The sequence below is a fragment of the Streptomyces sp. NPDC029041 genome (genome assembly GCF_040637515.1).
Lineage (GTDB): Bacteria > Actinomycetota > Actinomycetes > Streptomycetales > Streptomycetaceae > Streptomyces.
In genome coordinates this window covers 508,997-623,758 of record NZ_JBEZWO010000005.1, presented here as the reverse complement: position 1 = coordinate 623,758, position 114,762 = coordinate 508,997, and the positions used below count along the sequence as shown (strand labels likewise).

At 71.7% G+C, this 114,762-nt stretch carries 96 protein-coding genes, 1 tRNA gene, 1 pseudogene and 1 riboswitch (1 of these 99 running past the window's edge); of the genes and pseudogenes, 37 read left to right on the top strand and 61 right to left on the bottom strand.

What is annotated here, in order from left to right; translation table 11 throughout:
• The 7 genes from ahcY to AB0F04_RS16150 all read right to left on the bottom strand — a co-directional run.
• Positions 1–1,232: the 5' portion of an adenosylhomocysteinase gene (ahcY, locus tag AB0F04_RS16180; RefSeq protein WP_362041918.1), read on the bottom strand. It extends 226 nt beyond the left edge of the window; only the first 1,232 of its 1,458 coding nucleotides appear in the window; it begins with the start codon at positions 1,230–1,232; the stop codon falls past the left edge of the window.
• 361 nt (positions 1,233–1,593) lie between these two features.
• Positions 1,594–2,574 (bottom strand): cation transporter, encoded by a 981-nt coding sequence (locus AB0F04_RS16175; RefSeq protein WP_362041917.1) that lies wholly within the window; start codon positions 2,572–2,574, stop codon positions 1,594–1,596.
• A gap of 153 nt (positions 2,575–2,727) precedes the next feature.
• Positions 2,728–3,879 carry a mannose-6-phosphate isomerase, class I gene (manA, locus tag AB0F04_RS16170; protein WP_362041915.1) on the bottom strand — a complete coding sequence of 384 codons (1,152 nt, stop codon included), beginning with the start codon at positions 3,877–3,879 and terminating at the stop codon, positions 2,728–2,730.
• Positions 3,880–3,932: 53 nt separating this feature from the next.
• A complete protein-coding gene (locus AB0F04_RS16165; RefSeq protein WP_362041913.1) occupies positions 3,933–5,060 on the bottom strand; it encodes an SIS domain-containing protein in 1,128 nt (375 codons plus the stop codon).
• 111 nt (positions 5,061–5,171) lie between these two features.
• Entirely contained in the window at positions 5,172–5,342 is a 171-nt protein-coding gene (locus AB0F04_RS16160; RefSeq protein ID WP_078956308.1) for a Trm112 family protein, read from the bottom strand.
• Positions 5,343–5,412: 70 nt separating this feature from the next.
• On the bottom strand, positions 5,413–6,777 hold the full coding sequence (locus AB0F04_RS16155) for a phosphomannomutase/phosphoglucomutase (RefSeq protein ID WP_362041911.1): 1,365 nt from the start codon (positions 6,775–6,777) through the stop codon (positions 5,413–5,415).
• A gap of 217 nt (positions 6,778–6,994) precedes the next feature.
• Positions 6,995–7,417: a DUF3499 domain-containing protein gene (locus tag AB0F04_RS16150; protein WP_362041909.1), complete on the bottom strand. Its 423-nt coding sequence runs from the start codon at positions 7,415–7,417 to the stop codon at positions 6,995–6,997.
• Positions 7,418–7,712: 295 nt separating this feature from the next.
• On the opposite strand from AB0F04_RS16150, the gene AB0F04_RS16145 reads away from it, so the two are divergent.
• Entirely contained in the window at positions 7,713–8,168 is a 456-nt protein-coding gene (locus AB0F04_RS16145; protein ID WP_362041908.1) for a metallopeptidase family protein, read from the top strand.
• 33 nt (positions 8,169–8,201) lie between these two features.
• Here AB0F04_RS16145 and AB0F04_RS16140 read toward each other — a convergent pair whose 3' ends face one another.
• The 3 genes from AB0F04_RS16140 to AB0F04_RS16130 all read right to left on the bottom strand — a co-directional run bounded on the left by AB0F04_RS16140 (position 8,202) and on the right by AB0F04_RS16130 (position 13,838).
• Complete coding sequence (locus tag AB0F04_RS16140) at positions 8,202–9,746, bottom strand: DUF5719 family protein (protein ID WP_362041906.1); 1,545 nt, start codon at positions 9,744–9,746, stop codon at positions 8,202–8,204.
• Positions 9,743–13,411, bottom strand: a complete 3,669-nt coding sequence (locus AB0F04_RS16135; RefSeq protein ID WP_362041904.1) for a glycosyltransferase family 2 protein — start codon at positions 13,409–13,411, stop codon at positions 9,743–9,745. The genes AB0F04_RS16140 and AB0F04_RS16135 overlap by 4 nt, the downstream gene beginning before the upstream one ends.
• A gap of 163 nt (positions 13,412–13,574) precedes the next feature.
• A complete protein-coding gene (locus tag AB0F04_RS16130; RefSeq protein WP_010034659.1) occupies positions 13,575–13,838 on the bottom strand; it encodes a WhiB family transcriptional regulator in 264 nt (87 codons plus the stop codon).
• A gap of 657 nt (positions 13,839–14,495) precedes the next feature.
• On the opposite strand from AB0F04_RS16130, the gene AB0F04_RS16125 reads away from it, so the two are divergent.
• From AB0F04_RS16125 to AB0F04_RS16110, 4 genes are all read left to right on the top strand, one after another.
• On the top strand, positions 14,496–15,002 hold the full coding sequence (locus tag AB0F04_RS16125) for a cysteine dioxygenase family protein (protein WP_362041903.1): 507 nt from the start codon (positions 14,496–14,498) through the stop codon (positions 15,000–15,002).
• A gap of 35 nt (positions 15,003–15,037) precedes the next feature.
• On the top strand, positions 15,038–15,997 hold the full coding sequence (gene cofD, locus AB0F04_RS16120) for a 2-phospho-L-lactate transferase (protein ID WP_362041901.1): 960 nt from the start codon (positions 15,038–15,040) through the stop codon (positions 15,995–15,997).
• Positions 15,994–17,313 carry a coenzyme F420-0:L-glutamate ligase gene (locus AB0F04_RS16115; protein WP_362041899.1) on the top strand — a complete coding sequence of 440 codons (1,320 nt, stop codon included), beginning with the start codon at positions 15,994–15,996 and terminating at the stop codon, positions 17,311–17,313. Before cofD ends, AB0F04_RS16115 begins: the two co-directional genes overlap by 4 nt.
• 67 nt (positions 17,314–17,380) lie before the next feature.
• On the top strand, positions 17,381–18,382 hold the full coding sequence (locus AB0F04_RS16110) for a DNA-3-methyladenine glycosylase 2 family protein (RefSeq protein ID WP_362041897.1): 1,002 nt from the start codon (positions 17,381–17,383) through the stop codon (positions 18,380–18,382).
• A 238-nt stretch (positions 18,383–18,620) separates the two neighbouring features.
• Here AB0F04_RS16110 and AB0F04_RS16105 read toward each other — a convergent pair whose 3' ends face one another.
• Positions 18,621–19,703: an NDP-sugar synthase gene (locus AB0F04_RS16105; protein WP_362041895.1), complete on the bottom strand. Its 1,083-nt coding sequence runs from the start codon at positions 19,701–19,703 to the stop codon at positions 18,621–18,623.
• 133 nt (positions 19,704–19,836) lie between these two features.
• Positions 19,837–21,267 carry a peptidoglycan recognition protein gene (locus AB0F04_RS16100; RefSeq protein WP_362041892.1) on the bottom strand — a complete coding sequence of 477 codons (1,431 nt, stop codon included), beginning with the start codon at positions 21,265–21,267 and terminating at the stop codon, positions 19,837–19,839.
• A 150-nt stretch (positions 21,268–21,417) separates the two neighbouring features.
• Between AB0F04_RS16100 and AB0F04_RS16095 the strand changes: the two genes are divergently transcribed.
• The 5 genes from AB0F04_RS16095 (at position 21,418) to AB0F04_RS16075 (ending at position 29,874) form a co-directional block, all read left to right on the top strand.
• Positions 21,418–22,188, top strand: a complete 771-nt coding sequence (locus AB0F04_RS16095; protein WP_362041890.1) for a TIGR03089 family protein — start codon at positions 21,418–21,420, stop codon at positions 22,186–22,188.
• A gap of 566 nt (positions 22,189–22,754) precedes the next feature.
• Positions 22,755–23,981: an LCP family protein gene (locus tag AB0F04_RS16090; RefSeq protein ID WP_362041888.1), complete on the top strand. Its 1,227-nt coding sequence runs from the start codon at positions 22,755–22,757 to the stop codon at positions 23,979–23,981.
• 241 nt (positions 23,982–24,222) lie between these two features.
• The gene (locus AB0F04_RS16085; protein WP_362041886.1) at positions 24,223–26,001 is read left to right on the top strand and encodes an LCP family protein; all 1,779 of its coding nucleotides are present in this window, start codon (positions 24,223–24,225) and stop codon (positions 25,999–26,001) included.
• Positions 26,002–26,233: 232 nt separating this feature from the next.
• On the top strand, positions 26,234–27,988 hold the full coding sequence (locus tag AB0F04_RS16080; protein ID WP_362041884.1) for an LCP family protein: 1,755 nt from the start codon (positions 26,234–26,236) through the stop codon (positions 27,986–27,988).
• A 227-nt stretch (positions 27,989–28,215) separates the two neighbouring features.
• Entirely contained in the window at positions 28,216–29,874 is a 1,659-nt protein-coding gene (locus AB0F04_RS16075) for an LCP family protein (RefSeq protein ID WP_362041883.1), read from the top strand.
• Positions 29,875–30,035: 161 nt separating this feature from the next.
• Here the strand turns inward: AB0F04_RS16075 and AB0F04_RS16070 are convergent, their stop codons facing one another.
• Positions 30,036–31,073: a glycosyltransferase family 2 protein gene (locus tag AB0F04_RS16070; protein ID WP_362041882.1), complete on the bottom strand. Its 1,038-nt coding sequence runs from the start codon at positions 31,071–31,073 to the stop codon at positions 30,036–30,038.
• A 126-nt stretch (positions 31,074–31,199) separates the two neighbouring features.
• On the opposite strand from AB0F04_RS16070, the gene AB0F04_RS16065 reads away from it, so the two are divergent.
• Entirely contained in the window at positions 31,200–32,681 is a 1,482-nt protein-coding gene (locus tag AB0F04_RS16065; protein WP_362041880.1) for an LCP family protein, read from the top strand.
• Positions 32,682–32,963: 282 nt separating this feature from the next.
• Here AB0F04_RS16065 and AB0F04_RS16060 read toward each other — a convergent pair whose 3' ends face one another.
• Positions 32,964–33,521: an acyl-CoA thioesterase gene (locus AB0F04_RS16060; protein ID WP_053675667.1), complete on the bottom strand. Its 558-nt coding sequence runs from the start codon at positions 33,519–33,521 to the stop codon at positions 32,964–32,966.
• 119 nt (positions 33,522–33,640) lie between these two features.
• Here AB0F04_RS16060 and AB0F04_RS16055 point away from each other — a divergent pair, with 119 nt between their 5' ends.
• Positions 33,641–34,942: an LCP family protein gene (locus AB0F04_RS16055; RefSeq protein ID WP_362041878.1), complete on the top strand. Its 1,302-nt coding sequence runs from the start codon at positions 33,641–33,643 to the stop codon at positions 34,940–34,942.
• Positions 34,943–35,003: 61 nt separating this feature from the next.
• Here the strand turns inward: AB0F04_RS16055 and AB0F04_RS16050 are convergent, their stop codons facing one another.
• The gene (locus AB0F04_RS16050) at positions 35,004–35,369 is read right to left on the bottom strand and encodes a four-helix bundle copper-binding protein (RefSeq protein ID WP_362041876.1); all 366 of its coding nucleotides are present in this window, start codon (positions 35,367–35,369) and stop codon (positions 35,004–35,006) included.
• 225 nt (positions 35,370–35,594) lie between these two features.
• On the opposite strand from AB0F04_RS16050, the gene AB0F04_RS16045 reads away from it, so the two are divergent.
• On the top strand, positions 35,595–36,851 hold the full coding sequence (locus AB0F04_RS16045; protein WP_362041875.1) for a phospholipase D-like domain-containing protein: 1,257 nt from the start codon (positions 35,595–35,597) through the stop codon (positions 36,849–36,851).
• A gap of 39 nt (positions 36,852–36,890) precedes the next feature.
• Here the strand turns inward: AB0F04_RS16045 and AB0F04_RS16040 are convergent, their stop codons facing one another.
• Positions 36,891–38,048, bottom strand: coding sequence for an acyl-CoA dehydrogenase (locus tag AB0F04_RS16040; protein WP_362041872.1), 1,158 nt, complete (start codon positions 38,046–38,048; stop codon positions 36,891–36,893).
• A 189-nt stretch (positions 38,049–38,237) separates the two neighbouring features.
• Here AB0F04_RS16040 and AB0F04_RS16035 point away from each other — a divergent pair, with 189 nt between their 5' ends.
• Entirely contained in the window at positions 38,238–39,581 is a 1,344-nt protein-coding gene (locus AB0F04_RS16035; protein WP_362041870.1) for a UDP-glucose/GDP-mannose dehydrogenase family protein, read from the top strand.
• Between the two features lie 102 nt (positions 39,582–39,683).
• Here the strand turns inward: AB0F04_RS16035 and AB0F04_RS16030 are convergent, their stop codons facing one another.
• The gene (locus AB0F04_RS16030) at positions 39,684–40,190 is read right to left on the bottom strand and encodes a CGNR zinc finger domain-containing protein (RefSeq protein WP_362041868.1); all 507 of its coding nucleotides are present in this window, start codon (positions 40,188–40,190) and stop codon (positions 39,684–39,686) included.
• A 114-nt stretch (positions 40,191–40,304) separates the two neighbouring features.
• On the opposite strand from AB0F04_RS16030, the gene AB0F04_RS16025 reads away from it, so the two are divergent.
• Together AB0F04_RS16025 and AB0F04_RS16020 are read left to right on the top strand one after the other, a co-directional pair.
• Positions 40,305–40,676, top strand: a complete 372-nt coding sequence (locus AB0F04_RS16025) for a VOC family protein (protein WP_362041866.1) — start codon at positions 40,305–40,307, stop codon at positions 40,674–40,676.
• 14 nt (positions 40,677–40,690) lie between these two features.
• Complete coding sequence (locus AB0F04_RS16020; protein ID WP_362041864.1) at positions 40,691–41,083, top strand: VOC family protein; 393 nt, start codon at positions 40,691–40,693, stop codon at positions 41,081–41,083.
• Positions 41,084–41,276: 193 nt separating this feature from the next.
• Here AB0F04_RS16020 and AB0F04_RS16015 read toward each other — a convergent pair whose 3' ends face one another.
• The 4 genes from AB0F04_RS16015 to AB0F04_RS16000 all read right to left on the bottom strand — a co-directional run bounded on the left by AB0F04_RS16015 (position 41,277) and on the right by AB0F04_RS16000 (position 45,500).
• Positions 41,277–42,413, bottom strand: a complete 1,137-nt coding sequence (locus AB0F04_RS16015; protein WP_362041861.1) for a dipeptidase — start codon at positions 42,411–42,413, stop codon at positions 41,277–41,279.
• A 230-nt stretch (positions 42,414–42,643) separates the two neighbouring features.
• Entirely contained in the window at positions 42,644–43,831 is a 1,188-nt protein-coding gene (locus tag AB0F04_RS16010) for a dipeptidase (protein WP_362041859.1), read from the bottom strand.
• Between the two features lie 5 nt (positions 43,832–43,836).
• Positions 43,837–44,364, bottom strand: coding sequence for a 5-(carboxyamino)imidazole ribonucleotide mutase (gene purE, locus AB0F04_RS16005; protein ID WP_362041857.1), 528 nt, complete (start codon positions 44,362–44,364; stop codon positions 43,837–43,839).
• On the bottom strand, positions 44,361–45,500 hold the full coding sequence (locus AB0F04_RS16000) for a 5-(carboxyamino)imidazole ribonucleotide synthase (RefSeq protein ID WP_362041855.1): 1,140 nt from the start codon (positions 45,498–45,500) through the stop codon (positions 44,361–44,363). Before AB0F04_RS16000 ends, purE begins: the two co-directional genes overlap by 4 nt.
• Before the next feature lie 163 nt (positions 45,501–45,663).
• Here AB0F04_RS16000 and AB0F04_RS15995 point away from each other — a divergent pair, with 163 nt between their 5' ends.
• Positions 45,664–46,158, top strand: a complete 495-nt coding sequence (locus AB0F04_RS15995; protein ID WP_362041853.1) for a GtrA family protein — start codon at positions 45,664–45,666, stop codon at positions 46,156–46,158.
• 177 nt (positions 46,159–46,335) lie between these two features.
• Here AB0F04_RS15995 and AB0F04_RS15990 read toward each other — a convergent pair whose 3' ends face one another.
• Positions 46,336–47,613 carry an ATP-binding protein gene (locus tag AB0F04_RS15990; protein WP_362041851.1) on the bottom strand — a complete coding sequence of 426 codons (1,278 nt, stop codon included), beginning with the start codon at positions 47,611–47,613 and terminating at the stop codon, positions 46,336–46,338.
• Positions 47,614–47,649: 36 nt separating this feature from the next.
• Positions 47,650–48,327 carry a response regulator transcription factor gene (locus tag AB0F04_RS15985; RefSeq protein ID WP_362041850.1) on the bottom strand — a complete coding sequence of 226 codons (678 nt, stop codon included), beginning with the start codon at positions 48,325–48,327 and terminating at the stop codon, positions 47,650–47,652.
• A 516-nt stretch (positions 48,328–48,843) separates the two neighbouring features.
• Here AB0F04_RS15985 and AB0F04_RS15980 point away from each other — a divergent pair.
• Positions 48,844–50,382 carry an oligopeptide:H+ symporter gene (locus AB0F04_RS15980; RefSeq protein WP_362041848.1) on the top strand — a complete coding sequence of 513 codons (1,539 nt, stop codon included), beginning with the start codon at positions 48,844–48,846 and terminating at the stop codon, positions 50,380–50,382.
• A gap of 56 nt (positions 50,383–50,438) precedes the next feature.
• On the opposite strand, the gene AB0F04_RS15975 is transcribed toward AB0F04_RS15980, so the two are convergent.
• From AB0F04_RS15975 to AB0F04_RS15960, 4 genes are all read right to left on the bottom strand, one after another.
• Positions 50,439–51,428, bottom strand: a complete 990-nt coding sequence (locus tag AB0F04_RS15975) for a hypothetical protein (protein ID WP_362041846.1) — start codon at positions 51,426–51,428, stop codon at positions 50,439–50,441.
• A gap of 580 nt (positions 51,429–52,008) precedes the next feature.
• The gene (locus AB0F04_RS15970; RefSeq protein ID WP_362041843.1) at positions 52,009–52,710 is read right to left on the bottom strand and encodes an LPXTG cell wall anchor domain-containing protein; all 702 of its coding nucleotides are present in this window, start codon (positions 52,708–52,710) and stop codon (positions 52,009–52,011) included.
• Positions 52,711–52,980: 270 nt separating this feature from the next.
• On the bottom strand, positions 52,981–53,535 hold the full coding sequence (locus AB0F04_RS15965) for an ATP-binding protein (protein WP_362041841.1): 555 nt from the start codon (positions 53,533–53,535) through the stop codon (positions 52,981–52,983).
• 234 nt (positions 53,536–53,769) lie between these two features.
• Positions 53,770–54,147, bottom strand: a complete 378-nt coding sequence (locus tag AB0F04_RS15960) for an STAS domain-containing protein (protein WP_362041839.1) — start codon at positions 54,145–54,147, stop codon at positions 53,770–53,772.
• 239 nt (positions 54,148–54,386) lie between these two features.
• On the opposite strand from AB0F04_RS15960, the gene AB0F04_RS15955 reads away from it, so the two are divergent.
• Entirely contained in the window at positions 54,387–55,313 is a 927-nt protein-coding gene (locus tag AB0F04_RS15955) for an RNA polymerase sigma factor SigF (protein ID WP_362041838.1), read from the top strand.
• A 159-nt stretch (positions 55,314–55,472) separates the two neighbouring features.
• Here AB0F04_RS15955 and AB0F04_RS15950 read toward each other — a convergent pair whose 3' ends face one another.
• From AB0F04_RS15950 to hutU, 7 genes are all read right to left on the bottom strand, one after another.
• Positions 55,473–56,165 carry a hypothetical protein gene (locus AB0F04_RS15950; protein WP_362041970.1) on the bottom strand — a complete coding sequence of 231 codons (693 nt, stop codon included), beginning with the start codon at positions 56,163–56,165 and terminating at the stop codon, positions 55,473–55,475.
• A 28-nt stretch (positions 56,166–56,193) separates the two neighbouring features.
• Positions 56,194–56,547, bottom strand: coding sequence for a hypothetical protein (locus AB0F04_RS15945; protein WP_362041836.1), 354 nt, complete (start codon positions 56,545–56,547; stop codon positions 56,194–56,196).
• Between the two features lie 9 nt (positions 56,548–56,556).
• Positions 56,557–58,755, bottom strand: coding sequence for a glycoside hydrolase domain-containing protein (locus AB0F04_RS15940; RefSeq protein ID WP_362041833.1), 2,199 nt, complete (start codon positions 58,753–58,755; stop codon positions 56,557–56,559).
• 325 nt (positions 58,756–59,080) lie between these two features.
• Positions 59,081–60,358 (bottom strand): imidazolonepropionase, encoded by a 1,278-nt coding sequence (gene hutI / locus AB0F04_RS15935; protein WP_362041831.1) that lies wholly within the window; start codon positions 60,356–60,358, stop codon positions 59,081–59,083.
• Positions 60,355–61,707 (bottom strand): formimidoylglutamate deiminase, encoded by a 1,353-nt coding sequence (locus AB0F04_RS15930; RefSeq protein ID WP_362041828.1) that lies wholly within the window; start codon positions 61,705–61,707, stop codon positions 60,355–60,357. The genes hutI and AB0F04_RS15930 overlap by 4 nt, the downstream gene beginning before the upstream one ends.
• Positions 61,698–62,900 carry an allantoate amidohydrolase gene (locus AB0F04_RS15925; RefSeq protein WP_362041967.1) on the bottom strand — a complete coding sequence of 401 codons (1,203 nt, stop codon included), beginning with the start codon at positions 62,898–62,900 and terminating at the stop codon, positions 61,698–61,700. The genes AB0F04_RS15930 and AB0F04_RS15925 overlap by 10 nt, the downstream gene beginning before the upstream one ends.
• Positions 62,901–62,929: 29 nt before the next feature.
• Positions 62,930–64,594, bottom strand: a complete 1,665-nt coding sequence (gene hutU, locus AB0F04_RS15920) for a urocanate hydratase (RefSeq protein ID WP_362041827.1) — start codon at positions 64,592–64,594, stop codon at positions 62,930–62,932.
• 128 nt (positions 64,595–64,722) lie between these two features.
• On the opposite strand from hutU, the gene AB0F04_RS15915 reads away from it, so the two are divergent.
• Positions 64,723–66,096 carry a diaminopimelate decarboxylase gene (locus AB0F04_RS15915; RefSeq protein ID WP_362041826.1) on the top strand — a complete coding sequence of 458 codons (1,374 nt, stop codon included), beginning with the start codon at positions 64,723–64,725 and terminating at the stop codon, positions 66,094–66,096.
• Positions 66,097–66,584: 488 nt separating this feature from the next.
• Here AB0F04_RS15915 and AB0F04_RS15910 read toward each other — a convergent pair whose 3' ends face one another.
• Both AB0F04_RS15910 and AB0F04_RS15905 read right to left on the bottom strand, forming a co-directional pair.
• Positions 66,585–67,169 carry a hypothetical protein gene (locus tag AB0F04_RS15910; protein WP_362041824.1) on the bottom strand — a complete coding sequence of 195 codons (585 nt, stop codon included), beginning with the start codon at positions 67,167–67,169 and terminating at the stop codon, positions 66,585–66,587.
• 90 nt (positions 67,170–67,259) lie between these two features.
• The gene (locus tag AB0F04_RS15905; RefSeq protein WP_362041822.1) at positions 67,260–68,102 is read right to left on the bottom strand and encodes a MurR/RpiR family transcriptional regulator; all 843 of its coding nucleotides are present in this window, start codon (positions 68,100–68,102) and stop codon (positions 67,260–67,262) included.
• 172 nt (positions 68,103–68,274) lie between these two features.
• Between AB0F04_RS15905 and AB0F04_RS15900 the strand changes: the two genes are divergently transcribed.
• A complete protein-coding gene (locus AB0F04_RS15900) occupies positions 68,275–68,700 on the top strand; it encodes a hypothetical protein (RefSeq protein WP_362041965.1) in 426 nt (141 codons plus the stop codon).
• A gap of 41 nt (positions 68,701–68,741) precedes the next feature.
• Here the strand turns inward: AB0F04_RS15900 and AB0F04_RS15895 are convergent, their stop codons facing one another.
• Entirely contained in the window at positions 68,742–69,503 is a 762-nt protein-coding gene (locus AB0F04_RS15895) for an SDR family oxidoreductase (RefSeq protein WP_362041819.1), read from the bottom strand.
• A gap of 145 nt (positions 69,504–69,648) precedes the next feature.
• Here AB0F04_RS15895 and AB0F04_RS15890 point away from each other — a divergent pair, with 145 nt between their 5' ends.
• Entirely contained in the window at positions 69,649–70,488 is an 840-nt protein-coding gene (locus AB0F04_RS15890) for a helix-turn-helix transcriptional regulator (RefSeq protein ID WP_362041816.1), read from the top strand.
• A gap of 344 nt (positions 70,489–70,832) precedes the next feature.
• On the opposite strand, the gene AB0F04_RS15885 is transcribed toward AB0F04_RS15890, so the two are convergent.
• Positions 70,833–72,221, bottom strand: a complete 1,389-nt coding sequence (locus tag AB0F04_RS15885) for a cystathionine beta-synthase (RefSeq protein ID WP_362041813.1) — start codon at positions 72,219–72,221, stop codon at positions 70,833–70,835.
• 156 nt (positions 72,222–72,377) lie between these two features.
• Between AB0F04_RS15885 and AB0F04_RS15880 the strand changes: the two genes are divergently transcribed.
• From AB0F04_RS15880 to AB0F04_RS15870, 3 genes are all read left to right on the top strand, one after another.
• Positions 72,378–73,403 (top strand): SGNH/GDSL hydrolase family protein, encoded by a 1,026-nt coding sequence (locus tag AB0F04_RS15880; protein WP_362041810.1) that lies wholly within the window; start codon positions 72,378–72,380, stop codon positions 73,401–73,403.
• Positions 73,404–73,559: 156 nt separating this feature from the next.
• Positions 73,560–74,780, top strand: coding sequence for an acetyl-CoA C-acetyltransferase (locus AB0F04_RS15875; RefSeq protein ID WP_362041807.1), 1,221 nt, complete (start codon positions 73,560–73,562; stop codon positions 74,778–74,780).
• A gap of 273 nt (positions 74,781–75,053) precedes the next feature.
• Complete coding sequence (locus AB0F04_RS15870; RefSeq protein ID WP_362041804.1) at positions 75,054–75,836, top strand: hypothetical protein; 783 nt, start codon at positions 75,054–75,056, stop codon at positions 75,834–75,836.
• Between the two features lie 84 nt (positions 75,837–75,920).
• Here AB0F04_RS15870 and AB0F04_RS15865 read toward each other — a convergent pair whose 3' ends face one another.
• On the bottom strand, positions 75,921–76,232 hold the full coding sequence (locus AB0F04_RS15865) for a hypothetical protein (RefSeq protein WP_362041801.1): 312 nt from the start codon (positions 76,230–76,232) through the stop codon (positions 75,921–75,923).
• A gap of 101 nt (positions 76,233–76,333) precedes the next feature.
• Between AB0F04_RS15865 and AB0F04_RS15860 the strand changes: the two genes are divergently transcribed.
• Positions 76,334–76,564, top strand: a complete 231-nt coding sequence (locus AB0F04_RS15860; RefSeq protein ID WP_003990751.1) for a DUF4287 domain-containing protein — start codon at positions 76,334–76,336, stop codon at positions 76,562–76,564.
• A 70-nt stretch (positions 76,565–76,634) separates the two neighbouring features.
• Here the strand turns inward: AB0F04_RS15860 and AB0F04_RS15855 are convergent, their stop codons facing one another.
• The 3 genes from AB0F04_RS15855 to AB0F04_RS15845 form a co-directional block, all read right to left on the bottom strand.
• Positions 76,635–77,531: a Bax inhibitor-1/YccA family protein gene (locus AB0F04_RS15855; protein ID WP_362041798.1), complete on the bottom strand. Its 897-nt coding sequence runs from the start codon at positions 77,529–77,531 to the stop codon at positions 76,635–76,637.
• 157 nt (positions 77,532–77,688) lie between these two features.
• Positions 77,689–78,864 (bottom strand): 4-hydroxybenzoate 3-monooxygenase, encoded by a 1,176-nt coding sequence (locus AB0F04_RS15850; RefSeq protein WP_362041795.1) that lies wholly within the window; start codon positions 78,862–78,864, stop codon positions 77,689–77,691.
• A gap of 134 nt (positions 78,865–78,998) precedes the next feature.
• Positions 78,999–79,082 (bottom strand) — tRNA-Leu (locus tag AB0F04_RS15845).
• Between the two features lie 415 nt (positions 79,083–79,497).
• On the opposite strand from AB0F04_RS15845, the gene AB0F04_RS15840 reads away from it, so the two are divergent.
• Both AB0F04_RS15840 and AB0F04_RS15835 read left to right on the top strand, forming a co-directional pair.
• Positions 79,498–80,268, top strand: coding sequence for an ABC transporter ATP-binding protein (locus AB0F04_RS15840; protein WP_362041792.1), 771 nt, complete (start codon positions 79,498–79,500; stop codon positions 80,266–80,268).
• Between the two features lie 38 nt (positions 80,269–80,306).
• The gene (locus AB0F04_RS15835; RefSeq protein WP_362041790.1) at positions 80,307–82,841 is read left to right on the top strand and encodes an FtsX-like permease family protein; all 2,535 of its coding nucleotides are present in this window, start codon (positions 80,307–80,309) and stop codon (positions 82,839–82,841) included.
• A 75-nt stretch (positions 82,842–82,916) separates the two neighbouring features.
• Here the strand turns inward: AB0F04_RS15835 and AB0F04_RS15830 are convergent, their stop codons facing one another.
• Positions 82,917–84,224 carry a class I SAM-dependent methyltransferase gene (locus tag AB0F04_RS15830; protein ID WP_362041787.1) on the bottom strand — a complete coding sequence of 436 codons (1,308 nt, stop codon included), beginning with the start codon at positions 84,222–84,224 and terminating at the stop codon, positions 82,917–82,919.
• A gap of 232 nt (positions 84,225–84,456) precedes the next feature.
• A complete protein-coding gene (locus tag AB0F04_RS15825) occupies positions 84,457–85,845 on the bottom strand; it encodes an NAD(P)/FAD-dependent oxidoreductase (RefSeq protein ID WP_362041784.1) in 1,389 nt (462 codons plus the stop codon).
• 516 nt (positions 85,846–86,361) lie between these two features.
• On the opposite strand from AB0F04_RS15825, the gene AB0F04_RS15820 reads away from it, so the two are divergent.
• Together AB0F04_RS15820 and AB0F04_RS15815 are read left to right on the top strand one after the other, a co-directional pair.
• A complete protein-coding gene (locus tag AB0F04_RS15820; RefSeq protein WP_362041781.1) occupies positions 86,362–86,634 on the top strand; it encodes a type II toxin-antitoxin system Phd/YefM family antitoxin in 273 nt (90 codons plus the stop codon).
• A complete protein-coding gene (locus AB0F04_RS15815; RefSeq protein WP_362041778.1) occupies positions 86,631–86,900 on the top strand; it encodes a type II toxin-antitoxin system RelE/ParE family toxin in 270 nt (89 codons plus the stop codon). The genes AB0F04_RS15820 and AB0F04_RS15815 overlap by 4 nt, the downstream gene beginning before the upstream one ends.
• Before the next feature lie 25 nt (positions 86,901–86,925).
• Here AB0F04_RS15815 and AB0F04_RS15810 read toward each other — a convergent pair whose 3' ends face one another.
• The 13 genes from AB0F04_RS15810 to AB0F04_RS15750 all read right to left on the bottom strand — a co-directional run bounded on the left by AB0F04_RS15810 (position 86,926) and on the right by AB0F04_RS15750 (position 100,401).
• Positions 86,926–87,879 carry a Ppx/GppA phosphatase family protein gene (locus tag AB0F04_RS15810; protein ID WP_362041776.1) on the bottom strand — a complete coding sequence of 318 codons (954 nt, stop codon included), beginning with the start codon at positions 87,877–87,879 and terminating at the stop codon, positions 86,926–86,928.
• On the bottom strand, positions 87,876–88,406 hold the full coding sequence (locus AB0F04_RS15805) for a DUF501 domain-containing protein (RefSeq protein WP_362041773.1): 531 nt from the start codon (positions 88,404–88,406) through the stop codon (positions 87,876–87,878). The genes AB0F04_RS15810 and AB0F04_RS15805 overlap by 4 nt, the downstream gene beginning before the upstream one ends.
• A gap of 52 nt (positions 88,407–88,458) precedes the next feature.
• A complete protein-coding gene (locus AB0F04_RS15800) occupies positions 88,459–88,935 on the bottom strand; it encodes a septum formation initiator family protein (protein ID WP_362041770.1) in 477 nt (158 codons plus the stop codon).
• Between the two features lie 112 nt (positions 88,936–89,047).
• Positions 89,048–90,328 carry a phosphopyruvate hydratase gene (eno, locus tag AB0F04_RS15795; protein WP_362041767.1) on the bottom strand — a complete coding sequence of 427 codons (1,281 nt, stop codon included), beginning with the start codon at positions 90,326–90,328 and terminating at the stop codon, positions 89,048–89,050.
• Positions 90,329–90,588: 260 nt separating this feature from the next.
• Positions 90,589–91,275: a transglycosylase family protein gene (locus tag AB0F04_RS15790; RefSeq protein ID WP_362041764.1), complete on the bottom strand. Its 687-nt coding sequence runs from the start codon at positions 91,273–91,275 to the stop codon at positions 90,589–90,591.
• Between the two features lie 4 nt (positions 91,276–91,279).
• Positions 91,280–91,446: riboswitch (cyclic di-AMP (ydaO/yuaA leader) on the bottom strand.
• 228 nt (positions 91,447–91,674) lie between these two features.
• Positions 91,675–92,628, bottom strand: coding sequence for a transglycosylase family protein (locus AB0F04_RS15785; protein ID WP_362041762.1), 954 nt, complete (start codon positions 92,626–92,628; stop codon positions 91,675–91,677).
• Positions 92,629–92,767: 139 nt separating this feature from the next.
• A complete protein-coding gene (locus tag AB0F04_RS15780; RefSeq protein WP_362041759.1) occupies positions 92,768–94,066 on the bottom strand; it encodes a cytochrome P450 in 1,299 nt (432 codons plus the stop codon).
• A gap of 445 nt (positions 94,067–94,511) precedes the next feature.
• Entirely contained in the window at positions 94,512–95,531 is a 1,020-nt protein-coding gene (locus tag AB0F04_RS15775; protein ID WP_362041757.1) for a nucleoside triphosphate pyrophosphohydrolase, read from the bottom strand.
• A gap of 134 nt (positions 95,532–95,665) precedes the next feature.
• Positions 95,666–96,316, bottom strand: a complete 651-nt coding sequence (locus AB0F04_RS15770; protein ID WP_362041754.1) for a SurA N-terminal domain-containing protein — start codon at positions 96,314–96,316, stop codon at positions 95,666–95,668.
• 142 nt (positions 96,317–96,458) lie between these two features.
• Positions 96,459–97,958: a serine/threonine-protein kinase gene (locus AB0F04_RS15765; protein ID WP_362041964.1), complete on the bottom strand. Its 1,500-nt coding sequence runs from the start codon at positions 97,956–97,958 to the stop codon at positions 96,459–96,461.
• Between the two features lie 38 nt (positions 97,959–97,996).
• A complete protein-coding gene (locus tag AB0F04_RS15760; RefSeq protein ID WP_362041751.1) occupies positions 97,997–98,626 on the bottom strand; it encodes a hypothetical protein in 630 nt (209 codons plus the stop codon).
• Between the two features lie 211 nt (positions 98,627–98,837).
• Complete coding sequence (locus AB0F04_RS15755) at positions 98,838–99,584, bottom strand: N-acetyltransferase (protein ID WP_362041749.1); 747 nt, start codon at positions 99,582–99,584, stop codon at positions 98,838–98,840.
• 40 nt (positions 99,585–99,624) lie between these two features.
• Complete coding sequence (locus AB0F04_RS15750; RefSeq protein ID WP_362041747.1) at positions 99,625–100,401, bottom strand: HNH endonuclease family protein; 777 nt, start codon at positions 100,399–100,401, stop codon at positions 99,625–99,627.
• Between the two features lie 163 nt (positions 100,402–100,564).
• Between AB0F04_RS15750 and AB0F04_RS15745 the strand changes: the two genes are divergently transcribed.
• The 3 genes from AB0F04_RS15745 to AB0F04_RS15735 all read left to right on the top strand — a co-directional run bounded on the left by AB0F04_RS15745 (position 100,565) and on the right by AB0F04_RS15735 (position 102,099).
• Positions 100,565–100,750 (top strand): antitoxin, encoded by a 186-nt coding sequence (locus AB0F04_RS15745; RefSeq protein WP_362041745.1) that lies wholly within the window; start codon positions 100,565–100,567, stop codon positions 100,748–100,750.
• Positions 100,751–100,891: 141 nt separating this feature from the next.
• Positions 100,892–101,677: an SDR family oxidoreductase gene (locus AB0F04_RS15740; RefSeq protein ID WP_362041743.1), complete on the top strand. Its 786-nt coding sequence runs from the start codon at positions 100,892–100,894 to the stop codon at positions 101,675–101,677.
• 47 nt (positions 101,678–101,724) lie between these two features.
• Positions 101,725–102,099, top strand: coding sequence for a MerR family transcriptional regulator (locus tag AB0F04_RS15735; protein WP_362041961.1), 375 nt, complete (start codon positions 101,725–101,727; stop codon positions 102,097–102,099).
• 43 nt (positions 102,100–102,142) lie between these two features.
• On the opposite strand, the pseudogene AB0F04_RS15730 reads toward AB0F04_RS15735, so the two are convergent.
• The 4 genes and pseudogenes from AB0F04_RS15730 to AB0F04_RS15715 form a co-directional block, all read right to left on the bottom strand.
• Positions 102,143–102,319: pseudogene (locus tag AB0F04_RS15730) on the bottom strand (serine hydrolase); the annotation flags it as partial.
• A gap of 63 nt (positions 102,320–102,382) precedes the next feature.
• Positions 102,383–105,916: a transcription-repair coupling factor gene (gene mfd, locus AB0F04_RS15725; protein ID WP_362041741.1), complete on the bottom strand. Its 3,534-nt coding sequence runs from the start codon at positions 105,914–105,916 to the stop codon at positions 102,383–102,385.
• Between the two features lie 338 nt (positions 105,917–106,254).
• Positions 106,255–108,834 carry an FtsX-like permease family protein gene (locus tag AB0F04_RS15720; protein ID WP_362041739.1) on the bottom strand — a complete coding sequence of 860 codons (2,580 nt, stop codon included), beginning with the start codon at positions 108,832–108,834 and terminating at the stop codon, positions 106,255–106,257.
• Entirely contained in the window at positions 108,831–109,619 is a 789-nt protein-coding gene (locus AB0F04_RS15715; protein ID WP_053675790.1) for an ABC transporter ATP-binding protein, read from the bottom strand. Before AB0F04_RS15715 ends, AB0F04_RS15720 begins: the two co-directional genes overlap by 4 nt.
• 452 nt (positions 109,620–110,071) lie before the next feature.
• Here AB0F04_RS15715 and AB0F04_RS15710 point away from each other — a divergent pair, with 452 nt between their 5' ends.
• The 4 genes from AB0F04_RS15710 (at position 110,072) to AB0F04_RS15695 (ending at position 114,344) form a co-directional block, all read left to right on the top strand.
• A complete protein-coding gene (locus AB0F04_RS15710; protein ID WP_362041737.1) occupies positions 110,072–111,583 on the top strand; it encodes an MFS transporter in 1,512 nt (503 codons plus the stop codon).
• 20 nt (positions 111,584–111,603) lie between these two features.
• Positions 111,604–112,113 (top strand): GNAT family N-acetyltransferase, encoded by a 510-nt coding sequence (locus tag AB0F04_RS15705; protein ID WP_362041735.1) that lies wholly within the window; start codon positions 111,604–111,606, stop codon positions 112,111–112,113.
• A 165-nt stretch (positions 112,114–112,278) separates the two neighbouring features.
• Positions 112,279–112,734: a DUF485 domain-containing protein gene (locus AB0F04_RS15700; protein ID WP_362041733.1), complete on the top strand. Its 456-nt coding sequence runs from the start codon at positions 112,279–112,281 to the stop codon at positions 112,732–112,734.
• Positions 112,731–114,344, top strand: a complete 1,614-nt coding sequence (locus AB0F04_RS15695) for a cation acetate symporter (protein WP_362041731.1) — start codon at positions 112,731–112,733, stop codon at positions 114,342–114,344. Before AB0F04_RS15700 ends, AB0F04_RS15695 begins: the two co-directional genes overlap by 4 nt.
• Positions 114,345–114,762 lie beyond the last annotated feature (418 nt).

The window sequence follows — 114,762 nt, the reverse complement described above, 5'->3', positions numbered from 1 at the left end:
ATCACGAACGAGGGGTGGCCGGTGGCGTTGCCCAGGTTCAGCAGGCGGCCCTCGGACAGGACGATGATCACCTTGCCGTCGGGGAAGGTCCAGGTGTGGACCTGCGGCTTGACCTCGTCCTTGACGATGCCGGGGATCTTGGCGAGGCCGGCCATGTCGATCTCGTTGTCGAAGTGACCGATGTTGCCGACGATCGCCTGGTGCTTCATCTTGGCCATGTCCGAGGCCATGATGATGTCCTTGTTGCCGGTCGTGGTGATGAAGATGTCGGCCTTGTCGACGACGTCGTCGAGGGTGGCGACCTGGTAGCCGTCCATCGCGGCCTGCAGCGCGCAGATCGGGTCGATCTCGGTGACGATCACCCGGGCGCCCTGGCCGCGCAGGGACTCCGCGCAGCCCTTGCCGACGTCGCCGTAGCCGAAGACGACCGCGGTCTTGCCGCCGATGAGGACGTCGGTGGCGCGGTTGATGCCGTCGATCAGGGAGTGGCGGCAGCCGTACTTGTTGTCGAACTTCGACTTGGTGACGGCATCGTTGACGTTGATCGCCGGGAACAGCAGGACGCCGTCGCGCTGCATCTCGTACAGGCGGTGGACGCCGGTCGTGGTCTCCTCGGTCACGCCGCGGATCTCCGAGGACAGCTGGGTCCACTTCTGGGGGTTCTCGCCCAGGGTGCGGGTCAGGAGCTCCAGGATGACGCGGTGCTCGTCGGACTCGGCGGTGTCGGGCGAGGGGACCTTGCCGTCCTTCTCGTACTCGACGCCCTTGTGGACCAGGAGGGTGGCGTCACCGCCGTCGTCCAGGATCATGTTGGGGCCGCCGGTGGGGCTGTCCGGCCAGGTCAGCGCCTGCTCGGTGCACCACCAGTACTCCTCAAGGGTCTCGCCCTTCCAGGCGAAGACCGGAACACCCTGCGGGTTGTCGGGCGTGCCGTTCGGGCCGACGGCGATGGCGGCGGCCGCGTGGTCCTGGGTGGAGAAGATGTTGCAGGAGGCCCAGCGGACCTGCGCGCCCAGGGCGACCAGCGTCTCGATGAGCACGGCGGTCTGCACCGTCATGTGCAGGGAGCCGGTGACACGGGCGCCTGCCAGGGGCTGCGCCTCGGCGTACTCCTTGCGGATCGCCATCAGGCCGGGCATCTCGTGCTCGGCGAGGGTGATCTCCTTGCGGCCGAACTCGGCCAGGGAGAGGTCGGCGACCTTGAAGTCCTGTCGGTTCTCGACAGTCGTCATTGCGAGCTGCTCCTCGGGGTGTGGGTCGAGGGTGGGTACGGCTGGTCTGCGCGGCGGCGGACACAGGGGTGCCCGGAAGAGGACACAGGCATGCCCGCGTGCGCGCAGCGCAGTCCGTCGGAGGCCCTCTCTCCCTCGGTCGGTCCGCTTCGGGACCGCCCGACCGCCATCAGCAGCGACGTCTGGCTCCGTCCCAAGCTACACCGGGCGCGGGTGCGATCCCCAGTCCGTGGGCGAACACATCGAGCCGATCATGTGACGGACCGGAGGACGGGCCGCACGACCGGCGGGTGGCGGAGCCCGGAAACCGGACGGGGCCCGCCGAGTGGTTCGGCGGGCCCCGTGGGCCGGAGAGGAAGGGTCAGTGCTCGGTGGGGTGGGTGGCGGGGCCGCCCGGGGAGGCCTCGGGGTCGGGGCCCTTGGCCGCTTCCCTCTCGCTGTAGATGTCCGGCTCCAGGTAGATCACGCGGGCGATCGGGACGGCGTCGCGGATGCGGGCCTCGGCGGCGTCGATAGCGGCGGCGATCTCGGTGGCCGTGTCGTCGTGCTGGACGGCGATCTTGGCGGCGACGAGGAGTTCCTCGGGGCCGAGGTGGAGCGTGCGCATGTGGATGATGCGGGTGACCGTGTCGCCGTCGACGAGGGCGGCCTCGATCTTCTGGGTCTCCTCGACGCCGGCGGACTCGCCGAGCAGCAGCGACTTGGTCTCGGCGGCGAGGACCAGGGCGATCAGGATGAGCAGGACACCGATGCAGAGGGTGCCGATGCCGTCCCAGACGCTGTCGCCGGTGAGCAGTGCGAGACCCACGCCGCCGAGCGCGAGGATCAGGCCGACGAGGGCGCCGAGGTCCTCCAGGAGAACGACCGGGAGCTCGGGGGCCTTGGCGTGGCGGACGAAGTCCTTCCAGGAGCGGCGGCCGCGCAGGGCGTTGGACTCCTTGATGGCCGTGCGGAAGGAGAAGGACTCGGCGATGATCGCGAAGACGAGGACGCCGACCGGCCAGTACCAGTGCGTCAGCTCGTGCGGGTGCTTGATCTTCTCGTAGCCCTCGTAGAGGGCGAACATGCCGCCGACCGAGAAGAGGACGATGGAGACGAGGAAGGCGTAGATGTAGCGCTCGCGGCCGTAGCCGAAGGGGTGTTGCGGGGTCGCCTCGCGCTTGGCCTTCTTGCCGCCGAGCAGGAGCAGCGCCTGGTTGCCGGAGTCGGCGAGCGAGTGGACGGACTCGGCGAGCATCGACGACGAGTTACTGAAGATGAACGCCACGAACTTCGCTACCGCGATCGCGAGGTTCGCGGCCAGTGCCGCCACGATCGCTTTGGTGCCGCCTGACGCGCTCATATGTTCGCGTTGTCCCTTCGTATGCCGTTCCAGGGCCCGGGCGACCGTGTTGGTGCGTGCCCGTGGCTTTGCCCGTGCTTGACGGTGGGCCATTGTTGCAGCCCGCCGCGAGAGCGGTGAGTCAGGTCACCAGCACGGGGCGCTTCGAAACGGTCAGGCGACGACGGTGGCCCGGAAAAGCGTTCCCGTTCCGGACACTTCGGCCTTTTCGCCGGCGGGGACGAAGACGGACGCGCCGGGGGTGAGGTCGTGCTCGCCGGCCCGGACGGTGCCGGCCGTGCAGAGCAGGATCTGCGGGGCCGGGCGGGTGAGGTCGTGGGCGGCGCCCGCCTCGGGGAGGACGTAGCGGGAGAGGCGGAACTCGTCGATGGGGGTCTCGTAGACCTCCTCGCCGTCCGGGGAGGCCTCGGGGCGCAGCACGCCGGGGTCGCCGGGGAGGAAGCGGACGATGCGCAGCAGTTCGGGGACGTCGACGTGCTTGGGGGTGAGGCCGCAGCGCAGGACGTTGTCGGAGTTGGCCATGATCTCCACGCCGAGGCCGTTCAGGTAGGCGTGCGGGACGCCGGCGCCGAGGTAGAGGGCCTCGCCGGGCTGGAGCCGGACGTGGTTCAGCAGCATCGCGGCGAGGACGCCGGGGTCGCCCGGGTAGTGGTGGGCGATGTCGGCGTAGGGGGCGTAGGCGCCGCCGAGGCGGGTGCAGGCGGTCGCCGTCTCGGTGACCGTGCGGGACATCTCGTCGGGGTCGGCGGTGAGGATCGCGGTGAGGACCTCGCGCAGGGCGGCGTCCTCGGGGTGGGCGTGGAGCAGGTCGACGTAGGGCTTGAGGGAGTCGACCCCGAGGTCGTCGAGGAGAGCCGCTGCCGCCAGGGGGGCGCGGAAGCCGCACAGGCCGTCGAACTCGGTGAGGGCGCAGATCAGTTCGGGCTTGTGGTTGGCGTCCTTGTAGTTGCGGTGCGGGGCGTCCACGGGGATGCCGCGCCGCTCCTCCTCCGCGTAACCCTGCTGCGCCTGGGCGAGGTCGGGGTGGACCTGGAGGGAGAGGGGGGCGCCCGCGGCGAGGATCTTGAGGAGGAAGGGCAGCCGGGGGCCGAATCTGGCGACGGCGGCGGGCCCGAGTTCCTTCTCCGGGTCGGCGTCGACGACCTCGACGAGCGTGCCCCGGCCGGTGCGGGAGGGTGCGCCCGGGTGGGCGCCCATCCACATCTCCGCCTGCGGTCGGCCGGTCGGTTCGGCACCGAGCAGCCGCGGGATGGCGGTCGTGGATCCCCAGGCGTAGGGGCGGATGGTGTTGTCGAGGCGGTCCATGGGGTTCTCTCTGCTGTGCGGGGTACGGGCGCGTCAGGGTGTCCCTGGCAAGATCAGGCCCTGGAAGCGAGCGCCAGGTAAACCGCGGCGAAATCCGTGATGGCGATCAGCTCAGCGAGGGTCTCCAGTTCGCCGCCGGCCTCCGGTTCGAGTTCGCTGATCGGTGTGTCGTGGCTGAGGGCGAGGTCGCGGGCGCCGGGTGCGGCGGTGAGGCCGCCGATCGGGCGGTCGCGCAGCAGCACCACGCGCGCGTGCAGGGCGGGTGGTTCCTCGACGCGGTCGCGGAAGAAGTCGTCGGGGTCGGCGCTGGCGGCCAGGGGACCGGCGAGCAGCGCGCCGTGGGCGGCGAGGGCCTCGGGGAGTTCGGCGACGACGGCGGGGGTGCCGGACAGCTCGGCGAGGGCGGCGGCGAAGCGGCGGCCCGCCGGACCCGCCGAGGTGCCTTCGGTCCAGACGAGGGGGAGCGCGTCGGCCAGCTCGGCGGCCAGGGTCTTGGCGGCGTTGCTGTACGTGGCGATGGCCGGGCCGCAGCGTTCGGCGACGCGGTCGAGCCGGTCGGCGACCTTGCCGAGGGCGTCCGGCGGGGCGGCGAGCACGCCGGTGCGGTCCAGGAGCGCCAGCAGCGGGGTGAGCAGGGCCCACAGGACGCCCGGGGCGGACGCGGCGAGGGGTTCGTCCTGGTCGTAGGGGGCGGTCGCCATGGGGACGAACAGGCCGTGCGCGCCGGCGACGGCTTCGGCCAGCGGGGTACGGGCGGGGGCCACGGCGACGACCGTGCAGCCCCGGCGATAGGCCTGCTCGGCGAGCAGCGACAGTCCGGGTTCGGTGCCGTCCGGGGTGGTGATCAGCAGGAGGTCCACGGAGCCGGCCCAGCCGGGCAGTTCCCACCGCAGGGCGCCCGCGGCGGGGGCGACGCCGGTGGGGGCGAGGCGGGTGACCGGGCTGCCGGCGCCGGCGAGCGTGCCGATCAGGTCGGCGGCGTGGGTGGCGGCGGCACCCGGGCCGGCGATGAGGACCGCGCGGGGGCGGCCGTCCGGCTTGAGGTCGTGGACGCCCGCCTCTGCGGCGTGGCGGGCGGCGGTGCGTACGCGGGCGCCGGCTTCCGCGGCGCCGCGGAGCAGCCCGCGGTGGTCGGCCTCGGCGAGGCCCTCCGGAGAGTCGAGCAGCGATTCGTCGAGCATGGGCGGCAGCTTCCCATCGCCGGGGTCCGTTGTGACGTGTCCTGGATCGTGCCCGCTGGGCCCGGCGTCATGTGCACCGGGGTGTCGCTCGGGTGCGTGCGCACCCGGCCCTCACGCGGGGCGGCGGGCCTCGTCGACGAGCAGGACGGGGATGCCGTCGCGGACCGGGTAGGCCAGGCCGCAGTCGGCGCCGGTGCAGATCAGCTCGGTGTCCTGCTCCGTGAGGGCGGAGTGGCAGGCCGGGCAGGCGAGGATCTCGAGGAGGCCGGATTCGAGGGGCATGGGGCTTCTCCGGGGGGTGTGGGCGCTTCGGGTCGTGCCTGGTCAGATTACCGCCGGTGGGGGCGGGGCCTCAGCCCCTGATGATCCCCAGCACCTCGTCCCGCACCCGGGCCATCGTCCCGGCGTCCCTCGCCTCCGCGTTCAGGCGCAGCAGCGGCTCCGTGTTGGACGGGCGGACGTTGAACCACCAGTCGGCGGCGGAGACGGTGAGGCCGTCGAGCTCGTCGAGGGTGATGCCCTCGCGGTTGCCGTACGCGGAACGGATGGCGGCGAGGCTGGCCTGCTGGTCGGCGACCGTGGAGTTGATCTCGCCGGAGCCCGCGTAGCGGTCGTACTGGGCCACGAGGGAGGACAGGGTGCCGTCCTGGCCGCCGAGGGCCGCCAGGACGTGCAGGGCGGCCAGCATGCCCGTGTCGGCGTTCCAGAAGTCGCGGAAGTAGTAGTGCGCGGAGTGCTCGCCGCCGAAGATCGCGCCGGTGCGGGCCATCTCGGCCTTGATGAAGGAGTGGCCCACACGCGTGCGGACCGGGCTGCCGCCGTTCTCCTCGACGACCTCGGGCACCGACCAGGACGTGATCAGGTTGTGGATGACCGTGCCCTTGCCGCCGTGCCGGGCCAGTTCGCGGGAGGCGACCAGGGCGGTGATCGCCGACGGGGAGACCGGCTCGCCCCGCTCGTCGACGACGAAGCAGCGGTCGGCGTCGCCGTCGAAGGCGAGTCCCAGGTCGGCGCCCTCCTCGCGGACCCGCTTCTGCAGGTCGACGAGGTTGGCCGGGTCGAGGGGGTTGGCTTCGTGATGGGGGAAGGTGCCGTCGAGCTCGAAGTACATCGGCACCAGCGTCAGGGGCAGGCCGGCGAAGACCTCGGGGACGGTGTGCCCGCCCATGCCGTTGCCGGCGTCGACGACGACCTTCAGGGGGCGGATGGCGGTCAGGTCGACCAGGGAGCGCAGATGGGCCGCGTAGTCCGACAGCGTGTCGCGGCCGGTGATGGTGCCCGCCCGCGCGGCCGGCTCCGGCGCGCCCGACTCGCTCCAGCGCTCGACGAGTTCACGGATCTCCGCGAGGCCGGTGTCCTGCCCGACGGGAGCGGCGCCCGAGCGGCACATCTTGATGCCGTTGTACTGCGCGGGGTTGTGGGAGGCGGTGAACATGGCGCCCGGCAGATTGAGGGCGCCCGAGGCGTAGTACAGCTGGTCCGTCGAGCAGAGGCCGATCTCCGTCACGTCGGCGCCCAGGGCTGCCGCCCCGCGCGCGAAGGCCCGCGACAGGCCCGGGGAGGAGGGCCGCATGTCGTGCCCGGTCGTGAGGGCGCTCGCGCCGGTGACCCGTACGAAGGCCGCTCCGAAGAGCTCGGCCAGGGACTCGTCCCACTGGTCGGGGACGACCCCGCGTACGTCGTACGCCTTCACGACCTGCGACAGATCAGCAGCCACGGCCAACCTTCCTGAAAAAGTACTGTCGGTCCGCACAAACTACCCTCGCCCCTCGGCAGCGCGCCGGGCGGACGCCAAGAGGACTCCCAGCCGTAACCTCAGGTCAGGGCGGCGTCAGGTCCGGGGCGGATGCTCGGGACGGCCGCGACCGGGCACGTCACCGACAGCGGACCCCGGCTTCGGGATGGGTGTGCGCAGGCGCCGGACCCCGGCGGGGTCAGTTGTCGGGCGATCGCAGGACACGCAGGTGGCCGCGCCGCGCGACTTCCCTCGGGTCGGCTCCGCGGCCCGCGCCGCCGGCCTCGGCCGCCCGCTCCTGCGGACGGGCCGCCTCGCGCACGGCGTTGGCAAGCGCTTCCAGGTCGTCGCCGCTGGGGCGGGCCGGGGCCGAACCGTCGAGGAGCCGGACGACCTCCCAGCCGCGCGGGGCGGTGAGGCGCTCGGAGTGCTCGGCGCACAGGTCGTAGCAGTGGGGTTCGGCGTAGGTGGCGAGCGGGCCGAGGACCGCGGTCGAGTCGGCGTAGACGTACGTCAGCGTCGCGACGGCGGGACGGCCGCAGGCGGTGCGCGAACAGCGACGTACAGGGCTCACGATGTTGGACGGTACCGCACTCTTGAGCGGGCCGCGACGACTCTCCACCAGGTCACTCCCCCGTGTCGTGCTGTGAAACGCCGCACACACCCTTTCGGGCGCACCTTCCTGACCTGGCAGGACATCGGCGCCCGAAGAGGAGATCGCCCCCGCAAACGATCGAGAGTCATCACAAAACCCTCAAATACCGTGAGGGCGCAGCTCTCGCCGGGATACGGATTTCAGTCCAACCTTGGCTTGAATGGTCATGTAACGACATGCCCCAGGGCGGCGGCCGGAAGCCGCCCTTGCCGTCGTGCGGTGCCGGGCGTGGGGGCGCGGCGGGGACTACCCTTCACCAGTGATGGACAAGCCCGTAACGCCCCGTGCCGCCGCCCCCGGGCCCCGCCGCCGTGATCGCCACGGGCGGGGCATGCGCGGCCCGATCGCACCGCCGCAGGTGCCGCTCGCCGCCAGCCGCGCGGAGGCGTTCGCCGATCTGGTGCAGGACTCCGTGGAGCGCCTGGAGCGGCGGTGGCCGCAACTCGCGGACATCGACTTCCTGGTCCTCGAGGTGCCGCGGCTCGACGGGCCGGGCCAGGCGTGGAACGACGAGGCCGTGCCGCTCGGGGGCACGATCAGCGCGCGCGACGGCCGCCCCGCCCGGGTGGTCGTCTACCGGCGGCCGGTCGAGATCCGCACCAAGGGGCGCGACGAGCGGGCCGCGCTGGTGCACGAGGTCGTCGTCGAGCAGGTCGCCGAGCTCCTCGGGCTGACGCCGGAGACGGTGGATCCGAGGTACGGCGAGGACCAGGGCTGAGACGGCCGGCCTGCTTCCGGAGAGATGGCCGGCCTACCTCTGGAGCACCGACAGGTCCTCGTCCGCCTCCGGTACGGCCACCGTCCCCCTGTCGTCCGGCAGTGTCTGCACGGTGAAGGCGGGGACGCCGTCCTCGTCCGCCGCCAGGGTGCGGGCCCCGTAGACCGGGCCGCCGGAGACCGGCTCGACCGTGAGCGCGTAGGTGCCCTTGAGGCCGCCGGGGACCGGGGGCTCGACGTCCTGGGTCGTGCCTGCCTTGATCGTGTACGTCTTCGACACCGGTGTGCCGCCCTCGCTGCCGGCCGAGGCGGTGACCTTGACCGTGGCGGCGGCGCCGGGGGCCGTCAGCGAAAGGGTGCTGCCCTTGCCGCTGTTGTCGGCGGACGTCGCGCGTGTGCCGACCGGGCGGGTGGCCGGGATGAACGCCGTCTCCTGCTTGTCGCCCTTGCCGCGCACGACCCGCAGGGCCGCCACGACCGGCACGGACCGGTCCGTCGGGGTCAGTACCAGGGAGCCCGCCTCGCCGCGGGTGACGTCACCCAGGTCGGTGGCGGTCGTCATGCCGCCCTTGACGTGCACGGTCTCGTGTCCGGCCGGGGTGATCAGCCCGGAAGGGGAGGCGAGGCGCACCTTGAGGTCCGCGTCGGCGTCGCCGGGGGTGAAGGCGACCAGGCGCACGGAGGTGGCGTCCTTGGGGATGCCGGGCATCACCAGGCTGCCCGACGGGTCCGTGGACGCCGGCAGCCAGTCGCCGCCGAGCTTGTCGTCCAGGGCCTGCACGGCGGCGCCGACGCGTCCGCTGCGGACGTTGACGTGCACGGTGAGGTCGGTCTGCCGCTCGTCGGTGAGGGTGGACAGCAGGACCGGCTCGGCGGCGTGCGGCGGGACCGTGATGCCCTCCCCCACCGCGGACTTCAGGGCGCCGTCCTTGCCGTAGAGCTCGATGTCGACCACGGCGGCCGAGTCGTCCGGGTTCGTCAGGTGGACGTAGTCGGTGCGGTCGGCTTGCGTACTGGCGCCCGGGAACCAGAAGTCGGTGTCCGGGGCGGTGCAGTTGACGCCCTGCAGGCCGCGCCCGGTGCCAGCGGCGACCTCGGTGGTCTCCTGGACGGTCCAGCCGGGCGCGAATCTGCCGTCCGCGGTCCCGACGAGCGCGGGCGCGTCGCCGCCGGAGCTGTCGCCGGTGACCGGCTTGCCGGGCTCCTTGGGCGTCAGCACGGGCTCGGCGGGCTTGTCCTTGCCGGATTTCCCGCCGTCCTTGCCGCCGGACTTGCCGTCGCCCGTGTCCTTGCCGTCGGGCGCCGCGTCCGCCGACTCCTGGGTGGCCGCGCCGAGTTCGGCCTTGCCGCCGCTCCCGGTGCCCTTCGTGACGGGCGTGAAGGAGGTGTAGGACGTCTCGGCGAGGTCGGACGTGCTGGGCGCCGGGCACAGCAGGCTCGTGCGCTCCACGGGCAGTTGGGCGGCCGCTTTGGCCGTGCCCGGGCCCGGGGCGTCGTCCGGAGCGGACAGCGCGGCGAAGCCGGTGACGGCGGCGAGCGCGGTCGTGCCGGCGATCAGGGACAGGGTGGTGCGGTTCACTGCTGGCTCCCGTCGGGACGCTCACTGCCCGTGCCGTGGGGGTGGTGCTGCTGCTCCGGGTCGTACGGCGTGCCGTAGTTCTGGCCTTGGTCGTAGGCCTGGTCGTATCCCTGATGGCCGTAGGACGGGGTCTGGCCCTGGCCGCCGTAGGCGTACGGGTCGTACTGGCCGTCCTGGTACGGGTCCGCCTGGTAGTGCTGCCCGTAGGCGTCCGCCGGGTACGGGGCGTTCTGGTACGGGTCGCCGTAGCCCTGGTACGCGCCGCTGCCCTGGTAGCCGGCGTCGTCCCACTGGCCGTGGTTCTGCTGCTGGGGCACCGCCACCGGGGGCTGCGGGGGCTGCGGGGGCTCGAACTCCTCGGGGACGGCGGTCTCTTCGGACTCGGCCTCCGCCTGGGCACGCAGGCGGCGGGCGCGGCGGCCCTCGCCGGTGACGGCCTCGGCCGGGACCGCCGGCTCGTCGGGGAGGTCGTCGTCGATGTCGCGACGCCGGCCGGGCAGGGCGAGCACCACGAGGACGACCGCGAGGAGGCCCTGCGTCCACAGCCAGGCCGTGTGGCCGACCGGGTCGTCGTGGGTGACGTCCAGCGTGCCGCCGGTGGCGGGGAGCCGGAAGCCCTGGGCCCAGCCGTCGACCGTGGTGCGGGTCAGCGGCTTGCCGTCGAGGGTGGCGGTCCAGCCGTCGGAGGCGGAGTCGGCGAGGCGCAGCACGCGTCCGGCCGCGCCGGCCGGGATCGTGGTGTGGATGTCGACGGGCCCGGCGGCGACGGGCTGCGGGGTGCCGGCGCCGGAGGCGGGGACGATGGTGGCGCGCGCGACTTCGCGGTTGACGCGCCACAGCGCGCCGCCGGCCTGCTGGCTGAGCCGGCTCAGGCCGGGTGTGGCGTCCAGGACGCGGGTGACCTCGCGGGGCGCGCCCCGGTGGACCAGGATGTAGCGCACGGCGAAGCCGCCGAGCTGGTCGGCCTGGTCGGCGCCGGAGCCCGCGACGAGGTTGGCGACGACCTTGTCGAGCCCGCTGTTCTCGCCGTCGGCCGCGGCGATCTCGCCGTCGCCGAGGCGGGCGCCTGAGCCGCGGACCAGCATGTAGCCGACGCGGGCGGCGGAGTCGCTGTCGAGGACGAGGGTGCGGGCCTGGTCCCGGGTGCTGCTCTCCTCGGCGACGAAGGCGGGGACCTGGGTCGGGTCCCGTCGCTCCAAGGGGTCGTCGGCGCCGCGGATCATCCAGCCGGCTGCGATGAGCAGGGGACCCGCGGCCGAGGCGAAGGCGATCAGCACGGCGACCGGCTGGCGCCATCCGAAGCTCTGCTCGGCCACGCGCGCGCGTGCTCCGTCGGCGCCCAGCGTGGCGGCGGCCAGGAGGGCGATGCCGTAGACGAGGGTCGCCGGTCCGGCCCAGGTGGAGCTGTTGGACAGGACCGCGAAGACGAAACCGGTCAGGGCGACCGCCCAGGCCGTCCAGATGCCCGCCTGGCGTTCCGAGCGCAGCAGGGCGGCGAGGGCGGCCAGCACGATGCCGATGAGCATGAGGCCGCTGACGGTGCCCGGGCCGCCGGGGCTGGCGCCGAGCAGGTCGAGGGGGGAGGCGGCCGAGGGGCCGTAGGCGAGGCCCGCTTCCGTGAAGAAGCCGGACGGGAGCAGGGTCAGTGACCAGGGCGCCAGGAGCAGCAGGGGTGTGCCGAGCTGGGCGAGGAACCGCAGCCCGTAGGCCGTGATGTCGCTCCGGCGCAGTACCAGCAGCCCGATGCCGAGGAGCAGCGCGATGGGCCACACGATCGGTGTGAAGGCGGTGGTGATGGTCAGCAGCAGCGCGTATGCCCAGGTCGCCCGCCAGCCGCCGCGCGCTCCGGTGGAGTTCGCCAGGCCGCCGGCCGCGATGGCGGCGCGGGCGATGAGCGGCAGCAGCGCGGCCAGGACGGCGGTGCCGATGCGGCCGCCGGCGAGGGCGCCGGTGGCGGCGGGCAGGAAGGCGTAGACGACGGCGGCCCAGGCGCGCAGCAGCCGGGACTCGACGAGCGGACGGGAGGCGAAGTAGGCGGTGACTCCGGCCAGCGGGACCGAGCACACGAGCAGGACGGTGACGGCGAGGCCGGTCGAGCCGAACAGCAGGGACGCCAGCATCGCCACGAGCGCGACGTACGGGGGCGCGGACGAGGTGCCGCCCGCACCCTCCGGGTGCCAGGCGTCCAGGTAACGCGCCCACAGCTCCGCGGAGTCGGTCGGGGCGGGCAGCAGGGCGCCGCCCGCGAGCGCGCCGCCGCCGAGGAGCTGGCGGCAGGCGACCAGGGAGACGAGCAGCAGGACGAGGAAGAGCACCGGGCCGGGCTTGCGCGCGATGCGCTTGAGACGGGCGAACTGCTCGATCTCCAGGAAGTCGGCGTCGTCGCCGCCGGGGCCCGACTCGACGGCGCTGCCGTGCCGTCCGGCGCCGGTCGCGGCCTCCGGGTCGGAGCGGCCGACGAGGCTGCCCGCGACCTGCTCGACGGTGACGCGGACGGTCGCGCCGGGCGGCGGGAACAGCGCCCGCAGCTCGCCCTTGTCGATCCGGGGTGCGCCTCTGCCGCGTCGCCCGGCGAGGATCCGCTCGGGCCGGAGCAGGGTGCCCATCAGGCCGCGGATCTCGTCGACGGCCTGCCCGGGGACCTTGCCGACGAGGTAGGCGACGGTGCGCAGCAGGGTGCCGAGCACGATCCGCAGGATCACCCAGGGGAGCACGGCCGTACGCGAGTTGACGAGCAGGGTGTAGACGGCGCCGGCCTTGTCGACCTTGTGCGGGGAGGCCGCGGTGCGGCCCACGCAGTCGACCGTGCGGCGCTCGCGGCTGGATGCCTCGGCGTGCCGGACGACCGCCTCGGGTGCGACCAGGACGCGGTATCCGGCCGCGTGCGCACGCCAGCACAGGTCGACGTCGTCGCGCATGAGGGGCAGGTGCCGGTCGAATCCGCCGAGCTGTTCGAAGACGTCGCGGCGCACGAGCATGCCGGCGGTGGACACCGACAGCACGGGCCGGACGTGGTCGTGCTGGCCCTGATCCTGCTCGCGGCGGTCCAGGCCGGTCCAGCGGCGGCCGGAGTTGGCGATGGAGACGCCGACCTCCAGCAGCTGCCGCCGGTCGTACCAGCCGCGGAGCTTGGGGCCCACGACCGCCACGTCCTCGCGGCCCAGTGCGTACTCGTTGTCCACGACCCGCAGCAGCTGGGCCAGGGCGTCCGGGGCCGGGGCGCAGTCGTCGTGCAGCAGCCACAGCCACTGGACCGGCTCGCCGTGCGGGAGCTCGGGCAGGTCGTAGGCGTCGTCGCGCCACGAGCGCGTGACCGGGTCCCAGCCGCTGGGGCGCTTGAGGTACGGCAGCTCGTCCGGGGTGAGGACCGGGGCGGTGCGGCCGCACTCCTCGACGGCCTGGCCGAAGCCGGTGCGGCGGGCGAGGTGCAGCACCCGGTCGGCGCCGAGCGCGTCGGTGACCAGCTGCGCGGAGGCGTCCGAGCTGCCGGTGTCGGCCCCCATCGCGTACTGGACGGGTCGCTCCTGGGCGAGGAGCCCGGCGAGCGCGTCGGGCAGCCAGCGGGCACCGTCATGGGAGACGAGGACCGCGGTCACCACATGGCGCGGGAACTCAGGTGCGGCAGCGGAGTCGTGGGGAGCTGCCGGGTGGCTGTGCACGGACATCGAGGTACGGGCCCCGGTTCGGTGGACTGCGGTGGACGCCCGCGCCCGGTGGGTGCGGCGGGGCGTCTCGGACGAGCGACCACACTATCGGCTGCACAACGAAGGGCCCGCCGCCTGTGGATAACCCATGGGCGACGGGCCGTTCACGCAGAGGGCCGGGGGGTCAGACGGCCGCCTTCTTCAGCCGGCGGCGCTCCCGCTCGGACAGGCCGCCCCAGATGCCGAATCTCTCGTCGTTGGCGAGGGCGTACTCGAGGCACTCGGAGCGGACCTCACAGGCGAGGCAGACCTTCTTGGCCTCCCTGGTCGAGCCGCCCTTCTCGGGGAAGAAGGACTCGGGGTCGGTCTGGGCGCACAGCGCGCGCTCCTGCCAGCCGAGTTCCTCGTCCGCGTCGTCGACCAGCAGTTGCTGCACCGTCTCGGTCATGTGCGCCCCTCGTCTGTCTTCGCGTCCCCGTGATCTAGCCGTTACCGATTCCGGCTGAACGACACGAGTGAAATTACAAGTGTGCTGCTCCGGGCGAGTCAAGCCGAGATCTGCTATTGAGCCCCTTATTCACTCTGCGGAACCAAGCCCATGCGGAAAGTGTTCAAATCACCATAAAACCTGACACACCGATAGAGCCCGCGAGGGCTCACTTCTTCCGCCGGACCCCCCGCAGCCCTGTACGAACAAGGACGCCCAGGAGTTCGATCTCGTTCCGACACGCACGGCGAAGCGAAACGGATCACAGTCGGATCACGACTACGCAACGGGGTTTGTGCGCCCGGATGGACGCCATGTGTCCCGGGCGGGCCATGAACAAACCTTTCATCTGAGCGATCGACCGGATGAGGTGAACCACGTCCCACATACCGGGTGTCGAGTTGACAGTGAAGGTGTGAACCGGTGTCCTTGTGGGCATGCTCGCGAACTTGGCACTCACCTCGACCCGCACCGCCGGGTCCCACGGTGCTGCCCGCGCTCGCTGTAGCTGTCTCTGTTCCAGCTGTTGAGCCACACCCGCTCCAGCTGAAGGCCGAGCCACCCGACTCTCGGCCGCCGTTCCCTCTGACCTTCTTTCACTGAGGAACCACACACCCCATGAACAGCGACAGCGACCTCCAGATCGCCGGCGACATCCTCGAAGTCACCCACCTCCTGCAGACCCCGCGCGAGCACCCGGCCACCGTCGCCGAGTTCGTCGGCCTGGCCCGCTCCATCGCCGAGGACCGCTCCCAGTGGGAGCACCTCGTCCGCTACGACGCGACCAGCCGCTGGTACCACCGGCTGCGTACCGGCCCGGGCTACGAGGTGTGGCTGCTGTCCTGGGTGCCGGGGCAGGGCAGCGGGCTGCACGACCACGGCCGCTCCTCCGGTGTGCTCACCGTCCTGGACGGCACGCTGACCGAGCGCACGGAACGGGGCACACGCGCGTTGCGGGCGGGCGCGCAGCGCGTGTTCGCGCCGGGGTACGTGCACGAGGTGGTGAACGACGCGCTGGAGCCGGCGGTGAGCCTGCACGTCTACTACCCGGGCCTCACCGAGATGCCGATGCACACGGCCCCGCACTGCGAGGCGCGAGCCCTGCCGGGTGCCGTGGCTCCCTGACCCGGATGTCGTAGCCGCCTGCAAGACTGTCGCCCATGCGCATTGTGGTTCTGGCAGGCGGCATCGGCGGTGCCCGGTTCCTGCGTGGTCTGAAGCGGGCCGTCCCGGACGCGGACATCACGGTCATCGGCAACACCGGGGACGACATCCACCTCTTCGGGCTGAAGGTCTGCCCGGACCTCGACACGGTGATGTACACGCTCGGCGGCGGCATCAACGAGGAGCAGGGCTGGGGGCGTACCGACGAGACCTTCCACCTCAAAGAGGAGCTCGCGGCCTACGGCGTCGGGCCCGGGTGGTTCGGCCTGGGCGACCGCGACTTCGCCACGCACATCGTGCGGACGCAGATGATCGGCGCCGGATACCCGCTGAGCGCGGTGACGGAGGCGCTGTGCGACCGCTGGAAGCCGGGCGTGCGGCTGATCCCCATGTCCGACGACCGCGTCGAGACGCATGTGGCCGTCGAGATCGACGGCGAGACCAAGGCGATCCACTTCCAGGAGTACTGGGTGCGGATGCGCGCCTCGGTGCCCGCCCGGGCGGTCGTGCCGGTGGGCGCCGACCAGGCGAAGCCCGCCCCCGGCGTCCTGGAGGCCATCGGCGAGGCGGACGTGATCCTCTTCCCGCCGTCCAACCCGGTCGTGTCGATCGGCACGATCCTCGCCGTGCCCGGCATCCGCGAGGCGATCGCCGACGCCGGGGTGCCGGTCGTCGGCCTCTCCCCCATCGTCGGTGACGCGCCCGTGCGGGGCATGGCCGACAAGGTGCTCGCCGCCGTGGGCGTCGAGTCGACCGCCACGGCGGTGGCCGAGCACTACGGCTCGGGCCTGCTGGACGGCTGGCTCGTCGACTCGGTGGACGCCGGGGCGGTGGAGCGGGTCGAGGCGGCCGGGATCCGCTGCCGGGCCGTGCCGCTGATGATGAGCGACGTCGACGCGACCGCGCGGATGGCCCAGGAGGCGCTGGCGCTGGCCGAGGAGGTGCGGGGAGCGTGAGCGGTGATGCGCGGGGAGACGCCGGATACCGGGTGTGGGCTCTGGACGGCATACCGGAGGTCGCGGCCGGGGACGACCTGGCGAAGCTGATCGCGGCCGCCGAGCCCGGCCTGGCCGACGGGGACGTGCTGCTCGTCACCTCCAAGATCGTGTCCAAGGCGGAGGGCCGGGTCGTCCGGGCCTCCGACCGGGAGGCGGCGATCGACGCGGAGACGGTCCGGGTGGTGGCCCGGCGCGGCGCCCTGCGGATCGTGGAGAACCGGCAGGGCCTGGTCATGGCCGCGGCCGGGGTGGACGCGTCCAACACCCCGTCCGGGACGGTGCTGTTGCTGCCCGAGGACCCGGACGCCTCCGCCCGCGCCATCCGTGACGGACTGCGCGACACCCTCGGCGTCGAGGTCGGGGTCGTGGTCACCGACACGTTCGGCCGGCCCTGGCGCTCCGGCCTCACGGACGTCGCGATCGGCGCCGCCGGGGTGTGCGTGCTCGACGATCTGCGCGGCGGCACGGACGCGTACGGCAATCCGCTCAGTGCCACCGTCGTCGCCACCGCCGACGAACTCGCCGCCGCCGGCGACCTCGTCAAGGGCAAGGCCTCCGGGCTGCCCGTCGCGGTGGTGCGCGGGCTCGGGCACCTGGTCGCGCGGGGCGACGACGGCGAGGGAGCGCGGGCCATGGTCCGCGGCGCACGCGACGACATGTTCCGCCTCGGCACCTCGGAGGCGGTCCGGCTGGCCGTGACCCAGCGGCGCACGGTCCGGTCCTTCACGGACGAGCCCGTCGACGCCGGTGCCGTACGGCGGGCCGTCGCCGCCGCCGTGACCGCCCCGGCGCCGCACCACACGACACCGTGGCGGTTCGTGCTGCTGGAGTCGCAGGAGTCGCGGACGCGGCTGCTCGACGCCATGCGGGACGCGTGGATCGCCGACCTGCGGCGGGACGGCAAGAGCGAGGAGTCCATCGCCCAGCGGGTCCGGCGCGGGGACGTGCTGCGCAACGCGCCCTACCTCGTCGTCCCCTGCCTGGTCATGGACGGCTCCCACACGTACGGCGACCCGCGGCGGGACGGCGCCGAGCGGGAGATGTTCGTGGTCGCCGCCGGTGCCGGCGTGCAGAACTTCCTGGTCGCGCTGGCCGGGGAGCGGCTGGGTTCGGCGTGGGTTTCGTCGACGATGTTCTGCCGGGACGTGGTGCGCGAGGCGCTGGACCTGCCGGCGGACTGGGACCCGATGGGGGCGGTGGCGGTCGGGCATCCGGACGGGGAACCGCGGCCGCGGCCCGAGCGGGACGCGGGGGCTTTCATCGAGGTGCGGTGACAGGGCCGGGCCGGCGCCTAGGCTCGTAGGGCCACTCCTCCTCCTCACGGATCCCAGGACGTCATTCATGGCAGGACGGTTCGCTCAGCGACCCACCCCCACGACAGTGCGCGGTGGGCATGTCGCCGTGCCCCCGGGTGTGCCGCGGCAGGCGACGGGGCCGGGCCGGGTGCGGGAATGGGTGCCGGACGGGCCGCTGGACCTCGGCCTGGTGCTCGGGCCGCTGCGGCGCGGGCCCGGCGACCCGACGTTCCGGGCGACCCCCGACGGGTCCGTGTGGCGCACCAGTCTCACCCCGGCCGGGCCCGGGACCCTGCGCGTGTGCGCGTACGGCGGCGGGGTGCGCGGGGAGGCCTGGGGGCCCGGGGCCCAGTGGCTGCTGGAGGGGTTGCCGGAGCTGCTCGGGGCCGCGGACGATCCGTCGGCGTTCGTGCCGCGGCACCGGCTGCTGGCGTCGGCCCGGCACCGGCGGCCGGGGTTGCGGCTGACGCGCAGCGGACTCGTGCTGGAGTCGCTGATCCCGTCGATCCTGGAGCAGAAGGTCACCACCGACGAGGCGTACCGGGCGTGGCGGCTGCTGGTGCGGAAGTTCGGGGAGCCGGCGCCGGGGCCGGCGCCCGCGCGGATGTACGTGATGCCGGACCCGCGGACGTGGGCGCTGATCCCGTCGTGGGAGTGGCACCGGGCCGGGGTCGACAACAAGCGGGCGTCGACGATCCTGCGTGCGGTGCGGGTCGCCGCGCGGCTGGAGCAGGCCGTGGGGATGGAGCCCGGAGCGGCTCGGGCACGGCTGGAGCTGGTGCCGGGGATCGGGCCGTGGACCTCAGCGGAGACGGTGCAGCGCAGTCACGGGGCGGCGGACGAGGTGACGGTGGGGGATCTGCATCTGCCCGGGATCGTGGGGTGGGCGCTGGCCGGGGACCGGGATGCGGACGACGCGGCGATGCTGGAGCTGCTGGAGCCGTATGCGGGGCAGCGGCATCGGGCGGCCCGGCTGATTCTGCTGAGCGGGAGGGTGCCGGCGCGGCGGGCGCCGAAGATGCCTCGGTGGGATATCGGGCAGCTGTGAGGAGCTGACCCGTTTCCGGGTGCTCGGCGCTGGTGCTGGGGGCGGGTGGGTGCGCAGCTCGGCGCGACGAGGTGCCTCCCCCAGGCTCTCGGCTTCGCTCGAGCAGGGGGGACCCCCCACGCCCACCCGTGCCGCCCCTAGCGGCACGCATGCCCGCAGCTGGGCGGGGAGAGGGCGGCGGCACGCATGCCCGCAGCTGGGTGAGGGGCGGAGTCGGGTGCACCCGCCCCCTGTCCCCCTACTGGTCCGACGAGAAGCGGACCGCTCCTGCCGGGATGCGGGCGTCGCACCATATGCGGGCGCCCTCCAGGAGTTCGTTGTCGGGGCCGATCACCGCGCCGTCCCCTATGACCGTGCCGGTGAGGACCGAGCGTTGGCCGACGCGGGCCCGGGTGCCGATCAGGGAGTCGGTGATGACCGCGCCCGGCTCGATGACCGCGCCCGGCAGGATCGTGCTGCCGAAGATCCGCGCGCCCTCGGCGACGAAGGCGCCTTCGCCGACCACCGTGCCGCCCGCCAGCTTCGCGTCGGACGCGACCCGGGCCGTGGGCAGGACCAGGCGGTCGCCGCAGCGGCCGGGGACGGCGGGCGAGGGGGCCCGGCCCAGTACCAGGTCCGCCGAGCCCCGGACGAAGGCCGCCGGGGTGCCCAGGTCCAGCCAGTACGTCGAGTCGACCATGCCCTGGAGGTGCGCGCCGGCCGAGAGCAGGCCGGGGAAGGTCTCCCGTTCCACAGACACCGGCCTGCCCAGCGGGATCGAGTCGATGACCGAGCGGCGGAAGACGTACGCCCCCGCGTTGATCTGGTCGGTGACGATCTCCTCGGGGGTCTGCGGCTTCTCCAGGAACGCCAGGACCCTGCCCGTGTCGTCGGTGGGGACCAGGCCGTAGGCGCGCGGGTCGGTGACCTTGGTGAGGTGCAGGGAGACGTCCGCGCCCGTCGTCTCGTGGGTGTCGACCAGGGCCCGGATGTCCAGGCCCGTCAGGATGTCGCCGTTGAAGATCAGGACCGGGTCGTCGGGGCCGGAGTGCAGCCGGGAGGCGACGTTGCGGATGGCGCCGCCCGTGCCGAGCGGCTCCTCCTCGGTGACGTACTCGAGGTGCAGGCCCAGCGCGGAGCCGTCGCCGAAGTACGGCTCGAAGACCTCGGCCAGGTAGGAGGTGGCCAGGACGATGTGCTCGACACCGGCCGCTCTCGCTCTCGCCAGCTGGTGCGTGAGGAAGGGCACCCCGGCCGCCGGGACCATGGGCTTGGGCGTGTGCACCGTGAGGGGGCGCAGCCGGGTGCCCTTGCCGCCGACCAGGAGGATCGCTTCAGTCACGTGTCGTCTCTGCTTCCTGCCGGGACCGGCCGAACTGTCTTTCGGCCGGTCAGTGTATGCAGATCGTTCCGTGGCGCCTTCGTTGGCCGTGCGGCGTGCCGCCCGCTGCCCCCCGACGGCGGTGAACGTGTGCTCAGCGGCCCTGGTAGCGGGCCGCCTTGGAGCGGGCCGAGCCGAGCTTTCCGTAGAGCTTGCGTCCCGGGCACTCGGTCTGGAAGCCGTCCCGGTGCCCCGAGATCACGTTCAGTCGAACCTTCTTGCCTTTCCGGTGGAGGTTGCTGCCGGCCGACTTCAGGTAGGTCTTTCCCTTCGGGTTCATCCGGTACAGCCCGAGTTTCCACGCGGTCAGCCGGGCGATGGCCTTGACCGCGGATTTCGACGGCTTCTTGGTGCCGTACGACCCGAGGACGGCGATCCCCATGCTGTTGCTGTTGAAACCCAGCGTGTGCGCGCCGAGGACCGGTTTCGCCACGCCTCCGGCGCGGCCCTCGTAGATCTTTCCGCACTTGTCGATGAGGAAGTTGTAGCCGATGTCCCGCCATCCCATGCTCTTGACGTGGTAGCGGTAGATACCGCGGATGAGTGACGGGACCTGCGAGCAGCGGTACTTGTTGCCGCTGGCCGTGTGGTGGACGAAGGCCACCTTGACCTTCTTCGTGTACCGGAGGCCGCTTTCCCGCAACCCCTCGTTCGCACCCCAGCCGCGCCGCGTGACGATCCCCGGGCGCGGGCCGATGTAGGGCTTCGCCTGCCGCTGCTGCTCCGTCAGCCCGGCGGCGTTGAAGGCGCGGTATTCCTGCTCGGTCCCCGCGCGGCTCAGTGCCGTGATCTGGCGGGCGCCGAGGGGGGCGAGGCCGGCGTTGGCGGCGGAGGCCTCCACGAGGGCGGAGGATTCGGCGTTCCGGGCGTCGGCGGCCCGGGGGCCCCCGACGCCGAGGGATGTGGTGTCGGCCTTGCCCGGGTCGACCAGTTCGAGGCGGAGGCCCGAGGGCAGCGGGGGCGCCGCCGGCAGGTTGCGGCTGTCCGCGGGGCGCGCGCGGAAGGCGGCTGCTCTGCTGGCGGACTCGGAGCTGACCCGGAGTTCCACGCCGTCGGAGTCGCCGACCCACAGCGGTGCGGTGGCGCCGCGGACGCGGCCCGAGGCCCTCTCGGGGGTGCCCCGGTCGGCGGCGTGCTCGGCGTTGTGGGTGTCCAGGTCCTGCCAGCCCGACCAGGTGCCGGAGCCGGCGGCTCGGGTGCGGACCCGGACCCGGCCGTGCAGTTCGGCGTCGGGGTCGTCCCAGATGACGCCGACGAGGGAGAAGTGACGCACTGCGCGGCGGGACAGGCCCAGCTCGGTGGCGCCGGAGGGAGTGGCGCGCGGGCGGGTGAGGGGTTCGAGGGGGAGGGACTGGGTGCTGCCGGCGGCGGGCGGTTCGGCCTCGCGCCGCTCGGCCGGGTTCATGGCCGGGGAACCCGCGGCCGGCGCCGGTCTCGCCGGCGCCGCGAGGGCGGGAGGGGTGAGGGAGAGGGCCAGAGCGGCCGCGCAGGTGACACCGATCGAGGAAGCAAGGAATCCACGCATGCCCCTGATCTTGGACATAGTCGTACAAGTCTGTCTATTTGGGAGTTGACGGTCCATCGGTTCCGGTTCGGCCGAACCGGTGGCGGATCCAGGGCCCGGCGCCGGGCGGGCCGTTGGGCGGGGGCCGGTGCGTTGCGTACGCTTGCGCGGGTGAACGCCACCGATCGCACCCCTGCCGACCTGCTGGGTTCCGCGCTCGCCGCGGATCCGGGACGCCCCCTGGTGACCTTCTACGACGACGCCACGGGGGAACGGGTCGAACTGTCCGTGGCCACCTTCGCCAATTGGGTGGCCAAGACCGCGAACCTCCTCCAGGACGAGCTGTCCGTCGAGCCCGGGGACCGGGTGGCGCTGCTGCTGCCCGCGCACTGGCAGACGGCGGTGTGGCTGCTGGCGTGCGCGTCGGTGGGAGTCGTCGCGGACGTGTCCGGGGAGGCCCGGACGGCCGACGTCGTGGTGAGCGGGCCGGACCGGCTGGAGGAGGCCCGGGCGTGCTCCGGTTCGCGGATCGCGATGGCGCTGCGGCCCCTCGGAGGACGGTTCCCGCAGGTGCCCGAGGGCTTCACCGACTACGCGGTGGAGGTGCCGGGGCAGGGTGACCGGTTCGTGCCCTACGCACCCGTGGATCCCGAGGGGCCCGCGCTGATCGTGGCCGGGCGGGAGTTCAGCGGGGCCGAGGTGGTCGAGCGGGCCCGGGCCGAGGCGACGGAGCTGGGGCTGACCGGGCCCGGGTCGCGGATCCTGTCGGGGCTGCCGTACGACACGTGGGACGGGTTGAACGCCGGGCTGTTCGGGCCGCTGGCCACCGGCGGTTCCGTGGTGCTGTGCCGGCACCTGGACCAGGCCGGGGCCGGTGTGCTGGACAAGCGGGTGGAAAGCGAACGGGTCACGGTGATCGCCCGCGGCACGGCGGACCGCTGACGCCGGGCACCGCGCACCAGAGGACATCACGACCACCGGCCGGGACGCGGCGGACCGCCTGCGCCGCGTCTCGCTGGCGGACACGCCCCCTCGCAGCACAGGCACCCGCCTCGCACGGCAGGGGCCGACACGGCCACCGCCCGCCCCGCACAGCAGGCCCCGGGCAGCACGGCAGGGCGGCGGCCGTGCCGGCACCTGGACCAGGCCGGGGACGGCGTGCTGGACAAGCGGGTGGAAAGCGAACGGGTCACGGTGATCGCCCGCGGCACGGCGGACCGCTGACGCTGGGCACCGCGCACCGGAAGACATCACGACCACCGGCCGGGACGCGGCGGACCGCCTGCGCCGCATCTCGCCGGCGGACACGCCCCCGCAGCACAGGCCCCCGCCCCGCACGGCAGGGGCCGACACGGCCACCGCCCGCCCCGCACAGCAGGCCCCGGGCGGCACGGCAGGGCGGCGGCCCGGCTTCTCCCCCGTTCGGTCCATCCCCACCCGCCCCCCGTCCGCCATCCGCGCCATGGTCGTAGGAGCAGTGCGCGCGGGGCGTTCCCGGTTCAGGAGGGGTGGTTGCTGCCGTGGGCTACAGGGTCGGTCCGGGCGCGGGGGCATCCGCCAGCGGGCGGGGGCTGGTGCGGCGGCGCCGACAGCGGTGGGTGCGCATCACGGCGTTCGCGGTCACGGCTCTCCTCCTGGCGGCCGGCGGGGCCGGCTGGGCCGTGTACGCGAAGCTCAGCGGGAACATCACGCCCGACGAGGCGGCCGCCGCCGAGCTCGCGCGGTACGACAAGGAGCGGCCCACCTCGCTGGTCAAGGACGCCCGGAACATCCTGCTGATCGGCTCGGACTCGCGTGAGGGGACCGGCAACGCCCGCTACGGGCGGGATTCCGGTAGCGAGCGGTCCGACACCACGATCCTGCTGCACCTGTCCGCGGGCCGGGGCAGCGCCACCGCCGTCTCCCTCCCCCGGGACCTGATGGTGGACCTGCCGGGCTGCCGGCGCCCGGACGGGTCCCGCAGCGCGCCCCGGTTCGCCATGTTCAACCAGGCCTTCCAGGTGGGCGGTTCGGCCTGCACCATCCGGACGGTGGAGAAGCTGACCGACATCCGCATCGACCACCACGTCGTCGTCGACTTCCACGGCTTCAAGAAGATGGTCGACGCGGTCGACGGCGTCGAGGTGTGCCTGCGGGAGCCGATCGACGACCGGGCCGCCAAGCTGCGGCTGCCCGCCGGGCACGTGACACTGAACGGCGAGCAGGCCCTCGGCTACGTCCGCGCCCGCAAGAGTCTCGGCGACGGCAGCGACACCGAGCGGATGGAGCGGCAGCAGCGGTTCCTCGGGGCACTCGTCAACAAGGTACGCAGCAATGACGTCCTGCTGAACCCGGTGAAGCTGTACCCGGTGCTGGACGCCGCCACGTCGTCCCTCACCACCGACCCGGCACTGGCCAGCTTGCGCGGTTTGTACGATCTTGTGCGCGGTCTGCGCGACATCCCCATGGAACAAGTGCAATTCCTGACCGTCCCCCGGGAGTCGTATGCGTACGACGCCAATCGCGACCAACTCGTGGAGCCCGCGGCGGACCGGCTCTTCGAGCGGCTGCGTACGGACGCGCCCCTGGTCGTGGCGGGGAACGGCCCTCCGGTTTCCGCCCCGCCGAGCCTCTCCGGTGCGCTCGACGGGCCGTACGGACCCGCACGTCCGGGCCCTTCCCTCTCTCCCGTCGTCACCGTTTCTCCTCCACCGACGTATCGGGGGAACACGGCAGCAGAGGACACCTGCGAGTAAAGCGGGCACCAAGGCCACTCCAAGGCAAGGAACTCTCCACCCGGTAATGGGCGAATTGCCCGAGTGTGGAGACGTGGCATGGGTCACCGTCGTCGCCCTGCGCCGAAAGGGCCGGTTAGTGTGAGCGATCCGGTGCGCCCGGCCCCGGGGGACGGTCCCGAGGTCGCGCACTGTGTGACCGAGACCCGGGCGCCTAGGAGGGGGAAGGCGCCGCGTCCCCCGACGGAGGAATCAGGCAACCGTGGACGCGCAAGGCCGTGGGCGGGCGGACGACATCGACCCCGCAGATCAGTGGGTGCGCAACCCGAACACCGGCGAGTACGAACTGCGACTGGGCACTTCGGCGCCGCAGTCGGGCGTCCCCTCCCCTCGCAGGCCCCGCCCCTCCGAGGCCGCCCCGCCCGCACGCGGCCGCAGGGGGGAGGGCGGACGTACGGAGCCGGCCGGACGTGCGCAGACGCCCGGCCGGTCACGGCCCGAGACACCCGGCCGTGCGGTGCCGCCGCAGCGCAGGCGCCGCGGGGCGCCCGAGGAGCCACTGCCGGGACGGCGCGGACGACGCCCGGCGAAGAAGGCCTCGAAGAGCAAGAAGGTCCTGCTGTGGACCGGCGGCGCGATGGCGTTCGTGCTGGTCGCCGGAGCGGGTGCCGGGTACTTCTACATCGAGCACCTGAACGACAACATCGCATCCGTCTCCGACGACGGCGCGAGCACCGGTGGCTTCAGCAAGGACAAGGCGATCAACATCCTGCTGATCGGCACCGACAAGCGCACCGGCAAGGGCAACGCCAACTACGGCGACGCGGGCAGTGTCGGGCACGCCGACACCACGATCCTGCTGCACGTCTCCAAGGACCGGTCGAACGCGACCGCGCTGAGCATCCCGCGCGACCTGATCACCGACATTCCGGACTGCCCGACCACGCAGGCGGACGGCACCCAGAAGATCATCCCGGGCACGCAGCAGGTCCGCTTCAACACCAGCCTCGGCCAGGACGGCCGGACGCCCAGCTGCACCATGCGGACCGTGACCGAGCTGACCGGGGTCAAGCCGGACAACTTCATGGTCGCGGACTTCAACGCGGTCAAGACGCTGACCAGCGCGGTGGGCGGGGTCGAGGTCTGTGTGGGCAAGGACCTCGACGACCCGGACTCCCACCTGAAGCTGTCCAAGGGCATGCACACCATCGAGGGCGAGCAGGCGCTGGCCTTCGTGCGCACCCGGCACGCCGTCGGTTTCGGCGGGGACCTGAGCCGGATCGGGCTGCAGCAGCAGTTCCTGAGCGCGCTGATGCGCAAGCTGAAGTCCAACGACACCCTCACCAGCCCGTCGAAGATGCTCGACCTGGCCGAGGCGGGCACCAAGGCGCTGACCGTCGACTCGCAGCTGGACAGCATCGGCAAGCTGAAGGACCTCGGCCTGGAGCTGGGCAAGCTCAACACCAAGAACCTGACGTTCACGACCGTCCCGGTGATCGACAACCCGGCGGAGAAGGTCAAGGCCACCGTCGTGCTCAACGAGTCGACGGCCCCGCAGGTCTTCGACATGATCAGGAACGACGTCTCCTTCACCGCGGTCAAGGAGCAGAAGAAGAAGGAGGCCGCCGCGGTCGCCGCCCGCCTGAAGGGCACCAAGGCCCCGGCCTCCGACGTCCGGGTGCGGATCCTCAACGGCGGTGCCGTCGCCGGCAGCGCCCAGGAGACCCTCAGCTGGCTGCAGAACGAGGAGGGCGTGACCAAGTCCGAGAACGCGGGCAACGCCCCCGCCCCCCTCGCGAAGACCACCTTGGAGTACGCGCCCGACCAGGCCGACCAGGCCCGCCGCCTCGCCGACCTCATGGGTCTGTCCGGGTCCGCGATGAAGCCGGGCGAGAGCGTGACCAACGACCAGGGGCTGCCCGCGATGACGCTGACCCTCGGCAAGGACTTCGAAGGGGCGGGGGTCCCCCTCACCGCGCCCACGAAGGCACCGGAGGGGGTGCAGAAGTCCACCGCCGACAAGGTGGAGTGCGCCAAGTGAGACGCATGTCCTTCGCGTTCGCCGAATTTCCTTCAAACAAATGGGCGGAATTGCCCAGTTGTGAGAACGTGCAATTTCTCACCCACGTCGCTTGACGCCGAAGTGTGCGGATAGTGTGTGCGATCCAGTGCTCTCCCCCACGAGCTCCGTCCTGGAGGAGTGCGCTGCTTGACCAGCACCGTGCGCCTTCCGGGGGAGGGCGCCGCGTGGCCCGACGGAGGAACAGGCAACCGTGGACGCGCAAGGCCGTGGGCGGGCGGACGACGTCGATCCCGCAGACCAGTGGGTACTCAACCCGAACACCGGCGAATACGAACTGCGACTGGCCCCTTCCGCAGCGCAGTCGTCCGTCCCCGGCCCCCGTGGTTCCGGTGGCCGCGGCCCGGCCGGGGCGGGCGGTACGGCACGCGCCCGCGGGACCCAGCCCGTCCGGCGTTCCGGGACCGCGGCACCCGGCGGTGAGGCTGCCTCCCCGCGCAGACGCACCGGCGCCCCCACCGAGGCGGCCGCCGGGCGGCGCGGGCGCCGTCCCGTGCAGAAGAAGGGGAAGGGCAAGAAGGTCCTGCTGTGGACCGGCGGCACCCTGGCCTTCGTTCTCGTCGGCACGAGCGCGGCCGCGTACCTCTACTACGAGCACCTCAACGACAACATCACGTCCGTCTCCGACGACGGCGCCGGCACCGGCGGGTTCAGCAAGGACCGCGCGATCAACATCCTGCTGGTCGGCACCGACAAGCGCACCGGCAAGGGCAACGCGGGCTACGGAGACAAGGACAGCGCCGGCCACGCGGACACCACGCTCGTACTGCACGTGTCCAAGGACCGTACGAACGCGACGGTGCTGAGCATCCCGCGCGACCTGATCACCGACATCCCGGACTGCCCGACGACGCAGGACGACGGCTCGGAGAAGGTCATTCCGGGCACACAGCGCACCCGCTTCAACAACAGCCTCGGGCAGCAGGACCGTACGCCGAGTTGCACCATGCGTACGATCACCGAGCTCACCGGCCTGAAGATGGACCACTTCATGGTGGCCGACTTCAACGCCGTCAAGACTCTGACCAGCGCGGTGGGCGGGGTCGACGTCTGTCTGGCCAAGGACATCAAGGACCCCGACTCCAAGCTCGACCTGCCCAAGGGCGAGCACACGATCGAGGGCGAGGAGGCCCTGGCCTTCGTCCGCACCCGGCACTCCGTGGGCCTGGGCGGCGATCTGAGCCGGATCGAGCTGCAACAGCAGTTCCTGGGCTCGATGCTGCGCAAGCTGAAGTCCAACGACACCCTCACCAGCCCGCAGAAGATGTTCAAGCTGGCCGAGGCGGCCACCAAGGCGCTGACCGTCGACTCGCAGCTGGGCACGATCAAGAAGCTGGCCGATCTGGGCGCGGAACTGGGCAAGTTCGACACCAAGAACCTCACGTTCGCCACCGTGCCCGTCAACGACAACCCGGCGGAGAAGGTCAAGGCCACGGTGGTCCTCAAGGAACCACAGGCCCAGCAGCTGTTCGCGATGGTCCGCGACGACGTGTCGCTGACCGAGGTCAAGCAGGAGAAGAAGAAGGAGAAGGCCGCCGAGGCCGCCCGGCTGAAGGGCAGCAAGGCGGACGCCTCCGAGGTGCGGGTGCGGATCCTCAACGGCGGCGCCGTCGCCGGCAGCGCCCAGGAGACCCTGGGCTGGCTCCAGGTCCAGGAGGGCGTGACCAAGTCGGAGAACGCCGGCAACGCGCCCGCCCCGCTGGCGAAGACCACGCTGGAGTACGCGCCCGACCAGGCCGACCAGGCGCGACGGCTCGCCGCCATCATGGGCCTGTCCGGATCCGCGCTGAAGCCGGGCGAGAGCGTGACCAACTCCCAGGGAGTGCCCGCGATGACACTGACCCTCGGCAAGGACTTCAAGGGGGCGGGGGTGCCCCTCACCACTCCCGCCAAGGTGCCGGACGAGGTGCAGAAGGCCACGGCCGACAAGGTCCAGTGCGCGAAGTGACCTGACCGTCCCTTCCTGCGTCTCACAGGTGGACGGAGCAAGCCCGGACGAATCGACCGGGTGTACATCCGACCGGGCATGTCAGAGGTCCAACCAGAAGCGGGGACGACCGTGCTCCGGCGGAGCAGTGGGGGAACCCGTGGTCCGGACGGACACGGGTCACCCGTGATCCGAACACGACGCGGGGCAGACCCGTGGGTCGGCCAGTGGGGTGGGGAGGCAGGGATATGGCGCAGAGTGATGTGCGCGTGGGCGGCACACGGCGCGTTTCGGGCGGCCCGGCCCAGGACGAGCGTCCGGGGACGGCGGAACCCGACGCGGGCGGGGGCGAGGGCGGCAGAGGCGGCAGAGGCCGTCGGCGCGGCGGGCGGCGCGGCGGCGGACGCCGGATACTGCGCTGGTCCGCGATGGTGCTGTCGGTCCTGATACTCGGGACGGCCGGCGCCGGATACCTCTACTACCGCCACCTCAACGGCAACATCGACAAGGGCAAGCGCAACGCCGGCGAGTCCGACGTCAAGAAGACCGGTCCCAACGCGGCGGGCCAGACCCCGCTCAACATCCTGCTCATCGGCTCCGACAGCCGGAACTCGGCGGAGAACGTCAAGCTCGGCGGCGGCAGGGACAACGTCGGCAGCAAGCCCCTGGCGGACGTGCAGATGCTCCTGCACGTCTCGGCGGACCGCGAGAGCGCGTCCGTGGTGAGCATCCCGCGGGACACCCGGGTGGACATCCCCACGTGCGTCGACCCCGAGACCGGGGAGAAGTACCCGGCGAAGAACACGATCATCAACGAGACGCTCCAGCGCGGCGGCCCGGGCTGCACCCTCGCCACCTGGCAGAACCTGACCGGTGTGTACATCGACCACTGGATGATGGTCGACTTCGCCGGAGTGGTGGACATGGCGGACGCCATCGGCGGTGTCCCGGTCTGCGTCAACCAGAACGTGTGGGACCGGCCGCTGTCCGGCGAGCGCGGCGGCTCCGGGCTGAAGCTGAAGGCCGGCACGCACAAGGTGCAGGGCAAGGAGGCGCTGCAGTGGCTGCGCACCCGCCACGCCTGGGGCAGTGACCCGCTGCGCGCCAAGGCGCAGCACATGTACATGAACGCGATGATCCGGACGCTGAAGGAGCAGAACGTCTTCACCGACACCGGCCGCCTGATGGGCCTGGCCGAGGCGGGGACGAAGGCGCTGAAGGTGTCCGAGGAGATCGGTACGGTCAAGGAGCTGTACGACGTCGGCATGCAGCTGAAGTCGGTCCCGACGAACCGCATCACGATGACGACGATGCCGTGGATCGAGGACCCCCTGAACCGCAACCACCTGGTGCCCAGGCCGCAGGACGCCGACAAGTTGTGGGCGATGCTCCGCGACGACGTCTCCTTCGACAAGAGCGGCAAGGCGCGCACGGCCACGGACGCCGGCCCGTCCCCGGCCCCGCTGAAGGCCACCGGGCCCGCCGCCGCGCCGGCCGCGGGGCTGTCGGTCTCCGTCGTCAACGGCACGGCCGGTGACCAGCGGGCCGCCGTCCCCCAGCGGGCCGCCGCGATCGCGGCGGCGCTGCAGCAGGAGGGCTTCACCCGCGCCGTCGCCGCGAGCGGGCAGGACCCGCAGGCCCGGACCTTGGTGACCTACCCGAAGAGCACGGGCGAGCAGGGCCGGGCCAACGCGCTGTCGGTGGCGAAGGCGGTCGGCGTCCCGAGCAGCCAGGTGCGGGCCACGGACGCCCTGACCACCACGCTGACCATCGGCAGCGACTGGCGGGAGGGCACGACCTACCCGAAGCAGAAGGCGCCCGAGGCGGGCGACCTGCCCGAGTCCGCGGACGCGCTGACCGCGGACAAGACGGAGTGCATGGACGTGTACAAGCCCTACCAGTGGTGAGCACGCCCGCGGCATGAGAGAGGGCCCCTCCCCGTCAGGGAAGGGGCCCTGGCCGTCAGCAGAGGGGTCCTGGCCTCAGCGAGGGGGCCCTGGCCTCACGGAGGGGGTCCTGGCCTCAGGGAGGGGCCTTGGCCTCAGAGAGGGGCCCTGTCCGCGTCGGGTCAGTTCGCGGCGGCGTCGGCGCGCACCGCGGGGCGCCGGGAGGCGATGACCTTGCGCGCCAGCGCCCGCGGGCTGGTCAGGAAGCCCCAGCCCCACGACATGTGCATCGTGGCCAGCGCCACGGGGATCTGCAGCCGCGCCTTCAGCGGCAGGCCCTTGCCCGCCGGGACCGAGCCCAGGACGATCGCCGCGAGGTAGCCGCCGGGCACCACGAAGCCCCACGGGGTCAGCAGGGCGCCCACCAGGATCCCGGCCCCGATCGCGCACACGGCGGTCGGCGGGGCGAGGTAGCGCAGGTTGATCGAGCCCTCGTGGAAGCGGGCGACCACGTGCCGCCAGCGGCCGTAGTCCTTGTACTGCTTGGCGAGCGCCTTCACGCTCGGCCGCGGCCGGTACGACACCTTCAGCTCGGGCGAGAACCAGATCAGGCCGCCCGCCTCACGGATGCGGAAGTTCAGCTCCCAGTCCTGGGCGCGGATGAACTCCACGTTGTAGCCCCCCTGCCGCTCCAGCGCCTCGCGCCGGAACACACCGAGGTAGACGGTCTCGGCCGGGCCGGCCTGGCCACCGGTGTGGAAGGCGGCGTTGCCGACCCCTATCTTCGAGGTCATCGCGGCGGCGACCGCGTGCTCCCAGTCGTTCTCGCCCTCGGCGTGCATGATGCCGCCGACGTTCTGCGCGCCGGTCTCCTCCAGGAGCCGTACCGCGGTCGCGATGTAGTTCGGCGAGAGCATGCCGTGCCCGTCGACGCGGACGACGATCGGATGCCGGGAGGCGTTGATCGCCGCGTTCAGCGCCGCGGGCGTACGGCCGGTGGGGTTGGGGACGGTGTGGACACGCGCGTCTTCTGCCACGAGCTCGGCGGCGATCTCGTCCGTGCGGTCCGTGGACGGACCGAGGGCGATCACGACCTCCATCTCGCCGGCGTACTCCTGCGCGAGGATCGCTTGGACTGCTCCCCGCAGATGCCGCTCCTCGTTGAGGACGGGCATGATCACGGAAACGGCGGGGAGCCGCACGTCGGGATTGGCGTTCATAGGGGGGTCACGTTACCGCGAACGGGGGACACCGTTGCGCGCCGCCGGGGCGGTACCGCAGGCCGCAGATCGTATCGGCCTACGGTTTCACAGATCCCACGTACGGCCGTCGTCCGGAGGTGTTCCATGCCCACGCCGCCGCGGTCCTCCCGGTCCACCGCCGGCCCCCAGCGCCGCCCGCAACCCCCGTCGCCCCGCCGCGCTCCGCGCAAGGCCGCACCGCCCGCGCGCAAGCCGCGCTGGGTCCTGCGGGCACTCACCACACTGTCCGTGGTGGTTCTCGCCTCCGCCGGCATCGGGCACGCGGTGATGACGAGCCTGGACGCGGACATCGCCCGGGTCGACCCCTTCAAGGACATGAAGAACCGCCCGCAGGCGGGCCACGGCATGAACCTCCTGCTCGTCGGCACCGACGGCCGGGAGAAGATCGGCCGGGAGGAACGCCGCACGTACCGGCTGGGCGGCGCGCCCTGCCACTGCACCGACACGATCATGATCGTGCACATCTCGGAGAACCGGGACCGGGCCAGCGTGGTGAGCCTGCCGCGTGACTCGTACGCGGTGACGCCGGCGCATGTCGACCGTACGTCCGGCAAGCGGCACGACGGACACCCCCTGAAGCTGAACGCCGCGTACGCCGAGGGCGGGCCGCAGCTGACCGTGCGCACCGTCGAGAACATGACCAAGGTGAAGATCGACCACTACCTGGAGGTCGACTTCACCAGCTTCATGAAGACGGTCGACGTGGTCGGGGGCGTGCAGGTCTGTACGGCCGCTCCTCTCCAGGACAGCTACACCGGGCTGAACCTCCCGGCCGGCCGGCACACGCTCCGGGGCGGGCAGGCGCTGCAGTTCGTGCGGGCCCGCCATGTCGACGGGGCCTCCGACCTGGGCCGCATGAAGCGGCAGCAGCGTTTCATGGCGGCGCTCGTGGAACGGCTCACCTCGTCCGGGATCCTCCTCAATCCGATGAAGTTCCGGGACGTGACGCGGGCGGTGCTGGGCTCGGTGCGGGCCGACAAGGGCTTCGGCACGGAGGAGATGCTGGACCTGGGCCGCGCCATGCGGAACTTCTCCCCCTCGTCCTCCGAGTTCACCACCGTCCCGGTCGGGCAGATGGGGTACGTCGTGGAGGGCGTCGGCTCCACGCTGAAGTGGGACCCGGTGAAGGCGGAGCGGCTCTTCCACGCCCTGCGCAAGGACCAGCCGCTGTCGGCGCACCGGCCGCGCGGCGCCGCCCGGGTCGTCCCGGTCGCCCCGCAGCAGATCCGCGTCCAGGTGGAGAACGGGACCCGCACGCCCGGTCTCGGCCGCAGGGTGGACGCGGCCCTTGCGGCGACCGGCTTCCAGACGACCCACGCCCCCGTGAACGCCGCCACCGGCGACGTCAAGCGCACGGTCGTCGCCTACGACCCCCGCTGGGACCGCTCGGCCAAGTCCCTGGCGACCGCCCTGCCGGGCAGCGAGATGCGCGCGGTGGCGGGCCTGGGCCCGACCCTGAAGGTGATCGCGGGCCAGGACTTCGAACGCGTCCGCAAGGTGCGGGCCGAGGACCCGGGACAGAGCGGGTTCGGGGTGGTGCGGGGGGACGAGGTGGGGTGCGGCTAGGACCGGCGTCCGGCCCGGGAACCTGACACCCGGGCCAGGAACCTGACGTCCGGTCCGAGAACGTGTCGTCCGACCCGGGAACCTGACACCCGGCCCGAGAACCTGACACCCGGGCCAGGAACCTGACGTCCGGCCCGGGAACCTGACGCACGGCCCGAGAACGTGTCGTCCGGCCCGAGAACGTGTCGTCCGGCCCGGAAACCTGACATCCGGCCCGGGAACGTGCCGTCCGGCCCTGGGACATGCCGTCCGGCCCGGCCTCCGGGGCTCAGGCGGCCCGGGTCAGTCCTCGAAGCCCTCCGCCGCCCGCTTCTCGCGCAGGTCCATGATCGCGCGGCGGCGGGCCAGGCGGTGGGTGCGGCGGATCTGGGCCTCCTGGTAGCGGCGCTTGTCGCGCTCCGTCTCCGGGAGGACCGGCGGGACCCGGCGGGGCTTGCCGTCGGCGTCGACCGCGGCGAACACGAGGTAGGCCGAGCCGACCTGCGTGGGCGGGGCGGACTCGTTCCAGCGTTCGGCCAGGACCCGGACACCGACCTCCATGGACGTCCGGCCGGTCCAGTTGACCTGCGCCTTGACGTGCACCAGGTCGCCGACGCGGACCGGCTCCAGGAACGCCATCTCGTCCATGGACGCGGTGACCGCCGGCCCGCCGGAGTGCCGTCCTGCCACCGCCCCCGCCGCGTCGTCGACCAGCTTCATGATCACCCCGCCGTGCACGGTCCCCAGAAGGTTCGTGTCGTTGTGGGTCATGATGTGGCTGAGGGTGGTGCGGGACGCCGAAGTCGGCTTGCCCGGGATATCCGGACTGCCGGAATCCGCAGCTGGGGCCTGGTCTGTCATGGCCTCCACCTTAAGCGGAGGCCGCGCGTGGGGGTTTTGTGTCAGCTTCGCCACAGCCGTGCTCTGATTTTCCGACGAGTCTTGTACTGCGCACTACAGGGACCTGCACACTGGGGCGCATGAATGACTGGCCCGAGGGATTCACCGGCGACAACCGCGGCAACCGCTTCGGACGCGGCAGCTCGAGCTCCCAGCCCGAGAGCGCCCGCGTCATGCGGCAGGTCCGCCGCGGCCCGGCGGCATCGCCCGGGCAGGCGGGATACGGTGGCGCCCCGCCGTACAGCGGCGGCGTACCGCAGCAGCCGTCCTACGTGGACGGCGGCGGCTACGGCCCCGGTGACGGGTACGACAGCGGCTACAACACCGGCCAGGTCTACGGCTCCCCCGGCGGCAGAGGCCCCGGCGGTCCGGGCGACGGCATGTACGAGCCGCGCCCCGCGCCGAACTGGCGCCGCCGTATCAAGGTGACGTCCATCACGCTGGTGACGCTCCTGGTCGTGACGAGCGTCGGCACCTACTTCTGGGCCGACTCCAAGCTCAACCGCGAGGTCGACCTGTCGCAGGTCATCGACCGTCCGGAGGCGGGCGAGGGCACGAACTACCTGATCGTCGGCTCCGACAGCCGCAAGGGCATGTCGGCCGAGGAGAAGAAGAAGCTGCACACCGGGTCCGCCGAGGGCAAGCGCACGGACTCGATGATGATCCTGCACACCGGCGACGGCGCCCCGACTCTGGTCTCGCTGCCACGCGACTCCAACGTCACGATCCCGTCGTTCAAGGGCTCCGACTCCGGCAAGCTCTACCCGGCCACGGGCCGCCAGACCAAGCTGAACGCGGCCTACGCCGAGGACGGCCCGGAGCTGCTGGTGCGCACGGTGGAGGCCAACACGGGCCTGCGCATCGACCACTACGTGGAGATCGGCTTCGCCGGCTTCGCGAACATCGTGGACGCGGTCGGCGGCGTCGAGATGGACATCCCGCAGGACATCAAGGACACCAAGTCCGGCGCGGACCTGAAGAAGGGCAAGCAGACGCTGAACGGCGAGCAGGCCCTCGCCTTCGTCCGCACCCGCTACGCGCTCGCCGGCTCCGACCTGGACCGTACGAAGAACCAGCAGAAGTTCCTCTCGGCCCTGGCCAACCAGGTCGCCACCCCAGGCACGGTCATGAACCCCTTCAAGCTGTACCCGACCATGAGCGCCGGTCTCGACACCCTCGTGGTCGACAAGGACATGGGCCTGTTCGACCTGGCGGACATGTTCTGGGCGATGAAGGGCGTCAGCGGCGGCGAGGGCAAGTCGATGAACATGCCGATCGCCGGCAACAGCGCCAACGGCAACCTCCAGTGGGACACCGCGAAGGTGAAGACGCTGGTGAACGAGCTGAAGAACGACGAGAAGGTCACCGTCTCCGGCAACTGAGCGGGTCAGGCGAGGCAAAGGGGGCACCCGGGCGGGTGCCCCCTTTGCGCTGAGGCGGTGCTCACATCGAGGCGCCCGACATCGAGCGGCACGAATCGGCGCAGCGGCGACAGGCCTCGGCGCAGCGCATCATCTGCGCGTCCTCCGGCATGGACATACACGCCTCGGCGCTCATGTCACAGGCCCGGGCGCACATCGCGCACATGTCGGCCATGAGCGGCGAGCGGCGCATCATCATGTCGGCGCACATGCGCGTCATCTCGGCGCAGTCCATGACCGCGCGCATGATCTGCATCTGGGCCGGGCCGCCCGTCTGCAGGCAGGAGCTCATGGTCTCCTCGCACACGCTGTGGCAGGTCATGCAGGTCTGGACGCAGTCCTGCATCTCCTTGCTCAGCGGGGTGGCGGTGGCGGGTTGCTGGGTCATGACGTCCTCCCAGGGGTGGCGGGAGCCGCGGATCGACGCCCGCTCCTCTCGTCCTACGCCTCCGGCCCCATGAGCACCACAGGGCAGCCCCTCCCACGTGTGTGAGGCACGACTCAGCGGGCTCTGCGTGAAAGCGCCGACAGCGGCAAAAAGGGGGGATGCAGGCGCGCCGGGGTCCGGCGCGGCAGGGCGGGGCGGCGAAACCGTGCAGGGGGAGACCCACACATGACACAGCAGATGTACGACGAACCCCGGACCTCGGGTCCGAGTGATCAGGACGGGCGAAGAGGGCGGAGAGGCCGGACGGGTTCGGGTCCGGGAGGCCAGGAGGAGCAGAAGCAGCGGCTGCGCAGACGGCTGGAGCGGTTGATCGGCATCGCGGCGACCGAGGGCAACGAGCTCGTGCCGTTGCGCAACGGGGACGAGATCTTCCCCGCGATGCTGGCCGCCATCCGGGCCGCCGAGCACACCGTCGACATGATGACGTTCGTGTACTGGCGGGGCGAGGTCGCCCACGAGTTCGCCGACGCTCTGGCCGAGCGGGCCCGCGCGGGTGTGCGGGTGCGGCTGCTGCTGGACGGCTTCGGGGCCAAGGAGATAGAGCGGGACCTGCTGGACGCGATGGACGAGGCAGGCGTCCAGGTGGCGTGGTTCCGCAGACCCACGCGCGTGTCACCGATGCGGCAGAACCACCGCTGTCACCGCAAGGTGCTGGTCACCGACGAGCACACCGCCTTCACCGGCGGCGTGGGCATCGCGGAGGAGTGGTGCGGCGACGCGCGGAACCCGGACGAGTGGCGCGACACCCACGTCCGGGTCCGCGGGCCCGCCGTGGACGGCATCGCCGCGGCCTTCGCCCAGAACTGGGCCGAGTGTCACGACGACCTCTACGACGAGCACGACCGCTTCACCGCCCAGGATCAGCCGGGACAGGCCACGGTCCAGGTCGTGCGGGGCTCGGCCTCCTTCGGCTGGCAGGACATGCAGACGATTCTGCGGGTCCTGATCACCTCGGCGCAGGAGTGCCTGCGGCTGTCCACCGCCTACTTCGCTCCCGACACCTACTTCATCGACCTCCTGGCCGCCGCGGCCCGCCGCGGGGTCCGGGTCGAGATCCTGCTCCCCGGACCGCACACCGACCAGCGGGCGTGCCTGCTGGCCGGGCGGCAGCACTACCAGACGCTCGTCGACGCCGGTGTGGAGGTGCGGGAGTACCAGCCGACGATGCTCCACACGAAGATCATGACGGTGGACGGGGTCTGCTCCCTCATCGGCTCCACGAACTTCAACCGCCGTTCCATGGAGCACGACGAGGAGGTCGTCCTGGCCGTCCTCGACGAGGACTTCACCGCGCGGCTCGACGCCGACTTCGAGGCCGACACGGAGCGGAGCGAGCCGATCGACCCCCACCGCTGGAAGCGGCGGCCTCTTCCGATGCGCCTCGCGGAGGCCGCGGTGACCCCGATCCGGCGCTTCCTGTGAGAACGCCGGGGGCCGGAACGTCCGGCCCCCGGAGCCCGGCTACGGCAGATTGCGCGCCATGACGATGCGCTGAACCTGGTTCGTGCCCTCGTAGATCTGGGTGATCTTGGCGTCGCGCATCATGCGCTCCACCGGGTAGTCGCGCGTGTAGCCGTAGCCGCCGAGGAGCTGGACGGCGTCCGTCGTGACCTCCATCGCCACGTCCGAGGCGAAGCACTTGGCGGCGGCGCCCAGGTAGGTGAGGTCGGCGTCGACGCGCTGGGAGGCGGCGGCGGCCTGGTAGGTCAGGGCGCGGGCGGCCGAGATCTTCATGGCCATGTCGGCGAGCATGAACTGGATGCCCTGGAAGTCGGCGATCGGCTTGCCGAACTGCTTGCGCTCCTGGACGTAGCCCTTGGCGTAGTCGAGGGCGCCCTGGGCGATGCCGAGGGCCTGGGCGGCGATGGTGATGCGGGTGTGGTCGAGGGTCTTCATCGCGGTGGCGAAGCCGGTGCCCTCCTCGCCGATCATGCGGTCGGCGGGGATGCGGACGTTGTCGAGGTAGACCTCGCGGGTCGGGGAGCCCTTGATGCCGAGCTTCTTCTCGGGGGCGCCGAAGGAGACGCCCTCGTCCGACTTCTCGACGACGAAGGCCGAGATGCCCTTGGAGCGCTTGGCCGGGTCGGTGACGGCCATCACCGTGTAGTACTCGGACTCGCCGGCGTTGGTGATCCAGCGCTTCACGCCGTTGAGGACGAAGTGGTCGCCGTCGCGGACCGCCTTGGTCTTCATGCCGGCGGCGTCGGAGCCGGCATCCGGCTCGGAGAGGCAGTAGGAGAACATGCCCTCGCCCTTGGCGAGCGGGGTCATGTACTTCTTCTTCAGGTCCTCGGAGCCGGAGAGGATCACCGGCAGGGAGCCCAGCTTGTTCACGGCCGGGATGAGCGAGGAGGAGGCGCACACGCGTGCGACCTCCTCGATCACTATGACGGTGGCCAGCGCGTCGGCGCCGGCGCCGCCGTACTCCTCGGGTACGTGCACGGCGTGCAGGTCGTTCGCGACCAGGGCCTGGAGGGCCTCGCGGGGGAAGCGGGCCTCCTCGTCCACCGCGGCGGCGTGCGGCGCGATCTTCGCCTCGGCCAGCGAGCGGACGGCGTCACGGAGCATGTCGTGCTCCTCGGACGGGCGGTACAGGTCGAAGTCAGCCGATCCGGCCAAGGTCTCTCACGCTCCAAAACGCTGCGATGGTGACGCTAACTACCGTTAAGTAATCAAAAGTTTATGGGGTCGCCCACCCGAGTGATACGTGAGCTAGGCGACAGCGGAGAAGTTGCCCGGTGAGGCGCGCGGTCATGCCCCGGCTATGCTCGGGCGCGCACCGCATGCCGTAGACCCCTGGAGCACCCCATGGCCCTGAAGATCACTGTGATCGGCACCGGTTATCTCGGTGCGACACATGCGGCGGCCATGGCCGAACTGGGCTTCGAGGTGCTCGCCCTCGACGTCGTGCGCGAGAAGATCGAGAAGCTGGAGCGCGCCGAGGCCCCGATGTACGAGCCGGGCCTCGAGGACCTGCTGCGCAAGCACGTGGCCGGCATCGAGGGCTCCAGCGGACGGCTGCGCTTCACCCAGGACTGGGCCGAGCTCGGCGCGTTCGGCGATGTGCACTTCGTCTGCGTGAACACCCCGCAGCGGCACGGTGAGTACGCCTGCGACATGAGCTACGTCGACTCCGCGTTCGCCTCGCTCGCCCCGCATCTGCACGGCCCGGCGCTGGTCGTCGGCAAGTCGACCGTGCCGGTCGGCTCCGCGGACCGCCTCGCCGCCTACCTGTCCGCGCACGCGCCCGCCGGGCAGGACGCCGAGCTGGCGTGGAACCCGGAGTTCCTGCGCGAGGGTTTCGCCGTGGACGACACCCTGCACCCCGACCGTCTCGTGGTGGGCGTGCGCAGCGAGCGGGCCGAGAAGCTGCTGCGGGAGGTGTACGCGACGCCGATCGCCGAGGGCTCGCCGTTCGTGGTGACGGACTTCCCGACCTCGGAGCTGGTGAAGACCTCCGCGAACTCCTTCCTCGCCACGAAGATCTCGTTCATCAACGCGATGGCCGAGGTGTGCGAGGCCGCGGGCGGTGATGTCGCCAAGCTGGCGGAGGCCATCGGGTACGACGACCGCATCGGAAGGAAGTTCCTGCGGGCCGGGATCGGTTTCGGCGGCGGCTGTCTGCCGAAGGACATCCGGGCGTTCATGGCGCGCGCCGGTGAGCTGGGCGCGGACCAGGCGCTGACGTTCCTGCGGGAGATCGACTCGATCAACATGCGCCAGCGCGGGCAGATGGTGGAGCTGACCCGGCAGGCGCTGGGCGGCGGGCCGTTCCTGGGCAAGCGGGTGGCGGTGCTGGGCGCGACCTTCAAGCCCGACTCGGACGACGTGCGGGACTCCCCCGCGCTGAACGTCGCCGGGCAGATCCACCTCCAGGGCGGTCAGGTCACGGTCTACGACCCGAAGGGCATGGACAACGCCCGCAGTGTGTTCCCGACCCTCGGCTACGCCGACTCGGCGCTGGACGCCGTACGCGGCGCCGACATCGTGCTGCATCTGACGGAGTGGCGGGAATTCCGGGGGCTGGACACCGAGGCCCTCGGCGAGGTCGCGGCGGCGCGGGTCATCCTGGACGGCCGCAACGCCCTGGACCCGGAGCTGTGGCGCAAGGCCGGCTGGACGTACCGGGCGATGGGGCGTCCCAGGGCCTGAGCGCGTAAGGCGCGACACAGGCGACGCCGGTTCGGCCGAGGCTCAGTCGGCCGAACCGGCGTCTTCGTGCATTCTGCACCACCCGGAGGTACGGCGGGGCGGCTACACCTCCTTGGCCCGGTAGCGGCGCATCTTCGCGCGGGCCCCGCAGACCTGCATGGAGCACCAGCGGCCGCGGCCGGCCGGGCTGCGGTCGTAGTAGGCCCAGTGGCAGTCGGCGGCCTCGCAGGCCTTGAGGCGGGTCCAGGTGCCGGCGACGAGGGCCTCGGCGACGGCGGCGGCCACGCGTGCGTGCAGGGAGCGGTCGCCGGCGGGGGCCAGGGCGGCCGAACCGTCCGCCGCGTCGACGGTGACGAGGAGCGGGGCTTCGGCCAGGAGTGCGCCGAGCGGGGTCACCTCACGGTGCGGGGGGTGGCCGGCGTGGGCGAGCAGGGTCGCGCGCAGGGACTCGCGCAGGGTGCGGGCCCGGTCGGTCTCGTCCGCGGTGATACCGAGGCGCTCCCGGCCCTCGGGCGTGCCCAGCGCGTCGGCGCCGGACTCGATGTCCAGCGTGTTCACCAGGGCCTCGACCAGGGCCAGGCCGCCGGGCGCGGGCGATCTCTCCGTCATGGCTGGACCGTACCTCTCGCCTATTCCCTTGCGAGGTTACCGCCAATGGGGGAGCATGCAGTAACGGTTACTGGTTACCCGCTTCTTCGGGTAACCGACTTCAAGGAGGAAGTCATGGCTCTCGCCAAGCTGGGTGTCGTCGTCCTGGACTGTCCGGACCCGCACGCACTCGCCGGTTTCTACGCCGAGGTGCTCGGGGGCACGCCGACGGTGGAGACCGACGGGGACGACGTGTGGATCGACCTGGACGTGCCGGGCGGCACCCCCCTGGCCTTCCAGTCCGCTCCCGGACACGTACCGCCGCCGTGGCCGTCGTCCGACGGCTCGCAGCAGTTCCACCTCGACCTGGTCGTGGACGACCTGGACGCGGCCGAGAAGGGCGTGCTGGCCCTCGGCGCGAAGGCGCTGGACACCGAGGACCGGGAGCGGTCGTTCCGGGTTTACGCCGATCCGGCAGGGCACCCGTTCTGCCTCTGCGCCGGCTGACGTCTGGAGGCCCCATGCCCGCCGTGGCACGTTTGCGTTCCGTGGTCGTCGACTGCCCCGACCCCCGCGCCCTGGCCCGCTTCTACGCGCAGGTCGGCGGCGGCACCCCGGAGGACGACGACCCCGACTGGGTGGTGCTGCGGGTCCCCGGCGGGCCCCGGATCGCCTTCCAGCGCTCCCCGGACCACACCCCGCCGGAGTGGCCGCGGGCCGACCGCAACGCCCAGCAGTTCCACCTGGACTTCGACGCCGGGGCGACCTGGGACGAGATCGACGCGGCCGAGGAGCGGGTGCTGGCGCTGGGCGCACGGGTGCTGGACAAGGAGGACTACGAGAAGAAGGACTTCCGCGTCTACGCCGACCCGGCGGGACACCCGTTCTGCCTGTGCCGGATCGAGCACGACTAGCCGGGCAGGACGGCTCGGGCCGGACAGCGCGACCGTCCGGGCAGGACGGCTCGGGCGGACAGCACGACCGTCCGGGCACGACGGCTCCGGGCCGCGCAGCGCGACCCGCCGGGCACGACGGCTCCGGGCCGGGCAGCGCGACCGGCGGGTCCGGGCCGGGCGGGCCCGCCCGGCCCAAGGGCGCAGGGCCCCGTTATCCGTCCAGCTCCGAGATCGTCGCCGTCGACGGCTCCCGGCGCTGCTGGGCGGCGCGGGCCGTGAAGTCGGCCCCCCGCAGGACACGCTGGACGTTGCCCCAGGTCAACAGGGCCACATCGGCCTCGTCCCAGCCGCGTCGGAGCAACTCGGCGATCAGCCGCGGATAGCAGGAGGTGTCGCCGAGCTCCCGCGGGTGGGCGGCCCCGGAGTCGTAGGTGCCGGACAGGCCGACGCAGTGTGCTCCGGCCACGTCGCGGATGTGGTCGAGGTGGTCGGCGACGTCGCGGACGGTCGGTCCCGCCTGCTCGGCGGTCAGCGGCACCAGGCACAGCCCCTTGGCCGCGCCCAGCTCCGCCAGCAGGTCGTCCGGGAGGTTGGCGGGGTGGGGGCGCAGGCTGCGGGCCGCGGAGCGGCTGCACAGGACGGGGGCCCGCGAGAGGCTCAGGGCCCGGCGCAGGGTCTGCGCGGAGGCACCCGAGAGGTCCGCGATCACGCCGAGCCGGTTCATCTCGCGCACGACCTCCTCACCGAACCGGGTCAGCCCCGCGTCACTCGCCCAGGACACCCCGGTCAGGGTGAGGACGCGCAGCCCGAGCAGGTGCAGCTGGCGCAGGATGCCGAGCGAGTCGCCCAGGGCCGGGGCACCGGCGGGGCCGAGGAGCACGGCGACGCGGCCGCAGTTGCGGGCGTCGGCGACCTGCCCGGCCGTGCAGGCCGGCCGCAGACCCTCCTCGCAGGTGCGCACGATGGTCTTCGCCAGGTCCAGCTGTTCCAGGGTGGCGCCGACGGCCCGGTCGCCGTCGATGCCCTCGGGCAGGTGCAACGACCAGAACAGGGCGCCCACATGACCGCTGCGCAGCCGGGGCACGTCCGTGTCGACGGTGCTCTCGCCGTCCTGGAGGTCGTACCAGGACAGGCGCTTGAGCGCCCAGGGCAGTCCGTTGTAGCCGTCGGCGACGGGGTGGGCGGCGAGGATCGCGCGGGCCCGGGTCATGGGTGCGTCGTCCGGGTCGGAGACGGGCTCGTAGGGCTCCGTCGGGCCAAGGCCCTCGTCGGGGTACGGCTCGGCCAGCTCGTCGAACTCGTCGGCGGCCGGGGCGGCGGTGCGCAGGTCGTCCTGGAGATCTGCCATAGCGGCTCCGTACGTCGTTCGTGAGGTACGGTCACCGTCGCACAGAGCAGGACGTGGTTCCTGGTGGGCGGGGCGTTCGGAGTACGGCGCCGACGCCGCGCGCGGCTGCCTCCAGGACAGCCGGGCGGCCTCGGTCACTCATCCGGGGGCCCGCTAAACGCGATGCGCGAGGGCTTCTGGTGTACGTGGGGCGGGGCGGCCGGCTGCACCGGCCACCCCGCCCTCGACGCTCAGCCGGCGGGCGCGTCCAGCGACTCGATCGTGGCGTTGGACGGCGACCGCGTCGCCTGAAGACCCCGGGCGACGTCCTCCGCCGCGTCCAGGACCCGGACCGCGTTCTTCCAGGTCAGCTTGGCCAGGTCGGCCTTGGACCAGCCGCGGTCGAGCAGTTCCGCGAGGAGGTTCGGGTAGCCGGAGACGTCGGCGAGGCCGTCGGGGGTGAAGGCCGTGCCGTCGTAGTCGCCGCCGATGCCGAGGTGGTCGATGCCGGCCGCCTCGCGCATGTGATCCAGGTGGTCGGCCACCGTCGACACCGTCGCGACCGGCCGCGGGTGCCGCTCCTCGAAGGCGCGGTGGACCTTCATGGCCTCCGCGGTGGTGTCGAGGTGGTGGAAGCCGTGGGCGCGCATGTTCTCGTCGGCCGCGGCCGTCCAGTCCACGGCAGCCTGGAGCACGAACTTCGGCACGAACGTCACCATCGCGACGCCGCCGTTGGCGGGCAGCCGCTCCAGGACGTCGTCCGGGATGTTGCGCGGGTGGTCGCACACCGCCCGTGCGGACGAGTGGGAGAAGATCACCGGGGCCGAGCTCGTGTCGAGCGCGTCCCGCATGGTCGTCGCCGCCACGTGGGACAGGTCGACGAGCATGCCGAGCCGGTTCATCTCCCGCACGACCTCCCGGCCGAACGCGGTCAGACCACCGGCCCTCGGCTCGTCGGTCGCGGAGTCCGCCCAGTCGACGTTGTCGTTGTGGGTCAGGGTGAGGTAGCGCACGCCGAGCCCGTACAGGCCGCGCAGCGTGCCCAGGGAGTTGGCGATGGAGTGCCCGCCCTCCGCCCCCATGAGGGAGGCGATCCGGCCCTCCCCGCGCGCCGCCTCCATGTCGGCCGCGGTGAGCGCGGGACGCAGGTCCTCGGGGTGGCGGGTCAGCAACTGCCGTACACAGTCGATCTGTTCGAGGGTGGCGGCGACCGGGTCGGGCGAGTCCGTGCGGACGTACACCGACCAGTACTGCGCGCCGACGCCGCCGGCGCGCAGCCGGGGGATGTCGGTGTGCAGATGGGCGCTCTGGTCGGCGGCGATGTCGCGGGCGTCGAGGTCGTAGCGCACCTGTGCGCGCAGGGCCCAGGGCAGGTCGTTGTGGCCGTCGACGACCGGGAACTCCCGCAGGAGTTCCCGGGCCGCCTCCTGGGAGGTCATTGCCGTCACTTCCCCGCGCCGAAGCCGAAGCCGCCCGCGCCCTCGACCTTGGAACGCAGGCGCTTGCCCTTCTCGGTGGCCTGGTCGTTCAGCTCCTGCTGGAAGTCGTGCATGCGGCCGCGCAGCTCCTCGTCGTGCGCGGCGAGGATGCGGGCCGCGAGCAGACCGGCGTTGCGGGCCCCGGCGACGGAGACCGTGGCGACCGGGACACCCGCCGGCATCTGCACGATGGACAGGAGGCTGTCCATGCCGTCGAGGTACTTCAGCGGCACGGGCACGCCGATGACGGGCAGCGGGGTCACCGAGGCGAGCATGCCGGGCAGGTGGGCGGCGCCGCCCGCCCCGGCGATGATCACCTTGAGCCCGCGGGCGTCGGCCTGCTCGCCGTAGGCGACCATCTCGCGCGGCATGCGGTGCGCGGAGACGACGTCGACCTCGTAGGCGATCTCGAACTCGTCGAGGGCCTTGGCGGCGGCCTCCATGACGGGCCAGTCGGAGTCCGACCCCATGACGATGCCAACAACAGGGCTCATTCGGTGATGGTGCCTCTCAGGTAGCCGGCTGCGTGACGGGCGCGCTCCAGCACGTCGTCCAGGTCGTCGCCGTAGGTGTTGACGTGTCCGACCTTGCGGCCGGGCTTCACGTCCTTGCCGTACATGTGGATCTTCAGCTGGGGGTCGCGGGCCATGCAGTGCAGGTACGCGGAGTACATGTCCGGGAAGTCCCCGCCGAGGACGTTGACCATCACGGTCCACGGGGCGCGCGGGCGCGGGTCGCCGAGCGGGAGGTCCAGGACGGCCCGCACGTGGTTGGCGAACTGGCTGGTGACGGCGCCGTCCATCGACCAGTGGCCGGAGTTGTGCGGGCGCATCGCGAGCTCGTTGACGAGGATCCGCCCGTCGCGGGTCTGGAACAGCTCGACCGCGAGGTGCCCGACGACGCCGAGCTCCTTGGCGATGTTCAGCGCCATCTCGGAGGCCTCCAGGGCGAGGGCCTCGTCGAGGTCGGGGGCCGGGGCGATGACCGTGTCGCAGACGCCGGCCACCTGGCGGGACTCCACGACCGGGTAGGCGACGGCCTGGCCGTGCGGGGAACGGACCACGTTGGCGGCGAGCTCGCGGAGGAAGTCGACCTTCTCCTCGGCGAGCACGGGGACACCGGCCTTGAAGGGGTCGGCGGCCTCCTCGACGGAGTCGACGACCCACACGCCCTTGCCGTCGTAGCCGCCGCGGACGGTCTTGAGGACGACCGGGAATCCCTCACCCTCGGCCGCGAAGGCGGCCACGTCCTGCGGATCGGAGACGATCCGGTGTCTGGGGCAGGGGACGCCGATCGCGTCGAGCTTCGCGCGCATCACCCCCTTGTCCTGGGCGTGCACGAGCGCGTCGGGACCGGGGCGGACGGGGATGCCGTCCGCCTCCAGGGCCCTGAGGTGCTCGGTGGGTACGTGTTCGTGATCGAAGGTGATCACATCGCACCCCCGGGCGAACTCGCGCAGCGTGTCGAGGTCGCGATGGTCGCCGACGACGACATCGCTCACGACCTGCGCAGCGGAGTCCTGCGGGGTGTCACTGAGGAGCTTGAACCTGATGCCCAGCGGGATGCCCGCCTCGTGTGTCATACGAGCGAGCTGGCCACCGCCGACCATGCCGACTACCGGGAACGTCACGCCCCCAGGGTATCGGCCGCGCCAGAGTGGCCGGTTTCCTGCCCCTCACCGGCTCCGCCCGGACCATCTCCGGCCGCCGCCCGGCATCGACAGGAAGATCGCGCGGGAGGGTGGTTAGCATGGCTGGGTTGACGCCGACGAACGGACGGGGGCCTGTACGACCATGGGACATGGTGCCTCCCGCCTCCGACGGGTCGTTCACGAAGTCGCCAAGTTCGGCGCGGTGGGCGGTGCCGGGGTGCTGGTCAACCTCCTCGTCTTCAACCTCGTACGCCACACCACGGACCTCCAGGTGGTCCGCGCGAGCGTCATCGCGACCGTCGTGGCGATCGTCTTCAACTACGTCGGCTTCCGCTACTTCACCTACCGCGACCGTGACAAGAGCCGCCGTACGCGTGAGATGACCCTGTTCCTGCTGTTCAGCGCGGCCGGACTGGTCATCGAGAACGGCGTCCTGTACGCGGCCACGTACGGTTTCGGCTGGAACACACCGCTGCAGAACAACGTCTTCAAGTTCCTGGGCATCGGCATCGCGACCCTGTTCCGCTTCTGGTCCTACCGCTCCTGGGTCTTCCGCGCGCTGCCCGCCCCGGGGCCGGCCCCGGCCGCGCCAACCGGGTCCACCGGCCAGGAGAAGACCAAGCAGCAGGTGCCGTAGCCCTCCCGGGCACGGGCCGATGCAGCAGCCCTTCCGGGCACGGCCGGACGCCGCAGCACCCTTCGGGCGGGCGGCGCTACTCCTGGGGCCTGTCGTTCGGATCACGCCGCAGACGCGGGGCTCACCGGCGCTGACAGGCGCTGCCGATGCCCTGCGTCGTGATCCAAACGACAGGCCCTAGCGGACCATCGGCTCCGCGTCCTCGTCCGACGGTTTCGGCAGCGGCGTGCGGGACAGGAACAGGCCGAAGACCGGGGGTTTGGTCTGGAGCATCTCCAGGCGCCCGCCGTCGGCCTCCGCGAGGTCGCGGGCGACCGCCAGGCCGATGCCCGTGGAGTTGCGGCCGCTGATCGCCCGTTCGAAGATGCGGGCGCCCAGGTCGGCGGGGATGCCGGGCCCCTCGTCCGTGACCTCGATGACCGCCTGGTTGCCGGTGACGCGGGTGCGCAGGGCCACCGTGCCCCCGCCGTGCATGAGGGAGTTCTCGATCAGCGCGGCCAGGACCTGCGCGACCGCGCCGGGCGTGCCCACCGCGCGCAGATGCCGCTTGCCGGAGCTGACGATCGCCCGCCCCGCGCTGCGGTACGCCGGCCGCCACTCCGCGAGCTGCTGCTGGATGACCTCGTCGAGGTCGAAGGAGACGGCCGAGCCGGTGCGCGGATCGCGGGAGTTCGTCAGCAGCCGCTCCACGACGTCCGTGAGCCGCTCGACCTGCGTCAGCGCGATCGTCGCCTCCTCCTTCACCGTGTCCGGGTCGTCGGTGAGGGTGATCTCCTCCAGCCGCATCGACAGCGCAGTGAGCGGCGTGCGCAGCTGGTGGGAGGCGTCGGCGGCCAGCCGGCGTTCGGCGGTCAGCATGCGGGCGATGCGCTCGGCGGAGCCGTCCAGCACGTCCGCCACCCGGTCCAGCTCGGGCACCCCGTACCGCTTGTGCCGGGGCCGCGGATCGCCCGAGCCGAGCCGCTCGGCCGTCTCCGCGAGGTCGGTCAGCGGCGACGCCAGCCGGTTCGCCTGGCGGACGGCCAGCAGCACCGCGGCCACCACCGCCAGCAGCGCGACCAGCGCGATGATCAGCAGCGTCCGCCCGACCTCACGGGTCACCGAGGAACGGGGTTCCTGGACGGTGACCGTCTCGCCCTCCTCGCCGGGCGCGGTCGCGGTGATGACGTCACCCTCCGGCTTGTCGCCGACCTCGATGGGCGACTCGCCGGGGATACGGATCACCGCGTAGTAGCGGTCCTGCGTGACCTGCTCGCGCAGCACCTGCGCGTCGACCTGCTGCGCCCCGAAGAGCCGGCTGTCGACGATGCTGGCCAGCCGGACCGCCTCGGACTCCACCCGTTCCTGGGCGCTGTTGCTGATCGTCCGGGTCTCGACGATGACGAGGGAGACCCCGAAGACGGCGATCACGACCAGCACCACGGCGAGCGTGGACTGGATCAGTCGGCGGCGCATGTCCTGTTACCCGATCGCCCGTGCCTGCCTCGCGGCTCAGCTCTTCTCGAAGCGGAAACCCACACCGCGCACGGTGGCGATGAAGCGCGGGTTGGCCGCGTCGTCGCCGAGCTTCTTGCGCAGCCAGGAGATGTGCATGTCGAGGGTCTTGGTCGACGACCACCAGGTGGTGTCCCAGACCTCCCGCATCAGCTGGTCGCGGGTGACGACCCGGCCCGCGTCGCGCACCAGCACCCGCAGCAGGTCGAACTCCTTGGCGGTGAGCTGGAGCTCCTCCTCGCCCATCCAGGCGCGGTGCGACTCGACGTCGATGCGCACGCCGTGCGTGGCGGGCGGCTGCTGCGGCTCGGAGACGCCGCGCCGGAGCAGGGCCCGCACCCGGGCGAGCAGCTCGGCGAGCCGGAACGGCTTGGTGACGTAGTCGTCGGCGCCCGCGTCGAGCCCGACGACGGTGTCCACCTCGTCGGCGCGCGCGGTCAGGATGAGGATCGGGATGGCGTGGCCGTCGCCCCGCAGGCGGCGGGCCACTTCCAGACCGTCCATGCCGGGCAGACCGAGGTCGAGCACGACCAGATCGACGCCACCCTGCAGTCCGGCGTCGAGAGCGGTGGGTCCGTCCTCACGGACCTCGACCTCGTAGCCCTCCCGGCGCAGAGCACGGGCCAGCGGCTCCGAGATGGACGCATCGTCCTCGGCGAGCAGTACACGGGTCATGAGGTGATGGTAGACCTGCAACGCCCTGAGCTGGGGTGTGACCGGAACCCTTGATTCTTACCGTCGGCATGCACGGTTCTTACGTTCTTGAGGTAAGCGTAAGAACCTCCGCCTCTGGGGTGGGATCGTGAGAAGGACCTTGGAAACGGGTGCACGGTTCCCTCGAAACCTGTGATCCGTGTCTCAAGTCCTTTCATATGGTGCGGTGTCCTGCCGTATGGTGAATCAACGCCTGTAGCACCATGGCGACCTTCGGAGGCCTTTGCCCTGAAGGTCTCTTTTGTGTGCAATCCGGTTCTCGCCGGCCCCCCACCCGAAACGACCAGTGGCCGGGCCTCGTCGTGCGGCGACGCGCGTAGAGGCATGGATCCCGGCGGCCACCGCCCACCGCTTCGCGCCCCGGAGCGGACCTCCCGAAGGCGTCGGGCGGACGGCCTTGCCCGCCGGTACCGGCACACCCCCACCGGGCGCACCTCCGTTGCCGCGGGGCGCGTCCCGAGCAGCAAGGAACGACCCATGGCGTCCAGCCTGACGAAGGACTCGGCCCGACCGGGCACCCCCGGTGCCGAGCGGACCTTCTTCGGCCACCCCCGCGGACTGGCCACTCTGTTCATGACCGAGATGTGGGAGCGGTTCAGCTTCTACGGCATGCGGGCCCTGCTCGTCGTGTACCTGCTCTCCGGCGGCCCGGACGCCAAGAAGGGCAGCATGGGCGGCGGTCTGGGCATGGACCTCGCCACGACGACGGCGATCTACTCGGTGTACCTGTCGATGGTGTACCTGCTCGCCATGCCCGGCGGCTGGCTCGGCGACCGCGTCTGGGGACCGCGCAAGACGGTGGCGATCGCGGCCGTCACGATCATGGCCGGCCACCTGGTGCTGGCCCTGCCCGGCGGCCAGGCGCCCTTCTTCGCCGGTCTGGCGCTGGTGGCTCTGGGCTCCGGCCTGCTGAAGGCCAACATCTCCACGATGGTCGGCCACCTCTACGACGGGCCGGACGACCCGCGCCGGGACGGCGGCTTCACGATCTTCTACATGGGCATCAACATGGGTGCCTTCTTCGCGCCGCTGATCATCGGCACCGTCGGCCAGCAGGTCAGCTGGCACCTCGGCTTCGGCCTGGCCGCGCTCGGCATGGGCATCGGCCTCATCGCCTTCCTCGTCGGCACCCGCAACCTCAGCCCGCAGAGCAACGTCGTGCCCAAGCCGCTGGCGGCCGAGGAGCGCGCGTCGTGGCTGCGCAAGGGCCTGCTGTGGCTGATCGTCGCGACCGTCTTCTACGGCGTCGTCGGTTTCTCCGGTCACTTCACCCTGAACTGGGCGATGATCCCGCTGACGGTCATCGGCCTGGTCATCCCGGCCGGCGTGCTGATCCGGATCAAGCGGGACAAGGAGCTCAGCGCGGTCGAGCAGTCGAAGATGACCGGCTACATCTGGTTCTTCGTCGCGGCCGCCGCGTTCTGGATGATCTACGACCAGGGCGGATCCACGGTTCAGGCGTTCGGTGAGACGAAGGCTTCCGGTTCGCTGCTCGGCTTCGACTTCCCGTCCTCCTGGTACCAGTCGCTGAACCCGGTGTTCATCATGGCGCTGGCCCCGGTCTTCGCCTGGATCTGGCTGTGGCTGAACCGCAGGGGCAAGGAGCCGAGCACCGTCGCCAAGTTCGCCGCGGCGCTGTTCTTCATCGGCGTGTCGTTCTTCTTCTTCCTGCTGCCGCTGGGCATGACCGGCGGCGACACCCTGGTCAGCCCGATGTGGCTGGTGGGCATCTACCTGATCCAGACCGTCGGTGAGCTGTGCCTCTCGCCGGTCGGCCTGTCCGTGACGACGAAGATGGCCCCGGCCAAGTACGCCAGCCAGATGATGGGTGTCTGGTTCCTGGCGGTCACGGCGGGCGACTCGGTGACGGGTCTGCTCTCCAACCCGGCCGTCGGCGGCGTGGATCTGAGCGGCACCGGTGCGGTCGCTGCGGAGGCGGTGCTCGCCGTGGTCGCCGGTCTCGCGGTGTACATGTACCGCAGGAAGATCAAGTCGCTGATGGGCGACGTCCGCTGATCATCGCCGCCTGACCAGGGGGAAGGGCCGTCACACCGGGGTGTGACGGCCCTTCCTCATGTCCCGGTCGGTCCCGGCGGATCGCCGTCCGGGGCGAACCAGGGCGTGGCGGAGGCCCGGCGGGGGGCGGGTGGCGGCAGGCGGCGGGCCTGGCGCGCCGCGTGGCCCGGGCGACGGGGCCGTACGTGGTCGATCACGGCCAGTGCGCCGCGCACCAGCGCCGCCGGTACGACCAGCAGGACGAGGACCCAGAACAGGGTCACGCCCCAGGGACGGCCCACGCCCCAGGGGTGTTCCGCGAGCACCTTGCCGCCGTACTTCAGCGACACGGTGTAGTCGCCGTGCGCCCCGGCGCCGAGTTCCACGGGCAGCTCGATGCGGGCCTTGCCGCCGGGCCGGATCGTGCCCCGCCACCGCTGGTCCTGCCACTGGGGGGCGTACACGCCGTGCGAGGTGCCCACCTGGAAGACCGGGTCGCGTACGGGGGACGTTCCGACGTTGCCGACGGTGACGAGGAGGGTCCGGGAGGGCGGGGAGCCGAACCAGGTGAGCAGGCCGCCGGAGCCGCGCAGCCGGGTGTCCGTGAGCAGGGACAGCCGTCCGCCGGCCGCATCCGCGGGCAGCGGCTCGACCGCGTGCCCGGCGACCTGGAGGGCCGCGTCGGCCTCGGCGGCGGCTCCGGTCACGGTGGCCACGTGCACCACGCAGGGGCACGGCACGGGCGGCTCCACGACGGGCAGTTCGCGGCGGAAGCGCCCGTCGGCGCCGGTGGTGACGGCGCGGCCGTCGGCGTTGGCACAGGAGTTGGTGCCGCCGGTCACGCCCCGCCGCGGCTCGGCCTGCCCGCACACGAGCAGGGTCAGCAGGGCACGCGGCCGCCAGCCGCTGCCGCTGACCGTGACCGAACCGCCCGTGCCCGCCTGGGCCTTGGACAGCTCGACGAGGGGCCGGTCCGCCGCCCCGACGGGCCCGGCGCCCGCCAGGGCCGCCAGCAGCGCCGACAGCACCCACAGCGACACGTACCGAAGGCGGAAGGCGGGCGGCATCAGCGGCTCCAGCGGTCGTACGGTGCCGGCACGGGGCCGGGACCGAGCGGCGTGCGGTCCTGCGCTCAGCGGCGCACCGACCGCGGTCGTACGGTGACCGGCACGGGGCCGGGACCGAGCGGCATGCGGTCCTGCGCTCAGCGGCGCACCGGCCGCGGTCGTACGGTGACCGCCGCGGGGCCGGGACCGAGCGGCGTGCGGTCCTGCGCTCAGCGGCGCACCGGCCGCGGTCGTACGGTGACCGGCACGGGGCCGGGACCGAGCGGCGCGCGGTCCTGCGCTCAGCGGCGCACCGGCCGCGGTCGTACGGTGACCGGCACGGGGCCGGGACCGAGCGGCGTGCGGTCCTGCGCTCAGCGGCGCACCGGCCGCGGTCGTACGGTGACCGGCACGGGGCCGGGACCGAGCGGCGTGCGGTCCTGCGCTCAGCGGTGCACCGGCCGCGGTCGTACGGTGACCGGCACGGGGTCGGGACCGAGCGGCGTGCGGTCCTGCGCTCAGCGGCGCACCGGCCGGGAGGGGCGCGGGGGCAGCGGTCGGCCCGCACCCCGGGAGCGGTGCGTCTGCCGGGGGACTCCCGTCAACGGTCTGCCCCTGCTCCCCGGTGGCGCCGTGTCAGCCACAGGGCACCTGCCGCTCCGGCGAGCAGGACCGTGCCGCCCAGGGTGCCGAGGGCGACCGCCGAGTCCTCGGGTCCGGTCTGCGGCAGCCCGGCGCCGGTGTCGGGGCCGGAGCCGCCGCCCTGGGCGGAGCCGGTGGTGCCGCCGCCCCCCGCGGCCTCGACGTCGAGGGTGAGGGACGGGCCCGGGTCGTTCGTCGGCGTGCAGGTGGTCGTCGTGCCGAGCGCCTTGATGGTGAGCACACCGGCCGTGAAGGTCACTTCGCCGCTCTTCTTCGGCGTGTACGTGCCGCTCAGGTCGCTGATCCTGATGGGCGTGTTGGCCGGGATCGCGGCGTCGTTGGCGGGGCCGGTCACCGACAGGGTGCCGCTGTCCGCACCGCCCAGGGCGATGGTGGCGCTCGGCGTCATCGCGCCCTTGCCCAGTTCGACCGGGCTGGAGGAGACGCCCTTCTGCCAGGACATGGTGATCCGGTAGCCGTCGCCCCTCTCGACGCCCTTGATGTCGATGGGAGAGACGGCACTCTTGTCGCCGATCGGCGTCTTGCACTGGTAGTCGACGTCGACGACCTCGGCCCGGGCGACGGGGGCGGCCATCCACACCGCCGAGCCGGCCAGGGCCGCGGCGGACGCGAGCGCGGCGGTTCGTTTCCGGTACGACACGGTGCCGCTCCCCTTCCTGTTTCCTGACGGCGTATCAGATCGGGCCGTCAAGGTACGCCCGGGGCCTCGAGGAAGGAAGACACGGCGCACGCCGTATCCGTGCGGGATCGGGCATGCGGTGAGGGACGTGCCAGGGGGAAGTGCCGCGGCCCCGCGGTACGGGCGGTCACTCGTTCGGACGCACGACCGCGAGAGCAGCGTCATCGCAGGGCACCACACGGGATGCGGGCAGGCGCGCGGGCACCGCCGATCGAACAGGAATCCCCAGGATCAGGCGGGTGCGCCCAGTTCCGCCCACACCGTCTTGCCGGAGACTCCCGGCGCACGGACCACGCCCCAGTCCAGGCACAGGCGCTGGACGATGAACATGCCATGACCACCCGGGCGTCCCGCGCGGTGCGGCGTACGGGGTGCTGGCTGGCCGGTTCCGCGGTCGGCGACCTCGACGCGGATCACCTTGTTGTCGCAGGAGATGCGCAAGTGGTCCGGCCCCTCGGCGTGCAGGCAGGCATTGGTCACCAGCTCGGAGACGACCAGCAGCACGTCCTCGGCCGCGGCCCGCTGGTCGGCGGAGGCGGCGGGCAGCCAGCCCCACGCGTACAGCGCCTGGCGGGTGAAGTCGCGGGCCAGCGGAACGACGCCGCTCTCGTCCTCGAAGCTCAGCCGACGCACCTGCGGACCCCCCTGCGGCGGCGCGGCCCCGGACGGCGCTCCCGCACCCTCGCCGGACGCACCGGTCGCCGCTACGCCACCCTCGGACGCCCCGGAAGCGCCGCTGGGCTCCGGCCCGCGGTCGCCCGGCGGGTAGGGCCGGGTGGTGCTCATCAGCGCTTCACCTCACCGATTCACCAGTTCACAATTCAGAAAATTCACTACACAGTCAGTCACGCCATGCGCGGCACGTCGGTTTCGCGACGCCCGGGTGCCCGACAGGTTCAGGTTGTCTCCTGCCCGGGGGGACCGGCTGAACACCCATGTATTCCGCACGAAAGACGTGACGGGGCTGGGATGCCGGTCACAGGGGGATCGCCGAGGCACCGCGCGACGACGCACCGCCGGTCAGCCCGACTCGTCGGCCAGGGCCGCCTCGAGCGAGTCATGAACCCTGAAGACCGCGTCCGCACCCGTGATCTCGAACACGCGTGCCACCACCGGTTGCATACCGGCGAGCCAGACGCCACCCCCGGCGGCCTCGGCCTTCAGTCGCGCCCCGAGGAGCACGTTGAGTCCCGTGGAGTCACAGAACTCCAGGCGCGCGCAATCGATGACCAGGCGCTTGAATCCCTTGGCGAGGCAGTCCTCGAGTGGCTCACGCAACAAATCGGCGGTGTGGTGATCCAACTCACCCGCCGGGGTCACGACGGCACTAGAGCCCTCTTCCCGCACCTCCACCAGAAGCCGGCCAGACTGTGCGCTGCCGACCGTCCCGCGGTCCATGCCGTCTCTCTCTCCTGACGTCGAGGCTGCTTGCTGACGCCCTCGAACACTACGCCTTCCCAGCACGGTCCGACACCCGAACAACTACACACAAACGGACATATGCCCACAGAACGCACTTGCGGTGGGCTCGGGAAAGCGGGTAGGCCTAGTAAGGACACGTACCCGACACGGCCGGCTTTGGAGGCGCCGCACACCGCAGTGCACCTAACGGCTCCGGCAGCCATATGCCGAGAACGATGGAGGACATCATGTCACCCCGGCTCGACGGATCGCGTACCCACAAAGCGACGTCGACACCCCCTCCGGACCATCTGGATCCCATCGAGCAGGCCGAGATGCTCGTCACACAGGACGGCCTCCTCGCCGGACTTCCGGACATCCCCCCGTACGAGGAAGTCGACGCGGTCGACGCCCGGGCGTTGTCCAGGACCCTCTTCGAGCGTCTGGAGACGCTGGAGGAAGGGACCCACGAGTACTCGTACGTCCGCAACACGCTCGTCGAACTGAACCTCGCGCTGGTCAAGTTCGCCGCCTCCCGGTTCCGCTCCCGCAGCGAGCCGATGGAGGACATCATCCAGGTCGGCACCATCGGCCTGATCAAGGCGATCGACCGCTTCGAGCTGTCCCGCGGTGTGGAGTTCCCCACGTTCGCGATGCCGACCATCGTCGGCGAGATCAAGCGTTTCTTCCGCGACACCTCGTGGTCCGTGCGCGTCCCGCGGCGGCTGCAGGAGCTGCGGCTCGACCTGGCCAAGGCCGGTGACGAGCTGGCTCAGAAGCTGGACCGCGCCCCGACGGTGAAGGAGCTGGCCGAGCGCCTCGGCATCTCCAACGACGAGGTCGTCGAGGGCATGGCCGCGTCGAACGCCTACACCGCCTCCTCGCTGGACGCCCAGCCGGAGGAGGACGACTCCGAGGGCGCGCTCGCGGACCGCATCGGCTACGAGGACCACGGCCTCGAAGGCATCGAGTACGTCGAGTCCTTGAAGCCGCTGATAGCCGAACTCCCGCCGCGCGACCGGAAGATCCTGTCCCTGCGGTTCGTCGCGGGCATGACCCAGTCCGAGATCGGCGAAGAGCTCGGCATCTCGCAGATGCACGTCTCGCGGCTGCTGTCGCGGACGCTGATGAAGCTGCGCAAGGGGCTGACCGTCGAGGACTGAGTCCTCCCCTCCCTGCGGGGAAGAGGCTCCGGGCCACAACACCCGAGGGCGTTTCCTCCCCTGAGTGAGCGCCGCGGCCTCCTTGCAAGAGGAACAGGTGACGCTGTCCTCAGGGGGCGGACCGGACGGTCCGCCCCCTGAGTGCGTGCCGTAAGGGGCTCAGCCCGTCCGCTGTTCCTGCACCAGCTTCTTCGCGCGCTCGCGCCGGGACGGGGCCAGCACGTCGACCGTCACACCGGCGCCGTGCCCGGGTGTGGCCTCGGCCAGCCGCAGCCGGTCGGCGAGCTTGCGGACCGCCGCGTCGTCCGGCCCGCGGTCGACGTAGAACAGCGACTCGTCGACCGGGCTGTCGTCGCCGCCCCAGCGCACCACGCCCTCGCAGTCGGCGAGGATGTCGCGCACCGTCAGCACCTGCAGCGGGAAGAGGCTGCCGCTCGCGCCCGCGCCCGGACGGATCCGCACTGCGGTGCCCGAGGCGAGGTTGGACTCCGGCCGGCCCTTCTCCAGGCCGCCGATCCGCTGCCAGCCCGCCAGGTCGACGCGGTTCAGCTGCTCGACCTCGTAGTGGTAGCGCCGGACGACGCGGAGCAGGATCGCCTCCACGTCGCCGATCCGGACGTCGACCTCGAGGCCGGTACCCGGGACGGGGCGCGTCCAGACGGTGGAGACGTGGTTGGCCTCCTTCTCCAGGGTCCAGCCGTTGGCTGAGGTGGGGGCCTTCTTCCGGGCGGCGCTCAGGGGAGCGCTCGCGGGGGCGGCCACGGCGGTGGCCGGCGCGAGTGAACCGGCGGCTGCCGTGACTGCGATCACCCCGGCTCCCTTGACCAGGGTCCGTCTCGGTATGCCGATCATGCTGTTGCGCGCATTGTCGGACACGTTTTCAGTTCCTTCCCAGGCTGATGACGATGAGAGTGAGCGTGGGCAGTGCGGTGGCCGCCGCGCTCAGCAGCCAGTACCTGCCGGGTGACAGTGCCGTCCTGCGGCGGAACGGGCGGTTGGCCAGCCACCAGATGAGGCCGAACAGGAGGAAGATCGGTGTCGCGACCATCACCCAGGGGAGCACTCCGTCGTTCTCGGTGGGCTCGCGGTCGGTCCAGCCCAGCGAGGCGAGGGGCCAGTTCGCCGCGAAATACCACAGGACGAACGCGGGCACCACGGCCGGAATCCCCAGCAGGACGTTGACGACCAGGGGGAAGCTCAGCCGGAGCCACTGGTGTGGGGTGCTCGTCTGCATGTGGTCTCTCTAACCGCGCGACAGCATGTTGTAGTTCTCCAGTTGGTTGTACAGGCCGAGCAGCTCACGGCCGTACTTCGCGGCGTCGTCGCCGGTGCCGTTGTACCGGGCCAGCAGGGCCTGGGGCTGGGCCGGGGTGGTGGTCAGGCTCGGCCGGGGCGCGCCGATCTGGTGGGCGTTGTAGATCGTCAGGTACGCCACCGAGCGGATGTTGTACGTCGGGTCCTCGTTGAGCTGCTTCCACACGGTGGGGATGTCGTCGTCCGTGAGCGGCGAGCCGTTGATGATGCCCTGTTCCCGGCAGTAGTTGCGGGCATCGATCGTCACCCAGGCGAAGATCTGGCCCCAGCCGGTGCTGCAGTCGTCGTCCAGCCCCTTCTTCACTGCCTCGTCGGCTGCGATGTCCAAGGGGTTCAGCTTGCGCAGCTCCCACAGGACCGGCGCCTGGATGAGCGCCTTGCGGAGCCTGAGCTGCCGTGCGAGCGAGGTGAACAGCCAGTCCGCGCTCAGCACCAGGTCGACGGCCTTGGTGGTGGAGATGCCGCCGAGCGTGGCCCAGTCGTCATCGGGCTCCCAGTTCTCGCCACCGGTCTCCGGCACGCCGATCGAGGTCAGGTACGCCTGGACGTCCTTGAGCAGGGAGTCCCGGTACGCGTCCTTGTCCAGGTCCGTGTCAAGCCCCCCGAGGTCGGCGCCGGGGTTGAAGCTGCTCTGGCCGAAGTCCCGGCCGGAGACGATGTTGTTGTCGATCTCGATCAGACCCGACCCCGAGCCGACCTTGATGGTGGAGATCTGGTCGAACGCCCAGTTGGTGGGCAGCGGGTAGCCGAGGTTGCCGGAGAAGCCGCTGGACATGTCGGAGACGAAGCTGGTCGCCGCATAGCCCGCGTCGGCGACACGCTGGCAGACGTTGCGCGGGCCGTAGACGCCGATGCCGTAGCCGGAGTTCTCGCCGATCGTGCGCATCACACCCCGGAAGTGCGGGATGATGTAGTCCGTGACCTCGCCGTCCATCGCGTCGTAGTCGACGGCGAAGTAGATGATGGTGCCGGGCTTGAAGCCGTGGTACTCGGCCCACTCGATCGCGCGGAACGCGTCCGCGGTGCCCTGGTTGTAGCTGAAGTAGTCGGCCGACCGGCTCCAGGTCTGGAAGATCGGGAAGCAGTTGAGGCCGTACTCCTTGATGGTGGCCAGTTCGCCCGGCTGGATCTGCTTCTCCGGCAGGCTCGTGCTGGAGGGGTTGTAGAGGTACCGGCCGATGTACTTGTAGCCGGCGTCCTTCAGGGCCTGCGCCCGGGCGGGCGTGATCATGGTGACGCCGTCGCAGGCGGTGCCCTTGCGGGATTGGTCGCCGTAGGAGACCAGCAGCGAGGCCCAGGTCTGGAAGTCGCCCTTGCCGGTGACCGGGAGCTTGCTGAAGGACTGGAAGGTCTCCACGCCGGACTGCACCGTGGAGGTGAAGTTGCCGAACGGCACGTTGCGTTTGTTCAGCACCATGGCCGCGGTGAACAGCTGCGCCCAGACGCCGGTGGTGCCGGTGGACACGGTGTGGCTCTTCAGGCCGGACTGTGTGCCGGGCCCGAACACACCGTTGGCGACGCCGTCCGCCATGCCCAGCTCGTACTGGATCGCGAACAGCATCGACTTGGCGACGTCACGGGAGTGGTGGCCGTCGCAGGGAATGACGTAGAAGTCCTTGCGCAGGATGTAACGGCCGTTCAGCCACTGCTGGATGGTGCGGATGGTGTCCGAGCCGTCGTTGACGGTGACGTAGGCGTCCATGTTGAACAGGCCCTTGACCACCTTGGGCCACAGGGAGCTGCCCGGGTACGTGCCGGAGACGCCCATGTTCTGGTTGAGCTTCACGACCGCGGCCTTGACCCGGTCGTTGTACTGGCCGTCGATCTCGCCGCCGTCGTAGCCCTTGCAGTACAGGGCGGACTGGATGATGCGGCAGAAGTTGGCCGACGGGATGGTCGTCTCGTCGAGCTTGCCGTACTTCTCCCCGATCTTCCCGAGAGTGGTCGGGCCGAAGGAGTCGGACAGGGCGGTGATGCCCATCTCGTACTGGAGCGCCCGGGTCAGGGCGTACATCACGGGCCAGCCGGTCTGGCCGTTCTCGTCCAGCTTGGATATGCCCAGCGTGGCGCCGTTGTTGTAGGTGGTGTTGATGAATCTCTGGGCGCGCTGCACCATCTCGTCTGCCATGGGCTTCCTCCTGTCGTCCGGATGGTGAGGCGGGGAGGAAAGCGCTGTCACCTCGGCGCGGCCACGGTGCGAAACCCACGTGTCCGTGCTGGAACTGCACCCCCCGTCGGGGGGCATGGCAAAGAAAACCCCCCTCGTCGCGTACGGCCGGCGCACGGGTCATGGTGCGCGGTGCGACTGGCGCGATCTTCCGTCGCGCCGTGAGGGGGGTCAAGTCCGTTATGCGCGGGAGGTGTTGATCGGACGGATCGTCAACTGCGATGTGTCATGCACTTGTGATGCATACGGTGGGGAAATCGTGCACAACCTTCGGGCCGTTCGGCAGTCAGAGCACCCGCTCGCCGCGCCGCCACACCCCGCTGACCAGGGGGACGCCGGGCCGGTAGGCCAGGTGGACGTGGCTCGGGGCGTCGAGGAGCGTCAGGTCGGCGTAGGCGCCCGGGGTGAGACGGCCGACGTCGTCGCGCCGGAGGGCCGCCGCCCCTCCCGCCGTGGCCGACCACACCGCCTCGTCGGGGGTCATGCCCATGTCCCGTACGGCGAGCGCGACGCAGAACGGGACGGACGAGGTGAAGGACGAGCCGGGATTGCAGTCCGTGGACAGCGCCACCGTGACACCCGCGTCCAGCAGCCGCCGCGCGTCCGGCCACTCGGCCCGCGTGGAGAACTCGGCGCCGGGCAGCAGGGTGGCGACCGTACGGCTGCCCGCCAGGGCGTCCACATCCGCGTCGGTGAGGTGGGTGCAGTGGTCGGCGCTGGCCGCGTCGAGCTCGACCGCGAGCTGCACGCCGGGGCCGTACGACAGCTGGTTGGCGTGGATGCGGGGGTGCAGGCCCCGGGCCTTGCCCGCGGTGAGGATCGCGCGGGCCTGGTCGCCGTCGAAGGCGCCCTTCTCGCAGAAGACGTCGATCCAGCGGGCGTGCGGGGCGCAGGCCTCCAGCATCTCGCCGGTGACCAGCGCGACATAGCCGGCCGGGTCCTCGGCGAAGTCCGGCGGGACGATGTGGGCGCCCAGGTAGGTGACCTCGTCGGTGTGGGCGGCGGCGATGCGCAGGGCCCGGGCCTCGTCCTCGACGGTCAGGCCGTAGCCGGACTTGGTCTCGAACGTGGTGGTGCCCTGGCGGAGGGCCTCGCTCAGGTAACGGGTGACGTTGGCCTCGAGTTCCTCGTCGCTCGCCGCCCGCGTGGCCGCGACCGTGGTGCGGATGCCGCCCGCGCTGTACGGCCGCCCGGACATCCGGGCGTTGAACTCCTGCGTCCGGTCGCCCGCGAAGACGAGGTGGGAGTGGGAGTCGACGAAGCCGGGGAGGACCGCGCGGCCGCCGGCGTCGACCCGATTGTCAGTGGCGGGTGCTTTGCTTCGGTCACCGGTCCACACGACGCGGTCGCCTTCGATGACGACGGCCGCGTCCTGGACCAGTCCGAGGGGGGATCCGTCACCGAGGGAGGGGTCGTTGGTGACCAGGCTGGCGATGTTGGTGATGAGCGTGCTTGCGGTGCTCGCGGAGTGGGCGGGGCTGACGGTCGTCGCGTTGCTCATGGCGTCCTTGGTGGCCTGGTCGGCGGTGGGTTCGGATTCGCTGCCCGGATGCTTCGGCTTCATCCGCGCAGGGCTTCGACGGCGTCCGCGAGGGCCCGCGGCACATCCGGCACGAGGGAGTGGACCCCGTCCCGTACGACGTGCCGGCCTGCCACGACCGTATGCGACACGTCCGCTGCCGACGCGGCGAATACGGCCGTCTCGGCCCCGAGCCGCGGAAGCGGCCCTGCCGTCCTGACCGAGTCCAGCGCGACGGTGGTGAAGTCGGCGAGCGCGCCGGTCTCCAGGGCGCCGGCCTCGTCCCAGCCGAGGGCCGCGTGGCCGTCGGGCGAGGCCGCCCGCAGCAGGGCCGCCGCCGTCCAGTGACCCCGGGTGCGGGTGCGCAGCCGCTCGTTCAGTTCCAGGGCGCGCGCCTCTTCGAGCAGGTCGATCACGGCGTGGCTGTCGGAGCCGAGACAGAGCCGTGAGCCCTCGTTCTGCAGGGCGACGGCCGGCCCGATGCCGTCCGCGAGGTCCCGCTCGGTGGTCGGGCACATGCAGGTGCCGGTGCCGCTGCCGCCGATCAGGGAGATGTCCTCGGCGGTGAGGTGGGTGTTGTGGACGCCGGTGGTGCGCGGCCCTAGGACGCCGTGCAGGGCCAGGAGCTGGGTCGGGGTGCAGCCGTGGATCTCCCGGCACGCCTCGTTCTCGGCGGTCTGCTCCGACAGGTGCACATGGAGCGGGGCCCGCCGCTCCTCGGCCCACCGCGCGACGGTTGCCAACTGGTCGGCGGGCACGGCCCGTACGGAGTGGATCGCCGCGCCGATCCGTGCGTGATCCCGTTCCTTGAGAAGTGAAGAGCGTGCGGCCCAGGCCTCGGCGTCCCCGTCGGAGAAGCGGAGCTGGTGGGTGGTGGGCGGCTGCCCGAAGCCGGAGGAGAGGTAGGCGGTGTCGAGGAGGGTGATGCGGATACCGGCTTCGGCGGCTGCTGCGATGAGGGCCTCGCCCATGGCGTTGGCATCGGCGTAGGGGGTGCCGCCGGGGGCGTGGTGGACGTAGTGGAACTCGCCGACCGCCGTGATGCCGGCCAGGGCCATCTCGGCGTACACCGCGCGGGCGAGGGCGTGGTAACTGTCCGGGGTGAGCCGGGCGGCCGTGGCGTACATGACCTCGCGCCAGGTCCAGAAGGTGCCGGAGCCGACCTGGACGGTGCCGCGCAGGGCGCGGTGGAAGGCGTGGCTGTGGGCGTTGGCCAGGCCGGGCAGGGTGAGCCCGCGCAGGACCTCGGCGCCGGGGGGCGGGGCGGGGACGCCGGTGCGGACGGCGGCGATGCGGCCGTCGGCGACCTCCAGGACCACGCCTGGCTCGACGTGGGTGCCCAGCCAGGCGTGCTCCAGCCAGTACGTCCGCGGGGCTGCTGTCGTCACCTGCACGCCAGTCCTTCCAGTACGTCGGCGAGTGCGAGTACCCCGGCCACGCAGTCGTCCTCGCTCGCGGACTCGGCCGGGGAGTGGGAGACGCCGGTGGGGTTGCGCACGAACAGCATGGCGGTCGGGATGCTCCCGGACAGGATCCCGGCGTCGTGTCCGGCGCCGGTGCCGAGGACGGGGACGGTGAGGCCGGTGTCCGTGCCGAGGATGCGGGCCAGTTCGTCGCGCAGGGCGTGGTCGAACTCGACGACGGGGGTGAAGGACTCACGGACGACGTCGAGGTCGACGCCGTGCGCGTCCGCATAGCTCCGGGCCGCCTTCTCGATACCGCCGACCACGGTGTCGAGGCGCGTCTGGTCCTCGGCACGGGAGTCGAGCCAGCCGCGCACCAGGGAAGGGATGGCGTTGACGCCGTTGGGTTCCACGGCGATCTTGCCGAAGGTGGCCACGGCCCCGGCCAGTTCGGCCTCGCGCCGGGCGGCGAGGACGGTCTCGGCGTAGGACAGCATGGGATCGTGGCGGTCGGCGAGGCGGGTGGTGCCGGCGTGGTTGGCCTCGCCGCGGAAGTCGAACCGCCAGCGGCCGTGCGGCCAGATGGCGCTGGCGATGCCGACCCGGTCGCCGGACAGGTCCAGGGCCCGGCCCTGTTCGACGTGCAGTTCGACGAAGGCGCCGATGCGGGCGAGCCGTTCGGGGTCCGGTCCGATGGCGTCCGGGTCGTATCCGGCCGCCTCCATGGCCCGGGGCAGGGTCACGCCGTCGCCGTCGGTGAGGCGGTGCGCCTGCTCGCGGGTGAGCTGCCCGGCGGTGAGCCGGGACCCGACGCAGGCGAGCCCGAACCGGGCGCCCTCCTCGTCGCCGAAGTTCACGATGGCGAGGGGCCGTTCGAAGCGGGCGTCCCTGCCGCGCAGCTCGTCCAGCGCGGCGAAGGCGGACACGACGCCGAGGGGGCCGTCGAAGGCGCCACCGTCCGGAACGGAGTCCAGGTGCGACCCGGTGACGACGGCGTCGCCCTCGGCGGGGTCCCCGAGCCAGGCCCACTGGTTGCCGTTCCGGTCGAGCTCGTAGCGCAGCCCGCGGGCGGTGGCCTGGTCCTCGAACCAGGCCCGGCAGTCGCCGTCGACGCCGCTCCAGGCGAACCTGCGGTAGCCGCCGGAGTCCGGGTGGCGTCCGAGGGGGAGCAGCTCGCGCCACATCTGGTGGAAGGAGCTGCCGGTGTCCTGGGTCACGCCGGGTCACCTTCGCGCATGGGGACGCGGACGCCCCGCTCCCCCGCCACCGACTCGGCGATGTCGTACCCGGCGTCGACGTGCCGGATGACGCCCATGCCCGGGTCGTTGGTGAGCACCCGGCGGATCTTCTCGCCCGCGAGTGCCGTGCCGTCGGCCACGGTCACCTGCCCCGCGTGGATGGACCGCCCCATGCCGACGCCGCCGCCGTGGTGGATCGACACCCAGGACGCCCCGGAGGCGACGTTCACCATGGCGTTCAGCAGCGGCCAGTCGGCGATCGCGTCGGAGCCGTCGAGCATGGCCTCGGTCTCGCGGTAGGGGGAGGCGACGGAGCCGCAGTCGAGGTGGTCGCGGCCGATGACGACCGGTGCGGCGAGCTCCCCGCTCGCGACCATGTCGTTGAACCGCTCACCGGCCTTGTCGCGCTCGCCGTAGCCGAGCCAGCAGATGCGGGCGGGCAGGCCCTGGAAGTGGACGCGTTCGCCGGCCATCTTGATCCAGCGGGCCAGGGACTCGTTCTCCGGGAAGAGGTCGAGGATCGCCTTGTCGGTCTTGGCGATGTCGGAGGCCTCGCCGGACAGGGCGGCCCAGCGGAAGGGGCCCTTGCCCTCGCAGAACAGGGGGCGGATGTAGGCGGGGACGAAGCCGGGGAAGGCGAAGGCGCGGTCGTATCCGGCGAGCTGGGCCTCGCCGCGGATGGAGTTGCCGTAGTCGAAGACCTCGGCGCCGGAGTCCATGAAGCCGACCATGGCCTCGACGTGCCGGGCCATGGACTCGCGGGCCCGGGTGGTGAAGCCGGCCGGGTCCTTGGCGGCGGCGTCGGCCATGTCCTCGAAGGCGGTGCCCAGCGGCAGGTAGGCCAGGGGGTCGTGGGCCGAGGTCTGGTCGGTCACGATGTCGATGGGCGCGCCCTTGGCGAGGAGCTGCGGGACCAGTTCGGCGGCGTTGCCGAGGACGCCGATGGACAGGGGGCGGCGGGCGTCGCGCGCCTCGGTCGCCAGCTTCAGGGCGTGGTCGGGGGAGTCGGCCTTCACGTCGAGGTACCGGTGCTCGATGCGCCGCTCGATGGCGCGCGGGTCGCAGTCGATGCAGATCGCCACGCCGTCGTTCATCGTGACGGCGAGCGGCTGGGCGCCGCCCATGCCGCCGAGACCGGCGGTGAGGGTGATGGTGCCGGCCAGGGTCCCGCCGAACTTCTTCGCGGCGACGGCGGCGAAGGTCTCGTAGGTGCCCTGGAGGATGCCCTGGGTGCCGATGTAGATCCAGGAACCGGCGGTCATCTGGCCGTACATGGTCAGGCCGAGGTGTTCGAGGCGGCGGAACTCCTCCCAGTTGGCCCAGTCGCCGACGAGGTTGGAGTTGGCGATGAGGACGCGCGGGGCCCACTCGTGGGTCTGCATGACGCCGACGGGACGGCCGGACTGGACCAGCATGGTCTCGTCCTGCTTCAGGCCCTGCAGGGTGCGCACCATGGCGTCGAACGACCGCCAGTCGCGGGCCGCCTTGCCGGTGCCGCCGTAGACGACGAGCTTGTCGGGGTGCTCGGCGACCTCCGGGTCGAGGTTGTTCTGCAGCATCCGCAGGGCGGCTTCCTGCTGCCATCCCAGGGCGCTCGGTTCCGTGCCGCGCGGCGCTCGGACGGGGCGGGGTCCTGACATGGTCTGCCTCCTGGTGGGTGCTCCCGGCGGAATGTTGCCGCTTCTATTCACATCCTGGACTCATGAATAGAGCTAGTCAATACGTCGGGGCGTCGGCGCGGCGGTGGTGTGGATGTTTGGCTGGACGCATGGGCACACACATCGACGCGAAAGAGCCGGACGGTACCGGGACCGGGCGGGCGGCCCGGCGCGACGAGGCGGTGCGGGCCGCCGTCGAGCAGGGGCTGCTGGGGGAGGACAGCCCCGTCATCGGGCTGCTGGACGTCGTCGGCATCCGGGAGTCGGCGGGGGAACTGCGGGCGGTGTTCGAGGCGGTGGTGGCGCCGGGCACGCCCGTGCTGCACGCCTTCGCGGTGAAGGCGACCCCGCTGGTGCCGGTCCTGCGGCTGCTGCGCGAGGAGGGCGTCGGTGCGGAGGTCGCGAGCCCGGGCGAGCTGGCCCTGGCGAGGGCTGCCGGCGTGCCGTCGCGGATGACGGTCCTCGACTCGCCCGCGAAGACGCCGGCCGAGCTGCGCGAGGCCCTGGACCTGGGCATCGCCGTCAACGCGGACAACCCGCAGGAGCTGGACCGCATCGACTCCCTGATGCGGTCACGGGCGGGCCGCTCTCCCCTGGGGATCCGGGTGAATCCACAGGTGGGCGGCGGTTCCATCGAGGCGCTGTCCACGGCCACGGCCACCTCGAAGTTCGGGGTGGCGCTGCGCGACGAAGGGGCCCGGGAGTGGGTCGTCCAGGCGTATCTGGACCGACCGTGGCTGACCCGGCTGCACACGCACACCGGGTCCCAGGGCGTTCCCCTGGCCCTCATGGCACAGGGCGTGGCGCAGACGTACGCGCTGGCGGAGGAGATCAACCGGCGGGCCGGGCGGCGGCAGGTCGACACGCTCGACATCGGCGGCGGCCTGCCGGTGAACTTCGCGTCGGAGGAGACGACCCCGACGTACGCGCAGTACGCGCGGCTGCTGGCGGAGGAGGTACCGGGGCTGGTCGACGGGCGGTACGGGCTGGTCACCGAGTTCGGGCGGTCGCTGCTGGCGAAGCACGGGACGGTGGTGGCACGGGTCGAGTACGCGAAGGCCTCCGGCGGCCGGGCGGTGGCGGTGACGCATGCCGGGGTGCAGGTGGCCGCGCGGACGGTGTACGCGCCGGGAAGCTGGCCGTTGCGGATCTCCGCGTACGACGCGAAGGGGCGGCCGAAGGAGGGGCCGGTGGTGGTGCAGGACGTCGCGGGGCCGGCCTGTTTCGCGGGGGACCTGCTGGCCGAGGGGCGGTCCATGCCGCTGCTGGAGCAGGGGGACTACGCGGCGGCGCTGGACACCGGGGCGTACTACTTCGCGCACCACTACGGCTACAACTCGCTGGTGCGGCCCGGGGTGTACGGGTTCGGGCCGGGCGGGCGGTTCGCGGTGGTGCGGCGGGCGCAGACCGTGGAGGAGGTCGTTGCCGAGTCGGGTGGGGCGGAGGCCGATGCGTTGACGCGAGGGCCGCGGGAGGTTCCGTAGGGTCCCGGCCTCGGGTGCGTCGTGGCTGCTCGCGCAGTTCCCCGCGCCCCTGGGGTCGGCGAACCACTGCCCGATCACACACGCCGCGTGGCGGAGCCGCAGATCGATGCGGACCCGCGCCCCTGGGTCGGCCGACCACCGCCCGAGCACAGCGCAAGGGGTCTGCCCGGGAGCCCGACTGCGGGCGCGTCGGGGCTGCTCGCGCAGTTCCCCGCGCCCCCGGGGTCGGCGAACCACTGCCCGATCACACACGCCCGCCTGGCGGAGCCGCAGATCGATACGGCCCCGCGCCCCTGGGTCGGCCGACCACCGCCCGAGCACAGCGCAAGGGGTCTGCCCGGGAGCCCGACCGCGGGCGCGTCGGGGCTGCTCGCGCAGTTCCCCGCGCCCCCGGGGTCGGCCAACCACTGCCCGATCACACACGCCCGCCTGGCGGAGCCGCAGATCGATACGGCCCCGCGCCCCTGGGTCGGTCGACCCCTGGCCGATCACACCAACGCCGGTGTCTTCCTCCGGGCTCCTCCCGGTGCCGCGTCGCCCGCCGCGATGCCCGTGCTGCGGTAGGCCTTCACCCGCTTGCCGGCCGGGTGGGCCGCTCCCCCGCGCAGCCAGTCCACGCGGACCCACAGCAGCGCGTCACCGTCCCGCTCCCGGCGGCCCAGCCAGGCCGACTTCAGCCACAGGCCGGCGCCGCAGCCCGCCAGGAGCATGCCACCGGCCGCCGGGGCGGCGAACGCGCTGCCCAGGGCGGCGAGGAAGGCGAGGAGGAGCCACCAGCGGTGTCCGCGGCTCCAGTTGCGTACCGTGACCGCGCGGTCCTGGAGTACGTCGTGTTTTCCGGCCCGGGACGCCGAGGCGGCCAGGGCCGCGTAGCGCTTGCGACGGCCGCAGGCCACGGCGGCTGCCGCCAGGACGAAGAGGGCCGCTCCCGCCAGGACGCCGATGCGGCGTCCGGTCAGGCCCGGGGCGAGCAGGCCGATGCCCGCCGCGAGGACTCCGAGCCACCACAGCGGGGCCGCCCCCGCCCGTACGACGACGGCCACCCGGGCCAGTCCCTGTCCTCCGCGTGTCACGTCCAGCCTCCGTCCGGTCTCCGAAGCTTTGGGGAGCCGAAGGGTAGCGGCGCAGTGTGAGACGAGTCTGAGAAGCCGCGTGGCGTGCCGTCAGTCGACGAACAGCCCCCGAGCCGCCGCCTTCGTGTCGAACTCCTCCAGGCGGGCCTGCGCCTGGGGCAGGTCGTCGCACATGGCCTCGAGCAGGACCCGGCCGAGCAGCATCGGCGCACAGGCCGTGTCGAAGGCGAGGCCGGTGCCGACGGCGGCGGGGAGCAGCAGGTCGGACACCTTGGCGACGGGTGCGAAGGCGGAGTCGGCGACCGTGACGACGGTCAGCCCGGCCTCCTTGGCGTAGCCGAGGGTGTCGACGACCTCGCGGGGGTGCCGGGGCAGCGCGAAACAGAGCAGTGCGCTGGCGCCGGCCCGGACGGCTGCGTCGATGCGGTCCTGGAGCATCGTGCCGCCCTCGCCGAGCAGCCGTACGTCGGGGTGGACCTTGGCGGCGAAGTAGGCGAAGCCGTGCGCCTGAGCGGCGGCGGCCCGCAGACCGAGGACGAGGAGGGGGCGGGAGGCCGCGAGGAGGCGCCCCGCGCGCTGCACGGGCGCCGGGTCGGCCAGCGCTTCCGCCAGGTGCCGCAGGTTCGCGATCTCGGCCTCGACGGCCTGCTGGTACTCGTTGTGGGCCCCGGCCTCCTCGGCGGGTTCGGCGGGGGCGACCTCCCGCAGATGGCGCCGCAGGGCGGGGTAGCCGTCGAAGCCCAGGGCGACGGCGAAGCGGGTCACGGACGGCTGGCTGACCCCGGCCAGCTCGGCGAGCTCCACGCTCGACAGGAACGGCACGTCGGCGGCGCGCCGCACCATGCTGTGCGCGATGCGCCGCTGGGTGGGCGTCAGCCGGTGGCCCTCGAAGAGTGCCTGCAGCCGCGCGGCAGGGCTGTCGGTCACGCTCATGACGTGCTCCCCCTCGCCTATTCAGTAGCTGAGGATTCTGCATGAGCATATGCAGGGCGGCAAGCCGGACCCCAGGGGGCCGGGGGCCCGACCGCGAGCCCCCGGCGCAACAGGGGGGCTAACCCCAGTGCGTCCGGCGGTCGCGCTTTCTACCGTGGTCCGCATGACGGGAATGGACGCGCGGGACACCGACCTGAAGAAGGAACTCGACGCCACCCTGCACGCCCGCAGGGAGCTGGGCGAGGACTACGAGTCGGCGCTGGTCGACTCCTTCCTGGAGAAGGTCGACCACCGGATCGACGACGCGGTGGAGCGCCGTGTGCGCCGGCAGCTCGCCGAGCAGCAGATGCAGACGGCCCGGGACGCCCGGTCGCCGAGGGCCACGGACTCCTGGGGCGAGCGGTTCGGCTTCGGGATCGTCTCCCTGGTCCTCGCGGTGCCGCTGTCCGCGATCGGCGGGGGCCTGGCGCAGCTGCCCGGCCTGCTGGTCGCCTGGGCGGGCATCGTAGGCGTCAACGTCGCCCAGGCGGCCCGCACCAATCCGAACCTCTTCGGCCGCCGCCCCAAGTCCTCCCGGGACGGCGGCTGGGAGGACTGAGCGCCCTGCCCCGGTCCGCTTCAGACCTGCCCCGGTCCTCTTCAGACCTGCCGCGTCGGCAGCGCGACGATCTGCCGCAGATTGACCCGGCGGGGCCGGCTCGTCACATAGGCCACCAGGTCGGCCAGCTCCTCCGCGGACAGCGCGCCCACCACGTCGAGCATGCCCTCGACCTGCCGGGACAGTTCCGCGTCGGCGATGTGGGTGCGCAGCTCGCTCTCGACGAATCCGGGCTCGATGTTGGTGATCCGAACGTCCCGCGGCCCGAACTCCCCGCGCAGGGCTTCCGACAGATAGGTCACTGCCGCCTTGGACGCGCCGTACACCGCGTAGTTCGGGAAGCTGAGGTGCGCGGCGACGGACGAGATGTTCACGATGTCGGCCGTACGGCCGTCCGCGGCGGCGCTCACCAGGTCGCCGGTGAAGGCGCCGATCATCCGCAGCACCCCGGCGACGTTGGTGTCGAGCATCCGCTGCCACTCGTCGGTGCGCCGGGCGTCCACGGGGTGAGGCAGCATGACACCGGCGCAGTTCACGACCAGGTCGACGGTCCCGTACTCCGCGTGGACGCGGTCGGCGATGTCCGCCACGGACGTCTCGTCGGTGACGTCGGCCGCGACGGCCAGGGCCTGCCCGCCGTCGGCCCGGATCTTCCCGGCGATCGCCGTGAGCCGTTCCGTACGCCGGGCCACCAGCGCCACCCGGGCACCCTGGGCGGCCAGCAGCACGGCGACGGCCTCGCCGATCCCGCTCGCGGCTCCGGTGACGACGGCGGTACGGCCGGCCAGGCTGTCGTACGGCATGGGGTTCCTCCTCGGTGCCTGCCGGGGCGTCTCCCCGGCCTGGGACACCACCCTCGGCGGCCTCGTCCCGCCTACCCAGGGCTGCGCTCATCCTGGGTCTGCCAGTACCAGGTTCGCCGGGCCCGGACGGCCTAGGCTCGGGCCCATGGACGGAGAACTGGGGGACTTCCTGCGCTCGCGCCGCGCCCGGATCCGGCCGGAGGAGGTGGGGCTGCCGTCGTACGGCCGCCGCCGCGTCCCGGGCCTGCGCCGCGAGGAGGTGGCGCAGCTGGCCGGGGTGAGCGTCGACTACTACGTCCGTCTCGAGCAGGGCAGGGGGCCCGGGGCTCCCTCCCGGACCAGGTCCGGGGGTGTCTCGGACGCCGTGCTGGACGCGATCGCCCGGGTGCTGCGGCTGGACGAGGCCGAGCACGAGTACCTGCGGGCGGTGGCCCGGCCGCGCCGGCGGGACAGGCACGGGCAGGCCGCCCCGCGGGTGCGCCCCGGTGTCCAGCTGCTCCTGGACGGCATGGACCGCAATCCCGCCTACGTCCTGGACCACCGCATGGACGTCCTGGCCTGGAACCCCCTCGCCGAAGCCGTACTCGGCTCCGGCGACACGGGCGACCTCAGCCTGCCGCGCCGTCTCTTCCTCGACCCCGCCTCGCGCGAGCTCTACCCGGACTGGGCCGACGTCACCGCCCAGCTGGTCGCGCACCTGCGTCTGCAGGCGGGCCACCATCCCGGCGACCCCGCCACGGGGGAGCTCGTCGCCGAACTCGCCCGGGCCAGCGAGGAGTTCCGCCGACTGTGGGGGGATCACCTGGTCAAGCCCTGCGACCACGGCGTGAAGCTCCTGCGGCACCCGGTCGCGGGCCTGCTGACCCTCCCCTACGAGACGCTCACCATCCCGGGGGCGCCGGACCAGACGATCGTGGTGTACACGCCCGAACCCGGTTCCGGGACGGCGGAGAGGCTCCAGCTGCTGGGCAGCTGGGGGGCGTAGACGGCGTCGGGGGAGAGAGATGCGCGGGGACCGCCGCACCCCCGTGAACGGGGGGCGGGACGACGGCGGTCCCCGCGAAGGACGCGGGTCCGGTCAGGCCGGGCGTGCGCGTCCATGGCGTCCGTGGAGGTCCGGGAGCCGCTCCGGAGGTCCTGTGACGCCGTTCGGCGCCGGCCGGGGCGGGGAGCCGCTCCCGCCCTTGCCGACACCCACCAATGTGCAGGACCCGTGTTAAGCGAGTGCTGCGCGAATATGACACCCGCGTACCGGTTCCGCGGAGCCGGTGAGGATCACGGACGCCGCAAGTTCACCCGGTTCACGGGCGGTTCACCGGATGTCTGCCGTCACTTCCCCGTGCGGGCGAGGAAGGACAGCAGGTCCTGCCGGCTGACCACACCGGTCGGCTTGCCCTCGACGAGGACGATCGCCGCGTCCGCCTTGCCCAGCACGGCCATCAGGTCCGCGACCGGCTCGCCGGAGCCGACCTGCGGCAGCGGAGCGGACATGTGCTTCTCCAGCGGGTCCTCCAGCGAGGCGTTCTTGCTGAACAGCGCGTCCAGCAGCTCGCGTTCCACGACCGAGCCGACGACCTCGGCCGCCATCACGTCGGGGTGGCCGGCGCCCGGCTTGACGACCGGCATCTGCGAGACGCCGTACTCGCGCAGCACCTCGATGGCCTGACCGACCGTCTCCTCGGGGTGCATGTGGACGAGGGAGGGCATGCGGTCGCCCTCCTTGTCGTTCAGGACGTCGCCGACCCGGGCGCTCGGGCCCGTGTCCTCCAGGAAGCCGTAGTCGGCCATCCACTCGTCGTTGAAGATCTTGCTGAGGTAGCCGCGGCCGCTGTCGGGCAGGAGGACCACGACGACGTCGTCCGGGCCGAGGCGCTCGGCGACCTCCAGCGCGGCGACGACCGCCATGCCGCAGGAGCCGCCCACCAGGAGGCCCTCCTCCTTGGCCAGGCGGCGGGTCATCTGGAAGGAGTCCTTGTCGGAGACGGCGACGATCTCGTCCGCGACGGTCCGGTCGTAGGCGGTCGGCCAGAAGTCCTCACCGACGCCCTCGACCAGGTAGGGCCGGCCCGAGCCCCCGGAGTAGACGGAGCCCTCGGGGTCCGCGCCGACGACCTTCACGGAGCCGCCGCTGATCTCCTTGAGGTAGCGGCCGGTCCCGGAGATGGTGCCGCCGGTGCCCACGCCCGCCACGAAGTGGGTGATCTTCCCCTCCGTCTGCTCCCAGAGCTCCGGGCCGGTCGAGTGGTAGTGGGAGAGCGGGTTGTTGGGGTTGGAGTACTGGTCCGGCTTCCAGGCCCCGGGCGTCTCACGGACCAGCCGGTCGGAGACGTTGTAGTACGAGTCCGGGTGCTCGGGGTCGACGGCCGTCGGGCAGACGACGACCTCGGCACCGTAGGCGCGCAGTACGTTGATCTTGTCGGTGCTCACCTTGTCGGGGCACACGAAGATGCACTTGTACCCCTTCTGCTGGGCGACGATGGCGAGCCCGACGCCGGTGTTGCCGCTGGTCGGCTCGACGATCGTGCCGCCGGGCTTGAGCGCGCCGCTCTCCTCCGCCGCCTCGATCATGCGCAGGGCGATGCGGTCCTTCACCGAACCGCCGGGGTTGAAGTACTCCACCTTGGCCAGGACGGTCGCCCTGATGCCCTTGGTCACGCTGTTGAGCTTCACCAGCGGGGTGTTGCCGACGAGGCTGATCATCGAGTCGTGGAACTGCACCGTTGTCTCCGGATGCCGCAGAAGTGGTCTGAGTGGTGCCGCCAGCCTATGACCTCGCGGTGGTCCGTGACGGTCGTTCACTCCCCGTCGCGATTGGGCGACGGCCTGTACGGGGCAAGCACTGGGTGTACGGGTTCGAGGAGGTGGCAGCGACGCATGACGAGCATGTCGAGGGCGAGGGTGGCCCGGCGGATCGCGGCCGGCGCGGCGTACGGCGGCGGCGGGGTCGGTCTGGCCGGGGCGGCCGCACTGGGGCTGGTGCTGGCCGAGGTGCAGCTGGCGCGGCGCCGGGTGGGCAACGGCACGTCCCCTCGTGTGCCGCACGCGGACGGGCTGTACGGCCGTACGTACGCCGCTCCGGCCGGGGCACCGCTGAGGCTGACGATGCTGGGTGACTCCACGGCCGCGGGCCAGGGCGTGCACCGGGGCGGGCAGACACCGGGGGCGCTGCTGGCGTCGGGGCTGGCCGCGCTGGCGGAGCGCCCGGTGGAGCTGCGTACGGTGGCGACCCCGGGCGCCTGTTCGGACGACCTGGACCGCCAGGTGTCCCTGGTGCTGGCCGCTCCCGGCCCCGTGCCCGACATCTGCGTGATCATGGTCGGGGCGAACGACGTCACCCACCGCATGCCGGCGACCCGCTCGGTGCGCTGTCTGGCCTCGGCGGTGCGGCGGCTGCGCACGGCCGGTGCGGAGGTCGTGGTCGGCACCTGCCCGGACCTCGGCACGATCGAGCCGGTTCGGCAGCCCCTGCGCTGGCTGGCCCGGCGGGCCTCCCGTCAGCTGGCGGCGGCCCAGACGATCGGCGTCGTCGAACAGGGCGGCCGCACGGTGTCGCTGGGCGACCTGCTGGGCCCCGAGTTCGCGGAGAACCCGCGCGAGCTGTTCGGCCCGGACAGCTACCACCCCTCGGCCGAGGGCTACGCGACGGCGGCGATGGCGGTGCTGCCGACCGTCTGCGCATCGCTGGGGCTGTGGCCCGCCGAGGAGGAGCGCCCGGACGCCTCCCGCCGCGAGGGCTTCCTTCCGGTGGCACGGGCGGCGGCGGAGGCCGCCTCGGAGGCGGGCACGGAGGTCGCGGCGGCGATGCCGAGCGGGCCGCGCGGGCCATGGGCCCTGCTGAAACGCCGGCGGCGCCGGCGGGTACCCGAGCAGGAGCCGACCCCCGCGACGCCTTCGAGCTGAGGAGCGCCGAACCCCTTCGAGCCGGGGAGCACCGCAAAGCAAGCGCTTGGAAACTGCGGTCAGGGTCACACCGTGACACCCGTGACCCGGGCCGATACGTACGGGTAACTTCCCAGTGAGCCCTGCCAGACCACCCGGTACGTCAATGGAGCCGTGATGCCCGAAGCCGTGATCGTCTCAGCCGCCCGCTCCCCCATCGGCCGCGCCTTCAAGGGCTCCCTGAAGGACGTGCGGCCGGACGACCTGACCTCCACGATCATCCAGGCCGCACTGGCCAAGGTCCCCGAGCTGGACCCGAAGGACATCGACGACCTGATGCTCGGCTGCGGCCTGCCCGGTGGCGAGCAGGGGCACAACCTCGGCCGCGTCGTGGCCGTGCAGATGGGCATGGACCACCTGCCGGGCTGCACCATCACCCGGTACTGCTCCTCCTCCCTGCAGACCTCCCGCATGGCCCTGCACGCCATCAAGGCCGGTGAGGGCGACGTCTTCATCTCGGCCGGTGTCGAGACGGTCTCCCGTTACGCCAAGGGCAACTCCGACAGCCTCCCCGACACGCACAACCCGCTGTTCGCCGACGCCGAGGCCCGTACCGCCGCGGTCGCCGAGTCCGAGGGCTCGACCTGGCACGACCCGCGCGAGGACGGCCTGCTGCCCGACCCGTACATCGCCATGGGTCAGACCGCCGAGAACCTGGCCCGCGTCAAGGGCGTCACCCGCCAGGACATGGACGAGTTCGGCGTCCGCTCGCAGAACCTCGCCGAGGAGGCCATCAAGAACGGCTTCTGGGAGCGCGAGATCACCCCGGTGACCCTGCCCGACGGCACGGTCGTCTCCAAGGACGACGGCCCCCGCGCCGGCGTCACCCTGGAGGGCGTGCAGGGCCTCAAGCCGGTCTTCCGCCCCGACGGCATGGTCACGGCCGCCAACTGCTGCCCGCTGAACGACGGCGCCGCGGCCCTCGTGATCATGTCCGACACCAAGGCCCGCGAGCTCGGCCTCACCCCGCTCGCCCGCATCGTCTCCACCGGCGTCTCCGGCCTCTCGCCCGAGATCATGGGCCTCGGCCCGGTCGAGGCGAGCAAGCAGGCATTGCGGCGGGCCGGCCTGACCATCGACGACATCGACCTGGTCGAGATCAACGAGGCGTTCGCCGCCCAGGTGATCCCCTCCTACCGCGACCTGGGCATCCCGCTGGAGAAGCTGAACGTCAACGGCGGCGCGATCGCCGTCGGCCACCCCTTCGGCATGACCGGCGCCCGCATCACGACCACGCTGATCAACTCCCTCCAGTTCCACGACAAGCAGTTCGGCCTGGAGACGATGTGCGTCGGCGGCGGCCAGGGCATGGCCATGGTCATCGAGCGCCTCAGCTGAGCGGCAGCCCGTAGCCGTCATAGCACCCGCTGTGAGATCCCGGCCCAGAACCCTGAAAACACCAGGGTTCTGGGCTGTTTTGTGATCCAATCTCCCCCAGGATGTGACCTATCTCCCTCCGCCAGGGGAGAAGCGCAGGTCACAGTAGCCCCACCCCCTCCCCCGATACCGAAGCCCTGTCCGTTTCGTGATGTTACGCACTGACAGCTGGTTAGTCCGCCCTTCAAGCTGATGTAGGAAGTCGGGGGTCGACTTTGAACCGGGAGTACGTCAGTGAGCGCCATGCCGATCGCGTTGCTGGTCACCACGGCCGCCACGGGCGCCGTGGGCGTCGCCGTCCTGCGCACCGTCCTGCAGCTGCGCCGACAGGTCGCGGCCCTGCACACGGCGCTGGCCGAGAGCCGCGCCGCCACCACCCGTGCGCTGCTGCCGGCCGCTCGCACCACTGCCGACACCGAGGAGATACGCGCCGCCGTGGCGGCCGCACTCGCCGAGGAACGGGAGCGGGAGCTCGCCGAGGCGCGGGCGTTCTGGGCCGCCCAGGAGGCCCGTGACGCCTCCGACGCGCCCTCCCTGCTGGGCCTGCCCGAGGTCGATCTGTTCCTGCCCCGCCAGGCCGATTTCGCGGGTCTTGAGCCGGTGTCCGAGTCCGGCGCGGAGGCCGAGGAGCCGGCCGCCGAGTCCCCGGAGCTGGCCGCGGCCCGCCGTCGCCACCCCTCCCACCCGGACTTCGTACCGGCCCAGTCGCCGGTCGTGAACGACCACGAGCGCACCGTCGCCACGCTGGAGGAGCTGGCTTCCTCGCGTATCGAGCTGACGGACGTGCGCCCGGGCCCGCTGGGCACGCTGGACGTGTACGTCTTCGCCGACGGCACGACCCTGTGCATGACCCCGGGCCACCGGGAGACGGCGGAGCACCTCGCAGCGGCCCTCCGCGCGGGCGCCACCCCGGTCCTCCTGGGCGGCTCCGGCATCTCGGGCGCGTACACCCTCACGTTCGAGTGCGGCGAGGAGAACGTCTACATCCTGGCGGACCGGGTCATCGCGTCCCTGTAGGGAAGCGCCCCTCAGTGGAGCGCCCCGTCAGGGGCGCGGGGAACTGCGCGAGCAACCACGGCCCACCCGCACCCGCGAGCGGCGCTAAACCCCCGCCCGCTTCTGCGCTTCCTCCACCAACCGCACCGCCTCATCGACGTCGGCATCCGCCGGAATCACCACCGCCAGATCATGTCCGGCCACCGTGATCTGATCTGCTGCTGCAAACATCCCCGCGTCAGGCATCTCCCGAGGCTCCACACCCGGCTCCTCAAGAGCCTGCGCCCTCCGGGCCAATTCCCGGGCCAGCTCAAGAGCCTCGGCGGCAGCACCCCGCTGCAACCGGCTCTGGGGCGCAGCCCTCAATCGATCGGCGAAGTGCTCCACCGCACGCGTCAGAGGCGTCGTATCAACCACGCCGCGAGCGTACGCGCCGCACCCGGACTGTTGCCAACGGGCGAACACTCAGGCACGGTGACCTGAAGGACCGGCTTACATCCCAGCGTCCGGAGGCGCCGATGTCCCAAGTCTTCTCCGAAGAGACCCATCGCAACATGCTCGCCCGCATCCCCCACTGCACCGGTCGTCAGATCTCCGACTGGCTGCGCACCGTCGACGAAGGCCCGGCGCTCTTCCGCTTCGAGGAAAAGGTCAGCTGGCTCCGGCACGAACACAACCTCGCGTACGGCCACGCCAAGGCGATCGTCCACGAGTACGACCTGAGGAGGGCCGCGCGCAAACTCCTCTGAGGCGCGCGTTCTCCCCTGACGACGAAGGGCCCCGGCCGAAGCCGGGGCCCTTCGCGCGACGACCGTCAGATCAGTCGCTGCTGTTGAGGATCGACAGGATCCTCAGGAACTCCATGTAGATCCACACCAGCGTCAGCGTGAGGCCGAAGGCCGCGAGCCAGGCCTCCTCGCGCGGGGCGCCGTAGGCGACGCCGTCCTCGACCTGCTTGAAGTCCAGGGCGAGGAAGCAGGCACCGAGGATGATGCCGATGACGCCGAAGACGACGCCGAGGGCACCGCTGCGGAAGCCGAGGCCGTCACCGCCGCCGAACACCGCGAACAGCAGGTTCACGGTCATCAGCAGGATGAAGCCGAGCGCGGCCGCCATCACGAAGCCGTAGAAGCGGCGGTTGACGCGGATCCAGCCGGCCTTGTACGCGATCAGCACACCGGCGAAGACCGCCATGGTGCCGATCACGGCCTGCATGGCCGCACCGTCGGCGATGTGGGTGTCGACGATGTTGGACACGACGCCGAGGAAGACACCCTCGAACGCGGCGTACGTCAGGATCAGCGCGGGCGAGGCCTTGCGCTTGAAGGACTGCACGAACGCCAGGACCATGCCGATCAGCGCGGCGCCGATACCGATGCCGTAGCTACGGCCGATGTTGGCCTCGTCGACCGGCAGCAGGGCCCAGGAGAGCGCCGCGGTGAGGACGAGCACGCCGAGCGTGCTCGCCGTGCGCAGGACGACGTCGTCGATGGTCATCCGGCCGGTGGTGGCCGGGGCCTGCGGCGGCGCGCCGTACTGCAGGTCCTGCTGCTGGGCGTAAGGGTTCTGCGCGTACGGGTTGCCCGTCGGCTGGGCGTACGGGTTGCCCTGGGTGGCGACAGCGGGACCCCCGGCCTGCGGCGCGGTGTTGAAGCCCGCGTAGCCGTTGTCGCGGCTGAACCCCCGTCGCGAGAAGACCGGGTTTCTGCTCCTCATTTCACTCCTCCATGGCCACCAGGCGTGGCCTTGGCTCAAGAGTAATAGGTAGGCAAAGGAATGACCCTACTGCTTGGGGAGGATCTTTCCCTCGTCGTGCTGCGCAACACGCTACGTGGCGTGGTGATTCCCCTCACCGGAGGGGTCGTGTCCGGGCTCACCCGAAGGGGAAGCCCGTGTACGCCTCCGCCAGGTCCGTCTCGGCGGCGCGCGAGGAGGCGATCCGCTCCAGCCGGGCGAGCTGGAGCCGGTCCTCGAAGGGCGTCGCGCCGGGGGCGCGGTGCAGCAGGCTCGTCATGTCGTAGGAGAACCGCTCCGCCTGCCAGACCCGGCGCAGGCAGGTCGCGGAGTAGGCGTCGAGCAACTCCGCCGATCCGGTCTCCTGCCGGTGGATCAGGGCCCGGGCGAAGGTCACGACGTCGCCGACGGCGAGGTTCAGGCCCTTGGCCCCGGTCGGGGGGACGATGTGCGCCGCGTCCCCGGCGAGGAAGAGGCGGCCGTGACGCATGGGCTCGTGGACGTAGGAGCGCATGGGCGTCACCGACTTCTGGGTGATCGGGCCGCGCTCCAGGCGCCAGTCGTCGGCGGTCTCGAACCGGCGCTCCAGTTCGTCCCAGATCTCCTCGTCGCCCCACGCCCCGGCGTCGGTGCCGTCGGGCACCTGGAGGTAGAGGCGGGAGACGGCCGGGGAGCGCATGGACAGGAGGGCGAATCCGCGGTCGTGGCGGGCGTAGACGAGTTCGTCGTGGGAGGGCGGCACGTCGGCGAGGATGCCGAGCCAGCCGAAGGGGTACGTCCGTTCGAAGACCCGGACCAGTTCCGCGGGGATCGCCTTGCGGGCCACGCCCCAGAAGCCGTCGCAGCCGACGACGTAGTCGCACCGGAGGACGTCCTCGCGGCCCTGGTGCCGGAAGCGGATCCGCGGGGCGTCGGTCGCGGCGTCCTCCACGGCCAGCGCCTCCGCCTCGAAGAGCAGGGGGCCGCCCTCCCGGAGGTGCAGCGCGATGAGGTCCTTGCACACCTCGGTCTGGGCGTAGACCATCACGGACCGGCCGCCGGTGAGGGCCGGGAAGTCCACGCGGTGGCGTCTGCGGTCGAAGCGCAGCTCGATGCCGTCGTGGCGCAGTCCCTCGCGGTCCATGCGCTCCCCGGCGCCGGCCGCACGCAGCACGTCCGCCGTGCCCTGTTCGAGGATGCCGGCGCGTTGCCGCCGTTCGACGTAGGAGCGGTCGCGGCTCTCCAGGACGACCGAGTCGATGCCCGCGTTGTGGAGCAGCCGGGCGAGGAGGAGGCCGGCGGGGCCCGCTCCGATGATGCCGACGGTGGTGCGCATCGGACGACCTCTTCTCATCCACGTTCGTCAGGTGAAATTTCTTTCACTATGTGAGTGTGAGTCTCCGACGGCATGCGGTGGCTGTCAACGGGCACGCTGTGAACTCTTCAATGGACCACACAGGGATCGGAAGGTGCCCGGAGCCGGACTCGAACCGGCACGCCCGCGAAGGGGCAGCGAGGTTTAAGCTCGCCGTGTCTGCATTCCACCATCCGGGCAGGCCGTGGGCTCCGCATCGAGGTTCCGAGACTATCCGGAGGGGTCCCTCGAACAGCGGAAGCGTGGACCGATGTTGTCTTATTTTATTGACGTCTGAGGGTGCATCAGCACACGGAACACGCCATCCGCACTTGCCAATAGCCTTGCGTGTGGCAGTCGGCCGTGTATGCGGAATGACGGAATTTCACCGTCTGAACGAGGGCACTCCACCTGTTCTCGACACCCGGAAGCATCTGTTCCCGACACCGGGGCCCCTCAGGGGAGTTCGTCATCCCCAGGTATGACACTGCCCCGCGCGGTCAGACCGCAGTCGGTCCCCGGAACCGGAACAGCGGGGGACTACAAGGCGGCGTGGAACCCGGACGATGGAACACGTCCTTCCCCTGCACAGCCGTCCGACAGGAGTGCCATCCCGTGACCACCGCTTCCCTCACCGACCGGGCCACCGCAGCGGCCGCGCGCGCCACGGATCTGTCGAAGATCTACGGGCAGGGTGAGACCCAGGTGGTCGCCCTGGACCGTGTCTCCGTCGACTTCCGACAGGCGGAGTTCACCGCGATCATGGGTCCGTCCGGCTCCGGCAAGTCCACTCTGATGCACTGCGTGGCCGGCCTCGACTCCTTCTCCTCCGGGTCGGTGCGCATCGGCGACACCGAGCTCGGCTCGCTGAAGGACAAGCAGCTGACCAAGCTGCGCCGGGACAAGATCGGCTTCATCTTCCAGGCGTTCAACCTGCTGCCGACCCTCACGGCCCTGGAGAACATCACCCTTCCGATGGACATCGCGGGGCGCAAGCCGGACAAGGAGTGGCTGGACTCCGTGATCCGCATGATCGGCCTGGCGGACCGGCTCGGCCACCGGCCGTCCCAGCTGTCCGGCGGTCAGCAGCAGCGTGTCGCGGTGGCCCGGGCGCTGGCCTCCCGGCCCGAGATCATCTTCGGGGACGAACCCACCGGAAACCTCGACTCGCGCTCGGGCGCCGAGGTGCTGGGCTTCCTGCGCAACTCCGTGCGGCAGCTGGGGCAGACGGTGGTGATGGTGACGCACGACCCGGTGGCCGCCGCCTACGCGGACCGGGTGGTCTTCCTCGCGGACGGCCGGATCGTCGACGAGATGCACGGGCCGACGGCCGAGTCCGTACTCGACCGCATGAAGGAGTTCGACGCCAAGGGCCGCACCAGTTGATCCCCCGTCAGGACCGACAGAACTGAGAAGAAGAACCCATGTTCCGTACCGCCTTGCGCAATGTGCTGGCGCACAAGGCCCGGCTCCTGATGACCGTGCTCGCCGTGATGCTCGGCGTCGCATTCGTCTCCGGCACCCTGGTCTTCGCCGACACCCTCTCCAACGCCTTCCGCAACCAGTCGGCGAAGAGCTACGACGACGTCGCCGTCGCCGTCTCCTCCCACGCCGACCCGGACGACCCCGAGCAGGAGCCGGGCCTGTCCGGCAAGGTCCTCGACAGGATCTCCGCGGTGGACGGCGTCGCAGGGGTCTACGGCCGTGTCGAGGGCTTCGCCGGGGTCGCCGACCCCGACGGGAAGCTGATCGGCGTCGGCTGGTCCAACAAGGGCTCCAACTTCGCCCCCGGCAAGGACGGCAAGGACGCCGCCTACACGTTCACCGACGGTTCCGGCCCGGTGAAGGACGACCAGATCGCCCTGGACGAGGAGTCCGCCGCCAAGGGCGAGTACAAGGTCGGCGACCGGGTGCGCGTAGCGACCAACGGCCCGGTGAAGGAGTACACCCTCAGCGGGGTGTTCACCACCGAGGACGGCGCGGTCAACGCCGGCGGCAGCCTCGTCCTCTTCGACACCGCCGTCGCCCAGCAGCAGTACCTCAAGCCGGGCTACTTCGAGAGCGTCACCGTCACCGCCGCCCCGGGGGCGAACGACGCGAAGATCCTGGGCGCCGTCAAGCCGCTGCTGCCGGACACCGCCGAGGCGCAGACCGGCAAGGCGCTCGCCGACGAGCAGGCCGAGCAGATCGAGCAGGGCATGGGCAGCCTCAAGCAGGTCCTGCTGGGCTTCGCGGGCATCGCGCTCTTCGTCGGGATCTTCCTGATCTCCAACACGTTCACGATGCTGGTCGCCCAGCGCACCAAGGAGATCGCCCTGATGCGCGCGGTCGGCGCGTCCCGCAGGCAGGTCACCCGCTCGGTGCTCGCCGAAGCCGCGCTGGTGGGTCTGGTCGCCTCGGCCGTCGGTTTCGTCCTCGGCATCGGCCTGGCCGTCGGACTGCGCTCCGGCATGGCCGCGTTCGACATGAAGATGCCGGACGGTCCGCTGATCCTGTCCGCCACGCCGGTGATCGCGGCTTTCTCGGTGGGCGTGCTGATCACGACGTTCGCCGCCTGGCTGCCCGGCCGCCGGGCCGCGAAGATCCCGCCGGTGGCGGCCATGAACAGTGTCCACGCGGTGGCCACCACCAAGTCGCTGGTGCTGCGCAACTCCATCGGTGCGGTCGTCACCGCCCTCGGTGCGACGGGGATCGTGGCGGGTGCCTCGACCGGCGGCGACGACGGCCGCATGTACATCGGGGCGGGAGCCTTCTTCGCGCTGATCGGCGTGATCATCCTGATTCCGCTGCTGTCCCGGCCCGTGATCGCGCTCGTCCGTCCGCTGCTCGTCGGCCCCTTCGGGGTGGCCGGCAAGCTGGCCGGGCAGAACGCGGTCCGCAACCCGCGCCGCACCGGCGCCACCGCCTCGGCACTGGCCATCGGACTGACGCTGGTGACCGGCCTGTCGGTACTCGGCATCACGGTCGGCACGGCCATCGACAAGATGACCACCGACAACATCAAGGCCGACTACATGGTCTCGATGGCCAACGGCGGTGACCTCGACGGCTCGGCACTGACCGCGCTGGAGAAGGCGAAGGGCGTGTCCGCGGTCTCGCCCCAGCAGAGCTCCTACTTCAGGGTCGACGGCGACGACTTCGTCTCCGCCTCGGCGGTCACCCCCGGCGACATCGAGAAGGTCCTGGCCGTCGACGTCGTCAGCGGCAGCGCGGACTCGCTCGCCCAGGGCCGGATCGCCGTCGCCGAGAAGACGGCGAAGAGCAGGGGCTGGAATACCGGCGACACCGTCCCCGTCACCTTCGGCGACGACAAGAAGGCCGAGCTGACGGTCGGCGCCGTCTACAAGGACAGCGAGTTCCTCTCCCCCGTCCTCATCGACCGGAGGATCGTCGACCGGCACGAGACGAAGCCGTCCATCCAGCAGATCTTCGTGAAGGTCGACGGCGGCCAGACCGCGGCGAACGAGAAGGTCGTCGTCGACGCGCTGGGCGACAACCCCGCGGTCAAGGTCATGGACCGGCAGGACATCCGCGACGAGTTCGGCGGCATCATCAACACGATGCTGAACATCATGTACGGCCTGCTGGCGATGGCCCTGATCATCGCCGTGCTGGGTGTCGTCAACACCCTGGCGATGTCGGTCTTCGAACGGCAGCAGGAGATCGGCATGCTGCGCGCGATCGGTCTCGACCGGCGCCGGGTGAAGCGAATGGTCCGGCTGGAGGCCGTGGTCATCTCGGTGTTCGGCGCGGTGATCGGCATCGGTCTCGGGGCGTTCCTCGGCTGGGCGATCGGCGAGACCTTCGCGGACCAGGTCCCGGGGTACACGCTGGTCCTGCCCTGGGACCGGATCGGGATCTTCCTGGTGCTGGCCGGTCTGGTCGGCGTCCTGGCCGCGATGTGGCCGGCCCGCAACGCCGCCCGGCTGAACATGCTGAACGCGATCAAGGCGGAGTGACCTCGCCGCTCCGCGGTACGCCGAAGGGCCGGGTTTCCCGTCACGGGGAATCCGGCCCTTCCCGTCGTGCCCGGGTCAGTCCTGGTCGGGCGCGCCCCAGGTGCGGGCCCGCAGCGGCATCCCGGAGGCGCCCGGCTCCGGGGCGCGGACGGCCAGGACCTGGTTGACACCGATGCGGTTGCGTTCGAAGGCGAGCGCGCAGGCCGCCATGTAGAGGCGCCAGACGCGGGCCCGGCCGGGGCCGGCCAGCTGGACGGCCCGCTGCCAGTCGGCCTCCAGGCGGGACACCCACCGGCGCAGGGTCAGGGCGTAGTGCTCGCGGAGCGCCTCGACGTCGCGCACCTCGAACCCGGCGCGCTCCAGCTGGGTCACGGTCATGCCGATCGGCTGGAGTTCGCCGTCGGGGAAGACGTAGGAGTCGATGAACGCGTCGATGCTGTACGTCGTCTCGTCCCGCTGCGGGCGGCGGGCGATCTGGTGGTTCAGGAGCCGCCCGCCGGGCTTGAGCAGGTCGTACAGGTCGGCGGCGTACTCCAGGTAGCGCTCGGCGCCGACGTGTTCGGCCATGCCGATGGAGGAGATGGCGTCGTAGGGGCCGTCTTGGACGTCGCGGTAGTCCTGGACGCGGATCTCGACCATGTCGGTGAGGCCCTCGTCGGCGACGCGCTTGCGGGCGTAGGCGGCCTGCTCCTGGGAGAGGGTGACGCCGACGACCCGCACGCCGTGCTCACGGGCCGCGTGGACGGCCATGGAGCCCCAGCCGCAGCCCACGTCCAGCAGCCGCCCGCCGGGTCTCAGGCCGAGCTTGCGGCAGACGAGTTCGAGCTTGTCGTGCTGGGCCTGTTCGAGGGTGCTGTCCGGGGTGGGCCAGTAGGCGCAGGAGTACACCATCGACGGGCCGAGGACGATTTCGTAGAAGTCGTTGCCGACGTCGTAGTGGTGGCTGATGGCGCGCCGGTCGGTGTGCTTGGTGTGCAGGTGACGGCGGGGGCTGCGGGCCTCCTCGGGGGGCGGGGCGGGCGGCAGCGGGAGTCCGGCGAGCTTGACCAGTCCGCGGACGGCGGCGCGTACCTCGGGGTCGCGCAGGGCCTGGGCGAGGGTGCGGGCGTCCTCGCCGCGCTCCCAGATGAGACCGGCCAGCAGATCGAGGGTCGTGTAGAGGTCGCCCTCGATGTCGAGGTCTCCCGCGACCCAGGCGCGGGCCAGGCCCAGTTCGCCGGGCTTCCACAGCAGGCGGCGCAGCGCGCGGCGGTTGCGTACGACCAGGGTCGGCGCGCCCGGCGGGCCGGCCTGCGAACCGTCCCATGCGCGGATGCCCACCGGGAGCGGCGCTCCCAGCAACTGTGTGAAAAGGCCCTGCAGCCGCGGCGCGGCGTCTGCCATGGTGTACACCTCCGTGACGAGGAATCCCGGAATGTCCGACACCACGTAAACACCTGCGGGGCTCGGGCGCAGTCCCCGGCACGCGTCATGTCTGGGCAAAACCGCCGCTTCGCCCGGCCGGACGCGGCTGTCCGGCGTTCCGGAGGACCGTGACGGGATGCAGGCACGCCGAAGGGCCTCCCGCACCACGGATGGCGGGAGGCCCTTCGTCGGACGGACGGGTGACGCGAGGTCAGGAGGCCTTGGCCTTCTCCTCGGTCTTCTCCTTCGGCGCGGCGGCGACCGGGGCCGGCTTGGCGGCCTCGTAGAACTCCTCGCGCGGCGTCTCCATGGCGCCGAGCGAGACGACCTCGCGCTTGAGGAACATCGCCAGGGTCCAGTCGGCGAAGACGCGGATCTTGCGGTTCCAGGTCGGCATCGCCAGGCCGTGGTAGCCACGGTGCATGTACCAGGCGAGACGGCCCTTGAGCTTGATCTTCATCTTGCCCATGACGATCATCGCGACGCCCTTGTGGAGGCCGAGACCGGCCACCGCGCCCTTGTTGGCGTGCGCGTAGTCCTTCTGCGGGAAGCCCCGCATGCCGGACACCACGTTGTCGCCGAGGACCCGGGCCTGGCGCAGCGCGTGCTGGGCGTTCGGCGGGCACCAGGCGTTCTCGTTGCCGGCCTTGCGGCCGACGAGGTCCGGGACCTGGGCGTTGTCGCCGGCGGCCCAGATGTAGTCGGTGCCCTTGACCTGGAGGGTCGGCTCGCAGTCGACGTGACCGCGGGGGCCGAGGGGCAGGCCGTAGCGGGCCAGGGCCGGGTTCGGCTTGACGCCGGCGGTCCAGACGATGGTGCTGGAGTCGACCTCGAGGCCGTTCTTCAGCACCACGTGGCCGTCGACGCAGGAGTCCATGGAGGTGGACAGGTAGACCTCGACGCCGCGGCCCTCGAGGTGCTCCTTGCCGTACTTGCCGAGCTTGGGACCGACCTCGGGGAGGATCTTGTCGGCGGCGTCGACCAGGATGAAGCGCATGTCCTCACGGGACACGTTCTTGTAGTACTGCGCCGCGTCGCGGGCCATGTCCTCGACCTCGCCGATGGTCTCCGCACCGGCGAATCCGCCGCCCACGAAGACGAAGGTGAGCGCCTTGCGGCGGATCTCCTCGTCGGTGGTGGAGTCGGCCTTGTCGAGCTGCTCGAGGACGTGGTTGCGCAGGCCGATGGCCTCCTCGACGCCCTTCATGCCGATGCCCTGCTCGGCGAGGCCGGGGATCGGGAAGGTGCGGGAGACCGCGCCGAGCGCGATCACCAGGTAGTCGAAGGGCAGCTCGTAGGCCTCGCCGACCAGCGGGGAGACCGTGGCGACCTTGCGGTCCTGGTCGATGGTGGTGACCCGGCCGGTGAGAACCTCCGCCTTGGGGAGCACGCGCCGCAGCGGGACGACGACGTGACGCGGGGAGATGTTGCCGGCGGCGGCTTCGGGGAGGAAGGGCTGGTAGGTCATGTACGACCGGGGGTCGACGACCGTGACGGTCGCCTCGCCGTAGCGCATCTTCTTCTGGATGCGCCGAGCTGCGTACAGGCCTACGTACCCACCGCCTACTACGAGGATCCTGGGACGCTCCGTGGTGCTCATGCCATCGAGTATCCACCCGTCTCAGGGGGGTGGCTCGTGCGCCCCTTCACAAGCTCTTGCAGGGTGTGTGCTATCCTCCGCGGCCCGCGTGATCCACGTCATGGTGACAACCGGGCTCCTTTGTGCACCCCGGAGCGTTGTCAATGCCGCGTGAGCTGCCTCTCTGTGCCCGAGGACCCTCCGTGAGGGGTTCCGCGACCGCCGCTTCGAATGCCTCCCCGGACACCTCCATACCATGCTTCTGAACATGTTCAAAGGCCTGTTCAGCCCCCGGACGGGTCAACGGGACCCTTCTCGTCGCCCGGGAGGGCCGAATTCCTTGTGAAGAACTTCACGAACTTTTCCGGCGGGCTGTCCCCGGGGGGTCCCTCCGGGCCCCCGGAGACGCTCATTCGTGATCCATGCCTGCTCAGAAGCGGGCTGGGCCACCGACCACGCGATGCCGTCGAGGATCGCGCACGAGCGCGCTTCCCTCCACGGATGCGCCGTGTACACGCTGATGCGTACACCCATTGCATGACTGAGAACACCGTGACCGTTCGGGAAGCTCGCGCGCACCTCGCCGATCACATCAACCGGGCCGAGGAAGGCGTCCCGACCGTCATCACGCGCAACGGCGCACCGGTGGCAGCCGTGGTCCCGATCGCGGACTTCGAAGCGTTGGAGGAAGCGGCCGACGTGATGCTGGCGCGTGAGGCCGAAGCGGTACTGGCCGAGGGAGGCAGCACCGTAACCATGGCGGGATTGCTGGCGGACCTTTTCACCGAGCAGGACGGCGAGGCGGCGTGAAGTACGCCTTCCGGTTCACCACGGCGGCACAACGTCAGCTCCGGGCGATCAGCCGCCCCGACGCTATGCGCATCCTGACCGCGTTGACCGCACTCGGTGACGACCCGTACCGCCAGGACGCCGACGTCAAGAAGCTCACCGGCCCTTCGGGCCTCTACCGGCTCAGGGTCGGTAGCTACCGGGTCGCCTACCAGATCAACGATGGCGAACTCGTCGTCCTCGTGGTCGAGGTGGGCGACCGGCGGGACGTCCATCGCAACCTGTGACGCCCCGCCCGACACCGGCACCGCCTCAGCGCACCTCGGCGGCGCAGCTGTGAGCGATGCCGTCGAGGATGTCGTGCTCGCTCACCACGACCTCCCGTGCGCCGATCCGCTCCATGATCGACAGGAGTACGAGGGCGCCCGCCCCGATCACGTCGACCCGGCCCGGATGCATGGAGGGCACGGCGGCGCGCTCGGCGTGGGTGGAGCGCAGCAGCCACTCGGTGATCTCGCGGACCCGGTCGTAGGAGACGCGGGAGTGGTGGATGGCCTGCGAGTCGTACGCGGGCAGCTCCTGCGCGATCGCCGACACGGTCGTCACGGATCCGGCCAGGCCGACCAGCGTGCGCGTCTCGCGCAGCGGAACCGTCTGCTCGGCGAGGTCGAGCGCGGCCTCGATGTCGGCCCGCATCGCCGCGATCCGTTCCCCGGCGGGCGGGTCGCTCACCACCCCGTCCCGGACCAGGTGACGCTCGGTCATACGGACACAGCCGATGTCCACCGAGCGGGCGGCCCGGACATGGTCGTCGCCCACGACGAACTCGGTCGAGCCGCCGCCGATGTCCACGACCAGGTAGGGCTTGGGCAGGTGGTCGCTCCCGGTGAGCTCCTTGGTGGCGCCGGTGAAGGAGAACTCGGCCTCCTGGTCGCCGGTGATCACCTCGGGCTCGACGCCCAGGATGTCCAGCACACCGCGCACGAACTCGTCGCGGTTCTCGGCGTCCCGGGAGGCGGACGTCGCCACGAACCGCAGCCGCTCCGCCCCGTGCTCCTTGATGATCCCGGCGTACTCACGGCACGCCGCGAAGGTCCGCTGCAGCGCCTCGGGGGCGAGCCGGCCGGTGCGGTCGACGCCCTGCCCGAGCCGCACGATCGTCATCCGGCGGTCCAGGTCGACCAGCTCACCGGTGTCCGGGTCGGCGTCGGCGACCAGGAGCCGGATGGAGTTCGTACCGCAGTCCACGGCGGCGACACGGGTCACTGGGCGTCCTCCTCCGCGGTCGTCACACAGGCGCCCTTGCGCCACCACTCCGGCAGCATCGCCAGCGCCTCGTCGCCCAGCGGGTTCACGCCCGGCCCCGCGGCCAGGGAGTGGGCCACCAGGACGTGCAGGCACTTCACCCGGTCCGGCATGCCGCCCGCGCTCGGGAAGTTCTTCAGCTCCTCGATCTCGTCACGGCGCCGGATGTAGTCCTCGTGCGCGGCCCGGTAGGCCGCCGCCAGCTCCGGGTCCGAGGCCAGCCGCTCGGTCATCTCCTTCATCACGCCGTTGGCCTCCAGCGTGCCGATGGCCGAGTTCGCCTTCGGGCACGTCAGGTAGTACAGCGTGGGGAACGGCGTCCCGTCGGGCAGCCGGGGGGCCGTCTCGACGACGTCGGGCCGGCCGCACGGGCAGCGGTGCGCGATCGCGCGCAGCCCGCGCGGGGGCCGACCGAGCTGCTGCTTGAAGGCCTCGACGTCGGTGTCGGTCGGCTCGGTGCGCGGGGTGGTCGGCGGGGGCGTTTCCATGACTGTCTTCAGGCTGTCTTTCTCTGGGTTCAGGTCACTGGCTGGGGCTGGGTCACCGGTCGGAGGCGTCGGCCTTGTCGACCCCGTCCCAGACGTTCGAGTACCAGGGGCGGTCGGCCGCCCCCAGGTCGGTGCGCGACTGCCGCGCCGCGTGCGGGTCGACGACGATGAAGCCCGTCTCCCCCGGCATGACGTAGTGCAACCGCTGCCGGATCTGCTGCTCGGCGTACGCGTCGTCCTGCCAGCGCGCCTTCAGGTCCCGCAGCCGTTCGACACGCTCGCGGGCCTGCTGCTGTTCGCGCCGGAGGTCGTCGATCTCGGCGCGCTGCGAGACGTACTCCCGCATCGGGTAGGCCAGGGCCACGATCAGCGAGCACATCACCAGGGCGAGCAGCGCGGCCCGGCCGGTCAGCCGCGAGCGGCGGGCCTGGCGCCTGGTCTGGGAACGGTAGACCCGGGCCGCGGTCTGCTCGCCGAGCAACCGGATCCTGGTCGCGGTGGAGAACCGGTCCCGGTCCTTCACGGCCATCTGTCCGCCTCCCGCTCCACCGTCATACGCGCGTACGTCCCCGGACACGGTACGGGACCGAGTACGGGGACGTACGTACGACTGGCTAAGGCTTGACCCGGTGGGTCGGCCGTCAGCCCTTGAAGCGCGGGAAGGCGCTGCGGCCGGCGTACACCGCGGCGTCGTCGAGGATCTCCTCGATGCGCAGCAGCTGGTTGTACTTGGCGACGCGCTCGGAGCGGGCCGGGGCGCCGGTCTTGATCTGGCCGCAGTTGGTGGCGACGGCCAGGTCGGCGATGGTGACGTCCTCGGTCTCGCCGGAGCGGTGGGACATCATGCACTTGAAGCCGTTGCGCTGGGCCAGCTCGACGGCGTCCAGGGTCTCGGTGAGCGAACCGATCTGGTTGACCTTGACCAGCAGGGCGTTGGCCGCGCCCTCCTCGATGCCGCGGGCGAGGCGCTCGGGGTTGGTGACGAACAGGTCGTCGCCGACGAGCTGGACCTTGTCACCGAGCTTGGCGGTGATGGTCTTCCAGCCCTCCCAGTCGTCCTCGAACAGCGGGTCCTCGATGGAGACGAGCGGGTACGCGTCGACGAGCTCCGCGTAGTACTCGGTCATCTCGGCCGCCGAGCGGGTCTTGCCCTCGAAGGTGTAGGAGCCGTCCTTGTAGAACTCGGAGGCGGCGACGTCGAGGGCCAGGGCGATCTGCTCGCCCGGGGTGTAGCCGGCTTCCTTGACGGCCTCGAGGATGAGGTCGAGGGCCTCGCGGTTGGAGCCGAGGTTCGGGGCGAAGCCGCCCTCGTCGCCGAGGCCGGTGGCCAGGCCCTTGCTCTTCAGGACCTTCTTCAGCGTGTGGTAGACCTCGGCGCCCCAGCGCAGGGCCTCGGAGAACGACTCCGCGCCGATCGGGGCGATCATGAACTCCTGGATGTCCACGTTGGAGTCGGCGTGCGAGCCGCCGTTCAGGATGTTCATCATCGGCACCGGCAGCAGGTGCGCGTTGGGGCCGCCCAGGTAGCGGAAGAGGGGGAGGTCGCTGGCCTCGGAGGCGGCGTGGGCGACGGCGAGCGAGACGCCGAGGATGGCGTTGGCGCCGAGGGAGCCCTTGTTGTCGGTGGCGTCCAGGTCGAACATGGCCTGGTCGATCAGGCGCTGCTCGGTGGCGTCATAGCCGACCAGCTCCGGGCCGATCTGCTCGATGACGGCGAGGACGGCCTTCTCCACGCCCTTGCCGAGGTAGCGGTTCGAGTCGCCGTCGCGGAGCTCGATGGCCTCGAAGGCGCCCGTGGAGGCGCCGGACGGGACGGCGGCACGACCGGTGCTGCCGTCGTCGAGGCCGACCTCGACCTCGACCGTGGGGTTGCCTCGGGAGTCCAGGATTTCCCGGGCTACGACGACGTCGATGGACGGCACGAGCATCTCCTTCTTCATGTGACGCGGTACGCGGGTCGCGCGGACCCGGCGAGGTGCGGGCCCGGTGGCTCGCGACATGAGCCTAACCGGCTCGGGGCGATCGGCCACCGGGTCGCCCACCCCATGGACAGAACCGAGCGTAAATTGTTTCCGAACGGAACAAAGACGGTTGCCGAAAAAACCCCGCCCCGGTGCGTACGGGGGATGACGCACCGGGGCGGGGAGCGGGTGGACCCGGGAGGGTCCGGGTGGGCCGCTGCTTACTTCAGGTGCAGCTGCTGGCCCGGGTAGATGAGGTCGGCGTCCTCGACGATGTCCTTGTTCAGCTCGAACAGCTTCTCCCAGCCGCCCTTGACCTTCTTGTCCGCGGCGATCGAGCCGAGGGTGTCACCCTTGACGACCTTGTACTCGCCGTCGCCCTTCTTGACCTTCTTGCCGGTCGGGGTGGTGACGGTCTTCTTGGCCGCCGGGCGCTCGTCCGAGCGGGAGGCCGGCTGCTGCTGGGTCTCGCGGGTCTCGGTGCTCTGCTGCTGCGAGGAGCTGCCGGAGTCGCTCGAGGAGCCGCCCCCGGTGGAGGCACCCGACAGGCCCTTGCCGCAGACCGGCCAGGCGCCCTTGCCCTGGCTCGCCAGGACCTTCTCGGCAATCTCGATCTGCTGGGCCTTGGTGGCCTGGTCGGCGGTGGAGGCGTACTGGGTGCCGCCGTAGCCGGACCAGGTGGAGGCGGAGAACTGCAGACCGCCGTAGTAGCCGTTGCCGGTGTTGATGGACCAGTTGCCGCCGGACTCGCACTGGGCGACCGCGTCCCACTCGGAGGTGGTGGCGGCGGACGCGTTGCCGGCCGCCATCAGCGGGGCGGCGACGGCGGCGCCGGTGACACCGGCGATGGCGATGGCCCGGGTGGCCTTGGACGGACGGCGGTGCGTGCCCTTGCCGGAAAACAGCATGGATGGATCCCCTCACCGACGCCTGCGAGGTGAGCTGTCGGGTTCGGGCCGGTTGAGTTGCCCGGCCACGTCCCTGACGGGACGCGGCTTCACCCCAAGCCCTTCCGGCACAACCGGCCGGTCGGGCACCTACCTTGGGTCCCCCGCTCCTGCCTACGGCGCTTGACGCGACGACTGTTCCCGTGCGGCCGCTGGCAGGATTCGGCGTTGCGGCAGCCGGGGCTCGCGGTGGCGAGCGGTCTCGACCGTAGACACGAGATCCGCGGAATTTCAAAGACGATCAAGGCTTCTGAGATCTATCTCTCACGGGCCCAAAACGGGACATCAGCCGCGAAACATGACGTGAACTCACCCGGTTTCGGGGCGACTTCGGTTGCCGTTTCCGTACTGTCCGAACGGCTACTTCTCGTCCGCTTCGCCCTCGACCGTGAGCGCCTGACCGGGGAGGATGAGGTCCGGGTCGGCTCCGACCTCCTTCTCGTTGCCCTCGTAGAGCGCGTGCCACCCCCCGTCGACACGAAGGGCGTCGGCGATGGACCAGAGGCTGTCGCCGATACCCACGATGTAGGCACCTTCGGACGTATCGCCGGAACTCTCTTCGGCGGGCGCGGAGTGACGCCCCGTGGACTTCTCCGCACCGGCGCCGTCGGGGTCGCCGGTTTCGTCGGCACTGGGGCCGCGATGACGGCCGGAGCCGCTGTCGGCCGGTCGCGAGGAGCCGTCACCCTGCCGGGCGTTGTCGGCCTTGTCGCTCTTGGAGGCGTCCGGGGAGGAGCCGTCGGACCGCCGCTCCCGCGACGAGTCGGGGGATTCGGTCGACTTGTCCGGCTTGACGCTTTCATCCTTCGAGGTGGACGACGCGTCAGGAGAGGGCGAGGAAGTGTCCGAAGGGGACGAGCCGAGCGAGTCGAGCAGGCCGGGCGAGTCCACCTCGCCGGACGAGTCGGACGCGTCGGACGAACCGGAGCCGGACCCCTTGCCCTGCTCGAGGCCGGAGAGCAGTCCACAGGTGCGCCACGCGCCGACTCCCTCGTCGGCGAGGATTCTCTCGGCCACGGCTATCTGCTGGGAGCGGCTGGCCAGGTCGGGGCTCGCGGCGTAGTCCAGACCGCCGTGACTCTCCCAGTCCTCCTGGGACAACTGCAGGCCGCCGTAGTAGCCGTTGCCGCTGTTCTCGCTCCATGCGCCGCCGGTCTCGCAGTCCGCGACCCGGTCCCAGGTCGTGCCGTCGGCAGCACTGGCACCGGAGGCCCCGAGGAGCGGGATCGCGATGGCGGAGCCGGTGACTCCGGCCGCGACGAGGAGAGCCGGAGCCTGGCGGGGGCGACGGTGCCGACCGTTCCCGGAGAGCATACGGAGACCTTTCACGCGACAGCAGTGACCGACGCGGCGTGCATCCCTCCGCGTTGATGGGTGAACGTATCGGCAGACGATCACTTGTCACAAGTTCATGCCGCGCAGATCACGTGAAGATCACAGGCCTGATGTTTCGTCACCTGCCAGTCGGTGCTGCCGGTGCTGCCGGTGCGAACTCCACCGGCAGCGTGCGCAGCCCGCGCATGATGAGGCCGCCGCGCCAGCGCAGCTCGGCCGGATCGGCGGCGAGCCGGAGGTCCGGAAGGCGGGTGAGGAGAGTGGCGAGCGCGGTCTGGCCCTCCAGGCGGGCGAGCGGGGCGCCGAGGCAGTAGTGGATGCCGTGGCCGTATCCGAGGTGCTGGTTGTCGCCGCGTGAGAGATCCAGTACGTCCGGATCGGCGAACCGCTCCGGGTCCCGGTCCGCGGCGGCGAGCACGACGAGGACGGGGTCGCCCGCCTCGATGCGCTGCCCGCCGAGGGTGAGGGACTGCGTGGCGAAACGCCAGGTGGCGAGTTCGACGGGGCCGTCGTAGCGGAGGAGTTCCTCGACGCCGGTCTCCAGCAGGCCGCGCTCCCCGGCGGCGAGGGACGCCTGGAGCCGGGACCGCTGTCCGGGGTGGGTGAGCAGGGCGTAGGTGCCGTTTCCGATCAGGTTGACGGTTGTCTCGAAACCGGCGAACAGCAGGATGAAGGCCATGGCCGCCGCCTCGTTCTCGGTGAGGTGCTCCCCGTGGTCCGAGGCGCGGATCAGACCGGAGATGAGGTCCTCGCCGGGGGCGGGCTCGGCGGGCAGCGCCTCGCGCTTGCGGTGGATGAGGTCGGCCAGGTAGCCGCGCATCTTCTTCACCGACCGCGCCACACCGCCTCTCGGCCCGCCCTGGTGACGGATCATCATGCCCGCCCAGTCACGGAAGTCGTCCTGGTCCTCGGGCGGGACGCCGAGCAGATCGCAGATGGCGTAGATGGGGAGCGGGAAGGCGAACTCGTGGATCAGGTCGGCGGATCCCTCCGCCGCGAAGCCGTCGATCAGCGTGTCGGTGAGCTCCTGCACCCGCGGCGCGAACTCGGCGACCCGGCGGGGTGTGAACGCCTTGGACACCAGCCGCCGCAGCCGGGTGTGGTCCGGCGGGTCGATGTTCAGCAGATGCGTCATCAGCTCGGCCTTGCGCTCGCCGGGGATGCCCGTCTTCCCCTTGGCGTGCGCTGGTTCGTCGTGATGCGCCGGGTTCTTGGAGAGCCGGTTGTCGGCGAGCGTCTGCTTGGCGTCGGCGTACCGCGTGACCAGCCAGGCCTCCACACCGCTCGGCAGTCGCGTCTTGTGGACGGGGCTGTGCTCGCGGAGCCAGGCGTAGGCGGGGTAGGGGTCGCTCGCGAACTCCCAGGTGAAGAGATCGGGAGCGGTCGCGGCAGGGCTGGGCTGGGGCTGGTCGGTCACTCCTCGACCGTATCCGGCTTCCGGCAGCGGCCCGCCACCGTCACGGCGCGGGGCGGGGCCCGCGGTCTGTTGCGCGACCGCCACGGCCGAGCGGCTGCTGCGGCCTGCCCTCATCCACGGGCCCGGCCGAGCGGCTGCCGCGACCTGCCCTCATCCACGGACCCGGCTGAGCGGCTGCCGCAGCCTGTCCTCATCCACAGGCCCGGCCGAGCGGCTGCCGCAACCTGCCCTCATCCACGGGCCCGGCTGAGCGGCTGCCGCAGCCTGCCCTCATCCACGGGCCTGGCTGAGCGGCTGCCGCCGCCTCCGTCCACCCTCACGCCCGGCCGAGCGGCTGCCGCCGCCTCCGTCCACCCTCACGCTCAGCTGAGCGGCTGCCGCCGTCCCGTCCGCCCTCGGCTGCTCGGTTGTGCGGCTTTCGTGCCCTTCCCCGCCCCCGGGTCGCTCAGCCCTCGGCGTCCCTGATCGCATCCCGGTACGCGCGGGCCGCCGCCCTGAGGGCCGCCTCCGGGTCGACGCCCTCCGACTCGGCCCGCACGGCCAGGGCCAGCAGCTCGTAGCCGATGCCCTCGCCGGGCGGGAGCGGTATCTCCAGGTGCGCTGTGCGGACGCGGGAGGCCAGCTTGGCGGCGAGGGCCAGGCCGGGCTGGCCGAGCGGGATGCCCTCGGTGATCGAGGTGCGCTGCTTCTCGACCGCCTTCGTGCGCAGCCAGTGCTCCCTGACCTCCTCGGGCGTGCCGGCCGTCGCGTCGCCGAAGACATGCGGATGGCGGTGGATCAGCTTGGCGACGATGCCGCCGGCCACGTCGTCGATGGAGAAGGGTTCCGACCCGTCCTCCGGCCGCCCCTCCTCGGCGATGCGGGCGTGGAAGACGACCTGGAGAAGGACGTCGCCGAGCTCCTCGCGCAGTTCGTCACGGTCGCCCTCCTCGATCGCCTCGACGAGCTCGTAGGCCTCCTCGATGCCGTACTTCGCCAGGCCCTCGTGGGTCTGCCGCGAGGACCAGGGGCACTCGGCGCGGATGCGGTCCATGACCTGGACGAGGTCGAGGAGGCGGGCGCCGGGGAGGTCGTAGGAGGCGGGCAGCAGCTCCAGCTCGGGCATGGCGGCACGGCCGGAGCCGGCCAGGCGGGCCAGGCCGTCCGTGAGAGCCGGTTCGCCCTCGCCCGTCGCCACCACGACCACCGTGTGTCCGCCGGCGCAGATGTCGAGCAGCTCCTGCGCGGTCGGGGACGCCTCGGCGACGGTGATCCCGGCCTCGCGCAGATACGGCAGCTGCGGATGCGTGCCGTCCGCGCACAGCACCTGGTCGGCCTCGTGCAGGGCCTGCCAGGCCGGCCAGGAGAGCAGGCCGGGGGCGACGCGGTGGCTGGTGGTGAGCAGGACGATGCGGCCGGGGGCGGCGGCCGCATCGGGAGCGGTCCGCTCGGGGCCCGGGGTGGCTTCGGGGCTGTTGGCGTTCACGGTTCGAAGCTATCCCACGCCACCGCCGGCACCCGAAGTCGTCCACAGGTCCCCGGTTCGCGGGTGCCCTGCGGGTGGGCCCAGGGCCCGGAGGGCGGGTGCCGGGTGTCCTCCGGGTGGGCCGTCGTCCTGCTCTACATCCCCTGCTGCTGCGTCTGCGCCGTCGTCACGTCCCGTACCCAGGGCGTCTTGGCCTCGGCAGGCCTGCTCTTCTGGACGTCCCAGGTGCCGTAGCGCGGGTTGAGGTCGACGTCCAGGTCCTTGGAGGCGTCGGACAGGGCCTTCCAGAACTCGGGGCGGTCGGTGGTCGTGCCCAGCTTCTCGGCGAGTTTCTGGGCCTCCAGCTGCAGGCGGAGGTTGTCGTCGAGGCGCTGCGGCGGGACGCCGTACTGCTGGAGCCAGGTCGTCTCCAGCCCCTTGGCGCCGCCGGCCTGCTGTTCCAGGCCGGACCGCATCGCCTGGACCTCCTTGCGGGAGACGGTCACTCCGGCGTTCTCGGCGGCGCGGTGCAGCACCCGGTCCAGGACCATGGTGTGCAGGGTGTCGCGGGTGAGGGTGCCGGTTCTGGCGATGGCCTGCTGGTACTGGGCCTCGTCCTGGGCGGCCGCCCGCTGGGCCGCGCGCACCTCGCCGACCCGTTCTTCCAGCTGGGAGACGGTGATCCGCTGGCCGCCCAGCACGGCTGCCGCGCCGGGATGCGCGTCGTTCCCGCAGGCGGTGAGCAGGGGCGCCGCGGCGGCGATCGCGGCGGTGAGGAGGAGCGCGGTGCGACGGCGGCGGTGCAAGGAAACCTCCCGAGGAGATTGTGCGACGGTGCACAAGGTCTTGCGATGATCGATGGTAGGCAGTGGTCCAGCTCTGGCCAACCCATTCGACCAACGATTCACCGGGACTTCCGGCACCGCCGCGCCTCAGCCGGGGCGGTCGTCAGCCGCGGACCTGCCCCAGCCACTGCAGCGTCCTGCGGATCTCCGCCCCGAGCGGGTGCCCGTGGCCATGGGTGCGCTCCACGTCGTGCAGCAGCCGGGCCAGGGTGTCGTGGGCGGCGCCGCGGTCGCCGAGAGCGAGCTGGAGGTGCCCGATCCGGCGCCGGACGTCGTGCGCGAGCTCGGGTCCGCCGGCGGCGACGTACTGGTTCTCGTAGTACGGCAGCACCGCCCGGTACTCGGCGAGCGCCGCGGCCGGTTCGCCCAGCTGTTCGAGACACTGGGCGGCTTCATAGCGGCAGCGCAGGGCTTGCGGGTCGGCCTGGCCCGCCTCGGCGGCGCGTTCGTCCGCGAGCCGGCGCAGCTCGGGCAGCGCACGCCGGTACTGACCGTCGTCGAGGAGCGTGGCCGCGTACTGCTTGCGCAACGTGCGCACCACCGGGGAGTGCTCGCCGTGCTGCTCCGCCGCCACGGGCAGGATCGCGCCGAGGATGTCGACGGCCTGGGTGATGCGGCCCTCGCCGAGGAGCCGCTTGACCTCGTCGACGGCGCGGACGATGTCCGTCAGGCCCGTGGTCTCGGCGACGGGTGCGGCGGGCGGCGCGGGCTGGGGCGCCGGGGTGCGCGCACGATCCGGCCAGGGGGCGTGCGGGCGCAGGAACGGGCGGGTGGGATCCAGGGCGGCTCCGGTGGGCGTGCCGTGCGCCGGCAGGAGCGGCTCCAGCTGTTCGTAGACCTCCTGCGCGGAGGCGGGCCGGTGCTGCGGGTCCTTGGCGAGGAGGCGCAGGACGAGGGCTTCCAGGGCCTCGGGCACTTCGGGGCGGATGCGGCGCACGGGCAGCGGGGGTTCGTACAGGTGCCGGTGCAGGACACCGAGGACCGTGGAGCCGGAGAAGGGCACGTCCCCGCTGAGCAGTTCGTGCAGGACCACACCGAGCGCGTACAGGTCGGTGTACGGGCCGACGGCGCCGCCCATCGCCTGCTCCGGTGCCATGTAGGCGGGCGAGCCGATCGGGGTGCCGGTGTGCGTGAGGCGGGTGGTGTCGGCGTCCATGACGGAGGCGACGCCGAGGTCGAGGACGGTGACGGTGCCGTCCTGCTTCACCATCACGTTGCGCGGCTTGAGGTCGCGGTGGACGATCGGCACGGCGTGCACCGCGCTCAGCACGGCGCACAGCTGCGCGGCGACCGCGACCGCCCACGGCCAGGGGTACGGGGAATGCTCGGCGAGGTGGCCGGCGAGGTCGGCGCCGTCGATGTACTGCATGACGAGGAACAGCTCCTCGCCCTCACTGCCCGCGTCGTGCACGGTGACCAGGCCGGGGTGGTCGACCTGCGCGGTCACCCGGCACTCGCGCACGAAGCGGCGGCGCAGTTCCTCCGCGTCCTGACCGGCGACCTTGTCGGGGCGCAGCAGCTTCACCGCCACGCGCCGGTCGAGCCGCTGGTCGTACGCCGTCCAGACCTGGCCCATGCCGCCCTGCCCGAGGACGGCGGACAGTTCGTAGCGGCCGGCGACGACACGTCCTGCCGCCGCGGTCACCGTCCGTCCCCGTGAGGGCCGTCCCGGTGGCCTTCGCCCTCGTGCCGGCGCAGGTAGTCGCTGAGCTCGTCGAGTTCGGCGCGGACCTGGTCGATGCGGGCGGGAGCGGGGCGCCGGGGGGACGGGGGCGGCTGCATCGGGCCCGCGGCCGGAGGCGTGTCGTGCGGGGCGGGGGCGGGGGGCTGCGGGACCGGCGTGGACGTCGGGGCGTACGGCGGCGCGGGGTGCGGGTAGCCGTACGGGGTGTGCGCGGCGGTCGGGACGGTCGGCGCCTGGGGCGGCGCGTAACCGGCGAACGCCCGCCGCCGGCCGTGGTGGCCGATGTCCACGACGAGGAAGTAGATGGCGGCACCCGCGCCGAGCAGCAGGATCATCGCCAGTGCGAGGTCGGTGCGGCGGTCGCTCTCCGGCAGCGAGCCGATCACGGCGAAGCAGGCGATGGACAGCGGCAGGCTCACCCACGCCAGCACCCAGTCGAGGGCCCGGCCGCGCAGGACGGCCACCCGGAACAGCGGGACGCAGGCCAGCACGCCGCAGGTGAGGAACCCGGCTGCGGCGAACAGCACGCGCAGAGAGATGACCGTTGCCGCGCTGCGGGGAGGCGGCGCCGCGCCGTGGCCGTACATGACTGCTCCTGGACCGGTGTGACCGATGGGGACGGACGTGCGAGTGACTCGGACCCTGTAGGGGATCCGAGCGTATAGCCCGACACGGACAACCGGTCACGGGTTGCACCGAACCGTTGTCATGCTGATCACTTCGCTTGAAGAGCCCGCCCCCGGGCCGGTGGTGGGCCGCAGGACGGTCCTGTGCGTCACGGCCTGCGGCGGACGTCACCTACAGGGGATGCCGCATCCACACGTTGGGCTCGACGTACACCGCGTATCCGCGCTCCGTCTCGCAGCGCACCGGCACCAGCGCGCCCGGCACTTCGATGTCGCCGTCGGAGGCGAAGGGCAGGCCCGTCCAGCGGCGCCAGTCCGCGAGCGGGGCGGCCACCGTCATGGATGCCGGTGCCACCGAGTCGATGGTGGCTCCGGCCCGGGCGTGGACGCGCAGCCACGGGTCCTGGGGCAGGCCGTCGGGACGGACGCGGTGGGCGTACTCCTCCATCGGCGTGTGCGGTTCCAGGTGCTTGGCGTTGGGGCGGACCGGGGCGACGACCTCGCGGAAGCCGCGGGCCCGGGCGTTGTCGCGCATGGCCGAGAGCATCACCGCGGACAGGCCGCGGCCCTGTGCCTGCGGGGCGATGGAGACCGAGATCGCGCTGACGGTGTCCGGCCGGACTCCGCGCCTGAGGTCGGAGAACGCCCACACCAGTACCGCGTCCCAGCCGTTGGCCGGCAGCCGGCCACCGCGCTGCTCGGTGCCGAGGGCGAAGGGCACGCTGTAGGCGTTCGCCACGATCTCGCCCTGCTCGTCCTCGGCGAACAGGACGTACTCCGGGAGTTCGGCGGCGATCCGCGGGAAGTGGGCGGCGCCCACGAGGTCCTGGATCACGAACTCCGGCCAGCTGTCCGCCATCCCGACGACCCGCTCCAGCATGTCCGGGCGGTCGGCGAGGCTCGCAATGTTCGGCTGCATGTGATCACGGTAGGCAGGGGCGGGGCACACCGAAACCGATTTAGCCGCCGCACTGCTCCAGCATCGTCTCCTTGTCGGGCGCCGTCACCGGGAGTTCGTACTTCAGCGACACCTGGGCGAAGCGCACCGAGTAGGCGCAGCGGATCCGCTTGTTCGGGGGCAGCCAGGACGCCGGGCCGGAGTCTCCCTTCGAGCCGTTGGTCGGCCCGTCAACCGGGACGAGGTTGAGCGGGTCGTTGGCGATGGACTCCCGCTTGTCCTTGCTCCAGCGCGAGGCGCCCATCTGCCAGTCGTACGACAGCGGCATGACGTGGTCTATCTGGACTTCGATCGCATGGGACTTGGTCCACTCGATGACCTTCCCGGTGTAGGGGTCGTGCAGCGTCAGCGCGGTGACGACGCAGTCCGATCCCGCCCGGAAGCGCAGGTCCTGCCCGTCACGCTGCAGAAGGTCGTTGCGCGAGTCGCAGCCGTTGTGGGAGAAGGGGACGTCACGCGGTGCCGAGTCCGTCCAGGCGTAGCCGAACTCGTCCCGTTCATAGCCCGTCCTGGGGCCGCGCCCCTTCGTCGCCACCTTCTCGATCAGGGCACGCGCCCGTTCCTTGTCAGCGCCGGAAGTGATGGCCGCCAGGCCCGGCTTGGTGCCGTCCGGGTTGTCCAGCGGGTTCACGGCCCGGCCGTCGCCCGCGGCCGGGGCTCCCGAACCGGAGGGCCCACCGCCGTCCGTGGGCGGGGCCAGACCTTCGCAGCCGGCCAGTGCCGAACCGGTGAACACCATCGCGACGGCCAGTGCCGTCCCGCCCCTCAGACGCCTCACCCTGCGCCCCTCCTCTGTCTGCCCGTTCCGCTCCGGCACGGGCGGTCCGTGCCGGGCCCCACGGTAGCGAGGAAGAGGTTCAGACCACATCGGTCCTCACTGCGCATTCCTCGCATCCCGCGCGTATCGTCGGTTCTGACTCACTTCCGGAGGGAGCTTTCGCATGGGCATCTTCGACAAGTTCAAGAGTCAGGCGCGGCACAAGGGCAAGCAGGGCTCCGACACCGCGGAACAGCGGATCAACGAGAGGACCGGCGGCAAGTACGAGGACCGGGTCGACTCCGGCCAGCAGCGCGTCGAGGGCTCGCTGGGCATGGACCGCGACCGCGACCGCCCCGAACAGCAGTAGGCCTCCGCTCCGGCCGTCCGCGGAGATCCGGACGCATCTCCCGCGGGCGGCTTCCCACGTCCGGGCCGCAGCCCGAGCCTGGCCTCCCTTCGGCCGGGACACTTGACCTTGACACCGACGTCAGGGTCGGACGATCCCCGCATGACTTTCCCGCACCCGAAGAAGCAGCAGCGCAGCGCGCGGAGGACCCCGCGAACCGTGCTCGTCACCGGCGCCGGTACCGGCATAGGCCGTGCCACCGCGCACGCCTTCGCCGACGAGGGCGCGCACGTCGTGGCGGTGGGCCGCCGCGAGGCGCCCCTCGTCGAGACCGCCGCCCACGCGCCGGCCCTCATCAGCCCGCTCGTCGCCGACGTCACGGCCGCCGACGGTCCCGGGACCGTCGTCCGTACGGCACTCGACCGGCATGGCCGCATCGACGTGCTGGTGAACAACGCCGGGATCGTCGACGCCCGGTCCCTGCGCACCTACACGCGCGCCACCGTCGAGCCCCTGCTCGCCACGAACCTCCTCGCCCCCGTCCTGCTCACTCAGGCCGCCCTCCCGGCACTGGAGGACAGCCGCGGTGTCATCGTCAACGTGACGACATCGGTGGGACAGCGCGGCTGGCCCGGCAACTCCCTGTACGCCGCCGGGAAGGCGGCCCTGGAGGTGCTCACCCGCAGCTGGGCCGTGGAGCTCGCGCCCCTCGGGATCCGGGTCGCCGCGGTGGCCCCGGGCGCGATCGACACACCCATCGGCGACCACGCCGGCCACACCCGCGAGCAGCAGGCCGCGATCAGGGCGTGGCAGCTCGCTCACACGCCTCTCGGGCGGGTCGGCCGCCCCGAGGAGGTGGCGTGGGCGATCGCCCGGCTGGCCTCGCCGCAGGCCTCGTTCATCACCGGCGTGATCCTTCCGGTGGACGGCGGCGCGGTCGTCACATGACACTGACGCGCATGGCAGAACCTCGTGCGCGCAGGGCGGCACCCCGTATGCGGATCGGTGAACTCGCCGAGGCGACCGGCACGACACCCCGCGCCCTGCGCCACTACGAGCAGGCGGGTCTCATCGCCTCCGAACGGGCCGCGAACGGCTACCGCCTCTACGACGCCGGTGCGGCCGTGCGCGTGCGCAACATCCGGCAGTTGCTCCACGTCGGGCTGACGCTCGACGACGTCCGGGTGTTCCTGCCGTGCCTGGACGGCGACGTCACGGCCGGTCCCGCCTCCGGGAAGGGGGTGCGGGTGGCCGCCGACCGCCTCGCGGTGCTGGAGGCGCGTATCGCAGCGCAGATCGCGGTCCGCGACCGGCTCGCGCGAGCCCTGCGCCGGGCCGGCGCCGGGACACCCGTACGACCGGTGGCCTGACGGCGGCTCAGCGCACACGCCGGGGCGTCGGCGACGCCCCGGTCCGGCCTGGCGGAGTCAGCAGGGGCCGCTCGCCCAGCACGTCGGCCAGTTCGGGCCGCAGGGATCCGGGGCTCCGCTCCCACCACGGGCCCGGGGTCTCGGCCGCCAGTCCCCCTGAGTGCGCGAGGAGTTCGGCGACGGTCGCCTCCCCCACGCCGGTGCCCGGCAGATGCTTCTGCCACCCGGTCACCGAGGTGTCGGCACCCCGGTCACCGGGCGCGCCGCCCTGCCGGCCCCGGCATCACGACCCCAGCACCGACGTGAGGAACTCCCCCACCCACGCCAGCAGTTCCCGCCCGACCAGCGGCTTGCCGCCCACCTTCGCGGTCTTCGGGCGTGGCACCAGCACCTGGTGAACCGTCGGCTTGATGACCGCCCCGGGGTAGAGCCGCTTGAGCCGCAGCTCCTGCGACTCGCGCAACTCCACCGGCGCGAACCGGATGTTGGTGCCCTGGAGCACGATCTCGCCGACCCCGCACGCCCGCGCGAACATGCGCAGACCGGCGACGAGCAGCAGGTTCTCCACCGGCTCGGGCAGCTTGCCGTAGCGGTCGACGAGTTCCTCGCGGACCGCCTTGATGTCCTCCTCCGAATTGGCGGAGGCGATCGCGCGGTACGCCTGGAGGCGGAGCCGCTCGCCGGGCGCGTAGTCGTGCGGGACGTGCGCGTCGACGGGCAGCTCGATCTTGACCTCGAGGGGCGGCTCCTCCTCGATCCCACCGGTCTCCAGCTGGCGCCGGTAGTCCGCGACGGCCTCGCCGACCATCCGCACGTACAGGTCGAAGCCGACACCCGCGATGTGACCGGACTGCTCGCCGCCGAGGAGGTTGCCCGCGCCGCGGATCTCCAGGTCCTTCATCGCCACGTACATGCCCGCGCCCATCTCGGTGTGCTGGGCGATGGTCGCGAGCCGCTCGTGCGCGGTCTCGGTGAGCGGCTTCTCCGGCGGGTAGAGGAAGTAGGCGTAGCCGCGCTCGCGTCCGCGCCCCACCCGGCCGCGCAGCTGGTGGAGCTGGCTGAGGCCGAAGTTGTCGCCGCGCTCCACGATCAGGGTGTTGGCGTTGGAGATGTCGATGCCGGACTCCACGATCGTGGTGGACACCAGCACGTCGAACTTCTTCTCCCAGAAGTCGACGACGACCTGCTCCAGCGCCTGTTCCGACATCTGGCCGTGGGCCGTGGCGATGCGCGCCTCGGGGACGATCTCGCGCAGCCGGGCCGCCGCGCGGTCGATGGACTCGACGCGGTTGTGGATGTAGAAGACCTGGCCCTCGCGCAGCAGTTCGCGGCGGATCGCGGCGCCGATCTGCTTCTCCTCGTAGGGGCCGACGAAGGTGAGCACCGGGTGGCGCTCCTCCGGCGGGGTGGTGATCGTCGACATCTCGCGGATGCCCGTGACCGCCATCTCCAGGGTCCGGGGGATGGGCGTCGCGGACATCGTCAGCACGTCGACGTTGGCGCGGAGCTTCTTCAGCTGCTCCTTGTGCTCGACGCCGAAGCGCTGCTCCTCGTCGACGATGACCAGGCCCAGGTCCTTGAACTTCGTCTCGGACGAGAACAGGCGGTGGGTGCCGATGACGATGTCGACCGAGCCCTCGCGCAGCCCCTCCAGGACCGCCTTCGCCTCGGTGTCGGTCTGGAAGCGGGACAGTGCCTTCACGTTGACCGGGAACTGCGCGTAGCGCTCGCTGAAGGTGCCGAAGTGCTGCTGGACCAGCAGGGTCGTGGGCACCAGGACGGCCACCTGCTTGCCGTCCTGCACGGCCTTGAAGGCGGCCCGGACCGCGATCTCGGTCTTGCCGTAGCCGACGTCGCCGCAGATCAGGCGGTCCATCGGGACCGTCTTCTCCATGTCCTCCTTGACCTCGGCGATGGTGGTGAGCTGGTCGGGCGTCTCCGCGTAGGGGAAGGCGTCCTCCAGTTCACGCTGCCAGGGTGTGTCCGCGCCGAAGGCGTGCCCGGGGGCGGCCATGCGCGCGCTGTACAGCTTGATGAGGTCGGCGGCGATCTCCTTGACGGCCTTCTTCGCGCGGGCCTTGGTCTTCGTCCAGTCGGCGCCGCCGAGGCGGTGCAGGGTGGGGGCCTCGCCGCCGACGTACTTGGTGATCTGCTCCAGCTGGTCGGTGGGGATGTAGAGGCGGTCGCCGGGCTGGCCGCGCTTGGCGGGGGCGTATTCGACGACCAGGTACTCGCGGGTGGCGCCCTGGACGGTGCGCTGCACCATCTCGATGTAGCGGCCCACGCCGTGCTGTTCGTGGACGATGTAGTCGCCCGGCTCCAGGGTGAGCGGGTCGATGGTCTTGCGGCGGCGGGCCGGCATGCGGGCGCCCTCGCGGCCGGACGCCTTCTGGCCCGACAGGTCCGTCTCGGTCAGGACGGCGAGCCCGAGGGCCGGGTCGACGAAGCCGTGGTCGATCGAGCCGCACGCCACGTGCACGACGGACGGGGAGATCTCGGCGAGGTCGGCCTCGAGGCGGGCGGCGATGCCCTCGCCGCTCAGCACCTCGACCGTACGGGCCGCGGGGCCGTGCCCCTCGGTGACGAAGACGGCACGCCAGCCGTCGGCGAGCCAGCCCTTGGTGTCGGCGAGGGCCTTGGCGGTGTCGCCGCGGTAGGTCTCCGGGGCGTGCATGCCGAGCTTGAGGGTGTCCCCGTCCAGCTCCTCGTCGGCGGCGAACGGCGACACCGACCACCACATCATGTCCAGCTCGCGGGCCCGGTCCCGGACGTCCGCGATGGACCACAGGGAGGCCGCGCCGACGTCGATGGGCGCCTCGCCGCCCCCGGCGGTCGCGGCCCAGGAGGCCTGCAGGAACTCCTGCGAGGTGGCCACGAGGTCCGACGCGCGCGTGCGCACCCGCTCCGGGTCGCACACCACGGCCATGGCGCCCTTGGGCAGCACGTCGAGCAGCAGCTCCATGTCGTCGACGAGGACCGGCGCGAGGGACTCCATGCCCTCGACGGCGATGCCCTCGGCGATCTTGCCGAGCAGTTCACCGAGCTCGGGGTGCTGTTCGGCGAGGGCCGCCGCGCGGGTGCGGACGTCCTCGGTGAGCAGCAGTTCGCGGCAGGGCGGCGCCCACAGGCCGTGCTCGGCGACTTCGAGGGAGCGCTGGTCGGCGACCTTGAAGTAGCGGATCTCCTCGACGTCGTCGCCCCAGAACTCGACGCGCAGAGGGTGTTCCTCGGTGGGCGGGAACACGTCGAGGATGCCGCCGCGCACGGCGAACTCGCCGCGCTTCTCGACGAGCTCCACGCGCGCGTAGGCGGCTGCCGCGAGGGCTTCGACGATCTCACCGAGGTCCGTGCTCTGCCCGGTTCTCAGGGACACCGGCTCCAGGTCGCCGAGGCCCTTGACCTGCGGCTGGAGCACGGAGCGGACGGGTGCGACGACGACCGAGACGGGGCCGGTCTCGGGGTCGTCGGGGCGGGGGTGGGCCAGCCGGCGCAGCACGGCCAGACGGCGGCCGACGGTGTCGCTGCGGGGGCTGAGCCGCTCGTGCGGGAGCGTCTCCCAGGACGGGTACTCCACGACCCCCTCGGGCGGGAGGAGGGAACGCAGGGCCGCGGCCAGGTCCTCCGCCTCACGGCCCGTCGCCGTGACGGCCAGCACCGGGCGGCCTGTGTCACGGGCCAGGGCGGCGACCGCGAAGGGGCGGGCGGCAGGGGGGCCGACCAGGTCGACGTGCATGCGGTTGCCGTCTGCGGCCGCCCTGATCGCTTCCGCGAGGGCGGCGTCCTTGACTACGGCGTCGAGCAGACCGTGCAGGCTCATTCGGGGCTTTCCGTCCAGGGGGTGGGCAACACCACGGGCCCGACGCGCGCCGCGGGCCGGGGGGTCTCCAGCGTACGACGCTGCGCGGCCGGGTGGCGGCGGCTGTGGACAACGTCCCGGGTGTGAGGTTCCCGGCGTCGGTGTCCTGCCCCACCAGGGGGCTCCGCCGCCCGGGCCCCGGGACCTGTGCCCGCCCGCGGCCCGGAACGGCCGCACCGGAAGCCGGGCTCGCGGGCCGTGAAAGCACCCGGCGCCGGGCAGTCCAGTCCTGGACTCCCCGGCGCCGGGCCCCCGCAACCCCCGTGTGCGGTGGTTCTGGTGGGATCGGTGTGCGGCCGCTACTCCGTCGCGATCGCGTTCAGCACGTTCATCCGGCCCGCCCGGAACGCCGGGACCAGTGCCGCGAACAGGCCCACGAACGCCGAGCCGATGAAGACCCCGGTGATCGTCGGCCAGGGGATGTCCAGGACCATCATGCCCTCCAGCTCCAGCAGCCGCTGTGCCGTGGCACCCCAGCCCATGCCCAGTCCGAGGCCCAGCAGGGCACCGAAGAGGGCGATGACGACCGACTCCATGCGGATCATGCGGCGCAGCTGGCGGCGGGACAGGCCGATCGCCCGCATCAGGCCGATCTCCCGGGTGCGCTCCACCACCGACAGGGCCAGGGTGTTCACCACACCGAGGACGGCGACGATGATCGCCAGGGCCAGCAGACCGTAGATCATGTTGAGGAGCTGGCCGATCTGGTCCTTCAGGGCGTCCTTGTAGTCGGTCTGGTCGCGCACGACGTACTGCGGGTAGTCGTGCAGCGCCGACTTCAGGGACGTGTAGGCGGCGTCCTGCTTCCCCTCCTCGGCGCTGGCGAAGACCAGCGAGTCCAGGGGCATCTTGTCGGCCGGGACGTACTTGGCCATCGTCGAGATGGACGTGTACATCGCGCCCGCGTCGATCACGACGTCGCTGCTGGTGATCGCCCGGACCGTCAGATCGGCCGCGGAGCCGTCCTTGAAGGCGACCTTGATCTTGGAGCCGAGGGTGATGCCGTGGTCCTTCGCGAACTTCTCGTGGACCGACATCGAGTCGGGCTTGTAGGCGTCGGGGAGCTTGCCGGCGACGGTCTCGGTGCGCAGGTCGGTCGCGTAGGAGGGGTCGGCCGCGGTGATCGCGGTGTCCTTGAGCGTCTTGCCGTCGGGGGTGGTGAAGTCGGCCTTGCTCCACTTGTACTCGGTGACCCGCTCGATGTCCGGCGCCGACTTGGCTGCCTTGACGGCCTGCGGGGTGATCACCTGGCCGCGGTCGTGCTGGATGATGAAGTCCGCTCCGACGGTCTTGTCGAGCTGGTCGGTGGCGGACGCCACCATGGAGGAGCCGACCACGGACAGGCACGCCACCAGGGCCAGGCCGATCATCAGGGCGGCACCCGTCGCGCCGGTGCGGCGCGGGTTGCGCAGGGCGTTGCGCTCGGCCATGCGGCCCACGGGTCCGAACATGCGCAGCAGGACGGCGCCCAGGACGCGGACCACGGCGCCGGCGAGCAGCGGGCCGATGACGACGAAGCCGATCAGCGACAGCACCACACCGAGGCCGAGCCACATCGAGCCTTCGGTCGCCTTGCCGGCCGCCGACGCGAGGTACAGGGCGAAGCCGCCGGTGCCGGTGAGGACCGTGCCGATCGCGGCCCGGATCCAGCCGGCCTTGGCGTCCGCGGGGGCTCCCGCGTCGCGCAGGGCGGCCATCGGGGAGATCTTCCCGGCGCGCCGGGCGGGCAGGTAGGCGGCCAGCACGGTGACGACGACGCCGAGGACGAGGCCGACCACGGGGGTCGTCCAGGCCACGGTGAGGTCGTCGGTGGACAGTTCCATGCCCATCTGCCCCATGAGCTTCATCAGGCCGATGGCGAGGCCGACGCCCGCGCCGACGCCGAGCACCGAGCCGACGACGCCGAGCAGCAGCGCCTCGGCCAGCACGGAGCGGTTGACCTGCTTGCGGGAGGAGCCGATGGCCCGCATCAGGCCGATCTCGCGGGTGCGCTGGGCGACCAGCATGGAGAAGGTGTTGATGATCAGGAAGATGCCGACGAGGAAGGCGATCCCGGCGAAGCCGAGCATCGCGTACTTCATGACGTTCATGAAGCCCTCGACGTCCTTCTGGTTGGCGTCGGCGGTCTCCTTGGCCGTCTTCACCTGGTATCCGCCGCCGAGTTCCGCGGTGACGTTCTTCTTCAGCTGTGCGTCGCTGACGCCTGCGGCCGCGGTGACGTTGACGTTGGTGTAGACGTCGCTCTCACCGACCAGGGTCTGCTGTGCGGTCTTGGTGTCGACGTAGAAGATCGCGGCGCCGGGGTTGGTGACGGTGAAGTCGGCGATGCCGGAGATCTTCGCCTTGTGCGTGCCGACCGCGCTGATCACGCCGATCTCGTCGCCGAGCTTCAGGTCGTGCTTGTCGGCGGTGTCGGCGTCGACCATGATCTGTTCGGGACCCTTGGGTGCCGCACCCGAGGTGATCTTCATGGTGCGGGCGTCGGTGTCGTTCCAGTTGCCCACGATGGTCGGGGCGCCGCTGGAGGGCGACAGGTTGTCCTTGTCGCCGTCGACGACGGTCACGGAGGTGGAGAACACCGTGCCCTCGGCGGACTTCACGCCCTGCGCCTTGCGGACCTCGCCCAGGACGGAGGCCGGCATGACCGGCGGCTTGCCGTTGTCGGCGGTCGTCTCACCGGTGTCGGAGGCGCCCTTGGCGCTCACCGTGACGTCCGAGGAGGTGGCCGCGAAAAGCTTGTCGAAGGTGGTCGACATGGTGTCCGTGAAGACGAGCGTGCCACAGACGAAGGCGACCGACAGCAGGACGGCGATCGCGGAGAGCGCCATCCGCCCCTTGTGCGCGAGGAAGTTGCGCATCGAGGTCTTCATGACGGTCATGACGTGCGCCCCCGGGCGTCGAAGTCCTTCATGCGGTCGAGCACGGCGTCCGCGGTCGGCTTGTACATCTCGTCGACGATGCGGCCGTCGGCGAGGTACAGCACGCGGTCCGCGTAACTGGCCGCCACCGGGTCGTGGGTGACCATCACGATGGTCTGGCCCAGCTCGTCGACGGACCGGCGCAGGAAGCCGAGGACCTCGGCGCCGGCCCGGGAGTCGAGGTTTCCGGTCGGCTCGTCGCCGAAGATGATCTCGGGCCGGGCGGCGAGCGCCCGCGCCACGGCGACGCGCTGCTGCTGGCCGCCGGACAGCTGGGTGGGCCGGTGCTTGAGCCGGTCGGCGAGCCCGACGGTCTCCACGACCCGCGTCAGCCACTGCTGGTCCGGCTTGCGGCCCGCGATGTCCATGGGCAGCGTGATGTTCTCGATCGCGTTCAGCGTCGGCAGCAGGTTGAACGCCTGGAAGATGAACCCGATCCGGTCCCGGCGCAGCCGTGTGAGCTTCTTGTCCTTCAGACCGGTGATCTCGGTTTCGTCGAGGTAGATCTGGCCGCCCGTCACGGTGTCGAGGCCCGCCAGGCAGTGCATGAGAGTGGACTTGCCGGACCCCGAGGGGCCCATGATCGCGGTGAACTGGCCGCGTGCGATGTCCACGTCGACGTGATCGAGGGCGACGACCCGGGTCTCTCCGGATCCGTACGCCTTCACGACCTGCCGCGCCCGCGCGGCTACGGCCGTACGCCCTCCAGTACCCCCGTGCCTGGGAATGGTCACAGCCGAAGTCACGGTATGTCTCCTATGTCGGTCAGCAGATGGTGAAGGCGGTCGCCCGGTCGGCAGCCGCGGTGTGCGGTGCCGGATCAGGAATCCGTCCGACGCGTCTCAGTCTCGTGGCGGGCAGGGGTACCGCGCCCTGGTGTTCAGCGCAGTCTTCTGCTGGGGAAAACCCCACCCCCGCCGGTGTTCCGGACCGCCCCCCGGCGGCGTAAAGCCAGGTTAAGGACGGCTCCCCGGCCCTCTCGTCCTCCGTCGGTACGAACCCTCCCCAGGTCGTAGTACGGAGGTACCCCTAGGGGCACTCCACCGGAGGGTGGAGGCCGACTCAGGGTTCGCTCCGCCCGCGGGCCCACTCAGGCTCCACCCTCCCGCTGCGTCCGGGTCAAGTGGGAAGCTGTCCGCGACAGATAGCTGCAAGGGGCAGACATTTCGACGGAACCCGTGGCGCGGGCGCGGCCGGGATGAGGGGGAGGCACGGGGTGGGCAGCACCGGTTCCGCGGCGCGTGAGGCCGCACGTCCCGCCGCGACCGGCCGGCGCGGAGCCGTCGTCGCGGCGTTGATGCTCTCGATGGCACTGGCCGCGCTGGATGCGACGATCGTCTCGACCGCCGTCCCGCAGATCGTCGGGGACCTCGGCGGCTTCTCCGTCTTCTCCTGGCTGTTCTCCGGCTATCTGCTGGCCGTGACCGTCACCCTGCCCGTGTACGGCAAGCTCTCCGACACCTTCGGCCGCAAACCGGTCCTCATCACCGGCTCGGTGCTCTTCCTGCTCGGGTCCCTGCTGTGCGCGCTGGCGTGGAACATGGGGGCGCTCATCGCCTTCCGCGTCGTGCAGGGCCTGGGCGGCGGCGCGCTGCAGGGCACGGTGCAGACGCTCGCCGCCGATCTGTACCCGCTGAAGGACCGCCCCAGGATCCAGTCGAAGCTCTCCACGGTGTGGGCGGTGTCAGCGGTCGCCGGCCCGGGCCTGGGCGGGGTGCTCGCCGCGTACGCGGACTGGCGGTGGATCTTCCTGGTCAATCTGCCGATCGGCGCGGTCGCGTTGTGGCTGATCGTCCGTCACCTCCACGAGCCCCAGCGGGATACCACCGCGCACGCGCGCGTGGACTGGGCGGGCGCCCTCGCGGTGTTCGCCTGCGGCGGCGTTCTGCTCACGGCACTGGTGCAGGGCGGGGTGGCGTGGCCGTGGCTGTCCGCGCCCTCCTTTGCGTTGTTCGGCGCGGGACTCGCCCTGGCCGGTGTCGTGGTGCTGGTGGAGCGCCGGGCGGCCGAGCCGATCATCCCGGGCTGGGTGTGGCGGCGCCGTACGATCGCCGCGGTCAACCTGGCCCTGGGCGCGCTGGGGCTGCTGATGGTCGCGCCGACGGTCTTCCTGCCCACCTACGCCCAGTCGGTGCTGGGCCTCGCGCCCGTGGCCGCCGGATTCGTCCTGTCGGTATGGACGTTGAGCTGGCCGGTGTCGGCGGCGCTGAGCCAGCACGTGTACCGCAGGATCGGCTTCCGCAACACGGCGATGCTGGGCATCGGCACGGCCGCGCTGATCCTGTTCGCGTTCCCCTTCCTGCCCTACCCCGGGCAGGCGTGGCAGCCGACGCTGCTGATGCTGCTGCTCGGCGCCGCGCTGGGCCTGTTCCAGCTGCCGCTGATCGTCGGGGTGCAGTCGACGGTGGGATGGGCGGAGCGCGGCACGACGACCGCGTCCGTGCTGTTCTGCCGCCAGACCGGCCAGACGATCGGCGCGGCGGTCTTCGGCGCGGTCGCCAACGGGGTGCTGGCCGCACGGCTCGGCGGCGCGGGCGACCTGGACTCGGTGACCCGGGCGCTCGACTCGGGCAGCGCACCGGAGGCGACCCGGCGGGCGATCGCCGAGGCGGTGCACGCGGTCTACCTCGGGGCGGCCTGCGCTGCTGCCCTGGCGTTCCTGGTGCTGCTGTTCCTCGCGCCCCGGAAATTCCCGGTGCTCACGGACTGAAGCTCCCTATCCTGCCACCCATGGTGACCTTGGAGCCCCTGCGGGCGGATCACGCGGACGCACTGCTGGCCTTCGAGCGGGAGAACCGGGCGTACTTCGCCCGCACGGTGCCGGACCGCGGGGACGCGTTCTTCATGCCGGCGGGGTTCGCCGCCCGCCTCCGGGCGCTCCTCGACGAGCAGGACGCGCGCGTATGCCGTTTCCATGTGGTCCTCGGGGAGGAGGGGGAGCTGATCGGCCGGGTGAACCTGATGGACCTGGTGGACGGCAGCGCCGAACTCGGTTACCGCATAGGCGAGAAGGCCGCGGGCCGGGGCGTGGCGACGGCAGCGGTCGCGCAGGTGTGCCGACTGGCGGCCACCGACTACGGACTGACGTCCCTGACCGCGGTCACGACCCTGGACAACCCGGCGTCCATGAGAGTCCTGGCCCGCAGCGGCTTCACCCGGGTGGCGAACGCGACGGTGAGTGGGCGACCGGGGGTCCGCTACGAGCGCCGGCTCCTCGACACGACCGCCGGCGAAGACTGAGTTAACGCGGGTAACACCCGAGGTCGGAAAGGTAAGCGCATACCGACCGATCAGTTTGCCGAAACCCTCGCGCAGGACCCTTACTCCGAAGTAGCGTGCGTGGCTCCCGCCCCCCACCTCCCTGCGGCCCGCCGCACCGGATTCCACCTCGCAAGGAGCAACGGGATGTCCTACGACCCGTCCCCGCCCCACCGGTACCGCCCACCGGATCCGCCCCCGCCCCACGACCCGTACACGTACTCGTACGACACCTACCCCTGGGCCCCGCAGGAGGCGCCCGAACCGGCCGGACGGCGTCCCCGGCACCACGCCGCACTCGGGCACCACAGCGACCTGCGGGTCCTGCGCAGCGCCTACCGCTGGCAGCGGCGCGTGGCCACGCTCACGGCGCTCGGCTACTTCGTCCTCTTCCTGATCCTGTCGGCGTTCGCGCCGTCGTTCATGACGAGCACCGTCACCGACGGCCTGCCCACCGGACTGCTGCTCGCGCTCCTCCAGGTCCCCGTGACCTGGCTGGCGATCGCCCTGTACGAGCAGACGGCCCGCCGCCGCGTCGACCCGATCGCGGACCGGATACGCAAGCTGGCCGAGCTGGACGCGCGGCGGGAGGGGGCCCGATGACCACCGATTTCAGTGGTAACGCCCAGACGATGTCGCTGGTCGGCTTCTCCGCCGTCGCCACCATCACGCTGCTGCTGTGCGTGATGACCGGCCCGGACCGGGACGACCTGGACGAGTTCTACACCGGCTACAGCTCCCTGTCGCCCATGCGCAACGGCCTGGCGATCGCCGGCGACTACATCTCCGCCGCGACCGTCCTCGGCACCGGCGGCGTCATCGCGCTGTTCGGCTACGACGGGGTGGTGCTGGCGCTGAGTACGGCCCTGTCGCTGATGCTGCTGATGTTCCTGCTGGCCGAACCGCTGCGCAACGCGGGCCGGTTCACCATGGGCGACGCGCTGACCCGGCGCATGCCCGGACGGGGTGTCCGCATCGCGGCCTGCGCGGTGACCCTGGCGGCGCTGTTGCCGCTGATGCTCGTGCAGCTGGCGGGGACCGGGCAGCTGATGGCGTTCATCCTCGGCTTCTCCGGCGAGTCACTGCAGACGGGCTGCATCATCGGCGTGGGCGCGCTGATGATCAGCTACGCGGCGATCGGAGGCATGAAGGGCACCGCCCTCATCCAGATCCTGAAGATCGTGATGCTGCTCGGCTCCGGCCTGGTGGTCTCGGTGCTGATCCTGAACCGGTTCGACTGGGACCCGGGCGCCCTGTTCGACGCGGCCTCCGCGAACAGCGGGGTGGGCTCGGCGTTCCTCTCCTCGGGCCTGCAGTTCTCCGGCGGCCCCGCCGCCGACCTGGACATGATCACCGCGCAGCTGACGGTCGTCCTCGGCGGTGGTGTGCTGCCGCACGTCACGATGCGCATGTACACGGCCTCCAGTGCCCGGCAGGTACGGCGCTCGATGTCCTGGGCGGTGTCGGGTGTGGCGCTGTTCGTGCTCGTCATCACGGTCGTCGGCTTCGGCGCGACCGCGCTGGTCGGACGGGAGCTGATCGCGCAGGTCGACCCGCAGGGCAACACGGCGTATCTGCTGGGATCGCAGGCGGCGTTCGGAGCGGACGTGTCGGCGGCGGAGACGTTCCTGTTCACGACCGTCACGACGGCGGTCTTCCTCACGCTGCTCGCCTCCGTCGCCGGCATGATCCTGGCCTGTGCCAACTCCCTCGCGCACGACGTGTTCGCGGCCCGGGTGCAGGAGATGTCACCGCGCCGCGAGATGACGGTGGCGCGGCTGTCGGCCCTGGCCGTGGGCCTCACCGCGATCCTGCTGGCCACCCAGGTCCAGCACCGCAGCCTCCAGCCGCTGGTGACGCTGTCCTTCTGCCTGGGCGCCTCGGCCATCGCGCCCGCGCTGGTCTACAGCCTGTTCTGGCGCCGCTACACACGAACGGGCCTGCTCAGCACCCTCATCGGCGGCTCCCTGGCCGTCCTGCTGCTGATGCCGGGCACCAACCTGGTCTCCGGCTCACCCGTCTCGGCGTTCCCGGAGGCCGACTTCAACTGGTTCCCGTTCACCACGACCGGGCTGCTCTCCATACCCCTGGGCTTCGCCTGCGGCTGGCTGGGCACGATGGCCTCCGGCCGCCGGCAGTCGGAGGAACAGCGCCACCAGTACGAGGCGGTGGAGGGCTGGATCCTGGCAGGCGCGGCCCGCAGGGACCACTGACGGGACGGCCCGGCAGCCGACACAGGTCGGCGCCGCCGGGCTGGGTCGGCGCCGCCGGGCTGGGGCGGGGCCGCCGGCTGGGGCGGGGCCGCCGGTCGGACGGGGCCGCCGGTCGGACGGGCCGCCGGTCGGACGGGGTCGCCGGTCGGGGGCGGGGCCGCCGGTCGGGGGCAGTCACCCGTCGGCCAGGATCGCCAGTCGACCGGGGCCGGTCCGGCGGGCAGGCCCTCAGTCGGCCGAGATCACCCGTCCGAGGCGGTCACCCCTCGGCCGAGAACACCCACCGAGCGCAGTCACCCCTCGGCCGAGAACACCCGTCGGGCGCAGTCACCCGTCGGCCAGGATCGCCAGTCGACCGGGGCCGGTCCGGCGGGCAGGCCCTCAGTCGGCCGAGATCACCCGTCCGAGGCGGTCACCC

Coding starts and splice junctions, on each gene's coding strand:
- AB0F04_RS16175 (WP_362041917.1), bottom strand. CDS start 2,574: ATGAGCGCGTCAGGCGGCACCAAAGCGATCGTGGCGGCACTGGCCGCG.
- manA (WP_362041915.1), bottom strand. CDS start 3,879: ATGGACCGCCTCGACAACACCATCCGCCCCTACGCCTGGGGATCCACG.
- AB0F04_RS16165 (WP_362041913.1), bottom strand. CDS start 5,060: ATGCTCGACGAATCGCTGCTCGACTCTCCGGAGGGCCTCGCCGAGGCC.
- AB0F04_RS16160 (WP_078956308.1), bottom strand. CDS start 5,342: ATGCCCCTCGAATCCGGCCTCCTCGAGATCCTCGCCTGCCCGGCCTGC.
- AB0F04_RS16145 (WP_362041908.1), top strand. CDS start 7,713: ATGGACAAGCCCGTAACGCCCCGTGCCGCCGCCCCCGGGCCCCGCCGC.
- AB0F04_RS16135 (WP_362041904.1), bottom strand. CDS start 13,411: ATGTCCGTGCACAGCCACCCGGCAGCTCCCCACGACTCCGCTGCCGCA.
- AB0F04_RS16130 (WP_010034659.1), bottom strand. CDS start 13,838: ATGACCGAGACGGTGCAGCAACTGCTGGTCGACGACGCGGACGAGGAA.
- AB0F04_RS16125 (WP_362041903.1), top strand. CDS start 14,496: ATGAACAGCGACAGCGACCTCCAGATCGCCGGCGACATCCTCGAAGTC.
- cofD (WP_362041901.1), top strand. CDS start 15,038: ATGCGCATTGTGGTTCTGGCAGGCGGCATCGGCGGTGCCCGGTTCCTG.
- AB0F04_RS16110 (WP_362041897.1), top strand. CDS start 17,381: ATGGCAGGACGGTTCGCTCAGCGACCCACCCCCACGACAGTGCGCGGT.
- AB0F04_RS16100 (WP_362041892.1), bottom strand. CDS start 21,267: ATGCGTGGATTCCTTGCTTCCTCGATCGGTGTCACCTGCGCGGCCGCT.
- AB0F04_RS16075 (WP_362041883.1), top strand. CDS start 28,216: ATGGCGCAGAGTGATGTGCGCGTGGGCGGCACACGGCGCGTTTCGGGC.
- AB0F04_RS16070 (WP_362041882.1), bottom strand. CDS start 31,073: ATGAACGCCAATCCCGACGTGCGGCTCCCCGCCGTTTCCGTGATCATG.
- AB0F04_RS16065 (WP_362041880.1), top strand. CDS start 31,200: ATGCCCACGCCGCCGCGGTCCTCCCGGTCCACCGCCGGCCCCCAGCGC.
- AB0F04_RS16060 (WP_053675667.1), bottom strand. CDS start 33,521: ATGACAGACCAGGCCCCAGCTGCGGATTCCGGCAGTCCGGATATCCCG.
- AB0F04_RS16055 (WP_362041878.1), top strand. CDS start 33,641: ATGAATGACTGGCCCGAGGGATTCACCGGCGACAACCGCGGCAACCGC.
- AB0F04_RS16050 (WP_362041876.1), bottom strand. CDS start 35,369: ATGACCCAGCAACCCGCCACCGCCACCCCGCTGAGCAAGGAGATGCAG.
- AB0F04_RS16045 (WP_362041875.1), top strand. CDS start 35,595: ATGACACAGCAGATGTACGACGAACCCCGGACCTCGGGTCCGAGTGAT.
- AB0F04_RS16035 (WP_362041870.1), top strand. CDS start 38,238: ATGGCCCTGAAGATCACTGTGATCGGCACCGGTTATCTCGGTGCGACA.
- AB0F04_RS16030 (WP_362041868.1), bottom strand. CDS start 40,190: ATGACGGAGAGATCGCCCGCGCCCGGCGGCCTGGCCCTGGTCGAGGCC.
- AB0F04_RS16025 (WP_362041866.1), top strand. CDS start 40,305: ATGGCTCTCGCCAAGCTGGGTGTCGTCGTCCTGGACTGTCCGGACCCG.
- AB0F04_RS16020 (WP_362041864.1), top strand. CDS start 40,691: ATGCCCGCCGTGGCACGTTTGCGTTCCGTGGTCGTCGACTGCCCCGAC.
- AB0F04_RS16015 (WP_362041861.1), bottom strand. CDS start 42,413: ATGGCAGATCTCCAGGACGACCTGCGCACCGCCGCCCCGGCCGCCGAC.
- AB0F04_RS16010 (WP_362041859.1), bottom strand. CDS start 43,831: ATGACCTCCCAGGAGGCGGCCCGGGAACTCCTGCGGGAGTTCCCGGTC.
- purE (WP_362041857.1), bottom strand. CDS start 44,364: ATGAGCCCTGTTGTTGGCATCGTCATGGGGTCGGACTCCGACTGGCCC.
- AB0F04_RS15995 (WP_362041853.1), top strand. CDS start 45,664: ATGGGACATGGTGCCTCCCGCCTCCGACGGGTCGTTCACGAAGTCGCC.
- AB0F04_RS15990 (WP_362041851.1), bottom strand. CDS start 47,613: ATGCGCCGCCGACTGATCCAGTCCACGCTCGCCGTGGTGCTGGTCGTG.
- AB0F04_RS15985 (WP_362041850.1), bottom strand. CDS start 48,327: ATGACCCGTGTACTGCTCGCCGAGGACGATGCGTCCATCTCGGAGCCG.
- AB0F04_RS15980 (WP_362041848.1), top strand. CDS start 48,844: ATGGCGTCCAGCCTGACGAAGGACTCGGCCCGACCGGGCACCCCCGGT.
- AB0F04_RS15975 (WP_362041846.1), bottom strand. CDS start 51,428: ATGCCGCCCGCCTTCCGCCTTCGGTACGTGTCGCTGTGGGTGCTGTCG.
- AB0F04_RS15965 (WP_362041841.1), bottom strand. CDS start 53,535: ATGAGCACCACCCGGCCCTACCCGCCGGGCGACCGCGGGCCGGAGCCC.
- AB0F04_RS15960 (WP_362041839.1), bottom strand. CDS start 54,147: ATGGACCGCGGGACGGTCGGCAGCGCACAGTCTGGCCGGCTTCTGGTG.
- AB0F04_RS15955 (WP_362041838.1), top strand. CDS start 54,387: ATGGAGGACATCATGTCACCCCGGCTCGACGGATCGCGTACCCACAAA.
- AB0F04_RS15950 (WP_362041970.1), bottom strand. CDS start 56,165: ATGATCGGCATACCGAGACGGACCCTGGTCAAGGGAGCCGGGGTGATC.
- AB0F04_RS15945 (WP_362041836.1), bottom strand. CDS start 56,547: ATGCAGACGAGCACCCCACACCAGTGGCTCCGGCTGAGCTTCCCCCTG.
- AB0F04_RS15940 (WP_362041833.1), bottom strand. CDS start 58,755: ATGGCAGACGAGATGGTGCAGCGCGCCCAGAGATTCATCAACACCACC.
- hutI (WP_362041831.1), bottom strand. CDS start 60,358: ATGAAGCCGAAGCATCCGGGCAGCGAATCCGAACCCACCGCCGACCAG.
- AB0F04_RS15925 (WP_362041967.1), bottom strand. CDS start 62,900: ATGTGGCGCGAGCTGCTCCCCCTCGGACGCCACCCGGACTCCGGCGGC.
- hutU (WP_362041827.1), bottom strand. CDS start 64,594: ATGTCAGGACCCCGCCCCGTCCGAGCGCCGCGCGGCACGGAACCGAGC.
- AB0F04_RS15915 (WP_362041826.1), top strand. CDS start 64,723: ATGGGCACACACATCGACGCGAAAGAGCCGGACGGTACCGGGACCGGG.
- AB0F04_RS15905 (WP_362041822.1), bottom strand. CDS start 68,102: ATGAGCGTGACCGACAGCCCTGCCGCGCGGCTGCAGGCACTCTTCGAG.
- AB0F04_RS15900 (WP_362041965.1), top strand. CDS start 68,275: ATGGACGCGCGGGACACCGACCTGAAGAAGGAACTCGACGCCACCCTG.
- AB0F04_RS15895 (WP_362041819.1), bottom strand. CDS start 69,503: ATGCCGTACGACAGCCTGGCCGGCCGTACCGCCGTCGTCACCGGAGCC.
- AB0F04_RS15890 (WP_362041816.1), top strand. CDS start 69,649: ATGGACGGAGAACTGGGGGACTTCCTGCGCTCGCGCCGCGCCCGGATC.
- AB0F04_RS15880 (WP_362041810.1), top strand. CDS start 72,378: ATGACGAGCATGTCGAGGGCGAGGGTGGCCCGGCGGATCGCGGCCGGC.
- AB0F04_RS15875 (WP_362041807.1), top strand. CDS start 73,560: ATGCCCGAAGCCGTGATCGTCTCAGCCGCCCGCTCCCCCATCGGCCGC.
- AB0F04_RS15860 (WP_003990751.1), top strand. CDS start 76,334: ATGTCCCAAGTCTTCTCCGAAGAGACCCATCGCAACATGCTCGCCCGC.
- AB0F04_RS15855 (WP_362041798.1), bottom strand. CDS start 77,531: ATGAGGAGCAGAAACCCGGTCTTCTCGCGACGGGGGTTCAGCCGCGAC.
- AB0F04_RS15850 (WP_362041795.1), bottom strand. CDS start 78,864: ATGCGCACCACCGTCGGCATCATCGGAGCGGGCCCCGCCGGCCTCCTC.
- AB0F04_RS15835 (WP_362041790.1), top strand. CDS start 80,307: ATGTTCCGTACCGCCTTGCGCAATGTGCTGGCGCACAAGGCCCGGCTC.
- AB0F04_RS15830 (WP_362041787.1), bottom strand. CDS start 84,224: ATGGCAGACGCCGCGCCGCGGCTGCAGGGCCTTTTCACACAGTTGCTG.
- AB0F04_RS15825 (WP_362041784.1), bottom strand. CDS start 85,845: ATGAGCACCACGGAGCGTCCCAGGATCCTCGTAGTAGGCGGTGGGTAC.
- AB0F04_RS15820 (WP_362041781.1), top strand. CDS start 86,362: ATGACTGAGAACACCGTGACCGTTCGGGAAGCTCGCGCGCACCTCGCC.
- AB0F04_RS15805 (WP_362041773.1), bottom strand. CDS start 88,406: ATGGAAACGCCCCCGCCGACCACCCCGCGCACCGAGCCGACCGACACC.
- AB0F04_RS15800 (WP_362041770.1), bottom strand. CDS start 88,935: ATGGCCGTGAAGGACCGGGACCGGTTCTCCACCGCGACCAGGATCCGG.
- AB0F04_RS15790 (WP_362041764.1), bottom strand. CDS start 91,275: ATGCTGTTTTCCGGCAAGGGCACGCACCGCCGTCCGTCCAAGGCCACC.
- AB0F04_RS15785 (WP_362041762.1), bottom strand. CDS start 92,628: ATGCTCTCCGGGAACGGTCGGCACCGTCGCCCCCGCCAGGCTCCGGCT.
- AB0F04_RS15760 (WP_362041751.1), bottom strand. CDS start 98,626: ATGTACGGCCACGGCGCGGCGCCGCCTCCCCGCAGCGCGGCAACGGTC.
- AB0F04_RS15755 (WP_362041749.1), bottom strand. CDS start 99,584: ATGCAGCCGAACATTGCGAGCCTCGCCGACCGCCCGGACATGCTGGAG.
- AB0F04_RS15745 (WP_362041745.1), top strand. CDS start 100,565: ATGGGCATCTTCGACAAGTTCAAGAGTCAGGCGCGGCACAAGGGCAAG.
- AB0F04_RS15740 (WP_362041743.1), top strand. CDS start 100,892: ATGACTTTCCCGCACCCGAAGAAGCAGCAGCGCAGCGCGCGGAGGACC.
- AB0F04_RS15735 (WP_362041961.1), top strand. CDS start 101,725: ATGCGGATCGGTGAACTCGCCGAGGCGACCGGCACGACACCCCGCGCC.
- mfd (WP_362041741.1), bottom strand. CDS start 105,916: ATGAGCCTGCACGGTCTGCTCGACGCCGTAGTCAAGGACGCCGCCCTC.
- AB0F04_RS15720 (WP_362041739.1), bottom strand. CDS start 108,834: ATGACCGTCATGAAGACCTCGATGCGCAACTTCCTCGCGCACAAGGGG.
- AB0F04_RS15710 (WP_362041737.1), top strand. CDS start 110,072: ATGAGGGGGAGGCACGGGGTGGGCAGCACCGGTTCCGCGGCGCGTGAG.
- AB0F04_RS15705 (WP_362041735.1), top strand. CDS start 111,604: ATGGTGACCTTGGAGCCCCTGCGGGCGGATCACGCGGACGCACTGCTG.
- AB0F04_RS15700 (WP_362041733.1), top strand. CDS start 112,279: ATGTCCTACGACCCGTCCCCGCCCCACCGGTACCGCCCACCGGATCCG.
- AB0F04_RS15695 (WP_362041731.1), top strand. CDS start 112,731: ATGACCACCGATTTCAGTGGTAACGCCCAGACGATGTCGCTGGTCGGC.